Origin of the sequence: Paenibacillus sp. BR1-192 (assembly GCF_029542445.1) — a bacterium.
Lineage (GTDB): Bacteria > Bacillota > Bacilli > Paenibacillales > Paenibacillaceae > Paenibacillus_AQ > Paenibacillus_AQ lautus_A.
On the sequence record NZ_CP120718.1, the window covers coordinates 1346029 to 1461371 of the forward strand.

The 115343-nt window shown below is 49.4% G+C and carries 109 protein-coding genes, 2 pseudogenes and 1 riboswitch (2 of these 112 only partly in view); of the genes and pseudogenes, 76 read left to right on the forward strand and 35 right to left on the reverse strand.

Going from position 1 to position 115343, the window contains the following annotated elements:
- From P0X86_RS05695 to P0X86_RS05710, 4 genes are all read left to right on the forward strand, one after another.
- Nucleotides 1–131 carry the 3' portion of a BlaI/MecI/CopY family transcriptional regulator gene (locus P0X86_RS05695; RefSeq protein WP_277748035.1) on the forward strand. Its footprint begins 238 nt before the window's first position, so only the last 131 of its 369 coding nucleotides appear in the window; the start codon falls outside the window, past its left edge; its stop codon occupies nucleotides 129–131.
- Nucleotide 132: 1 nt separating this feature from the next.
- Complete coding sequence (locus tag P0X86_RS05700; protein WP_277748036.1) at nucleotides 133–1224, forward strand: M56 family metallopeptidase; 1092 nt, start codon at nucleotides 133–135, stop codon at nucleotides 1222–1224.
- Between the two features lie 361 nt (nucleotides 1225–1585).
- A complete protein-coding gene (locus tag P0X86_RS05705; RefSeq protein ID WP_277748037.1) occupies nucleotides 1586–2071 on the forward strand; it encodes an RNA polymerase sigma factor in 486 nt (161 codons plus the stop codon).
- A 160-nt stretch (nucleotides 2072–2231) separates the two neighbouring features.
- A complete protein-coding gene (locus tag P0X86_RS05710) occupies nucleotides 2232–3263 on the forward strand; it encodes a Gfo/Idh/MocA family protein (protein ID WP_277748038.1) in 1032 nt (343 codons plus the stop codon).
- Nucleotides 3264–3921: 658 nt separating this feature from the next.
- On the opposite strand, the gene P0X86_RS05715 is transcribed toward P0X86_RS05710, so the two are convergent.
- On the reverse strand, nucleotides 3922–4458 hold the full coding sequence (locus tag P0X86_RS05715; RefSeq protein WP_277748039.1) for a hypothetical protein: 537 nt from the start codon (nucleotides 4456–4458) through the stop codon (nucleotides 3922–3924).
- Nucleotides 4459–4604: 146 nt separating this feature from the next.
- Here P0X86_RS05715 and P0X86_RS05720 point away from each other — a divergent pair, with 146 nt between their 5' ends.
- The 10 genes from P0X86_RS05720 to P0X86_RS05765 all read left to right on the forward strand — a co-directional run bounded on the left by P0X86_RS05720 (nucleotide 4605) and on the right by P0X86_RS05765 (nucleotide 17467).
- Nucleotides 4605–5456: a P-loop NTPase family protein gene (locus P0X86_RS05720; RefSeq protein ID WP_277748040.1), complete on the forward strand. Its 852-nt coding sequence runs from the start codon at nucleotides 4605–4607 to the stop codon at nucleotides 5454–5456.
- A 30-nt stretch (nucleotides 5457–5486) separates the two neighbouring features.
- The gene (locus tag P0X86_RS05725; RefSeq protein ID WP_277748041.1) at nucleotides 5487–5927 is read left to right on the forward strand and encodes a YhfM domain-containing protein; all 441 of its coding nucleotides are present in this window, start codon (nucleotides 5487–5489) and stop codon (nucleotides 5925–5927) included.
- 125 nt (nucleotides 5928–6052) lie between these two features.
- On the forward strand, nucleotides 6053–6805 hold the full coding sequence (locus P0X86_RS05730; protein WP_277748042.1) for a superoxide dismutase family protein: 753 nt from the start codon (nucleotides 6053–6055) through the stop codon (nucleotides 6803–6805).
- 286 nt (nucleotides 6806–7091) lie between these two features.
- Nucleotides 7092–8045, forward strand: a complete 954-nt coding sequence (locus P0X86_RS05735; RefSeq protein WP_277748043.1) for a carbohydrate ABC transporter permease — start codon at nucleotides 7092–7094, stop codon at nucleotides 8043–8045.
- Nucleotides 8042–8887: a carbohydrate ABC transporter permease gene (locus P0X86_RS05740; protein WP_036661820.1), complete on the forward strand. Its 846-nt coding sequence runs from the start codon at nucleotides 8042–8044 to the stop codon at nucleotides 8885–8887. Before P0X86_RS05735 ends, P0X86_RS05740 begins: the two co-directional genes overlap by 4 nt.
- Before the next feature lie 111 nt (nucleotides 8888–8998).
- Nucleotides 8999–10720, forward strand: a complete 1722-nt coding sequence (locus P0X86_RS05745; RefSeq protein WP_277748044.1) for a cache domain-containing sensor histidine kinase — start codon at nucleotides 8999–9001, stop codon at nucleotides 10718–10720.
- A gap of 112 nt (nucleotides 10721–10832) precedes the next feature.
- On the forward strand, nucleotides 10833–12158 hold the full coding sequence (locus tag P0X86_RS05750) for an ABC transporter substrate-binding protein (protein ID WP_277748045.1): 1326 nt from the start codon (nucleotides 10833–10835) through the stop codon (nucleotides 12156–12158).
- Nucleotides 12159–12467: 309 nt separating this feature from the next.
- A complete protein-coding gene (locus P0X86_RS05755) occupies nucleotides 12468–14090 on the forward strand; it encodes a response regulator transcription factor (RefSeq protein ID WP_277748046.1) in 1623 nt (540 codons plus the stop codon).
- Nucleotides 14091–14105: 15 nt separating this feature from the next.
- Nucleotides 14106–16187, forward strand: a complete 2082-nt coding sequence (locus P0X86_RS05760; RefSeq protein ID WP_277748047.1) for an alpha-glucuronidase family glycosyl hydrolase — start codon at nucleotides 14106–14108, stop codon at nucleotides 16185–16187.
- 572 nt (nucleotides 16188–16759) lie between these two features.
- Nucleotides 16760–17467: a nuclease-related domain-containing protein gene (locus P0X86_RS05765; RefSeq protein ID WP_277748048.1), complete on the forward strand. Its 708-nt coding sequence runs from the start codon at nucleotides 16760–16762 to the stop codon at nucleotides 17465–17467.
- 44 nt (nucleotides 17468–17511) lie between these two features.
- Here P0X86_RS05765 and P0X86_RS05770 read toward each other — a convergent pair whose 3' ends face one another.
- The 8 genes from P0X86_RS05770 to ssuC form a co-directional block, all read right to left on the reverse strand.
- Nucleotides 17512–17757 carry a hypothetical protein gene (locus tag P0X86_RS05770; protein WP_277748049.1) on the reverse strand — a complete coding sequence of 82 codons (246 nt, stop codon included), beginning with the start codon at nucleotides 17755–17757 and terminating at the stop codon, nucleotides 17512–17514.
- Nucleotides 17758–17934: 177 nt separating this feature from the next.
- On the reverse strand, nucleotides 17935–18597 hold the full coding sequence (locus P0X86_RS05775; protein WP_277748050.1) for a hypothetical protein: 663 nt from the start codon (nucleotides 18595–18597) through the stop codon (nucleotides 17935–17937).
- 364 nt (nucleotides 18598–18961) lie between these two features.
- Nucleotides 18962–19948 carry an ABC transporter substrate-binding protein gene (locus P0X86_RS05780; protein WP_277748051.1) on the reverse strand — a complete coding sequence of 329 codons (987 nt, stop codon included), beginning with the start codon at nucleotides 19946–19948 and terminating at the stop codon, nucleotides 18962–18964.
- A 27-nt stretch (nucleotides 19949–19975) separates the two neighbouring features.
- A complete protein-coding gene (locus P0X86_RS05785; protein ID WP_277748052.1) occupies nucleotides 19976–21118 on the reverse strand; it encodes an LLM class flavin-dependent oxidoreductase in 1143 nt (380 codons plus the stop codon).
- Between the two features lies 1 nt (nucleotide 21119).
- Nucleotides 21120–22019 carry an aliphatic sulfonate ABC transporter substrate-binding protein gene (locus tag P0X86_RS05790; RefSeq protein WP_277748053.1) on the reverse strand — a complete coding sequence of 300 codons (900 nt, stop codon included), beginning with the start codon at nucleotides 22017–22019 and terminating at the stop codon, nucleotides 21120–21122.
- Nucleotides 22016–23032 (reverse strand): ABC transporter substrate-binding protein, encoded by a 1017-nt coding sequence (locus P0X86_RS05795; protein WP_277748054.1) that lies wholly within the window; start codon nucleotides 23030–23032, stop codon nucleotides 22016–22018. The genes P0X86_RS05790 and P0X86_RS05795 overlap by 4 nt, the downstream gene beginning before the upstream one ends.
- A 229-nt stretch (nucleotides 23033–23261) precedes the next feature.
- Nucleotides 23262–24059, reverse strand: coding sequence for an ATP-binding cassette domain-containing protein (locus P0X86_RS05800; RefSeq protein ID WP_277748055.1), 798 nt, complete (start codon nucleotides 24057–24059; stop codon nucleotides 23262–23264).
- A 13-nt stretch (nucleotides 24060–24072) separates the two neighbouring features.
- Nucleotides 24073–24852 carry an aliphatic sulfonate ABC transporter permease SsuC gene (gene ssuC / locus P0X86_RS05805; RefSeq protein WP_213580574.1) on the reverse strand — a complete coding sequence of 260 codons (780 nt, stop codon included), beginning with the start codon at nucleotides 24850–24852 and terminating at the stop codon, nucleotides 24073–24075.
- A 396-nt stretch (nucleotides 24853–25248) separates the two neighbouring features.
- Between ssuC and P0X86_RS05810 the strand changes: the two genes are divergently transcribed.
- Together P0X86_RS05810 and P0X86_RS05815 are read left to right on the forward strand one after the other, a co-directional pair.
- Nucleotides 25249–25623 carry a hypothetical protein gene (locus P0X86_RS05810; protein WP_277749003.1) on the forward strand — a complete coding sequence of 125 codons (375 nt, stop codon included), beginning with the start codon at nucleotides 25249–25251 and terminating at the stop codon, nucleotides 25621–25623.
- A 113-nt stretch (nucleotides 25624–25736) separates the two neighbouring features.
- Nucleotides 25737–26474, forward strand: a complete 738-nt coding sequence (locus P0X86_RS05815; protein WP_277748056.1) for an SMI1/KNR4 family protein — start codon at nucleotides 25737–25739, stop codon at nucleotides 26472–26474.
- Between the two features lie 436 nt (nucleotides 26475–26910).
- On the opposite strand, the gene P0X86_RS05820 is transcribed toward P0X86_RS05815, so the two are convergent.
- A complete protein-coding gene (locus P0X86_RS05820) occupies nucleotides 26911–27267 on the reverse strand; it encodes a hypothetical protein (RefSeq protein ID WP_277748057.1) in 357 nt (118 codons plus the stop codon).
- Between the two features lie 102 nt (nucleotides 27268–27369).
- Nucleotides 27370–28122, reverse strand: a complete 753-nt coding sequence (locus tag P0X86_RS05825) for a hypothetical protein (RefSeq protein ID WP_277748058.1) — start codon at nucleotides 28120–28122, stop codon at nucleotides 27370–27372.
- A gap of 926 nt (nucleotides 28123–29048) precedes the next feature.
- On the opposite strand from P0X86_RS05825, the gene P0X86_RS05830 reads away from it, so the two are divergent.
- Together P0X86_RS05830 and P0X86_RS05835 are read left to right on the forward strand one after the other, a co-directional pair.
- Nucleotides 29049–29423, forward strand: coding sequence for a YciI family protein (locus tag P0X86_RS05830; protein ID WP_096775050.1), 375 nt, complete (start codon nucleotides 29049–29051; stop codon nucleotides 29421–29423).
- A 343-nt stretch (nucleotides 29424–29766) separates the two neighbouring features.
- Entirely contained in the window at nucleotides 29767–30483 is a 717-nt protein-coding gene (locus P0X86_RS05835; protein ID WP_277748059.1) for a hypothetical protein, read from the forward strand.
- A gap of 80 nt (nucleotides 30484–30563) precedes the next feature.
- Here P0X86_RS05835 and P0X86_RS05840 read toward each other — a convergent pair whose 3' ends face one another.
- Nucleotides 30564–31433, reverse strand: a complete 870-nt coding sequence (locus P0X86_RS05840; protein ID WP_277748060.1) for a helix-turn-helix transcriptional regulator — start codon at nucleotides 31431–31433, stop codon at nucleotides 30564–30566.
- A gap of 219 nt (nucleotides 31434–31652) precedes the next feature.
- On the opposite strand from P0X86_RS05840, the gene P0X86_RS05845 reads away from it, so the two are divergent.
- Nucleotides 31653–32078, forward strand: a complete 426-nt coding sequence (locus tag P0X86_RS05845; RefSeq protein ID WP_277748061.1) for a DUF6157 family protein — start codon at nucleotides 31653–31655, stop codon at nucleotides 32076–32078.
- A 150-nt stretch (nucleotides 32079–32228) separates the two neighbouring features.
- On the opposite strand, the gene P0X86_RS05850 is transcribed toward P0X86_RS05845, so the two are convergent.
- Both P0X86_RS05850 and guaD read right to left on the reverse strand, forming a co-directional pair.
- The gene (locus tag P0X86_RS05850) at nucleotides 32229–33581 is read right to left on the reverse strand and encodes a uracil-xanthine permease family protein (RefSeq protein WP_277748062.1); all 1353 of its coding nucleotides are present in this window, start codon (nucleotides 33579–33581) and stop codon (nucleotides 32229–32231) included.
- A gap of 57 nt (nucleotides 33582–33638) precedes the next feature.
- Complete coding sequence (guaD, locus tag P0X86_RS05855) at nucleotides 33639–35003, reverse strand: guanine deaminase (RefSeq protein ID WP_277748063.1); 1365 nt, start codon at nucleotides 35001–35003, stop codon at nucleotides 33639–33641.
- A gap of 229 nt (nucleotides 35004–35232) precedes the next feature.
- Between guaD and P0X86_RS05860 the strand changes: the two genes are divergently transcribed.
- The 3 genes from P0X86_RS05860 to P0X86_RS05870 all read left to right on the forward strand — a co-directional run bounded on the left by P0X86_RS05860 (nucleotide 35233) and on the right by P0X86_RS05870 (nucleotide 37752).
- The gene (locus P0X86_RS05860; protein WP_277748064.1) at nucleotides 35233–35748 is read left to right on the forward strand and encodes a DUF4241 domain-containing protein; all 516 of its coding nucleotides are present in this window, start codon (nucleotides 35233–35235) and stop codon (nucleotides 35746–35748) included.
- A gap of 790 nt (nucleotides 35749–36538) precedes the next feature.
- Complete coding sequence (locus P0X86_RS05865) at nucleotides 36539–36796, forward strand: hypothetical protein (RefSeq protein ID WP_277748065.1); 258 nt, start codon at nucleotides 36539–36541, stop codon at nucleotides 36794–36796.
- 182 nt (nucleotides 36797–36978) lie between these two features.
- Entirely contained in the window at nucleotides 36979–37752 is a 774-nt protein-coding gene (locus tag P0X86_RS05870; protein WP_277748066.1) for a hypothetical protein, read from the forward strand.
- Between the two features lie 553 nt (nucleotides 37753–38305).
- Here P0X86_RS05870 and P0X86_RS05875 read toward each other — a convergent pair.
- Nucleotides 38306–38710 (reverse strand): hypothetical protein, encoded by a 405-nt coding sequence (locus P0X86_RS05875; RefSeq protein ID WP_277748067.1) that lies wholly within the window; start codon nucleotides 38708–38710, stop codon nucleotides 38306–38308.
- A 176-nt stretch (nucleotides 38711–38886) separates the two neighbouring features.
- On the opposite strand from P0X86_RS05875, the gene P0X86_RS05880 reads away from it, so the two are divergent.
- The 16 genes and pseudogenes from P0X86_RS05880 to P0X86_RS05950 all read left to right on the forward strand — a co-directional run bounded on the left by P0X86_RS05880 (nucleotide 38887) and on the right by P0X86_RS05950 (nucleotide 55063).
- Nucleotides 38887–39603 (forward strand): hypothetical protein, encoded by a 717-nt coding sequence (locus tag P0X86_RS05880; RefSeq protein ID WP_277748068.1) that lies wholly within the window; start codon nucleotides 38887–38889, stop codon nucleotides 39601–39603.
- 22 nt (nucleotides 39604–39625) lie between these two features.
- On the forward strand, nucleotides 39626–40363 hold the full coding sequence (locus P0X86_RS05885; protein WP_277748069.1) for a hypothetical protein: 738 nt from the start codon (nucleotides 39626–39628) through the stop codon (nucleotides 40361–40363).
- Between the two features lie 297 nt (nucleotides 40364–40660).
- Entirely contained in the window at nucleotides 40661–41035 is a 375-nt protein-coding gene (locus P0X86_RS05890; protein ID WP_277748070.1) for a hypothetical protein, read from the forward strand.
- A 120-nt stretch (nucleotides 41036–41155) separates the two neighbouring features.
- The gene (locus tag P0X86_RS05895) at nucleotides 41156–42271 is read left to right on the forward strand and encodes a WXG100 family type VII secretion target (RefSeq protein WP_277748071.1); all 1116 of its coding nucleotides are present in this window, start codon (nucleotides 41156–41158) and stop codon (nucleotides 42269–42271) included.
- A gap of 5 nt (nucleotides 42272–42276) precedes the next feature.
- A complete protein-coding gene (locus tag P0X86_RS05900) occupies nucleotides 42277–42996 on the forward strand; it encodes a hypothetical protein (protein ID WP_277748072.1) in 720 nt (239 codons plus the stop codon).
- A gap of 318 nt (nucleotides 42997–43314) precedes the next feature.
- Nucleotides 43315–43419: a polymorphic toxin type 30 domain-containing protein gene (locus P0X86_RS33270; protein WP_353057779.1), complete on the forward strand. Its 105-nt coding sequence runs from the start codon at nucleotides 43315–43317 to the stop codon at nucleotides 43417–43419.
- Between the two features lie 20 nt (nucleotides 43420–43439).
- Nucleotides 43440–43877, forward strand: coding sequence for a hypothetical protein (locus P0X86_RS05905; protein WP_277748073.1), 438 nt, complete (start codon nucleotides 43440–43442; stop codon nucleotides 43875–43877).
- A gap of 295 nt (nucleotides 43878–44172) precedes the next feature.
- A pseudogene (locus tag P0X86_RS05910) lies at nucleotides 44173–44711 on the forward strand (RNA 2'-phosphotransferase).
- 86 nt (nucleotides 44712–44797) lie between these two features.
- Nucleotides 44798–45094 carry a hypothetical protein gene (locus tag P0X86_RS05915; protein ID WP_277748074.1) on the forward strand — a complete coding sequence of 99 codons (297 nt, stop codon included), beginning with the start codon at nucleotides 44798–44800 and terminating at the stop codon, nucleotides 45092–45094.
- A gap of 645 nt (nucleotides 45095–45739) precedes the next feature.
- A complete protein-coding gene (locus P0X86_RS05920) occupies nucleotides 45740–49093 on the forward strand; it encodes an S-layer homology domain-containing protein (RefSeq protein ID WP_277748075.1) in 3354 nt (1117 codons plus the stop codon).
- 176 nt (nucleotides 49094–49269) lie between these two features.
- A complete protein-coding gene (locus P0X86_RS05925) occupies nucleotides 49270–51348 on the forward strand; it encodes a bacterio-opsin activator (RefSeq protein ID WP_277748076.1) in 2079 nt (692 codons plus the stop codon).
- Nucleotides 51349–51676: 328 nt separating this feature from the next.
- A complete protein-coding gene (locus P0X86_RS05930; RefSeq protein ID WP_277748077.1) occupies nucleotides 51677–52747 on the forward strand; it encodes a WXG100 family type VII secretion target in 1071 nt (356 codons plus the stop codon).
- Nucleotides 52748–52760: 13 nt separating this feature from the next.
- Nucleotides 52761–53201, forward strand: a complete 441-nt coding sequence (locus tag P0X86_RS05935; protein ID WP_277748078.1) for a hypothetical protein — start codon at nucleotides 52761–52763, stop codon at nucleotides 53199–53201.
- A 53-nt stretch (nucleotides 53202–53254) separates the two neighbouring features.
- The gene (locus tag P0X86_RS05940; RefSeq protein ID WP_277748079.1) at nucleotides 53255–53482 is read left to right on the forward strand and encodes a contact-dependent growth inhibition system immunity protein; all 228 of its coding nucleotides are present in this window, start codon (nucleotides 53255–53257) and stop codon (nucleotides 53480–53482) included.
- A gap of 393 nt (nucleotides 53483–53875) precedes the next feature.
- Entirely contained in the window at nucleotides 53876–54346 is a 471-nt protein-coding gene (locus tag P0X86_RS05945) for a hypothetical protein (protein WP_277748080.1), read from the forward strand.
- A gap of 549 nt (nucleotides 54347–54895) precedes the next feature.
- Complete coding sequence (locus P0X86_RS05950; protein WP_277748081.1) at nucleotides 54896–55063, forward strand: hypothetical protein; 168 nt, start codon at nucleotides 54896–54898, stop codon at nucleotides 55061–55063.
- A gap of 15 nt (nucleotides 55064–55078) precedes the next feature.
- On the opposite strand, the pseudogene P0X86_RS05955 reads toward P0X86_RS05950, so the two are convergent.
- The 4 genes and pseudogenes from P0X86_RS05955 to P0X86_RS05970 all read right to left on the reverse strand — a co-directional run.
- Nucleotides 55079–55477: pseudogene (locus P0X86_RS05955) on the reverse strand (glycoside hydrolase family 30 beta sandwich domain-containing protein); the annotation flags it as partial.
- A 17-nt stretch (nucleotides 55478–55494) separates the two neighbouring features.
- Nucleotides 55495–56612, reverse strand: a protein-coding gene (locus tag P0X86_RS05960; protein ID WP_277745861.1) for an IS3 family transposase whose coding sequence is annotated in 2 segments (ribosomal slippage) — nucleotides 55495–56366 and nucleotides 56366–56612 — 1119 coding nt in all. Because the reading frame shifts where the segments join, the coding sequence is not laid out codon by codon here.
- Nucleotides 56613–56661: 49 nt separating this feature from the next.
- On the reverse strand, nucleotides 56662–57876 hold the full coding sequence (locus P0X86_RS05965) for a glycoside hydrolase family 30 protein (RefSeq protein ID WP_277748082.1): 1215 nt from the start codon (nucleotides 57874–57876) through the stop codon (nucleotides 56662–56664).
- An 80-nt stretch (nucleotides 57877–57956) separates the two neighbouring features.
- Nucleotides 57957–60638: a beta-glucosidase H gene (locus tag P0X86_RS05970; RefSeq protein ID WP_277748083.1), complete on the reverse strand. Its 2682-nt coding sequence runs from the start codon at nucleotides 60636–60638 to the stop codon at nucleotides 57957–57959.
- A gap of 1246 nt (nucleotides 60639–61884) precedes the next feature.
- Here P0X86_RS05970 and P0X86_RS05975 point away from each other — a divergent pair.
- Both P0X86_RS05975 and P0X86_RS05980 read left to right on the forward strand, forming a co-directional pair.
- Nucleotides 61885–62703, forward strand: coding sequence for a class I SAM-dependent methyltransferase (locus P0X86_RS05975; RefSeq protein WP_277748084.1), 819 nt, complete (start codon nucleotides 61885–61887; stop codon nucleotides 62701–62703).
- Nucleotides 62704–62740: 37 nt separating this feature from the next.
- A complete protein-coding gene (locus P0X86_RS05980; RefSeq protein ID WP_277748085.1) occupies nucleotides 62741–63301 on the forward strand; it encodes a delta-aminolevulinic acid dehydratase in 561 nt (186 codons plus the stop codon).
- 91 nt (nucleotides 63302–63392) lie between these two features.
- Here P0X86_RS05980 and P0X86_RS05985 read toward each other — a convergent pair whose 3' ends face one another.
- The 5 genes from P0X86_RS05985 to P0X86_RS06005 form a co-directional block, all read right to left on the reverse strand.
- Nucleotides 63393–64181 (reverse strand): response regulator transcription factor, encoded by a 789-nt coding sequence (locus P0X86_RS05985; RefSeq protein ID WP_277748086.1) that lies wholly within the window; start codon nucleotides 64179–64181, stop codon nucleotides 63393–63395.
- Nucleotides 64174–65874, reverse strand: a complete 1701-nt coding sequence (locus tag P0X86_RS05990; RefSeq protein ID WP_277748087.1) for a sensor histidine kinase — start codon at nucleotides 65872–65874, stop codon at nucleotides 64174–64176. The genes P0X86_RS05985 and P0X86_RS05990 overlap by 8 nt, the downstream gene beginning before the upstream one ends.
- Nucleotides 65875–66015: 141 nt before the next feature.
- Nucleotides 66016–67671, reverse strand: coding sequence for an ABC transporter permease (locus tag P0X86_RS05995; RefSeq protein WP_277748088.1), 1656 nt, complete (start codon nucleotides 67669–67671; stop codon nucleotides 66016–66018).
- Nucleotides 67668–68777: an ABC transporter ATP-binding protein gene (locus P0X86_RS06000; protein ID WP_192569595.1), complete on the reverse strand. Its 1110-nt coding sequence runs from the start codon at nucleotides 68775–68777 to the stop codon at nucleotides 67668–67670. Before P0X86_RS06000 ends, P0X86_RS05995 begins: the two co-directional genes overlap by 4 nt.
- A 22-nt stretch (nucleotides 68778–68799) precedes the next feature.
- A complete protein-coding gene (locus P0X86_RS06005; RefSeq protein WP_012819234.1) occupies nucleotides 68800–69822 on the reverse strand; it encodes an ABC transporter substrate-binding protein in 1023 nt (340 codons plus the stop codon).
- A 248-nt stretch (nucleotides 69823–70070) separates the two neighbouring features.
- Between P0X86_RS06005 and P0X86_RS06010 the strand changes: the two genes are divergently transcribed.
- From P0X86_RS06010 to P0X86_RS06035, 6 genes are all read left to right on the forward strand, one after another.
- Nucleotides 70071–70298, forward strand: coding sequence for a glycine zipper domain-containing protein (locus P0X86_RS06010; protein ID WP_277748089.1), 228 nt, complete (start codon nucleotides 70071–70073; stop codon nucleotides 70296–70298).
- A 259-nt stretch (nucleotides 70299–70557) separates the two neighbouring features.
- The gene (locus P0X86_RS06015) at nucleotides 70558–70932 is read left to right on the forward strand and encodes a BlaI/MecI/CopY family transcriptional regulator (RefSeq protein WP_012819236.1); all 375 of its coding nucleotides are present in this window, start codon (nucleotides 70558–70560) and stop codon (nucleotides 70930–70932) included.
- Nucleotides 70933–70940: 8 nt separating this feature from the next.
- Nucleotides 70941–72437 (forward strand): M56 family metallopeptidase, encoded by a 1497-nt coding sequence (locus P0X86_RS06020; protein WP_277748090.1) that lies wholly within the window; start codon nucleotides 70941–70943, stop codon nucleotides 72435–72437.
- Between the two features lie 264 nt (nucleotides 72438–72701).
- Nucleotides 72702–73577 (forward strand): radical SAM/SPASM domain-containing protein, encoded by an 876-nt coding sequence (locus P0X86_RS06025; RefSeq protein WP_277748091.1) that lies wholly within the window; start codon nucleotides 72702–72704, stop codon nucleotides 73575–73577.
- Nucleotides 73578–73806: 229 nt separating this feature from the next.
- Nucleotides 73807–73992 (forward strand): hypothetical protein, encoded by a 186-nt coding sequence (locus tag P0X86_RS06030; RefSeq protein ID WP_277748092.1) that lies wholly within the window; start codon nucleotides 73807–73809, stop codon nucleotides 73990–73992.
- A 165-nt stretch (nucleotides 73993–74157) separates the two neighbouring features.
- On the forward strand, nucleotides 74158–75681 hold the full coding sequence (locus tag P0X86_RS06035; protein WP_277748093.1) for a DEAD/DEAH box helicase: 1524 nt from the start codon (nucleotides 74158–74160) through the stop codon (nucleotides 75679–75681).
- Between the two features lie 182 nt (nucleotides 75682–75863).
- Here P0X86_RS06035 and P0X86_RS06040 read toward each other — a convergent pair whose 3' ends face one another.
- A complete protein-coding gene (locus tag P0X86_RS06040) occupies nucleotides 75864–76595 on the reverse strand; it encodes a class I SAM-dependent DNA methyltransferase (RefSeq protein WP_277748094.1) in 732 nt (243 codons plus the stop codon).
- Between the two features lie 213 nt (nucleotides 76596–76808).
- Between P0X86_RS06040 and P0X86_RS06045 the strand changes: the two genes are divergently transcribed.
- Nucleotides 76809–77054: a PepSY domain-containing protein gene (locus tag P0X86_RS06045; RefSeq protein ID WP_096775075.1), complete on the forward strand. Its 246-nt coding sequence runs from the start codon at nucleotides 76809–76811 to the stop codon at nucleotides 77052–77054.
- Nucleotides 77055–77136: 82 nt separating this feature from the next.
- Here P0X86_RS06045 and P0X86_RS06050 read toward each other — a convergent pair whose 3' ends face one another.
- Nucleotides 77137–78378: an MFS transporter gene (locus P0X86_RS06050; RefSeq protein ID WP_277748095.1), complete on the reverse strand. Its 1242-nt coding sequence runs from the start codon at nucleotides 78376–78378 to the stop codon at nucleotides 77137–77139.
- A gap of 296 nt (nucleotides 78379–78674) precedes the next feature.
- Between P0X86_RS06050 and P0X86_RS06055 the strand changes: the two genes are divergently transcribed.
- The 3 genes from P0X86_RS06055 to P0X86_RS06065 all read left to right on the forward strand — a co-directional run bounded on the left by P0X86_RS06055 (nucleotide 78675) and on the right by P0X86_RS06065 (nucleotide 80084).
- Complete coding sequence (locus tag P0X86_RS06055) at nucleotides 78675–79121, forward strand: NUDIX hydrolase (RefSeq protein ID WP_277748096.1); 447 nt, start codon at nucleotides 78675–78677, stop codon at nucleotides 79119–79121.
- 15 nt (nucleotides 79122–79136) lie between these two features.
- Nucleotides 79137–79679 (forward strand): histidine phosphatase family protein, encoded by a 543-nt coding sequence (locus tag P0X86_RS06060; protein WP_277748097.1) that lies wholly within the window; start codon nucleotides 79137–79139, stop codon nucleotides 79677–79679.
- Between the two features lie 216 nt (nucleotides 79680–79895).
- The gene (locus P0X86_RS06065; RefSeq protein WP_277748098.1) at nucleotides 79896–80084 is read left to right on the forward strand and encodes a hypothetical protein; all 189 of its coding nucleotides are present in this window, start codon (nucleotides 79896–79898) and stop codon (nucleotides 80082–80084) included.
- A 124-nt stretch (nucleotides 80085–80208) separates the two neighbouring features.
- Here the strand turns inward: P0X86_RS06065 and P0X86_RS06070 are convergent, their stop codons facing one another.
- Genes P0X86_RS06070 through P0X86_RS06085 form a run of 4 tightly spaced genes read right to left on the reverse strand, consistent with a single transcriptional unit; the run spans nucleotide 80209 to nucleotide 82053 of the window.
- The gene (locus tag P0X86_RS06070; protein WP_277748099.1) at nucleotides 80209–81015 is read right to left on the reverse strand and encodes a YfjL-like protein; all 807 of its coding nucleotides are present in this window, start codon (nucleotides 81013–81015) and stop codon (nucleotides 80209–80211) included.
- Nucleotides 81012–81569 carry a zf-HC2 domain-containing protein gene (locus P0X86_RS06075; RefSeq protein ID WP_277748100.1) on the reverse strand — a complete coding sequence of 186 codons (558 nt, stop codon included), beginning with the start codon at nucleotides 81567–81569 and terminating at the stop codon, nucleotides 81012–81014. The genes P0X86_RS06070 and P0X86_RS06075 overlap by 4 nt, the downstream gene beginning before the upstream one ends.
- A complete protein-coding gene (locus P0X86_RS06080) occupies nucleotides 81566–81772 on the reverse strand; it encodes an RNA polymerase sigma factor (protein ID WP_277748101.1) in 207 nt (68 codons plus the stop codon). The genes P0X86_RS06075 and P0X86_RS06080 overlap by 4 nt, the downstream gene beginning before the upstream one ends.
- Nucleotides 81769–82053, reverse strand: a complete 285-nt coding sequence (locus P0X86_RS06085; RefSeq protein ID WP_277748102.1) for an RNA polymerase sigma factor — start codon at nucleotides 82051–82053, stop codon at nucleotides 81769–81771. Before P0X86_RS06085 ends, P0X86_RS06080 begins: the two co-directional genes overlap by 4 nt.
- 259 nt (nucleotides 82054–82312) lie before the next feature.
- Between P0X86_RS06085 and P0X86_RS06090 the strand changes: the two genes are divergently transcribed.
- The 18 genes from P0X86_RS06090 to P0X86_RS06175 all read left to right on the forward strand — a co-directional run bounded on the left by P0X86_RS06090 (nucleotide 82313) and on the right by P0X86_RS06175 (nucleotide 99984).
- Nucleotides 82313–82918, forward strand: a complete 606-nt coding sequence (locus P0X86_RS06090) for a DUF2087 domain-containing protein (protein WP_277748103.1) — start codon at nucleotides 82313–82315, stop codon at nucleotides 82916–82918.
- Entirely contained in the window at nucleotides 82918–83844 is a 927-nt protein-coding gene (locus P0X86_RS06095) for a sigma-70 family RNA polymerase sigma factor (RefSeq protein WP_277748104.1), read from the forward strand. The genes P0X86_RS06090 and P0X86_RS06095 overlap by 1 nt, the downstream gene beginning before the upstream one ends.
- 82 nt (nucleotides 83845–83926) lie before the next feature.
- Nucleotides 83927–84373 carry a VOC family protein gene (locus tag P0X86_RS06100; RefSeq protein WP_277748105.1) on the forward strand — a complete coding sequence of 149 codons (447 nt, stop codon included), beginning with the start codon at nucleotides 83927–83929 and terminating at the stop codon, nucleotides 84371–84373.
- Between the two features lie 220 nt (nucleotides 84374–84593).
- Nucleotides 84594–84857: a hypothetical protein gene (locus P0X86_RS06105; RefSeq protein ID WP_009593178.1), complete on the forward strand. Its 264-nt coding sequence runs from the start codon at nucleotides 84594–84596 to the stop codon at nucleotides 84855–84857.
- A gap of 66 nt (nucleotides 84858–84923) precedes the next feature.
- On the forward strand, nucleotides 84924–85712 hold the full coding sequence (locus P0X86_RS06110) for a prolipoprotein diacylglyceryl transferase family protein (RefSeq protein ID WP_277748106.1): 789 nt from the start codon (nucleotides 84924–84926) through the stop codon (nucleotides 85710–85712).
- Between the two features lie 16 nt (nucleotides 85713–85728).
- Nucleotides 85729–87144 carry a radical SAM protein gene (locus tag P0X86_RS06115; RefSeq protein ID WP_192569583.1) on the forward strand — a complete coding sequence of 472 codons (1416 nt, stop codon included), beginning with the start codon at nucleotides 85729–85731 and terminating at the stop codon, nucleotides 87142–87144.
- Between the two features lie 54 nt (nucleotides 87145–87198).
- Nucleotides 87199–88332, forward strand: a complete 1134-nt coding sequence (locus P0X86_RS06120; protein ID WP_277748107.1) for an SGNH/GDSL hydrolase family protein — start codon at nucleotides 87199–87201, stop codon at nucleotides 88330–88332.
- Nucleotides 88333–88554: 222 nt separating this feature from the next.
- The gene (locus P0X86_RS06125; RefSeq protein ID WP_277748108.1) at nucleotides 88555–89613 is read left to right on the forward strand and encodes a LacI family DNA-binding transcriptional regulator; all 1059 of its coding nucleotides are present in this window, start codon (nucleotides 88555–88557) and stop codon (nucleotides 89611–89613) included.
- 1 nt (nucleotide 89614) lies between these two features.
- Nucleotides 89615–91492, forward strand: a complete 1878-nt coding sequence (locus P0X86_RS06130; protein WP_192569582.1) for a cache domain-containing sensor histidine kinase — start codon at nucleotides 89615–89617, stop codon at nucleotides 91490–91492.
- Nucleotides 91485–92990 carry a response regulator transcription factor gene (locus tag P0X86_RS06135; protein WP_277748109.1) on the forward strand — a complete coding sequence of 502 codons (1506 nt, stop codon included), beginning with the start codon at nucleotides 91485–91487 and terminating at the stop codon, nucleotides 92988–92990. The genes P0X86_RS06130 and P0X86_RS06135 overlap by 8 nt, the downstream gene beginning before the upstream one ends.
- A 114-nt stretch (nucleotides 92991–93104) precedes the next feature.
- Nucleotides 93105–93989, forward strand: coding sequence for a carbohydrate ABC transporter permease (locus tag P0X86_RS06140; protein ID WP_009593160.1), 885 nt, complete (start codon nucleotides 93105–93107; stop codon nucleotides 93987–93989).
- Nucleotides 93986–94816, forward strand: coding sequence for a carbohydrate ABC transporter permease (locus P0X86_RS06145; protein WP_119849804.1), 831 nt, complete (start codon nucleotides 93986–93988; stop codon nucleotides 94814–94816). Before P0X86_RS06140 ends, P0X86_RS06145 begins: the two co-directional genes overlap by 4 nt.
- 36 nt (nucleotides 94817–94852) lie before the next feature.
- On the forward strand, nucleotides 94853–95809 hold the full coding sequence (locus tag P0X86_RS06150) for a glycoside hydrolase family 113 (RefSeq protein WP_277748110.1): 957 nt from the start codon (nucleotides 94853–94855) through the stop codon (nucleotides 95807–95809).
- A 306-nt stretch (nucleotides 95810–96115) separates the two neighbouring features.
- Nucleotides 96116–97432: an ABC transporter substrate-binding protein gene (locus P0X86_RS06155; RefSeq protein WP_096775091.1), complete on the forward strand. Its 1317-nt coding sequence runs from the start codon at nucleotides 96116–96118 to the stop codon at nucleotides 97430–97432.
- A 113-nt stretch (nucleotides 97433–97545) separates the two neighbouring features.
- Nucleotides 97546–98094, forward strand: a complete 549-nt coding sequence (locus P0X86_RS06160) for an SGNH/GDSL hydrolase family protein (protein WP_192569579.1) — start codon at nucleotides 97546–97548, stop codon at nucleotides 98092–98094.
- Nucleotides 98095–98424: 330 nt separating this feature from the next.
- Nucleotides 98425–99003: a YecA family protein gene (locus P0X86_RS06165; protein WP_277748111.1), complete on the forward strand. Its 579-nt coding sequence runs from the start codon at nucleotides 98425–98427 to the stop codon at nucleotides 99001–99003.
- A 227-nt stretch (nucleotides 99004–99230) separates the two neighbouring features.
- A complete protein-coding gene (locus P0X86_RS06170) occupies nucleotides 99231–99398 on the forward strand; it encodes a hypothetical protein (RefSeq protein WP_175495194.1) in 168 nt (55 codons plus the stop codon).
- The gene (locus tag P0X86_RS06175; protein ID WP_277748112.1) at nucleotides 99376–99984 is read left to right on the forward strand and encodes an ATPase; all 609 of its coding nucleotides are present in this window, start codon (nucleotides 99376–99378) and stop codon (nucleotides 99982–99984) included. The genes P0X86_RS06170 and P0X86_RS06175 overlap by 23 nt, the downstream gene beginning before the upstream one ends.
- Before the next feature lie 98 nt (nucleotides 99985–100082).
- Here the strand turns inward: P0X86_RS06175 and P0X86_RS06180 are convergent, their stop codons facing one another.
- A complete protein-coding gene (locus P0X86_RS06180) occupies nucleotides 100083–100529 on the reverse strand; it encodes a hypothetical protein (protein ID WP_277748113.1) in 447 nt (148 codons plus the stop codon).
- Nucleotides 100530–100783: 254 nt separating this feature from the next.
- Between P0X86_RS06180 and P0X86_RS06185 the strand changes: the two genes are divergently transcribed.
- On the forward strand, nucleotides 100784–100966 hold the full coding sequence (locus tag P0X86_RS06185) for a hypothetical protein (RefSeq protein WP_096775094.1): 183 nt from the start codon (nucleotides 100784–100786) through the stop codon (nucleotides 100964–100966).
- Nucleotides 100967–101572: 606 nt separating this feature from the next.
- On the opposite strand, the gene P0X86_RS06190 is transcribed toward P0X86_RS06185, so the two are convergent.
- From P0X86_RS06190 to P0X86_RS06200, 3 genes are read right to left on the reverse strand one after another with little or no spacing between them, the layout of a single operon-like run.
- Nucleotides 101573–102445, reverse strand: a complete 873-nt coding sequence (locus tag P0X86_RS06190; RefSeq protein ID WP_096775095.1) for an ABC transporter ATP-binding protein — start codon at nucleotides 102443–102445, stop codon at nucleotides 101573–101575.
- Nucleotides 102446–102467: 22 nt separating this feature from the next.
- Nucleotides 102468–103514 (reverse strand): FecCD family ABC transporter permease, encoded by a 1047-nt coding sequence (locus P0X86_RS06195; protein ID WP_277748114.1) that lies wholly within the window; start codon nucleotides 103512–103514, stop codon nucleotides 102468–102470.
- Nucleotides 103511–104494, reverse strand: coding sequence for a FecCD family ABC transporter permease (locus tag P0X86_RS06200; RefSeq protein ID WP_277748115.1), 984 nt, complete (start codon nucleotides 104492–104494; stop codon nucleotides 103511–103513). Before P0X86_RS06200 ends, P0X86_RS06195 begins: the two co-directional genes overlap by 4 nt.
- Before the next feature lie 197 nt (nucleotides 104495–104691).
- Between P0X86_RS06200 and P0X86_RS06205 the strand changes: the two genes are divergently transcribed.
- Complete coding sequence (locus P0X86_RS06205) at nucleotides 104692–105717, forward strand: ABC transporter substrate-binding protein (protein WP_277748116.1); 1026 nt, start codon at nucleotides 104692–104694, stop codon at nucleotides 105715–105717.
- A gap of 1108 nt (nucleotides 105718–106825) precedes the next feature.
- On the opposite strand, the gene P0X86_RS06210 is transcribed toward P0X86_RS06205, so the two are convergent.
- On the reverse strand, nucleotides 106826–107326 hold the full coding sequence (locus tag P0X86_RS06210) for a VOC family protein (protein WP_249732867.1): 501 nt from the start codon (nucleotides 107324–107326) through the stop codon (nucleotides 106826–106828).
- 263 nt (nucleotides 107327–107589) lie between these two features.
- Nucleotides 107590–107693: riboswitch (TPP riboswitch) on the forward strand.
- Nucleotides 107694–107834: 141 nt separating this feature from the next.
- On the opposite strand from P0X86_RS06210, the gene tenA reads away from it, so the two are divergent.
- The 6 genes from tenA to P0X86_RS06240 form a co-directional block, all read left to right on the forward strand.
- Complete coding sequence (tenA, locus tag P0X86_RS06215) at nucleotides 107835–108521, forward strand: thiaminase II (protein ID WP_277748117.1); 687 nt, start codon at nucleotides 107835–107837, stop codon at nucleotides 108519–108521.
- A gap of 56 nt (nucleotides 108522–108577) precedes the next feature.
- Nucleotides 108578–109420 carry a hydroxyethylthiazole kinase gene (gene thiM / locus P0X86_RS06220; RefSeq protein ID WP_277748118.1) on the forward strand — a complete coding sequence of 281 codons (843 nt, stop codon included), beginning with the start codon at nucleotides 108578–108580 and terminating at the stop codon, nucleotides 109418–109420.
- On the forward strand, nucleotides 109417–110424 hold the full coding sequence (gene thiD, locus P0X86_RS06225; protein WP_277748119.1) for a bifunctional hydroxymethylpyrimidine kinase/phosphomethylpyrimidine kinase: 1008 nt from the start codon (nucleotides 109417–109419) through the stop codon (nucleotides 110422–110424). The genes thiM and thiD overlap by 4 nt, the downstream gene beginning before the upstream one ends.
- Nucleotides 110421–111095, forward strand: a complete 675-nt coding sequence (gene thiE, locus P0X86_RS06230) for a thiamine phosphate synthase (protein ID WP_277748120.1) — start codon at nucleotides 110421–110423, stop codon at nucleotides 111093–111095. Before thiD ends, thiE begins: the two co-directional genes overlap by 4 nt.
- A 250-nt stretch (nucleotides 111096–111345) precedes the next feature.
- Entirely contained in the window at nucleotides 111346–113298 is a 1953-nt protein-coding gene (locus P0X86_RS06235; protein ID WP_277748121.1) for a BglG family transcription antiterminator, read from the forward strand.
- A 619-nt stretch (nucleotides 113299–113917) separates the two neighbouring features.
- Nucleotides 113918–115343 carry the 5' portion of a PTS fructose transporter subunit IIABC gene (locus P0X86_RS06240; protein ID WP_277748122.1) on the forward strand. The gene runs 593 nt beyond the window's last position, so the window shows 1426 of its 2019 coding nt (coding positions 1–1426); it begins with the start codon at nucleotides 113918–113920; its stop codon lies beyond the right edge, outside the window.

Consider the following 115343-nt stretch of genomic DNA (forward strand, 5'->3'; position numbering starts at 1 on the left):
CAGGTGACTTTATGGAGCGTTTTCATTCGAACTCCTTCTTCAGCCTGGTTGCTACGCTGTATTCCGGTAATAAAGTAAAGGACAGCGACCTAGACCAACTGGAAAAGTGGCTGAAAGAAAAGAGGGAGTGATATGCAGGGATTGTTAGTAACCCTGATTCAATGCTCTGTTTCGATGACGTTGATAACGCTTGTATATGCGGCAATACAGCCTCTTTTATCAAAACGATATGCCGCAAAGTGGATGTATGGGATGTGGCTCCTGATTGCGGCAGGCTGGATAATCCCTTTTCGTCCACAGATCGATCAGTTAAATTTCCATGTGTCCATCCCGGGAAATCCTGTTGTCCAATCAAAGCTGTTCATGGACGTAAGCGATATGGGGAACACTCAGGCCACAGTCTTGTTGTGGGTGCTTGCAGCAGTTTGGGGATGTGGTGTTGTAAGCGTCGTATTGTATCATGCTCTGAGGCATGGTCGCTTCATAAAGAGGGTACGCCGATGGAGTGAGCCTGTTATCGATGTGAAGGTTTTGGGGATTTTGGACCGTGTAAGATCGGAACTGAGGATTACCAAACCTATAGGGTTGAGCATGTGTGAGAGTATTACAAACCCAATGCTCGTTGGCTTTTTCAGACCTGTCATTTTACTTCCGCCTATGAAACTGTCAGATGATGCATTGTCACTTATTCTAAGGCATGAGTTGATTCATTACAAACGGCACGACCTTTGGTATAAGGCCATGATTCTGACGGCAACCGCGTTACATTGGTTTAACCCGTTGGTCTATCTAATGGCAAAAGCGGCTGCGAAACAATGTGAAATTTCCTGTGATGCATTGGTTTTACAGAATGCAGATCATCAACGCCGAGTGCAATATGGGGAAACCATTATTGCCGTTGTCAGGAATGGGGCGAAGCTCCGAACCGCATTATCAACTAATTTTTATGGAGGAAAAAAAGACTTGAAAAATCGGATATCTCTCATTATGGACCAAAAAGGGAAGAAGTCGGGCATTTTACTCTTTTGTTTGGCGCTGGTGGGGATTCTATGGACCGGCTCCGCGCTGACCGATGAAGCTAATGCAGATGACCCGCAAACATCTATTGCTATTGAGACTGTTACTTGGTCTTATGACAGCGATAGCCATATGGATAACGAAGTAACCCGCCTCAAAGAATCGCTGCGCCGCTACGCAAATAATTTAAACTCAAGTCATAAATAAAGAGAAGGCAACTTTGTTGAACTGACTACCGTAAAATAAACCGTCATTTAAAACCATCTTCAGCAACCTGAGTCCAGTTTCGTTCGGACTTAGGTTGCTTTCATTTTTTCAGGATATTGTGTGGAAGGATTATACTATCCCGCACCACTATAGCAGAGTCAATTCCCTGCTCTTTCGCCACCGCTTAATTTCTCATCCTGCCTTTCTTGATATCCTCAGCCCTTTTTTCGAATTTTGAAGAAATTGTTAAATCGCCCCTTTTAATCCGCTTATCGATTAAACTATAAATACCAAATATTATGAAATTATATAAAATAATCCCTGAATTGGAGAATTGGTATGCGGGGAAGGTGGTGAGAGGGTGGTTCTAAATGATGACCAACGACGTGTTATTAAAGCATTATATTTGGAAATGTATTTTTTATTGTTTTCATATGCACAAAACATGTTGAGCGACCGTTCACTAGCTGAAGAAGCCGTTCAGGACACATTTAGAATTGCGTGTGCTAAAGCCGACAAACTCTTATGTAGTCCCAATCCGAAAGGTTGGCTGTTAAATACGCTAAAGTATGTTATTAAAAACAAAGTTCGCAGTTGGGCGTACCACGGAAATTCCTTGGAGTTAGATGAAAATATAATCCCTGGGAATTGTGATGTACTCGATATTGATTTTATGTACTCTGACCTAACCAATAGTGAGGACTATAAATTGATCAAGAAGATTGCTCTTGATAAGTGCTCGATGTTGGAGGCGGCTAAAGAAATTGGGATTTCTGTAGAGGCTTGTAAAAAACGAGTTCAACGAGCGAAGAAGAAATTGAAAAAGGCTTTAAAAATAATGGTTTAAACAGCTACCAGCATAGAAAGAAAGTGCCCTGTGCTTTGAATCCAAAGGAATAACGGATCAGTATCGTATATCAAAGTGTACGGGCTGCAGCACCTTGATCTATAATAGGGGACGTGCATGCAATGGCAAAATTCAATCGCGAATGGAATAGGAGAACAGAATGAACAAACAAAAAATGGCCGTTATCGGCTTAGGGCATATGGGCCGGCATATGATTCACCGCTTACTGCCCCAATATACGGAGAAGATCGAGTTGGTCGCCATTTGCGACAGTGATGAATCCAGTTTGCATCGTGAAGCTGCGGAAGCTGGGATTCGCCCAAGGCTGTACACCGACTATCGCCAGCTGCTGGATGAGGTGACGCTTGACCTGGTGTATATCGCGGTTCCGCCGTCCCTGCATTATGACGTGGCCCGGATCGCATTTGAAAAAGGCGTCCACGTTTTCTGCGAGAAGCCGCTGGCCAATAGCTTGACCGAAGCCCGGAGTCTGGTGGAACTGGCCGAGAAGGCCGATGTGCTCCATGCGGTTCATTTCTCGCTTCCGCTCGACCCGGCTGTTCTGAAGCTGAGGGGATTGCTTGAGCAGCAGGCGATCGGCCGGATCCAAAGCATGGATCTGTACCTGGAGTTTCCGCAGTGGCCGAGGGCCTGGCAGCAGAATCCATGGATTACGTCAAGGCAGCAGGGCGGATACCTGCTGGAGGTCGGCATTCACTGGATCCAGTTGATCCAGCAGGTGTTCGGTCCGATTACGCATGTGAAGAGCGAGATCGAGTTTCCACCGGATTCGAATCAGTCCGAAAGCCGTGTCCAGGCCGTACTCAGATTACATAATGATATCGAGATTCGCCTGTCGGGAACCGACCAACGGGAAGGGGAGGAGCGTGTCTCCCTGGTGGTCCACGGTGAAGAAGGCACCTTGGCATTGGAGAACTGGTGCAATCTGTACCGAAGCAGCAAGCATGCCGATCTGCAGCCTGTATCTGTAGATGATGTCGTCAGTCCGCTGCCAATCCTGAAGCAAATCATTCAGATTCTAAACGGAGAGTCCGGTCTCATCTATGATTTCCATGACGGGTATAACGCGCAGGTTGTTTTGGAAGCCCTGCGTAAGCCGAGCGAGGGGTTTGTGGATGTAAGACCTCAATTGATGGGGGACCAAACGGAAGGGTTTATTGTAACGACCTGATGGGTGAATGTTCTGTCATAACAAGGACGCTAGCTTAGAAGGCATCTCTCTGGTGAGGCTGTTCAATGCGGCTAGCGAGTTTGTGGGTTTCGCTATCTTGAAGCAAGGTTCATGACGAGGTTTCCGCATAGGGTGCATGTGGAAATTATGGCGAGTTGGTAAGAGTATGCAGGTTTAAATTACATCCCGTTGAGGTGATCCATGGTGTTCGTGCAACTTAGCAGTTTCATCACGCTCGGCCTGTAGAGGATGACATAACCCTCTTGGCTCCTTTGCAGGCTGGGCCTTTTCCCAAGGGGCGTGATGGAATGAAAAGCAAAGGCAGCAATCGTACTCGTTCGTATTACCGTCATCATCGACGGAGAGTGATCCAGCGTAAGAGCAGGCTTGCTAAACAGCTTGGTTGGCATGCCAAGTTTACAGGTGAGTTTGCTAAGGGGAAGATTCATTGCTCTTGTTATTATTGCAGAATGAAATCGAGAGAAATCGGATGGCCGAAGTCTGATCTTGTAAAACTTGCCCGTATGAATGAGTTTAGTAGTTTGGAGTAGAGTGTTAGGTTGAATGTGGGAAAGGCCGTAGATGGTAATGTCTACGGTCTTTTGTTTTGCTCAACATGTTCAATAAAAAAACGGCAGGGTATACCCTGCCGCTTGCTCTACTTAAGATCCTCTAGAATGTATGTGAAAACATCGTCTACAAGCTTCACGATACTGCGTATTTCTTTGTCGAACGTTGAGCTGGTGATTGTTCCTTTATTATAAGAGTCGACGTTCAGCTTGACTCCGGAAGTTTTGGCTAAAGAAATTTCTTTAACTTGTCCATTGAGTTCTTTTTTCGTTTCAGCTGTTTCCTTATTGCAGACTTTCTTTGCTTCACTAAGACTTTTCTTAGCCTTATCAAGTGTTGCCTTCATCTGACTCAGTTCCGTTTTGCTGGCTTTGGACTTCTTAAGGTTGTTGTACTTGGATGTCAGCTGCTTGGATTGATTCGTGAGGGTGGTTACATCGGAGCACACAGGAGCTTTATAAGTCTGTATAGCAGACTTAACTTCCTTTAACCTCTTGCTGTAATCCTCAAAGTAGATCTTATTAACCTCGGAGATCGACATTTTCATGGAGGGTGGAGCGGCATACGCCTGTGACGGGAGAATTAAGATAGCGAGCATCAACAAAAGGGCTAAAGTCTTCTTCATTTATGTATGAACACCTCTCTATAAGTATTAACATTATCATAACTTAATTTGGGTCCTAATCAATAGATAGAGAAAAGGATTTTCACAGGTTCCCACAGAATAACATGAAGCTGCACACATTTTTTGAGATTTGAAGGGGATTTGAAATGAAGACGAAATTAATCATGGTTGAGGGCCTGCCGGGGTTCGGCAAATCGACGACGTCGCGTATGCTGCATGATATTCTTTCCGAGCACAACATTGAGGCCCGGCTGGTGATGGAGGGGGATACAGACCACCCGGCGGATTATGAGGGAACCGCGTGTCTGACGGAAGAGGAATTCGGGCAGTTGCTGGAAGTCGCAAGCCCTTTTAAAGAAATATGGATCGAACGGGCTGTCCAAAAAGGCAGCTGGAACCTCTTGCCCTACCAGAAGCTGAAGAACGAATATGGCGCTTCTTTTCCGGATGATCTATATCATTCGTTGGCTAAGAAGGATATTTACGAGCTCCCGCTGGACCTCAACCGGTGGCTCATCACCGATCGGTGGGGGGCATTTGCGGATCAGGCGCTGCATGAGCCTACCGTCGCGATTTTTGAGTGCTGTTTCATTCAGAATCCGGTGACCGTCGGCATGGTGAAGCATGATGCGCCGGAAGATCAAGTGACGGACTACGTGCTGGGGCTGGAAAAAGCGGTCCTTCCGCTAAATCCCCTCCTGTTCTACATTGAGCAGAACGACCTGGAATACGCATTCCGCAAGGCCATCCGGGAACGCCCGGAAGCATGGTCCACAGGATTCGCCCATTACTACACTGGACAGGGGTACGGCAAACATCACGGTCTGGAAGGCATCGAAGGGACTCTGCAAGTATTGGAAGCCCGGCGCGAGTTGGAGCACAGGATCTTGGACAAGCTCGAACTGAACAAGGAGTTAATCAATAACTCCCTTTATGACCAAGAGACGTACAGAACCATGCTAATGGACAAGCTGAAGCGGCATGGGATCATCCCATAATATTTTTCATAGATAAGGAAGGACGGTTTAATGAAGCGATTACTCATGTTCATGATGCTTTACATGACGGCTCTATTGGTAGGCTGCGAGAAGGAACCCGGTTGGGAGACGATGCAGCTACTTGATGAAAAGGTTGCCGAGATTCGGATTTCAACGTTCGAGACATGGGACGAGATGAATGGGGATACACTGTTGTCCTTTAAGGAAGCGAAAGATGTAAGAGCGTTTGAGGAAGCGATCCGTACCGCCCGCAAGCAGCCGGAAGATGCCAAACGAACGGACCCGGATTACGACGTGATGGTCGTCTATGCCCAGCCATCTCCGATCCATGCCATCAAGCTGTGGTTGGGGGAAGAGGGTCAGGAAAGTGTGTTCAGCTACGGGTTCAAGGAATGGGGAGAAGATGTATATGTGGTTTCCGCCAAACATACCGATCGGATGAGAGAGCTTATTTTGCCAGAGGGGCGTTAAAGCCCTTATCGAGCCCCTCTCTTTGACCAAACGCCGAATGCCTCATATCCCATAAAATAACGATTTGGATGTATAAAATCAGTCGATTGGGAGATGAATGATATCATCATTCAGGAGGCGATGAAGTGAAAAAGTTGACCAACAAGTTAAAATATATGGCTGGAGCGTTTCTGGCCGGAGCCCTGCTGATTATAGGGATTATGTTCGCTGCTGCGAATCCCGAAGGGACCTTAGGTACGATTCAACACGCGATGTCTAAAATAAGCCACTTCGTTAACGGCAAGGACAACGCCACCGCTGACGGCCCATCTGAGAAACAAGGGACGGCGACCTCGGATTCTAAGATTCCTACCGACAGCAGCGATGCGCCAGCTCGCATGGTTTCAGATCCGGTTAACCAACCCGTGTACTGGGGCGAGGCTTCCAGAAAAGAATCCTTGGGGCAGCCTGTAGTCAAGCTGTACAATGCGGCGGGCAAGCCGGTTGGTTCCGCTACCTTGGAGCAGATCCATGACGGGGTGAAGGTGAAGATTTCCGCATCCGGCCTCACTCCAGGCAAGCATGGGTTCCATGTGCATGAGAATGCGATTCAGGGAACGGATTTCAAATCTGCCGGAGGGCATTTTAATCCGACCCACAAGCATCATGGCCTGGAGAATCCGCAAGGAAGCCATGTCGGCGACATGCCGAACCTGGTCGTGGGCGCAGACGGCACCGTGGAAGCGGAGACGATCATTCAGCATGGCACGCTGGAAAAGAACCAGCCGAACTCGGTGCTGGGGCGCTCGCTGATCATTCATGCCGGCGAGGATGACAATGTTATCGACCCGGCGGGCAATTCCGGCGACCGTGTGGTGGGCGGGAATATACCCGAGTAATCTGGCAAGTTGATAGTGCATCCGTTTGCAGCATATGAGATTCAGTGAAAAACGCATCTCCACGGAGAGGTGCGTTTTTTTGTTAAGTTATGCTGGTTCAAGTGCACCTGGAGAATTAACGCCGCAAGATAAAATTGAATTACTTGCTTCGACGCGGTGGGGTTCTTGGTCGTATTCGTTTCTGACGACACATTCTGAAAATATTGAATGATTTTGAGCAATTGTCTCATGTAGTTCCCGGCGGCTCTCCTTCTATACTTAAGGTACGGAAAAGGAGAGTGAATTCATGGAACGAGCAACATCTTTAGCATCCGAAACACCTGTTCGCAAAAAGCCATTTCGCAAGCGCTGGGACTCTCCCCTTGCAGGTTATCTGTTTATTTCCCCTTGGCTGATCGGATTTCTGGCGTTGACAGCCTATCCGATGCTATTGTCCCTGTACTATTCCTTCACAAATTACACCCTCATGAAGCCGATCGAGTGGGTCGGCTTAGACAATTACGAGCGCATCATTACGGCGGACGACAAATTTGCCCAATCACTCAAGCTCACGTTTTATTATGTACTCGCCTCGGTGCCGCTGAAGCTAATTGCCGCGCTGATGGTTGCTCTCCTGCTAAAAAAGGCCGTGCGCGGGATATCCGTCTATCGAACGGCCATTTATTTCCCTTCCTTGATCGGGGCGAGCATCGCGGTTTCCCTGCTATGGAAAAATATTTTCGGCGTGGACGGCTTCTTCAACCAAGTGCTTGGATTCTTCGGAATTCCCGGAACGGGCTGGGTCACGAACCCGGATACCGCATTATGGTCTCTCATTGGCTTGTCGGTATGGCAATTCGGTTCATCGATGGTGATTTTCCTCGCGGGCCTGAAGCAGATTCCGAATGATCTATATGAAGCCTCCGCGGTGGATGGCGCGGGCAAGCTAAAGCAATTTTTCAAAATCACGCTTCCGATGCTGTCACCCACGTTATTTTTCAATCTCATCATGGGGGTCATTAACTCCTTCCAGATGTTTACGCCTGCTTACGTTATCACCGGCGGCGGGCCGATGAACTCTACCTATGTCTATGCGTTATACCTGTATGAACGGGCATTCAGCCGTTATCAGTTGGGTTATTCTTCTTCCTTGGCCTGGATCATGCTGATCTTGATTGTGGCTGCCGCCGTGATCATTAACCTGACTTCGAAATACTGGGTATTCTACGAATCCGAGAGCCAAGGAGGGAAAGGAAAATGACCAGACGCAAATGGAACCCCGTGATCCGCCATTCGGTCCTCATTATGTTCAGCTTGATTATGGTTTATCCGGTCATTTGGTGGATTGGCGCTTCGCTGAAAACGAATCAGGAGCTCAGTTCCCCATCCATCTTCCCGTCCGTGCCGCAATGGTCCAATTACATCAACGGATGGAATTCCGTTCCGGGGTTCACCTTTACCGACTTCTATTTGAATACGTTCTATTTAATTACTGCGGTGATCATTGTGACGGTGATTTCCTGTACGCTGGTTGCCTTCGGATTTGCAAGGCTGGACTTTCCGCTTCGAGGCTTCTGGTTTTCGCTGCTCATGCTTACGCTGATGCTGCCGGGCCAAGTGCTCATCATTCCGCAATATGCGATGTTCCACCAATTTGGTTGGGTCAACACCTACCTGCCGTTTATCGTGCCCCATGCATTAGCGGGAGGAGCGGGAGGAACCTTCTTCGTCTTCCTGCTCGTTCAATTCATACGCGGGATCCCGCGGGAGCTGGATGAATCGGCCAAGATCGACGGATGCAGCTGGTTCGGGATTTATTGGAGAATTGTGATGCCCTTGATGAAGCCTTCCATCGTGACGGTCATTATCTTCTGCTTCCTATGGAACTGGGATGATTTCCTTGGCCATCTCCTGTACATTAATTCCGTCGACAAATATACGGTTGGCTTGGCTTTACGGATGATTAACGATTCGCAAGGCGGCGCGGAATGGGGACAATTGCTGGCGATGTCTCTCGTATCCATTCTACCGGCTACATTGCTGTTTATCTTTGCCCAGAAATACTTTGTGGAGGGTGTAGCTACCACAGGACTAAAAGGGTAGTAGCTAGCTCTACCGTTATATTATAAAATGAGGAAACATTGAGGCAGCGGTACGCCGCACAGCTTCAATGTTTTTTTCTGATAGGAATGTAAAGCATGGAGGATGAGAATTATGATCAATCCCTTCAAAAGATACCGGATCGATTCCCTGTTTATTATTTGCTTTGCAGGGCTGATCACGATTGTGCTGGCGATCACGGTATGGACCAGTTATGTCATGACTTCGCGGGAATTGGCTGAAAACACGTCTTATTATCAAAAAAGACTGCTCGAGGAGCTGAACAACGAAATTACGGGCCGTCTGACGTCGATCGAGCAGATATCGCTGACCACGTCCAGGGACAATGATTTACTTACGTTTCTGTCGGGAAAAGAAGATGAGTTCAACCACTACAGGAGGTCCAAGGGCATACAAGAAGCGCTGGCTCATCTAACCTATTCGATTCCGCAAATTCAGGCCATCGATTTATATATGGAACAGCCGGAGTGGGGGGATCGGCAGAGCTATATTCAGTTCCATGGATTAACGGAGGCTGCGACAAAGCCATGGTATCCTTTGCTGCAGAACAATGACTTTTCCTGGTCAGAGGAGCATGATTTAACGACCTATAATGGGAACGTGCCTGTGCTCAGCTTTTCCCGCAAGGTGTACAACAACTCCCGGTACTTGGGCATTCTTGTCGTCCATGTGAAAGCCGATTGGATCCGCGGGATTCTCGAGGGATATTCCAAAGATTCCAACCGGATGCTGCTGGATCTGAACGGCAGGGAGCTGCTGAGCGTCGGGAAATCAATGAGGGATGCCGGATTGCAGGAGCAGGATTTGCGGTTCACGGACCAATCCGGTGTGTCACGGCTGCATACGCAGCATGGCGTCGAGTCACTGGTCGTCTATTCCAAAGTCGCCGACTCCAACTGGATGCTGGTGGAGATTACCCCGTGGGAGAGAATTACGTCAGGCAGCGTCAAGCTGGCTGGAGCCATTATTACCATCGGCATCGGAGCCCTATTGCTGGCGTTCTTGTTAACGCTATGGCTAAGCAGGCAATTGTTGAAGCCGATCGCCCAGTTAGTGAGAGCTATGAAGAATTACGATGTCGGTGGGAGACAAGCTGAGCTGGCCGGTGATTACACGAATGAATTCGGCATTCTGTTTGCAGGGTTTCGCAGACTGAATGAGAGAATCCAGGCTTTGTACGCATCCCTTGCGCAGCGTTACGAGCAGCAGCGGAAGGCGGAAATCGAAGCGCTCCAAGCCAATATTAATCCGCATTTTCTATATAACACCTTGGACCAGCTGAACTGGATGGCGATTGCGGAGGGACAGGAGAAGATGAGTCGCATTTTGGAGCTGATGGGCCGCATGTTCCGCATCGGATTATCGCATGGAGAAAGCTTTATTACGATTGAAGAAGAGCTGACTCACGTCGCATGCTATTTGGAAATCCAGCAGATCCGGTGGGAAGACGGTCTGGAATACGAGGTGCATGCCTCCCAGGAAATCCGCAACTTATTCATTCCCAAAATGACGCTCCAGCCTTTCGTCGAAAATTCAATCATTCATGGATTTAATTCAAGGCAAAACGGCCGAATTCATATTAAGGCAGAGGAAGAGGGCAGCCGGATCCGAATGACGATTATCGACGACGGAAGTGGGCTTGCTCCTCAGAACAAAGGGAGCCATCGCCGCAAAGGAGGTTACGGGATCCGGAATGTGAGAGAGCGGTTCTCGGCGTTCTTCAACGATGATTATGAGATCCTCGTTAAAGATGGAGAGAATGGAGGAGTGGTTGTATCGATCGCCTTTCCAAGGCTTGAGGAAGCACAGCGGTAAAGCATAATCAGACGATTTTATAATAAATTGTGCATCTCTCTTATACTCCAGTCATCTCGGAATTGATAGGATACATATTGACCACAATATATTGTTTTAGGGGGAAGTCGGCATGAACAAATGGAAGCGATTGCAGATTGTCGCGTTATGGATGGTGTTCTCCTTGCTGGTGGCGGCATGCGGCGGTAACGGAAGCACCAACTCAAGCACGGAAAGCACAACCTCAACCAAGAACAATACACAGGCCGAAAGCGGTTCGGCGGCGGAAAATGTCAAGCTGCGGATTATGTGGTGGGGTTCGCAGCCGCGTCACGAAGCTACACTGAAGGCATTGGAGGTATATACGGAGAAAAATCCGCACGTAACCTTCGAGCCTGAATATTCCGGGATGGACGGTTACCTGGATAAACTCTCCACGCAGGCAGCGGCGCATAACGAGCCGGATATTTTCCAAATGGACCCGGGCTGGGTTTCGGACTGGACATCCCGCAACCAACTCGAAGAGCTCGACACCAAGGTTAAACTGGATGAATTGACGCCGAGCCTGCTGCCGATCGGGCAGAGAGACGGCAAGCAATATGGCGTGCCGCTGGGATCGGTTGCTTTTGGGATGATCTACGACAAGGCGGCTCTTGAGAAGCTGGGCGCAACGATGCCGACAGACGGCTGGACCTGGGATGATTTCTTCGCATTGGCGGAAGAGGTAAAGCCTAAACTGGCGGAAGGCCAATATTTCACGCTGGATTATGCCGGCAACTACTTTATGTTCAGTGCGTATCACTATGCCAAGGGTAAAGGTACCTTGATTACGGAAGACGGCAAATTCAATATTGATGAAGCGACTTTCCTGGAATGGACCAAGAAGTTTGAACAGCTGCGCAAGGACGGACTTATACCTCCAGCCGATTTGAACGCATCCGACAAGGAAATGGATCCGACGGCAGACCTGCTGGTCAACGGCAAGATCTTATTCCGCTACTCCTTCTCCAATAACTACACCACATGGGACAGCATGAAGGAAGGGGCGTACGATCTGGTCACGATGCCGCGGGCCGAGGAAGCGGGAGGCTGGCTGAAGCCGTCCATGTACTTCAGTCTTTCGCCTAATTCCAAGCACAAGGAAGAAGCGGCAAAGTTCATCGACTGGTTCATCAATGATCCGGAGGCAGGGGCTATCCTTGGAACCGCTCGTGGTGTGCCTGCCAATGCCAAGATCGCCGAGTCGCTCATTCCGAATCTTCCGGAGGGCGAAAAGGTCGGGATGAAACTGATTGACGCAACGACGCCGGACGGACAGATATTTACGACAGGGCCGGAAGGATGGGTGAACTTCATCGACAAAGACTTCCCGCTCGTCCGGGATGAGCTGAGCTTCGGCAGAACAACACCGGAGAAGGCCTATGAATCGTTGAAGAAGGCCGCGCAGGAATATGAATAGATCATATAAAATGAGATGAGAACTAGATGGATGCAAGCAAGGGAGTAAAATGATTCCGAAGAAACGGAAGTGGTCGCCTTTGTGACCGGATTTTTACCGCTTAATATAAAATCCAAAAATCCGGGAGCAACAGCGATCGTAGGAACATTTTACGTACTTGCCCTGCATCCAAATCATTATTTCAGCTTATAGTTTCCGGTCTATTCCCGGTTTACGTCATGCCTAAGCGGTTTTATCGCCGATCGGGCATGGCGTATTACCGTTAATGTGAGGCATTGCCTTTTTGCAAATAAGAAGGAGGATCTTCAGATGTGGAAGATAGGAATCGTTGATGACGACCGCGCCGTGCTGCAGGGAATCCGAAAAGCCATCCCTTGGGATGAACTGAATGCAGAGTGGGCGGGAGAAGCTTTGAACGGGGAAGAAGGGCTTGAAATGATTGAATCGGCCAGCCCCGACATCGTGATTACCGATTTATATATGCCTGTCATGAATGGTCTGGATATGATCGAGCAGCTGCGGAAGAATACCGGCTATTCAGGAAAAGTGATCATTCTGAGTGGTTACTCGGACTTTGAGTATGCCCGTCAAGCCTTGCGTCTGAACGTGAGCGATTACTTATCCAAGCCGATCAGCCTTCCGACGCTGAAGTCTGTTTTAAATGAAGCCATATCCGATTTGGAGGAGCAGGAAGAGCTGCGCATGAAGCAGGATGAACTGCTCCAGAAGCTGCAGCTTTACGAGCCCTTCGTGGAGAAGGAGTGGGTCAAATCGGCCGCAGCAGGTGCACTGCAACATTCAGGTCTCCAAACGGAAATCCCGGAGCCTTATCGGTATTGGTCCGATTTCGATCATACGGTCATTGGCATCGAGCTGATCTCCGATCAACGGGCAGCTAATCTAAGCTTGCCGGACTGGAGCCTCCTTCGATTTGCAATCAGCAATATGGTGTGCGAAATTACCCAGGCGGCATTCCCCCGCTTCGACCATACGGATCTCCACACCAACCGCTCCGTGGTCATTATTCATCATGATCGAACGGAGTCTGCCGAGCGAGTGCGGCAGCAGCTGGAGCAGCTGGGTGTCCGATTAATCGACTGTGTGCAGAACTACTTGAAGCTGAAGCTCCGAATCGGCATCGGTGATCGTAAGAGCAGTATAAGGGAAATCGGTATCTCGACAGAAGAAGCCTTTCGTGCGATCGATGTGAATACGCAGCCGGCGGTTCCGGAGTATGAGCTGTATGTCTACTGTGCACAGGAGCCGGGCAATGCAGAGGCCAAGCCTCCCGTGCGTCCTGTTAAGCTTTACCTGGAGCTGGCCGGTTCGATTCGAACTTCGCAAGAACATCAAGCACAAACGATCATCAGGGACTATATGAAGCGATTGGAACAGCAAGAGGGCATCACCAAACCATATGTCAGCATGCTGGCAGGGGAACTGTGGGGAATTATCGCTTTCGCTTTCTATGAGACGGGGACCGTCGTTGACGATTTCTTCCCAAATGACAGCATTACGCGCGAAATAGCGAAGCTGCAGCGTCCATCCGAGCTTGCGGAATGGCTGATCACCAAGATCGGGCTCGTGTTCGGCAGTCGCGAATGGGGCGGGAACGGAAAGCACCGCCAGGCTGTCGACTTTATGATCGAGTACATTCACGAGCACTATGCCGAAGATCTCACGCTTGGGGGACTGGCGGATAAGGTATATATTTCGAGAAACTACTTGTCGATGATTTTTAAGAATTTGACGGGAGAAACGTTCAACAATTATTTGACCAGAGTGCGGGTCGAGAAGGCCCGTGAGCTGCTGATGGAGAAAAATGCATTGGTGTACCAAGTGGCAGAACAGGTCGGATATAAAAACATTCCGTATTTCAGCACGGTATTTAAGAAATTCACGGGCATGAATCCGACGGAGCTCGTGAAATGATCATGAGGAGGCATTATGAACAGCAGTTATGATCCGGCATGGTTGCAGGTTGATGGGAGCTCGCTGAAGCATGCTGCGGCAATCAAGCCGCTGGAAAGCTATTTGGGCAAGATCGTGACCGCGCAGGCGGTTTCTTCGCAAGTATTTCGTACAGCGATTGAGGAGTTGACCACAGGCATTGCTCTGCTGACAGGTGAGCAGCCCTTACTTCGTGAAGAGATGGATACTGGCCGCTGCTTGATCGCAGGGACGCTGGGGAGCATTGAAAGGACTTTGCTTGACGGCTCGCGGGAAGCCGAGGAAGCCGGACGTGTGGGAGATGAAGGCTACATCATACGTCGCGTCGTAAGAGGAGACCAGGATTACATATTCATTGCAGGAGGATCGGACAGGGGACTTCTGTACGGGGTCTTTCATTTTATGCGTCTGCTGCAGACGGGCCAAGCGAACGAAGCGCTTGATCTGATCGAACATCCGAAGTACCGGCTTCGCATGGTGAATCAGTGGGACAATATGGACGGAACCATTGAGCGCGGATATGCGGGCCGATCGATATTTTATAAGGACAATGCAATTGTCTCCGATCTGACTCGTGTCCGGGCGTACGCCAGAATGCTGGCCTCTGTCGGGATTAACGGAATCACGATCAATAATGTGAATGTGCATCAGACCGAGACGAAGCTGATCACGCCTCAATTGCTACCGGATGTGGCACGCGTAGCGGATGTGTTCCGCGATTACGGCATCAGCCTCTACCTCAGCGTGAACTTTGCTGCGCCGATCGAGCTGGGGGATATGTCCACGGCTGACCCGTTAGAACCGGCCGTTCAGAATTGGTGGAAGCAGACAGCGGCCGATATTTACCGAACCATTCCTGACTTTGGCGGATTTCTGGTCAAGGCAGACTCGGAGAACCGTCCCGGCCCGTTTACTTATGGACGCCATCATGCGGATGGAGCCAATATGCTGGCAGAAGCGCTGGAGCCTTACGGCGGACTCGTCTTATGGAGATGCTTCGTGTACGATTGCCATCAGGATTGGCGGGATCGCCAGACGGACCGCGCCCGAGCCGCATATGATCATTTCAAACCGCTGGACGGGAAATTCAAGGACAATGTGATCCTGCAGATCAAGAACGGTCCGATGGATTTTCAGGTCAGAGAGCCGGTATCGCCATTGTTTGGAGCGATGGAGCGAACGAATCAACTGCTGGAATTTCAGATTACGCAGGAGTATACGGGACAGCAAAGGCATGTATGCTATTTGATTCCGCAATGGAAAGAGGTGCTGGAATTCGATACGCTATGCCAAGGGGAGGGCAGCAAGGTCAAAGATATTGTGGCCGGACAAGTGTATCCCTATCAGCACAGCGGCATAACAGCCGTGTCCAATATTGGGGATGACCTCAACTGGACCGGTCACTACCTTGCCCAGTCCAATCTTTACGGCTATGGCCGCTTGCTGTGGAATCCGGAGCTGACGGCGGAGGAAATCGGCGAGGAATGGACCCGGATGACCTTTGGACCCGATCCGGATGTGACGAGGAACGTGATGGACATTCTGATGGAATCGTGGCCGGTCTACGAGAATTATACCTCTCCGCTTGGCGTGGGCTGGATGGTCGTGCCGCATGTTCACTACGGCCCTGACGTGGACGGCTATGAATACTCCAAATGGGGAACGTATCATTTCGCGGACCGCGACGGGATCGGCGTTGACAGGACGCAGGCGACGGGAACGGGGTACGCCGGCCAATATATTGGCGCCAATGCGTCGATATATGAACGACTGGAGACTTGCCCGGATGAATTGCTGTTATTTTTCCACCATGTTCCATATACTCATGTGTTAAAGTCCGGCAAGACGGTCATTCAGCATATTTATGACACTCATTTTGCAGGGGTCGAGCAGGTGGAGCGGTGGCTCGCACGCTGGGATGCCTTGGAGCCTAAGCTTGATCGGCAGCGCTTCCTGCATGTTAAACAGCGCTTGCTGGAACAACTGGAGAGTGCAAAGGAATGGCGCGATGTCATCAATACGTATTTTTATCGAAAATCGGGGATAGCAGATGAGCATCATCGCGTGATTTATTCGTAGGGGGAGGGGCCTTGAATTTCAACCTTGGTTGGAATTCGGGGTCTTTTTTGTTGTGGGTGTAAGATAGGAAAGAATTGATCATAAAGCTCAAAGAAGAGTCGTAGGGATACTTTGTCGCTCAAAGTTCAAAGGAGTCGTTGGAAGAACTTGCAGATATGCTTGCGGTTAGCCGGCCGTTAAACAAGTCATTGAGAAGCTAGGTTTAACGAGTGATAAAGTTTTAGAGTTTTATGATGAAATTAAGGAGAAGTACGGGAAGGGAGGCAAAAAACTGATGAATGCTGCGATCCCGATACACATAAGAGGATTAAACAACATAAAGATTTGGTTCCCTGTAATTCGTATTAATAACAGGTCATTGGTAATGATGGTGAAGTTAAAGAATAATCTACAATGATTCTATAGAAGGGATTCATAGATTTCTGGCGAATGGATGTATATGTTGACGAGGATCGTCGATTGATGTTCTGAAACGATTAAGAGGAGTTTGATAATTTAAAATGAATCGCCCTTGCTAGTGCAATCGCTTGAAGGCGCTTATTCTCAACATCATATAAGAACGGAGCTTCAACATGATAAAGAAATTAATGTCGATGTTCAAGTCCAACACTCCAGATAAAAAGCCTACCCAACCTAGTAAAACCAAGACATCCAGCAGCAAACCTAAGCCTAAAGTTCGGCCAACCCGTATCGGAGAGCTGGGAGAGCATAAGATTAACATTCAGCTAGATCAGCTCCCTAAAGGGTGTAAATACGTAAGTGATTTAATGGTGGCAAATCCGAAGTCTCGTACCGGGTATTCGCAGATCGACCACGTGGTCATTACCCCGCAAGGAATATTTGTAATCGAGACAAAGAACTACAACGGAGAGATTAAGGGGACCAGAAACAATAAATCTTGGACAGTGAGCAACCGGTTTAAAATGTACAACCCGTTTATGCAGAATTACGGTCATATTCAAGCAATTAAAAGCTTACTCCCCGACTACCAAGAGAGTCGATATATATCACTCGTTTCTTTCACGATGCGTTGCCGATTTAGTGTTGACCCTGAGCTAAGAAAAATTCAATCGGACGAGCTGATCGTGTACGACGTTGAACTGTCCGAATATATCCAGCGTAAAATGAACCGGATTCAAGCCGAGAAGACGGAACCGGTTCTAACAGAGTCGGATATTCAGAAGTTCTATCAATCATTGAATGTAGCGAATATCACTGATCCGAAGATTCGGGATGAGCATGTAGAGAAGGCCAGTAGTGTTGAGAGGGCGAAAAAATAGTCGAAAAATAATTGCCGCTCTGCTGTATAGTCCCATCGTCAAAATTAGACTCCAGGCGATGAACTTAAGCATTTTCCTACTATAAATATTAAAAATATAGGGGGTATTATGGATAAGATTAAACTTTTAATTGCTTGCATCTTAACGTTTTTAATCATGATTTTAAGTTTAAGGGTAGGATATTTAAATCTTAATCCTCCCATACCAGCAACTGGACCAGTAGGTGAGCCACCTGAACCTGATTCAGGAAATGCAATTTTATATTTTATAGTTTCCGGTTTCTCGTTCATTGCCCTGATCATCTTTATTTATAAGCTCCTTAGAAAGTGACGTCGCTTGAAATTTGAATGGGTGACTATTTTTTGTTCAATGCTAGGTCAATCGTAAAGCAGAAAAAAAGACACCAAGTCCTAAGCAGACCTCGTGCCCTCGAATCAACGGATTCATATTGTTCGTCGTACTTCTTGTTATTTCACGAATGTGTCCGGCAGCCTCAGGGAAACGACAGCCTTGCCAGTATCCTGCAACCCCGAATCACTTAGAAATTGCTCGCGAAGCTCTTTTTTATTTTTGCCTAATGCATACTTAACACTAATATCTACGACATTGCCATGCGAACGAAATGCGGGGAATTGGTCCAACGAAAAAACAACCGCATTCGCTTGATAAGTCTTCGAATCATCAGCCCCGCAAGGAGACTTGGAATCATCCGTGCATAGGTTTACGGTAATGGGAAGGTGCCGCGGGTTGTTCTTAACTATTTCCCCATTGATGGAGCCGTCGATGTACTGGATGCTGATTTCCCGATCCTTCCTCGTATTCTCGACCGCGGAAACGACATACAGCCGATCTGGAACGGCTTGATTATTCTGATTGACGGCATCTTTCACCAAGAAAACGTATTGGTAGCGGATGCTGATATTTTCTTCGATCTCCGAGATTTCGGTCAAAGGTTCCGTGTTCACGGATCCTGCGGATTTAATCCCTTCCAAATCATAGATTACGCTTAATATCGATTCGGGGTCCGTGTTCAGCGGGACAGTTTGTTTGACGGACGTGCTGCAACCGGTAAAAAGGGCAGCGAAGGCCATGAAGATGGCTATGAGATATCGGTTCTTTTTGCGAATCACGCCTTTCCCAATCCTCCTTACAACGGCATGTACAATCATGGTTAATATATGAAGCTATCAAAACTAAGTTAATGGAATTCATTGTATAATGCAAGCTAGACGATACGTAGGGACGGGCGAAAGTGAAGACGGATCAAAAATCCTTAATGGCCTGCGTGAAAAGTTACCTTTAATTGAAAGCCAAATCCAGAACTTGAAGATCCATCACAACTTTCTGCATGGACCGTCCGATTGATATTATGAACATGAAAAAAAGGACACCAAGTCCTAAGCAGACCTCGTGCCCTCGAAGGGTAGCATATTGGAATTATTACACCGAGCAATGCTCGAAGCTCACCGCTCCTCTAGCCTTCCTCAAGCGGCTTCACTTCAACGTCCTCACATCCACCGTATTGGGCAGGACATCCACTTCATTCGGAATAATCCCTTTATCAAACATATAATCGGCGACCGCTTGCCAACGTTGGCGTACGGTGTCATCAATCGGGTCAAACGGGAATAAAGAGCCTTCTAGCTGCTGACGAGCGACGGGTTCGGAGACGCCTTGGATGTCCTGAATTAATTGGACGGTGTGATCGACGTCGTCGGATAGAAGAGAGGACTCTTCATTCAAGCCTTCGAACACATCATGGACGAGTTCAGGATGCTCCTTCAGGAAGCCGTTTCGCACAATATACACCGTATCATTATCGGAATCGATATCGCCTGCGGAAATGACCAGCTCTGCACCGAAGTCGACAAGCGCCACGGCCGTGAACGAACCCCATGTCGCCCAAGCGTCGACTTGCCCGCTCTCAAAGGCGGGTCCCGCTTCCGTTGGCGGAAGATAGACAATCTCGACTTCGCTTGCATCGAGTCCGCCTTTCTCCAGCGCTTTATATAGTAAGTATTCGCCCGTGCCGCCGCGGTTGACGGCGATCTTTTTACCCCGGAGATCAGAAGGACCCTTGAAGCCGGCTTCCGGCTTGGCTACAATGCCTTGATTATCTTGATCGCCAGGCTGCTTCGTAAAAATCGTAAATTCCGAAGAGCCTCCGACAAGTGCGCTGATGGCTGCCGTAATGGAGCCGATCGTAATATCGATCGAACCGGCGTTTAACGCCTCGATCGCTGGCGACATGGCGGCGAAACCGCCGGTCTTTTCAATGCTCGCCCCGGCTGCTTCCAGCCTTTTATACAGCGGCCCGCCTTCCTCGGATAAACTTAATGGCTGGGCACTGCGCAGTATGCCAAGACGAACGGGTACGGCGTCATCCTCAGCAGTGGCTTGTTTCGCTTGGCCGGCGTTACCGCAAGCCGATAACGTAACTAACAGAATTACTAATAGTACATGTAAGCTTATTTTTCGCATAGGACACTTCCCTTTTCGCCGGATCATTTAGTGGATGTTATGAGCCCACGTGAAGACCTTCTCCTGTTCTTCTTGTTTCGGTGTGGTCACAGCCTGACGGTTATCGAGTAGATGGGGCAGGATGTATTCTCCGACACGGTAAGCTTCTTCAAGCAGTGGAACGCCGGAGAAAATAAACGTTGAAATGCCCGCATCCTGATACTCTCTTAAGCGCGCCAGAACGGTTGCCGGACTGCCAACGATCGTTGTGCCCGGACCTGGTCGTACCAGACTCATCCCGGCCCATAAATCCGGATAAATTTCGAGCTCCCTCGCGTCTTTAGGAATTTGGCCGTTGTGATTGCGTAGCATGCGCTGCTGCCCCACCGAATCGCTGTTTCGCAGAACGTTTTGCATATGCTCCACGGTGTGCGGATCCATCGTCTTAAGCAGCCGATCCGCTTCTTGCCATGCTTCTTCATCCGTATCGCGCACGATCAGATACAGCCGGATGCCATACCGCATCGTACGGCCTTGCTCGGCAGCTAAAGCTTGAAGATCTTTGATCTTCTCGGCAACTTGCGGAGGCGTTTCGCCCCAGCTCAGGTACGTATCGATATGCTTGGCTGCCGTGAGGTGAGCCGCTTGCGACGATCCGCCGAACCATAGGGGCGGCGTTGGCTTCTGCGTGGAAGAGAGCTGCAAAGCTTTGCCTTCGGCCGTAATATACTTGCCATGGAAATCCAGGCTTTCTCCGGCCACCGCTTGTTTCCACACCTGAATCCATTCTTCCGTGTAGGCATAACGTTCATCATGCCCAAGCGTTGATCCATAAGCGCGCATCTGCGCCGTGTTCCCGTTCACGATGTTTAATAGGACGCGTCCTCCGGAGAAATCATCGAAGGTTTGCGCCATTTTCGCGGCGAGCACGGGGGAAATCAGCGGCGGATGCACAGCGATGAGAAAACGCATGTTGTTCGTGCTGGAAATCAGGGAGGAGCCAAGCACCCACGTATCATGCGGGCCCGTTGCCAGCAATGCGCCGGTAAATCCCAATTGGTCGACAGCCGAGGCAATCTGCCTCAGGTAAGGCAAATCGATTTTGCGTGCACCCTCCGTTGACCAAGGACTGCGGCCATCCGGCGCGGTTAAATACCAGTACACTTCAATGTTCTCGTTATGTGCAGCCATTCTATTCTCCTCCAATTTCTACGGGTGCAGGTAACACGGCATCTGAAACGACAATTTCTTTCGGCAAAATGTGCTGGCGTGCTAACAGATCGGCCACCCGCTGCTGTTCAGATATGAATTCCTCGGTAATCGGCTGCAGCCCCCAAGGTCTCCGCCGAAGCGCAGCTTCCCATGAATCCACGGAAGGCCAATCGGGCAAGTCCCGTGCAAACAGCTCTGCCGCTTCGCGCGTGTTGTCTTGAATCCATTGATCTGCTTCCTGCAGCGCTTCAACTACGGCCTGGAGCAGCTGCGGCTGATTCGTCGCGAAATCCCGGCTGGCAAACCATACGGAACGGTGAGAGATATGCGACTCAAGCGGCACCAGCGTGCGAACGAGACCTTTGTTATGCAGCTCCGTCAGCTGCGGATCGTTGCCGACCCAAGCCTCCACTTCGCCGGCCAGCAGTGCCTTTGCCCCCTCATTGCCTATATCCGCACGGGCGACATCATCATATAGAAGGCCTGCCTTATCGAGGGCGGTTGCCAGAAAACTCGTATGCCAGGACCCTTCGGACAGCGCAATGCGCAAGCCTTTCAAATCCGCAACGGATTGAACCGGCGATTCCTTGCGCACGACTAAGGCGCCGCTGGCTGTACGAGGATTCGATACCGCAACGTACACAATATCGATTCCCGAAGCCTGCGCGGTTAAGGGCGGCGTAGACCCTGTACCTCCGAAGTCGATTTCGCCGGAAGCAATCCGCAGTGGCGTCCTTGCTCCGTCGGTGTAATCAACCCAAGCAACGGTTGCGTTAAGATCTTTAAGAAGCTCTTCCAAAAAGCCTAAGCGCCGCAATACGAATAACGAATGATTATTAGGATGAACGCCGATGGTTACGTCTGCTTTCGTTTGAGTCATGTGAGGGACACTCCTTTGGCAATGTTTTGTTCAGCTGCGGCTAACGGTTCTGGCAAAATCCAGTCCCATATATTCACGGGATTCGGGAGGAAACCATGCTCGAACAGGAACCTGCTCTGGGCATCAAGTGCCCTTAAATAGTCTTCACGCAGTGCCGGTCGAAGGGAAATATTGCGATAAGCGGAAGCTACATATTCGGAGGAAGCGCCGGTTTCCTTCGTAACGACCCGAATGAAATCCTCGGGATGATCTTTGGACCAATCGGCGGCGCGAAGCAGAGAGGTGAGAATATGTTCCACGATATGCTCCTGCTCCGTTAAAGCCGTATCGACCGTTACAGTTCGGGGCACGCCATTGTTGACTCGCACCAGCGGATCCGGATGGAACCCGAGCTCGATCACTTCCTTCAGGCCGACCGTACGGGCGGCCTCCAGCCCGGTAGCTCCTTTGACAAAAACAGCATCGATTTCACGCCGCTGCAGCGCCTCGATTTCGGTATTCCACGAATCCCGTCTTCCTTCGCGAACGGCTTCAAGATCAATGATGTTGACGTCATTCAGCGCTAGATTCGCAAGCGAGAGGGCATTATGAAAACCGCGAAGCGCTTGGGCCGCCCGAAAATCGATCTCTAAATAACGATGACGAGGAATTCCGATTCGTTTTCCGCGGAGATCGCCAGGCTCCTGAATATCCGAGTCGGGAAGGGTAAGGATGGCTTGATATTCATCGACCCAGCTTAGTCCGATCAGCCGCGTATCGCTTCCAGTTGAGCGTGCCCATAAAGCAGGGATGTTGCCGCCTTCCCGCACCAGGAATGGCAAGGTGTGATTAAAATGCGCATCAGGCAAAGCTTGACGGGTGTCTCTCGTTAGTTCAGCTGCCGTACATCCGGACTTTTCAAGCTCTTGATTAAGAAGCCCGAGGTCAAGGGCCAAACTGGCTGCTGTCGGAACGGGGCAGCGGGTAATCCTAATTTCTTTTACGATTTCTTGCGGACTATCGATGTTGGGCATGCTTTCTGGGCTCCTTTCTTTTTCTAGATATCAGAAAGTATAAACTTCGGAGAATCTGCTGCCTGATATCGTAAGGAAAACTACCGCTAAACGCGGTCTGTCTTCTTTGAAAGTACGTCGATAGACGTTTTTCTTACGATTTCACGTCCGGTCAAACGCTCGCTTGTGATCCACCTCCTTCAAGAAATGGTGATCGAAATCCCCTCCCAAGCGGAATGGTGTCAGACACCTATGAACCTTTCTTTAATGGATAGGGGAGGTCTTCTGCTTCATGCCGGCTTGCCACTTCGGTTATGCCCAAGACCCGTTTCAGGATGTGATCGATGAATGCGGCCACTTCGGCATTTCCCCGTTGACGGGGGCGCGGGAAAGGGACGGCTCGATCCATCGCGATCCGGCCTTCCTCAATGAGGACCACGCGATCGGCCAAGACGACAGCCTCTTCGACATCGTGCGTAATTAAAACGGTCGTAAATGGCTGCTGCTGCCATAGCGATTCGATTAATTGCTGCATTTCAATACGGGTCAATGCATCCAACGCGCCTAAAGGCTCATCGAGCAGCAATAATTTAGGTTGGCTGGCTAACGCTCTGGCTAAGGCGACGCGCTGCTTCTGACCGCCGGAGAGCACGGACGGCCATTCATTGGCCCGAGCACCGAGCCCAACCTGATCTAAAGCGGCTTCGGCTTTATGACGGTCTTCTTTTCGGAGTCCGATCGCTACATTATCGATGACCTTATTCCAGGGCAGCAGCCTGGCGTCTTGAAACATCATCCGGGTTTCGGCATGAATATGGTGGACCGGATGGTCATTGATCCATATGCCTCCCGACGTGGCGGGCTCCAATCCGGCGATCACGCGCAATAGCGTGCTTTTCCCGCAGCCGCTTCGCCCGATGATGGCTATGAACTCTCCCGGCTTCACGTCCAGCTCAATGCCTCGAAGTACAGGCTGTTCGCCAAAGCTTTTCTGTAATTGGGTTATACGAAGATGCACACCATGGGTAGAGGATTTCAGGGTCGACACATCCTTTCAGAGCTTAGTTGTGATAATTCGGGTTCCATCGTAAGAACCGCTTCTCTAAGAGCTTAGCGATGGAATCGGCCAGCTTTCCAAATAAGGCATACAGCACAATGGTCAGCAGAATGATATCGGTTTGCATGTATTCTCTTGCATTCATGGCCAGAAAGCCGATGCCCGAATTCGTAGCAATCGTTTCGGATACGATCAGGGTCAACCACATGATGCCTAAAGCGTAGCGGAGTCCGACTAAAATGGAAGGCAGGGCGCCAGGCAGAACGATTTTCCAGAAGAGCGAAGCGGTGCGCAGTCCGTATACGCTGCCCATTTCGATCAATCCGTTGTCCACGGAGCGGATGCCGTGCAAGGTATTGATGTAGACCGGAAATAACACGCCAACCGCGACCAAGAATATTTTCGACTCTTCGCCAATACCAAACCATAGAACGACTAGGGGAATCATCGCCAGATGAGGAACATTGCGTACCATTTGAATCGTGGTATCCAACAATTTTTCGGCGATGGACGATAAGCCGTTGATAAAGCCCAGTACAAGACCGATCCCCCCGCCGATTAAGAAACCAATGAACGCTCTTTGGAAACTGATGGCGATGTGTTCGATTAACTTTCCAGATAACAGCAAATCCCTGAAAGAAAATAAAACGTCTTGAGGCAGAGGGAGGATTTTCCTCGAAATCACGTCAAGATTGGATAATATAGCCCACACAACGATCAGTAAGATGGGGAGAACCCAAGGCAAACATTTTCCGATGATGGGATTGGACATGAGCTTTCTCATCACTTCAACTCACCTAGCCTTCAAAAATAGGATCAAAAGAAAAAGGCCACAACGCCAGCACAATATCTGCTGAGGCTGTGACCTCCATTTGAATGGTCGGTATCATTTAATGTTTAATAATTCCTATAAGTTTAATATGGATTTGATTATACTTCCCGATTTTGGTTTCGTCAACCGGAAATATGCGAGTCTATAGTCTATGGAAGAGGCTATGTTAAAATATGGCGTAATGTATATTCTCCCATACGGAAAATACGTTCTTAATTGAAGTGATATATAGGAGTGTTTCATATTAACAAAAAAATAGCCCTATTGTATGCTGTTCTTGTTGCTTCCCTCCTAACTTCCTGTTCGCCAAGAAACCCGGATCGAATAGAAGAACCCGGCTCGTTGGAGATGGCAAATATCTATTTGTACCGTAACGATACCCATCGCGTTCAACCCGAACTGATCAATGTTCAAAGTGACCCTGATTTGCTGAGGAATGCCGCACAATGGGCACGGAGTGGAGAACCCGAACAACTGCCCAATATTCAAGAAATTAAACAAATGTATGTCTTTCAGTTTCAATTTCGCAACGGAGATACGATCCAAGATGTCTTTTATATGTATGTTACCGACACGAGTAATGAGCAGTACATGAAGGAATTTGAAGGGAGTCTTAAAAAAGATACGGACACATTTGATGCTTCCGAAAAAGAACGGATACTAAATATAGTCGGACTTGAAGGCTGGAAAAGGGTTTCAGCATCAGACTTATTCAATTCATGATTGTTAGATTGAATAAATTAGATTGTATTCGTTGCGAAGCGTATCAATATTCTCTATAAGAACTCGCAGAAATATTGTTGAACGATATACATCGAGGAGGTTGACCCAACTAAATGAAAGCAAATATCGAAGGAATTCTCCTCGTATTAGGAGAGCATCACAAGGAGGCCCACGGCATTCCGGAGGCGGACATTCAAGCAAAGGAACAAAGCTTGGGTTTCCCGTTGCCGACGGTGCTGCGGGAATATTATAAGATTTTGGGACAATCCCCATATATCACGCAAGGGTGCAATAACCAATATGAACCGCTCCCTCTGCAGGATGTGTTTATTCCCGACGATACATTTTTTACGACAGATAAGGCATTTCTGATCTTCTATCAAGTAGAGGAGTCCGTAATATATTGCGGGATCCGACTTCAGGATTTGGAGCAGGAAGATCCACCGGTCTATTTGTGCGCGTGGAACTCTCCCGACTGGCAGCTGGAAAATCGATCGCTTCAACGTTTTCTCGCTGGCAAGGGACTCGTTCAGTTGGGCGTGGAGGATCGGCTGCCGTATTGGTCCATTTTCGATGAGAGCATGTGGAGCTTGTTCGACTATCGCAGATGCATGCGTCTGGAGGTACCGGAGTTTGAGATGGAGGAAGGGTCAGAGCTGAATGCATGGAAAATCTATCTGAAGGACGATGTGCTGATCGTGTTTGAACTTGACGTATCCGAAGAGGAGACGGATGAACTGTTGGCTGTATACCTGGCGTCCTTTCAGCGAGCGAGCATGGAGAATTTGCTGAACGAGATGAGTAAGGCAACTGACTTACCTTCATTTCGAACGAATCTGTCAGCTCAGTGAGGGATTGAGGGAGCAAGTAAGAGGAGACAAGTAAGAAGTAGCGGATAGAACGAACCTATTTGATGGATAATTTTATGGTATATAAGTGGAGTGAGGGTGCTGCTAACATCCTCACTTCTGACAACACCGCTTTAAAGGGCGGCCTATTTCTTTTTGTTTTGACAAGCTGGGAACCGTATTGGAGTAGAGGTGCCGTCCCGGTTTGGTTTTTGAAACTAAAACGCGAGACCAAAACTTAAAAGTTTTGTCTCGCGTTTTTACGGCTCAGCGAGGCTACAAGACACGTCATATGATCATGTATCTGATACCGTAGACGCTTACAACAGCGCCATCGTAATCTGCTGTGGCATTCAGATCTCAAGTAAGGACCGTACCTGCTCAAGCGGTTCAATCGCGTCGTCGACGCCTTCCTGGGCTGTTACCGTATACGATGATATTATTCTTGTTTTTTCTCGTAGTAATATCCTCTTATTATCAACTGTTTTGTATCTTCGGTCACTTCCTCACCAATATCTCCTCTAACAACTTCCTCTCGTGGAAATTGTTTTGGAAAAGGTGCATAATAAAATTCTCCATGTTCAGTTACTACACTTTCCACCGGTTCTGTTCGAGCTTTTCTATCGTATTCCATTTTCCAATCTGGTAATGCTTCTTTTGGAGGAGTGGTGTCATTAATAGTCGAGTCTACAACTTGCTTAGTATCTATAAGTTCTCTGATTAAAAAAAATGCGCCCATTAGTACAAGACAACATGATGTAATGATTATAAATATTCTTAAACGCTTCTTATTCATGATCATCACCCCTTCTAAGATTTTATTAATTGTTAAAAAACTTAGAAAATACCATCAATATATCCATTTCCAGTAATCCAAAATCGTTCAAATTAGTCACCATTACTTGGTATGTACCAGGAGGTACGTGATGTGCATCTTTTTTATAGTCGAGACAAGGACTTTCAAAGGACCTGTGGCCGTAATATAAAATGGTAATGCAATTTTTGAATTAATCGCACTTCGAGGTTGTATTCCACCATTATTCATGGGATTATCATTACCTCCAAGCCTTCTTTCTTCCCTGATTATGGCTTCATACTCAGCAGCTGAATCAAAAGTATATCCGAGTGTCTCAAGTTTGTCGAAATTATAAACAAACTCATTTCCTAAAATGTATTCCATTCCATTTAATTTACCAACAGCAAATGTTTGATACCTAGCTCCATTGTAGAAAAACTCATTTTCGTTTTGAACATTATAATCTAACCCGATATAAAAATATTTAATATCTTGATATAACTCCCTATCGATATCATTAAAATAGGGTTGAATTTCATTTATGTCCTTTTTGGATATTTCTTTAATTTCTGCTATTTCAATAGAATCGACCGAAAGAATTCCGGTACGGTTTTTTTGTTGTTCTTCACCTGGGAAATCTGTTAACCGGTTATCAGGAGAATATAAATTAACGTAACTATCCCAATCCTTATTATTAATCGAGTTAACATATTTTTTTATCACTTCTGGTACGGGACTTTTTACAAATTGATCTGAATTTGAGGCATGAATTTCAGAATTGGTGCCTATGATGCCAACAAAAGTAAAAAGAAAAGTTGCTAAGGCCATCACATATAGTTTCTTGAATTGAATCAAGACCAACACTCCTTTTGAGTTGTATATTATTAGGTTTAATGAATATACCATGCTCTTTTCTTAATTTCTCCAATAATGCTTAATAACAACCAAAAGCGACTGGAAGTTACGTGTTTAGATAAAAAAATTTTTAGGATGCTAGAGATCCTTTTGCAGATAGGGGAAGGAAGATCAAACGTTCTATTGACGAAGGGCTATTCTAGTTATCTATTCGTATCATAGAGATGGGTTATTATTATTTTCTCGGAATTTCTCAATTTTTATGTGATGCAAAAATATCTTTAATAGTCATCAGAATATGTTCCTTTGATTTTTATAGCTTTTTTTGTATTCCAAAAATAAGAATGAAAGAAACACGACACCTTTAAGAGTTAGAGTGATACTATTTCTAATGCACATACTGGAGGGAGTTGAGATTAGAGTATATGTGTTCCAATAAAATGATAAGGAGTGGTGATTTTGAAGTATAGGAACAAAATATTTGTTGTCTTTTGCTTTAGTTTTTGTCTGTTTTATTAAATTCTATAGATAAGTCAGACAATAAACAGGAATTAATAGCACAAGATTTAGTCCCGAGTTGAGGACAAGAACTTACATTGCTAGTTGAATTAGAAAAGGACGTGTATCATAGCTGGGTAAGATATATGTCTAATGTTATTCGACCTCATTAAGCTAACAGGCAGGATAGTTTAAGATTATGCGCGGTGAACCGTATCACAAGTAACGGCAAGATTTTTATTCAGCGGATAAAGGAGGCTTTCCCGTGAGCAGGTGCTTCTATTGAAACGTGCCGCTGGGTGTGCTGAGGGTAGTTAATTTGTTTAAAAAGTTAATTTTAAAGGTGTGTCGATTTTGTTGCATGTCGTTCGTCGAATAAATAGAGGCAAAAATAAATGCTTCAATCTTTTGCAAAAGGAGATATGAAAATGAAATTTCTTTGTTTGGGTTACTTGGATGCAGCGGAAATGGATTCTCGCCCCAAAGACGAGATTGAAGCGATCATGCATGAATGTCCGCCTCATCTGGAGAACTTCTACAACAGCGGCCAAGTCATTGTCGATGCCGGTCTTTCCTCCGAAACGAAATGCCTGCGTCGGGCGAACGGCAGGGTGAAAGTTATTGACGGTCCTTTTATCGAAACGAAAGAAATGATCGGCAGCGCTTTTCTGATAGAAGCGCAGGACATGGAGGAAGCAATTCGAATCGCCTCCTTACATCCGACCGTCCAGGTTAGTGCGGGGGAGCAGTTTGGATGGGGGATAGAAATTCGTCCGATTGATTACTTCAAAGGAATAGACTAACCGAATGGTTAGTTCGGTGATTCAATGGAAGGGCCGTCCCGCATAAGGATGGCCCTTAAACTTGCCGTTACAGGCAGCGCGGTGAACCGTATCACAAGTAACGGCGAATGGTTGATATTGTTACGGTCTTGATTTGGGAAATAAATTATAAATTCGTTTGCATCTCGAGAGAGGTGCTTTTTTCGTTTCAAGATTCCTTACGATCTCTTCACCAATTACAGCAAGATTTGAAAAGTAAGGTGAGGCTATATTTGTTAAGTTATATTCGACAAAGATAAGGAAGGGGACGTAGTAAAAATATTCAGAATAACCTCAATGGGATGGTTGGAGTCGAAAACCTGTCATGTCGAGAAAAGACTTGGCGATCTTGTTATTAATACCTAGAAGTGGAGGAATCATCGTGAATATAGAGCACAATAAAGAGGGAAGTAAATCAATAATAACACCACATGTTCTCAAACGGTGGTCAGGATTTATGGCAGTAATAGCAGGGATACTATATATCGTCATTCAGTTTATCCACCCGACAGATGATATTTCTTCTGTGCACACAAACTCTTGGGTAGTGGTTGCATGCCTGACTATGGCTATGTCGCTCTTTAACCTGATCGGAATTACGGGATTCTATATAAGCCAAGCGAAAGAAGCGGGGTGGCTTGGCTTGGTCGGTTTCCTTTTGTTCAATCTGTTCTGGTTAATCTCAATCATTTTTAGTTTCATCGAAGCATTCGTTTTGCCGTTGTTGACAAGTGATGCTGAGAAGTTTGTGGAAGGAATGGTTGGGCTCTTTGGAGGAACGGTTAGCGAGGTTCATCTGGGGATCTTCCCAATATTAGCACCGCTCGCGGGAGTATTATATATGCTAGGAGGTCTGTTGCTAGGCATCGCCACATTACGTGCCAGAGTCTTCCCTCGCCCAGCAGCAATTCTGCTGGCCTTCGCTTCTGTAGTGACCATTGCTGCGGCAATCATCCCCCATCCGTTTGATCGGGCATTGGCGATACCTATGGGATTAGCTCTTATATGGATGGGATATGCTGTTTGGTCGGAACGTAAGTAAGCATCGAACTAGAGATGTCTTGATCTTCCCTATTTGAATGAAATAATAGTTCCTCTGACGGTTTGGCTCCTCGGGCAACATTAAATTTCCAGATCGTCAGGGAGTTTCTTGATGGGTGCATAGATATGGTAGGTTGAATCCAGATTGTGGACGTCATTAAAAACCTGGATAAGTTCAATATCCGATTGATCAGACTCTTGCTTGGAAATCTTTAAGAATCTTGCATAGTCTGTTTTGAGCACTTCTCCAATATCCAGCAGGTCACCAGAATAGTTGAACCTCGCACAAAAAATAGTCGGTACGTCAACCGTGAAATAAAAGGGTTCATGAATTTGAATGTCACTTGGGATTCCGAACAGAACTTTGAACCGGGTTGAATTGGGTTGACAGTTTGAATAAATGACAAAACAAGAACCATTTATGTTGTCATCAATATGATTCAACAGCATTTTTGAATGGGAGTGAATCTTCTTCTTGTAATCATCAGTGGCTAGGTCTACTTCAAAGGCAATCCCGCTTATTCGGGTCTCTTTGAACTCTGTCAGTGTGAAATCCGTGACGACATCACCATTCATATTTTTAAATGGTCTTTTAACCACAGTAGGTATTGGAGTCGGAGAGATTTTTTTGAACCCTGCTCTTAGCGAACTCGGAGCTACTCCGTAATGTTGTTTGAATGCCCGGGTGAATGAGGCTTGCGTACCAAAGGCTAACTGATAAGCAATATCGGTTAGCGACAAGTTGTTGTTATGAATGAGTGATAAAGCGGCATTCAATCTTCTAGATAGGATGTACTGATTTAACGAACAGCCCATCATGGCAGAGAAAAGCCTATGAAAATAATATTTAGACATATTGAAAGTAAGAGCAACGGATGACACGGATAAAGGCTGTTCTAAATTCTCCTCAATATGAATCAATGCTTGTTCTATTATCCTATGATGGTTCATACTAACTCCCTTCGTCACCCGCACTAATTTTTTGTGCTAAGTATACCACACGCGATATACCGCTTAGAAGGCAATTCGCAATCCGCGAATTAGGGGGAAATACGAAAAAACGGTCAGAATGACTGACCGATTCTGTCAGGGATAAGGGGTTATAATTGGTTATAAATAAGTCGATGTGTTATGAGCGGTACTATATATATTGGATTAGGAGGAACGAAAATGGATTGGAATTACTATGATACGTTTATTACCGTTGCCGCAGATTGCCCCGTTGAGACTGGAACGCAGCCGCCAGACAAGAAAGACGGAAAAACCAAGCCGGGCATCGAGTTTGAGTTAATCACGAATCATCCGTATGGCTATACCCAGAAGGAGCTCTTGTACGAAGTGCATATCCGGCACAAAAACATTCCGGAGGCAGAGTTAGTCGAGAGAGGGGACCAGATTCGACACGAGTTTTATATGAAGCCGCAACCATGCTTGAGAGCATCGATGCTCCCGAAGAAATACGGGTGGGGTATTCATTTCAATGCAAAGGGGCAAATCGCGATCGTTCCGGTGGAATCCCCTGATTATCGGCGCTTCGTGGAAGGATCCTATGGGAATGTGAAGCTGCTAGCCGCGATGAGAAACAAGAGGAGGTGAGTGCAATCACAGGTTCAGTAAACACATGTTTGATTTGATCAGTGTCCCCCATATACAAAAAAACCACCCCCAAAGCCTACGACAAACGTAGTCTCTTTAGGGGTAGCTCCGTAAACCTTACATACAACTCCAATTGCCTCGCTCTACAACTTACTTTGCACTAGGCAGCAATTTATTCAACAAGATCGCTGCAAGCGAAGCAGCCAGAATCGGTGATCCGAGTAAATACTGCACGAACGTAGGCAGCGTGTACAAGAAATCTTTAGGAATGAGCACTAACGCCAACGTCAAAATCATCGGGATGGCGATAATGTACATTTCTTTTTCGCTGATTTTTACGTTCTTCATGACCTGGATCCCGTTAATCGAGATGATGCCGCAGACGATGGCGAATACGCCGCCGATGACAGCCGTTGGGATCGAGGAGATCAGCGCGGCCAATTTGCCGGAGCAGCCGAAGAGGACAAACCATCCGCCTACCGCCAGGAATACCCGGCGACTAGCCACACCCGTGATAGAAATAATGCCCGCATTGGTGGAATAGCCGGTAACCGGCGTGGAGCCGAGTCCCGAAGCAATCAGGCAGCTAATCCCTTCACCAATCACCCCGCGGTTAATGTTCTTATCCGTTAACGGTTTATCAATGACATTGCTGATGGCAAACCATGTACCCGTCGTTTCTGCCAGCAGGACGAGATAAATAATGATCATGGTGATGATCGCCGAGAAGTCGAACGAGAAGCCAAAATCCTTAAACGGGATCTGCGGCATGCTGAACCACTTGGCATTTCCGACAGCGCTGAAATCCAGCACACCCATAAACTTGGCCGAGATACACCCGATAATCAGTGCGACCATTACAGACGTAACGCGGAATATCGCGCCTCTCGTGCGGAACAAAGAACCCAGGATGACGAACAGAATGAGCGCAGCCGCCGAGATCAGGGCCAGCAGCACGTTCTGATTGATGGTTGCGTCCGTGGCGCCGTAGATATTGTCTCGGATGGCAACCGGCAATAAGGACAGACCGACGATGAAGATGATCGTGCCCCCGACAATAGGCGGGATGAAGGAAGTAACGATTTTATTGAAAATTCCCGTATACCCCAAAATAATCACGAGGATCGCGCCAATCAAGCTCGCGCCCAGCACGGAACTCCAGCCCATCTCCCCGCCGCCGCTGGCCGCATAAATGGCGACAATCGCGCCGAGCGGAACATAGGAAGGACCTTGCGCCATCGGCAGCTTCATACAGAAATACGTTTGCACGATCGTGGCAAGCCCGGCCGCAATAAACGTGGATTGAATCAATGCGCTGGACTGATTGGGCGCTAAGCCGATTAACATGGCAATCAGGAAAGGGACGACATAGACGTCCATCGCGACGACATGCTGTAAACCGAGAATGGCGGATTTACCGAAAGATATTTTGCCGTCGGGCGGAACCGTTAAATGCTGTGATTTTGTTTGCGTGTCATTTAGCTCTTCTGCTTGTGTTTTCACTCCGCTGGACACCTCGAATGTTAGGATGAATTGCTTGTTGAACAACCTCTATTATTCTTAACGCGAATGAACCTTTTCCCCTTGCACCCACACCTCGCGGATATGCTCAGGCCGTGCCAGATACATGATTTTCTGAAAAATATCTTGTATGTCTTCAAACTCGTCAAAAATTGGCAGCTTCGCGGATGGAAGTCTCGTATCGATCACCTGCACATCCCATGCATAGTTTTCTTGAATGCGACCGATTGGCAGGCTCAGACTTTCACCGCCCCCGGCCGTAGCCAGATAGAATGCCTCATGGACCGTAATCCGCGAGTCGGGCACGCCGCGAGCTTCCGCAGGAAGGGAGGTATTCACGCCATCTTCCAGCATTCTCGAGGACATTACGGCTTGTCTTATGTTATCGAAGAGACTTGGAGAGAAGCCGCCGGATAGATCCGAGCCTAAACCGATCTCGACATTTTTGGCATGGAAGCGGGCGACCGGGATGACGCTGTTGGCGAAATACGCGTTGGATATCGGGCAATGGGCGATTGCGGTGCCGGTGTCAGCGAACAATTCGGCATCCTGGTCATCAAGGAAATTACAATGAGCCATGACCGATTTATCGCGCAGCAGGCCAAAATCATGCAGGGCAAACGCATCGTTTTTCTGGAATCGATCTTTCACATACCCGTGCGCCCAATCGCTTTCGCTGCAGTGGGATTGCACATACGTGTCGTATTTGGCTGCCAGCTCGCCTAGACCCTTCAGCCCCTCATCCGTACAGCTTGGAATGAAGCGTGGGGTGACGACGGGATACACGCCTTGCTTTGTGGTTTTGGCGAGCTCCTGTACAGCGATAATAAATTCCTCCGTGTCCGCCAGTGCCGTGGATGTGTCCGCATCGCGGTAGTAATCCGGATTCTGCTCGGGGTCGTCCATGACGACCTTTCCGACAAGTCCGCGCTGGCCTTTGCTCGCACAGATTTGGGCTAACAACAAGCTGGCTTCTTTATGCACCGTGGCAAAATAAAGGGCTGTCGTTGTTCCGTTGGCCAGCAGGGTGCTTACCACATCGTCGTAAACCTTTTGCGCAAACTCCAGATCGGAGAATTTCGATTCCAGCGGGAACGTATAGGTATTCAGCCAATCGTAGAGCGGAATGTCCAATGCGGTTCCGGATTGAGCCCATTGGGGGGCGTGAACATGCAAATCGACAAAGCCAGGCAGGAAATACTGTCCTTCCTCCAGTCGGTGAAAGCTGTCCGTGCCTTGATACGCATCCAGCAAGGATTGATAGTCGGCGTCTTCCGGTGCCACGACTCGCTCAATCATGCCGTCCGTGTTGACGCAGTAAAGATAGTCTCTCAATACTTGAATTTCTTTGGGAGATTTGCTTGAAAAAGAAGTCCCTTGAAATAATAACATATATTTACTCATGTTTACCGCCTTAATGTTCGTTTTTTGGAGCGCTTTTGTCATTATAGTCCGTTAAAAAAGAGATGTCCATAGTTTAAAGACGAATAGGTGCGTGGGACAAATCAGGTGACTGGCTATGTTTTAGGAGCTGTCGTTGTGGACTCATGAGGGGCTAGGTTGAAAATGGAGTCTGATTATTTGATACGTGCTAAAATAGAACCATCATACGCTGTTATTGGAGGTATCTTCATTGAACATTCAACTGGGCCATTTTGAAGTGAATTCCGGACAATTGGTTGTGGCCGATCCTTGTTATGAATTGGATACGAACATTATTATCATGGGCGTGTTGGAAGCCGTAATGAATGGATCGTGGGTAGGAGAAGTAGAGAAGGTGGAGATCCCGGACTGGGGCGAAGCCAACGCCAAGCTGACGGCTTACCATCACTCGGTAGCAGAACAAGGGGCATTCCTGGAGTGGATCAAGTGTCCTTTTGTGGCTGGAGTGGATAGCGGACAGGCGGGGATTTTTGATATTCAAAAGTACCGAATTCCGGATGCGAATTCAGCATCGGATAGCTCGGACACGGATACGGAATGGTATTATGCCTGCTGCGACATCACCGAGAGCGGGGAAGAAGCGGGTGTCCTGGATGGGGGCGTCGTATCTCGTACCGGCAGGGGTGATGGTGCATACAGCGTGTATAAGGCCGTGAATGAGCAGGATCGGGTGGTTGGCGTGAAAATTGTGTTTATTAAGAGCTAGTCGAGCGCTAAAGGAAACTGAATAAGAGCAAGTGCAAACAGTCATGGAAGGTAACCCTTTTATGGCTGTTTTATTAGGGATACACCATGATGCCAACCAAACCTGTCACTATACTAGAGAGAATAGAGGCCAGGAATGACACTGGATATCTCGGACATCAATCGAAATAGGTTCGATGATAATTACCGTAAACATGATCAGGAATGCTTTATGCGGTTCGCGAGCTATAAAAAGACAAGGAAGTCTTAACGACCAAACGGGTTCCTTCTTCGCAAGCTATAATTATAAAAAGGATCCAAAGGTACTACAGTTGATCAGACTCATTTACCTATTTAAAATTAGCGTCTGGCATACGGAAAGAATAGACGGTTTTGGTTTCGATTTATTAGCGAATAAGCACTCTGAAACTATGTTCATATCAGAAAAAGAGATCAAAGGAGTTCAAAGGGTTTTGAATTACTTGGATTCCCCTCAGGTATTAGATGAGGAGAGAAAATTATATCGTAAATCCTTTGAGAGTGCTCCCAAAGCACCTCCATATATATGGCCAACAGATCTCAATCAATTTTTACTCTATGTTACGCAGCCGCGTTGTTTTGATAAGGCCTTCATACCTTCCAATTAGATGAGTAGCGAATTTAAAACAGGGACTATTAATGTTATACTGGCATGTTTTAAAGTCAACTATCTTTCAACAACACATGTAGGATTTTGTGGAGGGAAAATCCCTTCACCATTCGAACAGCTACTATACCTCATTTTAAATAAGAAAAAATAATGGAGATATTTCATGAGAAAACTGGATTATCTATTAAAGACAAGCCGAGGAAATTATGACAGATACATGTTTCGTTTTGCAAGAAGACTTGAGCTTTCAATTAACCAAGAAACCTATAGTAAGAAAAGCATGAAATTAACCGAAAAGTTACAGTTCCAGAAAGAGATATCTGATTATTTGGAGAATAGCCAGAGAAAAGCCTTTAAAGGTGCTGTAATCCTCAAAATGGACTTCTTAGCAAAGGAAACCCTCCAAGCATTCATCAATTAGCTAAAAATTACTTAGATTTACCATGGAGACCAATCGAGGGATTGAGGAATCCTAGACTTCTACTTGTAGACGATCGGCAAATCAGTATGCTTATTGTGAACTATCACATACAAAATATAAACCGAACTCCTCGTATTGATATTAAAATTGCACCTATGAGGGATTTTATTGAAGATCTCCGTTTGATTGAAAAATTCAGATCGAAAATCAGTTTCTCTAAGGATGAAGACCTTACGAGTTATGATGAAAAAGAAATTATATATGGGGGGATTAAAGATCCAATTAAATATTTTGAAAGTGTTCGTGAGTTGCTTACAGAATTTAACGAATTAAAGGGACTCACCGCGGATAATCATTTTGAGCAAATGTACAAATTAAAACTGCGAGATTACCAGTCTGCGTTTTTCTTAATGGAAAGAACCACCCCAACTGATCTCATGCAACTATATCCAAACAAAGAGATTGTTGCCGATGCCGATGATATTTTGGGACAGATCTTTGAGGAGCATAGAAACATGATAATAACATATTCGCTACCACCACTAAAGACAGAAGGATTACCAACTTTACCGGGAGAAACTCAACAATTTAAGGATACTATACGGGAAATGATGCAGAAGTTACGGGACAAATATGCAGCGTTATTCCCGTTGTTGATTAATTTGAATCTTACCATACTCTACGTTCCTCAGAGAACCCAAGAGGTTGATCTGGGTAACTTAGCTCGATATATTGTTCCTTTCATAAACGAGGCTTTGAAACCACCAAACGGATTCTGGTTTACAGGTTATCAGCATCTAAATCGATTTCCGCAGCACACAATTATTCAATACCAGATAATTAAGATTCCTCGATCAAATAAAGATCCTGAAAATGGAGCAGTAAGATTAGTCTTTGGCGAGTACAGCCCATACAAGGACTGTTGGAGTGAAATTGAGGATGTAATAGATAGGTGAGGTGAGGCAGTATTCTAGTGAGTAATTGGGGCGATAGTTCCTGATAGGTTAAAGAGAATAGTGATGCCTCTTCAGAAGCACTGATTTAGAAATAAACGGACAAACCTAAAAAAGGCGGGATCGGGAGAGTGTCCACATCCTGCCTTTTTCGTATTATACGTTTTCTTATTGTATAATTCGTCATAACATTGTTCAAATCATGACGGCTCAACAAAGAAACGCGACCGCGCGTAATCAATGACGGGCGACCACCCACCCGATGGAAGCCGTTTATTCGTTTGCGAACCCCTCCGAAGATCATAGAACGAATTAGGAAGATGGTGCCGCTGAAGTACGTAGGTACACCTTAGTTACGAGGTCGTGATTACGGGTGGGATAATGGATAGTCCTGTCGGAGAACACGGAAAAGATTAAGTTTTGCATAACTAAAACCTGACTGAAAGCGTTCTTATTTATGAAACCAGAAAATGGAATGACGACAGTTTAAATGTATTTATAGAACCATTAGAAATAGCCGAACTAGTTACAATGAAATGGATAAAGATTTGTTCAACTAATTCACCTTCATTACGATTTCTTCTTCATTATTTTTGTTCCATTTTATTTTTACAGTAATTTCATCTCCTGATTGCAGTTCATCATACATTTCTGACATTGGGAAAAAAGAAGCCCCCTTTTTTCCATTTGGATCACTCATCTTTCCACTAGATTGATGTAGACCAGCCATATCTATTTCATAAGATGCATCATAAACAACCATTTTAGGATCCTTGGAAGAAATTTTGGTTTCCATTACATATTTAGTAATAGAGCTGCCATTATCTGTTTCCATTCTTTTTGTAACGATAAATTCAGTCTTCCAATGATTACTCTCACCTTTTAATTCATATAAAGCATGAGATGTACATCCGGATAGGATAAGCATTACTAGTGACATAAACAACAGTGTTTTTTTCATTTTACCTCCTTAATTTACAGAAGCGATATTAAATATTCTAACTTTATTTTGGTTTGAAATCAATTATATTTACATTTATGTATTTATATTGCTTTAAAGGAATAATGAAATAATATATACCAAATATTGTATTTATGTGTTACAATATATTGGAAATTATCCAAGGAGGTAATTAAATGAGAGTACTCAAAAGATTCACCTGTATGATGACTGTTTTAATTTTGATTTCATCAGGACTCACCATCAGCGCTTTTGCTTCAGAGAAGGAAGTTACATACGACGATGAAACTTACGAGATTGTGAGAAGTTTTTTTGGCAGTAGTGTCGAAGTAACTAACCTCGATGAATCTATTCCATATGCAAATGCCAGTTTAACAAATGTGGATACCGGTGAAATTATCGAAGCAAAAATTGAACATGCTAGTACCCAGAAACTCTATGATCTTGTAAATAAAACAACTGGAGAGCCAGCAACACATTATAGATCGGATTTTCAAATCTTATCAGAACATCAAATGAGTGATAATGCTTCTGATAGTGGAAAAGGCATGACATTTTATAAAACAATCTATTACACGATTACGACTAAAGATTTATTTGACTATTTATCCATGAACAAAATAGATTATCGTTTTGAAATAAGTGATTCCACTTATAGAGTGACTGATAGAAGCATGGATATCATGCAGATTGGAACTGATTTAAATAATCAAGCTAAACATCAAAGAAAGACCACTACTTTAGGCGACAGGGGAACAGTACTGGTAAGGGATTTCGGATGGGTACCTGTCCGAACTGATCATCAATTATCTCTAATCGGAGTAAAAACAACTGCAAAAATCTTAAGAGGCGATTCATCATGGAATTTCACTCTTACAATGAATCCGCGATAATTAATAGGGAGGAATCAAATCGATGAACAAAAAGCTGTTTTTAATATTGTTTGCTTTTTTACTTATTACTTCTCTTAGCGTTAATACCAGTTCCTTTGCGACGACTTCAGAGGATCCGGTATCGTATGAAGATGATAAATACCAAATTGTGAAGAGTTATGCTGCGAATGTCACATCTGTTCCGGTTAGCGATATCGCCTCCCTAGCCCAAACCAGAATAATGAATTCTGAAACTGGCGAAGTTATGGAAGCAACTATTAAATCTTCAAGTACACAAAAACTTTACGATCTAGTCAATATGACCACCGGACAACAAGCAGAGCATTTCAGAACTGATTTTGAAATATTTGCAGATTTTCAATCAAGTGATAATAGTTCAGACAAAACGGGTGGTATAACATTTTACGAGACAATTTACTATACTTCAGTTCAAGATAGTGCTTTTTATGATTATGTAAGCATAAATAAAGTTAATTATCGATTCGAAAAAAACAGTTCGGGTTCTTCTTATAGTATATCTAATCGGAAAATGGATATTCATCAAAATGGGATGGGGATTGACGGTTATCCAAAAAGTAATCAAACAAAATCAGGGTTATCTTTGATTGGAAGCGGTACAGGAACAATATTGCCAAGAGAATATGGTTGGACCCCTGTTAATCATCCAGCCCTAGCTTCAAGAGTCGGAACAAAAACAACTGCAACGATTTCTAATGGAAGTTCGTCGTGGGATTTTTCTTTTAGTATGAATCCAAGATAGCTTTTGTCTTTAACCGTTTCCTAGTTATTGGGAAACGGTTTTTTATAAGGTTAATTGTGACATCCTAATTTGCTCTGAGTCTCATAGAGGCTTGACTGATTAGATAATGGCAGGTTTATCGAAGATGTACTTGGAAGTATATGCGTACATTTAAAAGGAAAAATTATTGGTTGAGTTACACTGATAGATTCAATTATTGCTCCATGATATAATAACGAGCTTCGATCAGTGGATTCAGCGGATCATCCGGCAAACGAAGATAGCAGTAGGACAACCGGCACGGAGGATGAGTATCCCATGGCTATTGATAGAAGCGTCATGAAGCAGATGCTGGAACGGCTGTTCGATCCGGACAAGCTGGAGGAACTCCCTTGTCGTTCGGCGATTGGGTTGGGACGGGATGCAGGTGAGGGACATCATTCAAGGGATTCTGGCCGACGGACGTCCGATGGAACCTTTGACGCTGTTGGAGAAGGAAATTCTCATCGCAAGTTATCTGCGCAAGGATCAGAACAAAAGCGAGCTCACAATATTCCTCCATATGAGCAGAGCCACCTTTTACCGCCATATGCGTTTGGTCGAAAAACACCTGGCTTTTGTGTTAAGCGATTTGATGAGGTCCGGATTCTGAGCACGCATATATTGGGGCTTCTGTACCATATGGAAGCATGAAGGCTTCGCTTCATCCAACTGGCATACTCCAATGCCTTCAATATGAAGGACTCTGGAACCTTTTCCATATCCTAGAAGATAGATACAATAAGGTCCAATGAAACGTTGGAGAGGATGCGAATGCCTAGAATACTTGTCCCGCCCGAGGTATTGATTCGGGTGTCGGAGGAAGCCGCTAGGGCTGCGGAAGAACTGGAAACGACCAAGAGTCGGCTGGACCAGCAGATTACATATATGATGTCATCGTGGGAAGGAACGACCCGTTCGCGGTTTTTCGAAGATTTTCAGCGTGCCCACGGCGAAATGAATAAAACGATTGAACATCTTCGGATCATCGGCCAGGAATTGAAGGGTATTGCATTCCGGTTCATCTCAGCCGATATGCGTGAAGATATCATGATTGCGGCATCGGCAGCGAGTGCTGCGAACGAGCCCAAAACGTTCTGGGACCATGCGGGGGACTTCTGGCAGGGGCTGCAGACCGGGGCGAAATCCGTAGCAAATTCGGTAAAGGATACGGCTACATCCTTGGTAGAAGACCCGCTTGGCACTGCCAAGGACATGGCCTATAATGCAACTATCGGGACGGCGGAAGAGATCATCGACACGGCGGCCTGGGGAGGCAAAATGATTTTTGATGCCGATACCCGGGAAAAATTTGCCGCAGACATCGAGGATTCGGGCGGCGCGTCCAATTATATGGGGCAGCAGGCGGCCATGATCATGGCCGGCTTGGCCACACGCCGAATCGGCGTGAAGACTCACCCGCACTTGAAGCATGATTCGGGTGGGGATGGGGGGAAGGTTGAGAGGTCGGGGAATGGCGGTATACCAAAAGGTTTTGAAAAACTTGCAAAATCAGCAAATGATATTAGCAAGAAAGCCAAAGAAGGAAAAATTAAATACGCAAGTAACTATCATGGCCGACTCGGAAAAGAAAAGGAGTTAGAAATACTATCTAATCCTGATGCGGTTTATGTAGCAGGTAATAATTCACAGAACTATATCTATAGGAAGGGAGGAAATGTGGTAATAGTAGAAAGCAAAGGGAGTTCCAAAGGAAATACAATTACCAGTTATGGACCGGATGGAGCAAGAGGAGAAAGTGGTGCTGCAATTTTTGGTGGTAAAGCCACAGAACCAGGAATGCCCGTCACAAATGAGGCAATTGTAAATGGAACCATTCCAACTCCTGGTGGAGGGGCTTTGCCCCCTGCTACTCAAATATTACCATGAAAAATATGAAAATTAATATTGATGTTAAACAGTCTTTAAGTAATACAGAGGTTAGATGGTACCTGTCGAGTCAAATTGTATGGATTGGTAAGGAGAAGAATTACAATGAAATTGAAGAACTAAAAAATACAAGCTATGGAAGTTTTAATTGGTTGTGGTCTGATGCGGATACTATATTATTTAATGAGGACGACTTGGATTTTATAGGAGCAGTAATAAAGTTAAATGAGCCGATAGCAGTAAAAAAAGGTGGAATGGATATAAACTTGGTTGAAGAGAAGGTTGGGAACATCAAAATAAGTGAGAAGAGGAATTTTAATTGTAAGTTATCGGATTTTGCCGAGTACTATTTTGAAGATGATATATTACTGTCATATTCAGATAAATGGAACGGAACAAGCCAATCCATTGAAATAAAATTGACCTCAGACTTTTCGGTTGTTCTACAGAATAATGAGATGATGGGGATTGTAATATATAATGCTAGTAAACATCTACTACCAGATGGCATGCACCAAGTAGTTGAAAATGAAGCTGTTAACGCAGACTTATGTATAAAACTTTGCAATTTTTTTGAATTGCTTGAGAAAATGGACGATGATTTGGCTGAGGAATCGGAATTGAAAAATGCTTTTATGGAAATTTACGAACAAGCATTGCCTTATGATGAACCGAATTATATTGCACTAAGAGACACTATAATAAATGTAGTAGACTATATGTGAGCTTGAAAAAACGATTACCCCTTGGTAAAGTTTGGTTGGCTGTCCAGTACTGAATGAACCGCTTTACTTCATCACTATCAAAATTTACGCAATAGACTTACATAAAACAGGTTAATGATGTGACCTGTTTTTTTATTTTCGCTTTTCTTGCGCCGCAAAATGGTTAGGCATAAGTCTTTTTGCACGTGCAATCTATAGAAGTGTATTTTATCTTGTTTGATCCATGTGGGGGGAATTTCAAAAAAATTTTGACCGCTTCCTGCTCCATACCTGAGTAGAGTAGAAGTTAAGCAAGTTAACCCAAAATGGAAATGGACAATGGATTCTGAAGGGAACTTTCATAAAGAGAATGTCCTAAGAGAAAACAGTCCTCATTATGATGAGTCAATTGCTAATGATACGCATATTCCTTTTACTCCATAATATTGAATGAGGTGAAATAATTGAATATAGAAGAACTAAAGGCAACACTCTCTGGATCGAATACCGAGGAAAAAACAGAGATATTAAGCCACCTTTGTGATATTTTCGAATCCTATAACAATTCGATTGATAATTTCAATGATATTGTTACAGTATTACTCCATTTCGGTATTAAAGAAGAGAATTTAGATATGAAGGAAGAAATATTTAGTACAGTACTATCCGCAGCAACTTATAAAAACATTGAGGGGATAAATTTCGATATTTTAGCTGACAATCTTGAACGTCTGCCTGAGGAGTGTCTCCATTCCGCTTTGACGATACTAAGCTTTACTTTTAAAGAGGAGTATTTACCCTATCTAACCAAGTATTTAGCACACAGAAACAGCAGCGTCAGAGCAGATGCAATAAATGCGATCAATGAAATCGAAGGTTACTGGTCTAAAAGGCAAAATTAAAGTAACTTATATATTTGCTTCTTAGCAAGGAAATCTATTGTGACCATTAATCCAACAGTAACAAATGTTTTTTGATGTTTAAAATGGAGTTTGGGGATAGAAAAATGGATACGCTTGATAAACTTCCAAATCCTCAACTATTAAGTAGCGAGAATATTCAATTATTAAAAAATAAAGTGCGTGAGCTAAGTTTATAATTTTTTATTTTTCAAGATCATACATTACAACTAACTAAAACTACTGATTATTGATTAAAGGCTTTCAGCGAAGATTTAATAAGTATGGAGTGTGAGTAGTGGATATTACAAAATTAAGTAAAGAAGTATCATATGCCTTAAGACATGCACCATGGGAGTATGAATTAGAATTAGATGATGAAGGATGGGTAAGCATTGAACAGATTCTAATTGCGCTGCGTCGTGATAAACAATGGGAACTATAACCGAAAATGATTTAGTTGAAATGATTGATAAATCAGATAAAGCACGGCATGAAATTTTGAATGGAAAAATACGAGCCTTGTATGGTCACTCTGCACCCAAAAAAATATTGAAAGTAATTGGAACTCCGCCAACATTACTTTATCATGGGACAGCTAGACACTTAGTCGAACAAATTTTGCACGAGGGACTTCGACCAATGGGTAGACAGTATGTTCATCTATCCGTTGATAGAGAAACAGCATATTTGGTCGGAAAGCGTAAAGATCCTAGTCCCGTCCTGCTAGTAGTTCGAGCTGAGCAGGCTTCAAATGAAGGATGTAACTTTTATCAAGGCAATGATGCTGTATGGTTAGCTGACAGTGTTCCTTCGAGGTTTATTTCAGAAGAATAATAGTAGTAACAAATCAAAAAACTACAGTATCCGACACCACCTACATTGATGTACAATTCTCTGCGGGTACAGCAGTTTCCACTATTTTGTCAGTTATCGATATTATTTGGACAAAAGGTGGACTGACCACCCTATTAAAAGCATTTGCAATTACAATAACAGGATCTGTTATCGATACAGCATGGTATGGAATTCTTGATGCTACTAAGTACTTGACGCAAATCGAAGTGTTTTCACAAGGCAAACTCGGATTAAGAAGTGAACAATATATTTTAGAGGCGAAAGTAAACGGAGTGCCAAAACAAGTGCATGATGGTGGAGATGGTCGTACGTATGATCAAATGATAGATGATGCCATTTATAATGTAATTATTCTAGGTTAAAAGAGAGGGTCTTCGTCATGAAAAACTCATCCAGAACTACATATTTGAGAAGACGGCTTATATCGGACGTTGTTTATTTGGTGCTTTGTATTTTAGGGATAATTCTTGTTGCGAATACTAGACATTACTGGCTTACATTAGTCCCTATATTAGCATTAGTTCTTGGAATATTCATAATAAGATATCATCTAAAAGAATACAAAGATAAATCTGATAATGGATGATTTAACGAGCCTTTTAAAGGCTCGTTTTTTTCATGCAGGAGTCCGACAAAAGCTTTTGTTTTAGGGTAATTCGACCTGTGCAAGGATGGAGTGAAAACCGGCTCACACCATACAGGAGATCTATACCGTCGGGAATCCAGAGAAGTTAAGCAGCCTCTAGGATGATTTCCGATTTAAACACGGTATATTATTTGATGAATTCCGTAAGCAAGCAAAAATAACCGAACGAAAACGCAGGGCCGTTCCCTGTATTCGCTCGGTTTTTCGTTATGACAGTTTCTCTATGAACTTGAAACAAAATTGAGACAGTCTCTGTTCCATTGTTATATTACACTTAATTAAAGAGGTTGAAATTTATCAGATCACGTCGTGTTTCTATGACTCATCGATGACTGTACTGATGCAAAGGAGAAACCTGTTTATGAAAAAAATGTCCATCCTTCTGGCTGTAATGCTCATCTTTTCGATGGTGCTTGCTCCCTTGGCTTCCGCTCAGCCCGTGGTCCGGGCTGGTTACGACTCTGTTCCGGCTGAAGAGTCCGGTTGGGTTCTCGTAGGTACGGCCGAAGAACTGGCCTATATCAATCGGAATCAAGCGTCCTACCTGGATCGGAATATCCGATTAACCAGCGACATCGATATGACCGGATACGATTGGGTCCCGATGGGCAATGAAGCGGCAGCCTTCAGTGGAATATTCGACGGTGGGGGATACCGGATTGAAGGTCTTAAGATCGAGGGCGGCGCACTGCAGGATGTCGGATTCTTCGGCCACGTGTCGGGTACGATTCGTTATCTGGGTGTCACGGTTCAAGTTCACGGCGGCAGCTATGCCGGGGGATTGACCAGCCATCTGGTCGGCGGCATCATCATCAACTCGCATTCTCAGGGCACTGTTACGAGCGGCAATACCGGTTATACAGGCGTGAGTGTAGCAGGCGGGTTGGTCGGTGTGGCATACGGTGATTCGACCATTCTTCGCTCATCTTCATCCGCTGCCGTCAAGAGCGGTGATGCCTCCAACCAATATGCCGGAGGGCTTGTCGGTTCCCAAGGTGCAGGCTCCATCAGTGACTCATATGCCACGGGATCGGTTACCAACTGGGGAGATGATGACTTTTTCTTTGGAGGCGGATTGGTGGCGCACCTAGTATATGGGGCTATTGCCAATAGTTACTCGTCGACAGCTGTCACCCAATCCGGAAGATTCAGATATGGCAGGATGGGCGGCTTTGTCGGCTTCATTTTCGACGCGACGAATCCTTCGATCCATGCCTCGTATTTCGATTCCGTTGCTACCATGCAAACCAGCGGCGTAGGAGATGGTAGTGGTACCGGCGGCTCGATTCACATTACGGGCCTTACGACCAACGAAATGAGGGAAGCATTCAATTACCAAGGCTGGGATTTCACCGATATCTGGGCCGTCAATGCCGGTATTAATGGAGGATATCCTTATTTTCGTCCGGACATTTTGACAACCGATCTGCCGCGGGCGGACAAGGACGCTCCTTATTCCTTGGTCCTTGAAGCTTTCGACGGCGCAAGGGGGGGCTTGACTTGGAACGCCTCCGGACTTCCTGACGGCCTGGCGTTGACGGATCACGGCATGCTCAAAGGCAGACCTACGGTGAGCGGTACGTTCCCGGTTACAGTTTCTGCGACCGATGCGGGCCAGAACACCGTTAGCGCAGTTTTGACTCTGTATGTGGATGAACCGGCACCGGTCATCGACGGGCTTGCTATTCGTCCAGGTAGCGCGAACGGTTCGACGAGCGTGACGGCGGTTCCGGGGAATCCGGGGCATACGTTTGCTTATTTGCTCGGGCCAGATGCCAGTGAGCGTCCCCTATTGGGAGATGCTCTGCCTGGCGAAGCAGCCTTGTATTCGTTAGGTACGGACATTGTGGATCCAATCCCAGGTCAATATCTCCAGGTGTTTGAACTGGATGCACAGCAGCGCATCCAGGCATGGAGCGTTATCCAAGTGGAAGCGAGCCATATTCGTAACACCATCCCCGTTACGGGGGTGAGTCTGGATCAGACGGCTTTGACCCTTACGGCAGGAGGTGCTTCACAGAAGCTGACAGCCGTCCTTATGCCGGCGAATGCGACGAATCAGGCGGTATCCTGGAGTTCCAGCGATTCAAGCGTCGCCCAGGTGGACCAGAGCGGCGAGGTGACGCCGGTCGCTGAAGGTACGGCGGTCGTTACGGTGACTACCGTCGACGGCGGGTTCACGGCCACCGCAGCAGTGACGGTACATTCGGCTCCAACGGATACGGGGACGGTGACCGGCGCAGTCTACGGTACAGGGAATACACCGCTGGCCGGTGCGGCGGTATCGGTGGGCGGAATGAAGGATATGACCGACGCCGAGGGGAGATTTGCGCTGAACAACGTAGCGGCAGGCCGTCATGAACTCACGGTGACGGCAGCGACGTATAACGATTATGCGACAACCGTAAATGTCTTAGCTGGGGAGACGGTCGACGTAGGACGCATCGATATGAGAGCTGCCTATACCCCAGAACCGGAACTCCCATCCTATAGCTGGGTTCCAGTTCCTGCTCCTTCTCCTGCGCCGGATCCAAGAATGATCGTAACGATCAACGGCAAACAAGTTCGGGTCACCGCCAAAAAAGAGCAGGATCATGACGGGCGCACCGTTCTGAGACTGATACCGGACTCCGATCTGGTTCGGTCATGGGCCGCTGGCGGGGAGGATATCGTTATCGACATCGATAATGAGGATCCGGTGGTGAAGGTCGATTTTCCGGCTGAAGCGCTGCAGGTTCTCCTTGCGGCCAAACCGAATGCAGCCATTCGGATTGGGGTGAACGGGGCAAGCTACAGCGTTCCGCTGCACGTGCTAAGTGGCCTCCCGAACCGAACGACCGTAACGGTTGTCATCGCCAGAATGACGGATTCTGCAAGCCGTGAGCTGGATGAGGAATTGACCCGTCAAGGCTATGACATGCTGGCAAGGCCGACGAGCTTTGAGTTATACAGCGACGGCAATGTAAAAATCGAAGGAGAAGGCACGTATTTGGAGCGCACATTCTCAATGAACGGTGCGGCAGAATCCGACCATTCCACCGTCGTGCGGGTGGATGGCGCAGGGAAGCCGCGCTTCGTCCCTTCCATTTTTGAAGGAGAGACAGCGACTTTTTATGGCGCATATAACGGCGTGTTCACCGCGGTTCGCTCCAACCGAACCTTCGGGGATATCCAGGGACATTGGGCGCAAAGCGACATCGAGCGGATGGCGAACAAGCTGATCGTGAACGGCTCGGCTGACGGCACGTTTGATCCTAACCGTACGGTGACCCGCGCCGAGTTCGTCGCGATGGTCGTGCGTGCGCTCGGACTAGCCGAGAAGCCGCAGCTTTCTTCCTATTCGGACGTGGGGCCGAACGAAGTTTGGCATGACGGTGCGATAGGGGCCGCATCCGCGGCTGGTTTGATTGAAGGCTACGCTGACGGTTCGTTCCGGCCGGACGCTAGGATCACGAGAGAGCAGATGGCGGTGATGCTGGGCAGAGCCGTCCGATATGCCGGCGAGCTTCCGCGACAGGACACATCTGCGTTGGAACGCTTCCCGGACCATGCCCAGGTATCCGAGTGGGCCAAGGAATCGGCTGCCGACCTGCTGGCCGCGGGCATGATCGAAGGGGTCGGGAAGGCTGCGTTCGCTCCTCAAGCGTTTGCCACGCGCGCCCAAAGCACCGTTCTCTTAAACCGAATGCTGCTCTACTTGAATTTCATGAACTGACTGCAGCTGAATAGCTGGCGCGCACATTCCAACCGAGAATGTGCGCGTTTTTTTTGCGTTTATTCCGTAATGGAGCCTATTCGTAGACTCGAAACGTAGTATAGTATAAAAAAAATAGCAGGTTTACTAGTTGTAAGATTCAACGGGCGAAGAGCGGATGGAGTGAGATGTAACGAATGGAGAAGATTGCAAAACATCGCATCATCGGTTTGGATCGGGAAATGATGAGTTTCACGGATTGGCTGGCGGATCCCCGGGCGCTGACATCCATTTTTTCAATATCAGGAATTGGCGGCATTGGCAAAACAACGCTGCTGCTGCAAATGGCCCGCACGGCAAGGCAGTCCTCCGTGCGTTCCCTTTGGCTGGACGGGCAAGGAGGCTTAACGACGTCGGGCGCTTTTTTGGCGAGTCTGGAGATGAGTCTTGCAACCGAATACGGCAAAACCAGGGCTCCGGAATCCGCGCTGCTGCCATACATCGTTAACGAGCTTCAGCTGCAGCGTACCGTGTTGTTCATAGACAATGGCGAGGAGACCGAAAAGCTGGAAGGGTGGCTGTTCTCCCGATTTCTTCCTGAGTTGAAGTCCGCCCGCGTGTTGATCGTATGTGCCTCGCGCAATGGACTGCCGCTCAAGTGGCAGACGAATCCGGAATGGAAGTCCCAAATCCAAAGGTTCCCTTTGCGGCTGTTTACGCGAGAAGAGGTCTACGATTATTTAGACGGCAGCGGATTGTCTGCGGAATGGCAAAGGGCTATTGCCGAGAAGACGGAAGGCCATCCGTTGTCGCTTGCCTTGACCGTGGATATGCTGCTATCCGAGTCTGTGGTGCAGTGGGATGTATGGCAAGAGGTTCCGGCTGTATTGAGCGCCGAATTTTTGCGGGAAGCGGCTTCTCCTGGCGTGTACCGCGCGCTGACGGTTTTGTCGCTTCTGCCTGCAGCCGACGAGAACATGCTGAACCGGATGTTGGATACACCCTTGGAAGGGGCGGACTATTACCATCTGAGGGCACTTTCGTTCGTACGGAATACGGTGGATGGGATAACGCTGCACCAGGTCGTTGCTCGGATGTTACGGGATGACTTTGCGCGCAGAAACCCCGCACAATTCGAAGCGGTTCGCCATCAGGCGTTCGTCCTGCTGGCGGAACGATTCCATTCGGTCGATCAACGGATGCAGATGCGCCTGAGCGCCCACATCTTGGAGCTGTACCGCGAATTTTTGCCCTCGGCCCATGCATATGCCAATTTCTCGTCAAGCCTGAAACCCGGCGAACAGAAGCCGTTCCGGCAGGAGGATATGCCGTATTTGCAGCGTTTTTTGCAGGCGTCTATTCGGGGTTCCGACTGGCAGTCCGAGCTGGTCGACTCTGCCGATTACCCGGTTTTGCTGGAGGAGATTGCAGCTCATTTTTCCGAAGGAATCTTTATCGTGCGGGACGAAAAAGGGACGCCGTTGGCGTTCTGCGCAGGCGTATGGCTGCATGCCTTAAGTATGCCATTGTTGGAACGATATGCGCCTGGGTGCAGGGGAATGCTGGGAGAGGAGGCTTCCTCGCTGCATCGGCTTCCTCCGGAGGCGGCCGATACGATATTTGTGCTGTTATCTGCGGTAAATTACGAACATTCCCTGTATCGTCCCGAAGAGCTGGGAGCTTTGCTGATGCAGCAATGGCTGGTTCGTATGACCGGCGGTCTGCGGGGGATTTTGGCGGCGGGGGATCCGCAGTTGAATTCTTTATTGTCGATCCTGGGATTCAAAGCGTGCGGGAAAGCGACGGGATTTGCGGGCATCGAATTGACGACATGGGAGCTGGATTTTAGGCAAACGAGCTTTGATCAGTGGATTCAGCGGATCATCCGGCAAACGGAGACAGCAGCAGGACAACCGGCACATCAACGGGAGGATGAGTATCCCCGGGCCATTGATAGAAGCGTAATGAAGCAAATGCTGGAACGGCTGTTCGATCCGGACAAGCTGGAGGAACTCTCTGTCGTTCGACGATTGGGTTGGGACGGGATGCAGGTGAGGGACATCATTCAAGGGATTCTGGCCGACGAACGTCCGATGGAACCCTTGACGCTATTGGAGAAGGAAATTCTCATCGCAAGTTATCTGCGCAAGGAGCGGAACAAAAGCCAGCTCGCAGCATCCTTTCATATGAGCAGAGCCACCTTTTACCGTCATATGCGTTTGGCCGAAAAACATCTGGCTTTTGTGCTAAGCGATTTGATGAGGTCCGGATTCTGAGCACGCATAGTAAAGGCGTAGTTAAGCTGTAGGATCCCATAGTTCATTTACACGGGTTGCAGCATAGGACAAGCGAAATACGCATCTCTTTAGGAGGTGCGTTTTTGGTGATCCATTTTTAGAGATGCTTACGCTGCTGCTAAAACGGAAATTACCATGATACTAGAAACAGAGCGCTGTGGGGCTTCTGAACCATATAGGAGCATGAAGGCTTCGCTTCATCCAACTTGCATACTCCAATGCCTTTGATATGAAGGACTCTGGAACCTTTTCCATATCCTAGAAGATGGATACAATAAGGTCCAATGAAACGTTGGAGAGGATGCAAATGCCTAAAATACTTGTCCCGCCCGAGGTACTGATTCGGGTATCGGAGGAAGCCGCCAGGGCAGCGGAAGAACTGGAGACGACCAAGAATCGGCTGGACCAGCAGATTACGTATATGATGTCTTCGTGGGAAGGAACTACCCGTTCGCGGTTTTTCGAAGATTTTCAGCGTGCCTACGGCGAAATGAATAAAACGATTGAGCATCTACGGATCATCGGCCAGGAATTGAAGACCATTGCTTTCCGGTTCATCTCAGCCGATATGCACGAAGATCTCATAATCGCGGCAGCTGCAGCGAGCGCTGCGAACGAACCCAAAACGTTCTGGGACCATGCGGGGGACTTCTGGCAGGGGCTGCAGACCGGGGCGAAATCCGTAGCAAATTCGGTAAAGGATACGGCTACATCCTTGGTAGAAGACCCGCTTGGCACTGCCAAGGACATGGCCTATAATGCAACTATCGGGACGGCGGAAGAGATCATCGACACGGCGGTCTGGGGAGGAAAAATGATTTTTGATGCCGATACCCGGGAAAAATTCGCCGCAGACATCGAGGATTCGGGCGGCGCGTCCAATTATATGGGGCAGCAGGCTGCCATGATCCTGGCCGGCCTGGCGACACGCCGAATCGGCGTGAAGACTCACCCGCACCTGAAGCATGATTCGGGTGGGGATGGGGGGAAGGTTGTTGAGGGTAAGAGTAAACTTAAACAAGATATGTTGAATAGTCCGTATAGTGAAAAATGGGGTGTTCTTGAGGACGGAACAAATCAAGGCCTAAAACATTTTGCTGACTATTGGGAAAAGTACCCGGATCGAATACCTTCGCTTGCCAAAAGACTTGGAGTGGATGAAGGACAATTTGAGTACTCGACTAAAGGTTTTGAGAACTTTACTACCCAGGTAGAAAGAGTAATAGATAAGGGACATTTAAGAGAGGTAAATGGGAAACAAATATACTACTTAGATGGAGCAGAAAATCCGAAAAAGGGTGTAGTAGTCATCGTTAGAGACGGGAAAATCCAGTCAATGATGCCAAGTGATCTAAAATCATTCGGAAAATTGCAATAAGGAGTAATGGCTTATGAAACTTGCAGGTACAATTGAAAAAATAATCGTAGATGGTTATGAACGACTTATTTATATAAGCTTCACTGCGATAGAAAAAAAGTTATGGTGTCACTTCATTCAACACGAGGAGTATTTAGAGGAGGGGAATACCTCTGAAATTCTTCGTGTAGGACAAAATCTAACTTTTATTGTTGGAATTGACTTAGTTAATGATTATTCAGTTATTACTAAGGAATCGGGAATTATTGAAGATGTGCTACAACCTATAAGTGAATCCTCCCATAGTATAGTTTCAGCTACTGTTATTGAGAAAGAAGATGATTACACATTGATTTGTGATATTGAAGGGTTGGGTAGAAACATAGTCGTGGAGTTTGAAGAAAAAGTTAATGTAGAAACAGGGGCAAGTCTAAGATTAAAAGGGAATTTAAAAGTTGACTATTATGCAACTTAGAGTGAGTAATCAACAATCCAAGCACACTAAAAAAATTGACAGGATTGAAATAAATGAGTCAAACCATTAAAGAGATTTATTCATTGAATCAAAACAATCAGAATGCTGAACCCGAGTATGCATTGGATACATGGTATGCTAGACTAATTAATAAAACAGCGGACGAGATTGATTTGGAAGATGTATCGAGGATGTTAACTCAGAATGTATTTATTGACCTTGGCATAAAAAAAAGCGATGGAAATCTTATCGGAGGATCCGATTGCTGGCGTATTTTATGATGGTCAATTGCTGTGGTTACTTAGTGCTGTCGATTTAGATGAATTTAAAGATTTGTCCCAGCTTAAACTTCTTCTACAGAAGATCAATAATAATCTTTCTAATTTAGATTGGAGTAGTGTAGAGGATCAGATCGAGTTCAATGAGTTGTTAACCAATTTTTTGAATAAGATTAATCTGTAATATAACTTGAGAAATACGTGAAAGTTTCAAAAGCTTATTCCAACTTGACGATGAGTTAGGAATAAGCTTTTTTTGTAAGTTATAAGGGATTGGGACAGCCCTTGTTTTTCATTGTTGTATTACACCTAATTGAAGGTGTTGAATTCTTTCAGATTCTGGTGTGTATCTACGACTCTTCGGTTGTCTGATGCAAAGATGGAGGATGCCTGTTTATGATTAAGTACAAGTATAAATTGAAATATATGGACGAATTCAATATCGTTGTAATGGATTTTGATGAAGAAAAATCATTGGAGTATGCCAATATGATAAGTGATCCTTTAGGATCTGATATACCTTGGAGATTTAAGGAATTAAAAAATGATATTGATCACTATATTGATTTATTGAAGGGGAAGATACCTGAATATAGACATGGAGGAAATGCTTCAAGCGTTATATCTTATAGGGATTGGACCATAATTGAGGATCCATTTTACGACGAACATGAAGATGAGGTTGAACCGATCTGTAAACTAGAAACAATTGAATTTGTAAAAATTATATTAGTTTGGGCTTATGAAATCTATAAATATAAAAGGAGAAAGGGAGTTATTGCTCTAGAGGAAGCAGAAATTGCTATGAATGGGATTGAGCAAAAATTGAAAGAAGTTAAGGGTTTGGAGAATATTGAGTGTCAATAATATATTAATGAACATAAATAAGATAATTTTGAAGGAAATCTAGAGCAAAAGTACTTGAACGTGCTAAGGGGACTTACGCCGATAAGCAGATTCCAGGGAAAGTTGAAATATGGATTAACAATGGAAAGGTAACGAATTAGGAGGAATCAAAATATGGCTCGATTACAATGTAAGTGTGGGGAGCACTTATCCACGGTTGAGGCTCCGAACGATGTTCAATTGCATGTCTATACAGATAGGGAATGGGACGAGATTATAAACATGGGAGATTCTATAGACCCGCTATTAATACCTGATCCTAAGAGAGAAGTATGGAGATGTACTAATTGTGATAGAATTTACGTTTTTAACGAGGATAATACAGTAAGTAAAGTCTATGTAGTAGAACAACAGTAAGAAGATCAACATGATGAACGCTTATTCCAACTTAGGAATGGGCTTTTTTCACGCTCAATGAAGCGGTCTTGCTATCCGGGATAAGGGATAAGATCATCGAAGCCCTTGAGGGTTCGGGCCGCTGTGGAAAATTGTAATAAGGAGTAATGGCTTATGAAACTTGTAGGTACAATTGAAAAAATAATCGTAGATGGTTATGAACGACTTACTTATATAAGCTTCACTGCAATAGAAAAAAAGTTATGGTGTCACTTCATTCAACACGAGGAGTATTTGGAGGAGGGGAAAACCTCTGAAATTCTTCATGTAGGATCTGGTTAGTATAGATGGTCAGCATCATTTGCTGAATTGTAAAATTATAATGTTCCCCAACTGGGAGCGGCTGCCGGAATCCGGCAGCCATTTAAAAGTGACAGCGCTTTGGGGAGGCAGGCTGTAGGAAAAAGATCTCCCGTTCCATTCCGCGTTAAAGGTCAGCTCCGCGGTTCCCGGATTGGCGGCGATCAGAACGAGAGAACCGTCGGGATTCTCATAAGCCACGGGTTCCAATTTCCCCTCGTAACGGGTAGATGCGATCCGGACAGCTCCGGGATCTACAAATTTGCTGGCATGCCCGAGGGCATAATACTCCACGTTTTTCTCCACGTCTCCTGTTGCTGGATCCACCGTAACCACACCGCGACAGTCCTCGCAGCCCCCGTTGGTCGGGCCCCCATCCGGGTCAAGGGCCAGGTTGGACTGTCAACAGTAAATCAGACAACTTTTTTAAGGGCCTCTGCTTTGTACTGAACTGGCGTCATGTAGCCTAATGTGCCATGAACGCGATGCTTATTAAACCAGTTCACATAATCATATAATTCTAGTTTTAGATGATGAAGACTCTGGAAATTCATCTGGTTGATGAATTCTGTTTTCATCACTTTGTAAGTAGCTTCAGCAACGGCGTTGTCATAGGGGCAGCCTTTCATACTCAGGGAGCGACCAATCTTGAACGTCTCTAATAGATCGTCCATGGTTTGATTCCTAAACTCGCTTCCGCGATCCGTATGAAACCACTGAATGTCGCTTAAATCGCCTTCTACTGTGGCAAAGGCACGGGAAATCAGAGCAGCGTCCTTGTGTGGACCTGCACTGTGACCAATGATTTCTCGGTTAAATAAATCAATCAGCACGCAAATGTAATGCCACTTATGCTGGACTTTGACATAAGTGAGATCGCTGACTACAAATCGTTTAGATTCAGTTTGATCAAACTCACGTTTTAATTCATTCGCTGTTGTAGCTTCGTTACAAGCAGTCTTGTGCGGCTTATATTGCGCTATGGTGTACGTCGACACCAAACCCTGCTCTTTCATAATCCGTCCGATTCGGCGTCTTGAAACCGTGTAGCCTTGTTCCTGAAGTTTGACCTTCAATTTGCGCGTTCCATACGCTTTTCGGTTGGCATGAAAGATCTCTACGATAGCCGTCGTTATTTCGTCATCGTTGTCTTTTGCTCTCGTTTCATAGTAGAAGGTACTTCTGGAGATTTGCAGGACTTCGCACAATGCTGATACCGAGTATTTATCACTGTTTTGCTTAATGATCTTTACTTTCGTCCCATGATCAGCGCGGCCTGCTTTAAAATGTCATTCTCCATTTCAAGCCGCTGAACTCGCTTACGAAGAGCGATGAGTTCATTCTCTTCAGCAGTTCGGTTATCTTTTTCAGAAAACGAGCCTGACGTTTGCGCTTGCTTAATCCAGCGATCGAGGGCAGACGGACTAAGTTCATACTCTCTGGCAATCGCTGCCCTTGGCTTTCCATTTTCATATAATTGGACCATTTGTCTTTTAAAATCTGCTGTAAATGTACGTCTTTGTTTTGGCATAGTAGATCCGCTCCTAGTATTATTCTCTTCATTCTACTAGCCCTTATTTTTATTGTCCAACCCAGTGTAGCCGATCCAGGTTCCAGAACAGAACGGTTTTGGCAGCGTTGCGCGGCGCACCGATGATAAGATTGCTCATTTGCCAGCTCAAGTTATCGCCAAAGTCCGGGCTCCATTGTCCGCCGCTGCATTCCGTGAAATAGATGTTTTTGTCCGGAAAATCACGTTGAACGGCCGACATGGCCTCTGGTGAACCTTCATAACAATGGTAAGCAGTCCCGTCAATGTAAGAAGCGGCCCCGCTGTCTCCAAGCACTTTCCCGGCGTACGCTTCGCCAAGCTTCCAATTGTGGTCGAAAGCGATAATTTTAGTCTCGATCCCTTGCTGGATAAAGGCGGGGCCGAGATAATTCCGGATGAACCTGGCCTGCTCCTCGGCTCCCATGCTCATGCTTGGATAGCCCGGGGACGTGAACTCCGGTTCGTTTTGAACCGTCAAGCCATAAATCGGAATTCCCTTTGCCTCATACGCTTGAATATATTTCACGAAATAATCCGCATAGGCGGCATAAACCTTGGGATTGCTATAATCCAGATACCAGCCGTTGTAGGTGTTCTCCCCATATTTCATCCACGGCGGGGCGGTCCAGGGGCTTCCCAGTATTTTGACCGCAGGGTTGTTCTTCAGCATGTTTTGCAGCAGGGAGACCACATCCGCATCCTTGTCTATGGAGAAATGCTCCAGACCGTAATCCGTTCCCGATTCGATATCATCATACGTATAGCTGCTCGGTTGGCCGTTATCGTCCACGGAAAAATCGGAAGCGCCGATCGTATGTCTGACAAAGCTGAGGCGGATGCCGTCTTCCGTGAACAAGTCGCCCAGAAGGGAGTTCCGCTGAGCTTCGGTCATTTTATGGTTGATCAGATAAGCCGAAGAGCCAGTAATCGCTGCGCCAAACCCGTCCATGGTTTGATAACGGACCTCCGGACTCACCTTGACGGTGAGCATTTCCTCGCTTGAATCTTGGTCCGTGAATACGACCGGCGCCTTTTTGGTTAAAAGGTTGGTCCGGTCCCCAGTTGTTAGCCATACCTCGGCAGAAATTTCGCTTCCCGTCCCCGACGGGACGGCCAAGGAGCAGAACAGCAAGGTGAGAACCAGCAGTGCGCTTAGCAGGATCCATTTGCGCCGCTGTACGTTTTCCGGTTTCATCGCTCTGTCCGCATGGAGCTTGGTGCCGGCTTTGTTCTTGTCTTCCATTTTTCGTTCCTCCTTTCTCCTAAACAAAAAGTCCCGGGGCAACAACGCCCCAGGCTGAAATATAAAATGAGTCGTATGATTTACTTGCCGGAGCCTTTAACGGTGACGCTGCCTGTAAGACGAATGTCGTCGGAGGCACTGCCCACATAAATCGGCACTTTTCCGGAAGGCATGACCCAAGCCTTTTTATTTTCATCCCAATAAGAGAAGGCCTTAGGATCGAGTTCAACCGTAACGCGCTGCTGTTTGCCTGGTTTAAGCTCGATTTTGGCAAAGCCGGCGAGCTGTTTGGACGGTGTATCTACGCTAGTTGGGAGTTTCCCGGTATAGACCTGTACAACCTCGGCGCCGGTTACAGCTCCGGTATTCCGGAGGTTAAGCGAGACTTCAATCGTGGAGTCCTGCCCGGTGCCTTTGGCTTTCGTCTTCAGGTTTCTATAGTCAAAGTTCGTGTAAGAAAGACCGTGCCCAAACGCAAACGCCGGTTGGATGCCTTCTTTCTCATGACCCTTATATCCTACGTAAATGTCTTCGGAGTAATTCGCGTCTCCGTTTACCCCTGGGAACTGCTTTTCATCCGATACTGGAGTGGAATGCTCGTCGACAGGGAAAGTCACCGGCAGTTTACCGGATGGATTCACGTCGCCGAATAGCACGCTGGCGATGGCGTCGCCCTGTTCCTGCCCGGCATACCAGGCTTGCACAATGGATTTAACGTCATCTTTCCAGCCGTCCATCTGCACGGCTCTGCCGCTCATTTGAACCACAATCGTATTTGGGTTGGCTGCAGCCACCTTCTTGATCAATTGTTCCTGGTTATTCGGAAGATCCAGGTCGGATCGGTCAATGTAGCCTTCGCTTTCATAGGTGCGCGTCACCACGACGGCAACGTCGGATTTGTCCGCAAGATCAACCGCCTTCTGCATCTTCGAATCGGTCACCTCTTCCGGCGCTTCCCAGCCGAAGCGGACCAGTCCGCCAAAATCGCTGTCGCCATCTGTCCAATCCGTGCGGTATTCAATGCGCACGTTGTGGCTTTCGCCGGCTTTCAGCTGCACCGCCGCTTTCTCGGTAGCCACTTTCTCCCCTTTATTGTCGATCAGAAGCTTGCCGTCGAAATACATCTTGCTGGAGCCGAAGCTCGAGAGCGAAAGGGTGTATTCGCCGTCCTGCGGAGCCGCAATCGCGCCGGTCCAGCGTGCCGACATTCTGCCGTTCAAATCGCCAGGGACGGGAGTCAGTTTGGAGGACTGTCCGTTTAATCCGTCATAATTATAAAAACCAAGGTTCATATTCACTTGGCCATCCGTGCGTACCACGGAAGGTTGGCCTTCAAGATTCGTGTTATTGAAATATTCCGCGCGAAGTCCATGCTCGCCTTTAATCACATTACCGTTCTCATCAACGGGGCTCAGCAGCGAAGATGGAATGGCCGATGGCCCATTCATAATATCCGCTGTGGAAATCGGATCGGTACCGGCCGCGTAATTTACTTCAACGCCCTTTCCGGCACGTTTGCGGATGGCCTCCAGCGGGCTTACCGTATAAGTCGGCTTCACAAGCGAGCTGCCGCCAACCGTTGCGTAGTTGTCCGCATCCGGACCGATGACAGCAATGGATTTCAGACTGCTTGCTTTCAGCGGCAGAGCCTTGTCTTTGTTTTGCAGAAGCACCATGCTTTCTTCGGCAATTTGCTGCGCTTTCGCGCCGTGCTCAGCTGCCGGAATCTGCTTATTTACCACAGGGTGATCAAAAAGCCCTTTGTCGAACATCTGGAACAGAATGTTACTTACCTTCTCATCAATGACGTCTTCACTAACTTCACCCTTTTGAACGGCGTTCATGAGCTTAGAACCCCAAAATCCGTAAGGGTCTCCGGGCGTTTCCAAGTCGAGGCCCGCGTTGGCGGAAGGAGCCGTGCTCAAGTTGGCGCCGTAGTCACTCATGACGAAACCATTAAAGTTCAGCTGGTCTCTGAGCATCGTGGTCAAAACGTCTTTATTTTCACAGGCCGGTGTGCCGTTGATCTCGTTAAAGGAGCACATGGCCGAACCCAGGCTGGCTTTCTCGATGGCTGCGGCGAATGGACGCAGGTATACTTCCTGCATTGCGCGTTCACTTGCGATCGAGTTCACCGTGAAACGCTCGGTCTCCTGGTTGTTCAACAGAAAATGCTTGGCTGTCGCGATAACCGGGTATTTTTGAACCGCATTGACATAAGCAACGCCCATCTTCGACTGAAGCAAAGGATCTTCGCCCATGGATTCAAAATTCCGGGAACCCCAAGGCAGACGGGCAATATCGAATCCCGGGCCGAGCAGGACGTTATGGGTGGTGTTGAAGGATTCATTGCCCACCAGGTCCCCGTACTCCGAAGCGGTTTTCGTGTTCCAGGTTGCGGCCAGCGCAATCGGAGTAGGGAGAGCCGTCGATTTTTTATCCTGAATATCCGGATTGGCGACCCGCACGCCGGTTGGCCCGTCTGCCATGGTCAGCGCGGGGATGCCAAGCCGTTCAATAGGGGCGTTATAAAACCCGTAATAGTTATTGACGTTGCCTGTAACAAAATCAATTTTCTCGGAAAGCGTCATGGCGTCAAGCAAAAGCTCCGTGCGTTTCTCAGCGGATTGAGAGGTATCCATCCACGGACGCGATCCGCCGTCATTCGATTCAGCGCTTGCAATCTGCAGCGGAGCGGCAGCGATGGCACCAATAACGGTAAGTGCAACTAGTTTAGAGAAAAATCGAGATTTTAGCTTCAATGGTATAAATTCCTCCTTAATTTAGCGTTTGCCCCTGCATACGCCGTGCTATGTACTCAGACACATTCTTGGTCGCTTGATATCAAGTAATCAGAGGGGCGTCAAAGTTGAGATTCCTTACCCGGCCTTGTCATCCTAAATTAAATATTTTCCGATGGGGTAAGTTGGAGAATGGAAAATAGCTAGCACCTTCACTGTTTATGTTGGCCGTAACATGCTGATGATCTAAGGTATTGTGCCCCGTCAACCTATATTGGAGGTTGCAGGATATAAGGAGGTCAAGCAAGACCGGGAGTCCATCCGATTGATCCGCGGCATCCCTCTTGGGTGAACTGGTTAGCATCTCGGCAATTAGACTATCGTACTTTTTGAAAAAGTGCACCGACCATTTCCTGGATATTAATCCTTTATAAATGACAGCAGTGTCATAAATTTGGGTCTAAAGATTACAAAAACGTTAATAATTAGGCCCCATTCCTCTTGAATTTACCTCGTCCGATTTAGTCTGGCAAAGTGGATGTCGGTCTCTTGTCTTAGAAAAATAGGTCTGATTTATTTCAGAAAATTATATATATATTTCAGAAAATGGAACGAAAAGGATGGAGAAAAGAGATTCAGCGTTGTCTCGGATGCCGCCAAGCTGAGGTGGTTATTTACTTTCTTTAAAAAAGCTAAAAAGGACCCGCGTCTGGTGTGATCCGAGATTTCAAGGTCATGCTTTTTGTGTAGTTGATGGGTACGGTACAATTTTTATGTTTATCGATCACTTGAAGGACAAGAATACCGCTTTCCTCAATATTATTCTAGGCTTTAAGCTGCTTCCGATACTCTATTGGAGGCAGCTTATCTAGTCCTCGTTGTGGCCGATGTTGATTGTAGAATCGTATACTCTTCAATTCTTCTTTATGCTTCATCCATATTTCGGTCATAAGGGTAGAGTCCTTCCGTTTTGAGATGCGAGAAGAAGCCCTCCATAGAGGATTGTCATCACAATTGCCTCGGCGAGACATGCTGATTCGGGCGCCAACCTTTGGCAGCATGTCATGATAGGCATTGGATGTGTACTGGAACCCCTCATTGCTATGAACGATCAGTCCACTCACGTTTTTATGACGTGAAATAGACCCCTTTGTTAATCATAAAAAGAGGAAAAAACACCATATATTCGAATATACTCTAGAAACCATAAGAAGAGAGGGATACGCTGATGAATATGCAGACGCTAGCCGAGAAAACGAGTGCCGGCTTGTTTAACGATATCCTACAACGTGATTTTTCGCAGAACATGATATCGGAATTGGAACAGATGAACGCAGTCCAATTGGAAAACAAATTGAAAGACATATTAGCAGTACCAATAGATATATCCAAGCAGAGGGTATTCGAATATCTTCAACTGTATTATTCAGCATCCTGGCAGAATCTCTTCACGGAGCTGAATGTGCCCCGTGCTTTAAGTCTTTTGGAAGTCGGTGCAGGCGATGTCATTTACATTCCCAAGGCTGTAGACGCCTATTCCCATGAAGCGGGGTCCTATGTGACGGCCAACCTCAACAGGGAGCTGACACAACATTTTCAGGAGAAAACAAAAGGAATGGACGTCAGCATACGGGTTGTTGAGGACGATGCCGCCAATATCGGTTTATATTATCCGGAGTCCTCTTTTGACGTTGTCGCTTTTCATCACGCTATTAACGATATCATCCAGACCATTATCGCTGAGCGTGAGGGCATTGATACAGTAAATCAAGATTGGTGGACGATCGAGCCTCTAATGCTGCAAGCTGTTATGGATTATCACCGCAAAGGTACGCTAAAAGATGCAACGTATCAGGCGTTTATCCAAATCATGGACACAAGCTGTAAGCAGTTAAAAAGCGGAGGATTCATGATATTCGATAACATTACCTATGCCGGATATGATGAAATGGGTTATTCGTCCGAATTTCACAACGACTATATACAACTGGCTAGAAGTTGGATCAGCGAAGCGAATCTAGGTCTGGAAGAGATCGAAGTCGATTCGTATGATAAACGATGGTGGATGATATGGAGAAAAGTATGAGCTCCTTATCGAAGTCATCGTCAGGAGGGATTTAGTAGTGAGTAAGCCGGTTATGCAGGTCGCTCTGGTCGTCGGACCGGATTGCGATATGGAGAGCCAAGCCGTAAGGGCGGCTCTGGAGTATTTCGGGGTGCGCGTCTTTACATATTGGATCGGGAGGCCGAATGATCTGATCTCCGTCTTGTCAGGCGATGATCTATATGAAGGCACCGATATGATGTTGTTGAACTTTCACGGGGATGAGGGCAGCATGATCATGCCGGAGCTCGGCGAAGAGGTATACGAGGAGGATGAGCCGAGGGGCGGCTTCGGGCCAGGCGAGATTATGCGATATGCGAAGCTGGACGGGAAGACGGTGATCGCGAACGGCTGCTCGCTGGGGGATCCAGCACTGGCCGACGCTTTCCTGGAGCGGGGCTGCAGGATGTATATCGGGCCGGATGACTACCCGGACGGCAACGATGCGCTGATGTTCGTTCTCCGGCTGTTCTATGAGATCGTTCAGCAAGGACGGGACGTGAAGGAAGCCTTTGCGCAAGCGGTGGCGATGAGTGGTGAGCTATCCATGTACCGGCTGTATGAACGACAGGAATCATAGATAAAGATGCTACACCCCTGCTCATGCCTAGCAGGGGTGTGTGTGCAAATATAAGTGCGATAGAGTACCTCTAGTAACCAGATTCCCCGTTCTATCCATTCTTCTCCTCGAAATATTCCTGATACTGGCTCGGCGTGACGTGGGCGTACTTCTTGAAGATGCTGATAAAATACTTGTAATCACTGAATCCGATATCCTGCGCGATGGTGTAGACCTTGTTGTCGCCTGACTTCAGTAACTCGATCGATTTCTGGATGCGGTAACGGTTAAGAAATTCATTGAAGGTATAGCTTGTCTCCGCCTTGAACTTCTGGTTCAGGTAATAGGCGCTTAAGCCGAGCTCTTCCACGAGGTCATGAATGCTGATCTTCTTGGCATAGTTCTCCTGTACATAGGCGATCATTTTGGACACGTATTTCGAGGTTTTGGTTTCCTTCTCCAGAAATTTGCTGTTCAAAATCTCTTCTTTTTCCTGCGGATGATTCGAAATTACTTCATATTTGCGGATTAAATCCACTTTGGCTTTGGCTGATTCGAGTGCCGCAACCAGTTGGTCATCCTCTAAGGGCTTCACCAGGAATTCGGTGACGCCTAACTGGAGTGCCTGCTGCGCCAGGTGGAATTCATTATAACCGGAGATAATGATGCTGCTGAAGGTATGCTGGCGCAGTCCTTCCCGAATCATCGAGATGCCGTCCATGATCGGCATGGTGATGTCGGTTATGACGATATCAGGCCTCAGCTCGCAGATCTTCTCGTAGCCGTCCTGTGCGTTAAGTCCTTCTTCAATGACGATGCAATCGTATTGAACCCAATCGATGCTGAACCGGATGCCCCGGCGAATCATATCCTCATCTTCGACCAGCAGTACTTTAAACATGATATTCACTCCATTCGTAAGGAATCGTAAGGACGACACAGGTGCCTGTTCCTTGCGTGCTGTCAATGTGGATGCCGGACGCTTCGCCATATAGAAGCACTAAACGGCGATGAACGTTGTACAGCCCGATATGCTGCGTCGTGTTTGTCTGGCTTTGCAGAATCCGGTTCACTTCCTGCAGTCTCTCTTTACTCATGCCTTGCCCGTTGTCGCGAACCTCGAGAATGAGCTTGCCGGCGGAGGTGTGGATGTTAATCTCGATCAGCACATCACTTTGATTCTCATACCCATATTTGATAGCGTTTTCGATAATCGGCTGCAGCAGAAGCTTGGGGACGTACACATCCAGCGTTTCCTCGGCTACGGTAATCCGATAGTCCAGCCGGTCATTGAACCGGATTTGCTGCAGCTTCAGGTAATCCCGGACATAATTCATGTCATTCTTCAGCTGGACGCTGCGGTCATGTCCGATGCTGTATCGAAGCAATCGGGATAGGATCAGCACGATCTCCTGGGCTTGATTCGCGTCAATCTTAATGGCATAGCGCAGCGTTTCGAGCACATTAAAAATAAAATGCGGATGGAACTGCGATTGCAGCTGCTTCACCTCGATAATTGTGCGGAGCTCCGACAGCTCTTTATTTTTCTCGATCAATTCTTTCAGCCGATCCAGCATCACGTTGTACTCATTGCCGAGTATTTGAAACTCGTCATTCGTCTGAATGTCGACATAGCCGTTGAAGTTCCCTTCGCGCAGCTGGGCTAAAGCGTGTATGAGTTTATCGATCGATTCGGAATTGCGCGCCGACATTTTGTTCGCCAGGAACTGGATCAAGACCCAGAGCAGCAGGCTGGCCGCAAGGACAAAGAAAGAAACCGTATAATAGGTGTACTGCTCCGATTTGTAGGAATTCAGCGTAATGACTTGGATCGGCGTGCCAGGAATTCGTTTGGAATATTTGTAGTACTTGCCCCCGTTCAGCAGAACATGTCCCTTGTTATCGACCTTGGGGTTGAATTTATTGAGCAAGCCTTTGGTCACATTGCTTGTCGTGGCAATAATGGTGTTGTGTTCATCGGTGATCAGGGCGATTTCATTATTTTGCTCGAAAATCACCTTCTGGATGTCCGATTCGTACAGCTGATAGATGATATAGCCTATCGTCTGCTGGTCCTTCACGATGGCTTTGCCGAACGTGTAGCTCGTATCGCGGTCATGCGAATAGCGGAAGCTGTTCATTTCGGTTAGGGTGTCGCCGGGCCGCTGTTCAATCCGGTGAATGAGGTTGCCGAAGGCAAAATTGGAGTACAGCGCATCCGCCGGGGCTGAACTGGCCAGGAAGACGCCATCGGTATTGACGATATGAAAAATACTTTTGATCTTCTGTCGATTGTTGAAATCATAGAACTCGGAATATACTTGTTCGCTGCCCAGATGGGAGCTTACATAGTTGATTACGGTGGGAGATTCGGCCATCCGATGAATCTCCTCGTCATACTGCCGATATACGCCGGATATGGACTGGCTGATGGACTGGGCGGCTTCGGTCGTTTTTTGGGTTAAGTTCAAACGCCCGTTCATAATCGTGAACGCCAAGAACAATACGATTAAGATGGAGAAGGGGATCATCGTATAGACGCGAAACAAATGACGGGTGGATTCCTTGAAATTACGATAAGGTGTTGGTTTCATGCTGCCCTCCATCTGCGATAAGAACCTCGATCCTATTATACCGACTCGCGGTTAACCGCAGATAATCCAAATACATCCAAGCGGCCCTGCATGCTGCAGGCGCCGGCTTGGATGTAGGTCTACGTTATGATTACATTACATTTACATGGAAACTTCCTTTTGTCCGGAAAGCTTCAGGAAAACGAGCAGCGACACGACCGTAATGACGGTAAGAATCGTGGAGAGCGCTGCCGCCACGCCGTAGTTCCCGCGAATGACCTCGGTGTATATGGCGACCGTGACGGTCTTGGTTTTGCCTGTATACAGAATGATCGAAGTGCTTAATTCGGTAATGATGGTAATCCAGCTCAGGATCGCGCCGGAGACGACGCCTGCCAGCATCATCGGAAGCGTAATCCTGAAGAACGTCTTCATCTGGGAAGCGCCCAGGCTGATCGCCGCTTCTTCGATCCCGTCGTTAATCTGATGCAGAATGGCTGCGCTGGATCGTATCGTATAGGGCAGGCGCCGGATGACAAACGAGATGATCATGATGACGGCCGTACCGCTTAACGCCAGCGGTTTATTGTTGAACGTGATCAATAGGGCGATCCCCAGTATGGAGCCGGGAACGATATACGGGAACATGGTGAAGATATCCAGCGTATTCGTCAACGCATTCTTTCTTCGAACGGTTACGTAAGCAATCAGTATCGCTAACAGAATGATGACGACCAGCGACACGATGGCCAGGAAGAACGTGTTCAGAATGACGCCGCCAATATTACTGAAAGCATCCCGGTAGCTTTGGAGCGAGAAACCTTCAACGAAAATTCTGCCGTTGGATTTCAGGAACGAAGTATAGATGACATAGAGCTGCGGCAGCAGCGCGATTAACGTATACAGATAGATAACCGCATGAGCCGCGATATTGCCGACGCCCTTCTTCTTCTTGGCTTCGATCGGATGCAGTGCGCTCATCGTAAAGGATTTGCGATTGGCTACGAATTTTTGCAGCAGGAATATCGTGGTGGCGAACAGAACGACAATGACGCTGATCGCCGCCGCAAAGCCGTCATCGCCGCCGACCTCACTGATGAACTCGTTAAAGATCAGCACGGGCACGGTTTTATATCCCTCGCCGATCAGCATCGGCGTACCAAAATCGGCAAGCGCGCGCATGAAGACGAGCAGGCCGCCTGCCAGCAAGGTTGGCGTAATAAGCGGGAGGAGCACTTTGCGCATTTTGGCTAAGCCTGTATAGCCCATGCTCTCGGCAGCTTCCATCAGCGATTGGTCCATATTCTTGAGTGCGCCTGATACATACATGAAGATCAGAGGGACCATCTGCAAGGTTAAGACGACTAAGATCCCCGTAAATCCGTAGATATCCGGCATCGTAATGCCGAATGTGCTGCTGACGAATTTCGTAATGACGCCGCTTCTTCCGAGCAGTAGGATCCAGGAGTAAGCGCCAATGAACGGAGCCGACATCGACGAGATCAGAATCAGTACGCGAATGGCCGAGCTGCCTTTGATCTTCACCGTAGCCATAATATAAGCCAGCGGCGTTGCGATAATCGCGGCAAGCAAGGTTACGCTGACGGTCACCTTAACGCTGTTGAAGAGGGCGTTCAAATAGTAGGGCTTACTGAAAAACTTCGTGAAATAGGCAAGGGAAAAATCGCCTGTCGTGCCATTGTACACACTCTTGAACAGCATCGTAAACAATGGCAGGGCCAGAAACAGAATATAGAACACAAAGATCAGTAACGAAATGTTGGTCCAGACATCAAATCGTTTGCGCGTCTCTCTCATAGCCGGACGCCCCTTGTATAGTTCAGTTCGCCGACCGCATCATAGACATTAATTTTATCTTTTTTCACCTTGAGATAGATGTCTTGACCCGGCTCGAGGATCTGTGACGTTTTCGATTCCTGCGTAATCTCCACGCGTTGACCGGATGCCAAATCCACAAAATAATGGGTGTTCTGCCCCAAAAATACGCTGTGTACGATCGTTGCTTTCATGCCGGTCTGGTCCTCGGTTAATATGAACTCTTCCGGCCGAACCGAGATTTGAACGTTTAGCGTATCAGCCTTGGCATCTGACTTCGGCACCTCGATGTTCGTCATCTCTTCCGAATAGCCGGAGCCGAATGCCAGGGCATAGCTGCCTGCGGATTTTGTTATATTGCCCTCAAGGATGTTGGTCCGACCGATAAAGGTTGCAACGAATACGTTTGCAGGACGTTGGTAAATCTCCTGCGGCGTTCCCAGATGCTGAATCACGCCGGATTTCATGACCGCGATGCGGTCGGAAACCGCCATGGCTTCCTCCTGATCGTGCGTGACGTAGACGGTGGTAATTCCGACCTCCCGCTGAATGTCTTTAATCGCGTTACGCATGTCGACCCGAAGCTTGGCATCCAGGTTGGACAGAGGCTCATCCATCAGCAGGACGTCCGGCCGGATGACGATGGCTCTGGCTAGCGCAACGCGCTGCTGCTGGCCGCCGGACAGGTTCTTCGGCATGCGGTCTTTATAGGGCTCGATCTGAACGACCTTAAGGATGTCATCGACCTTGGCGTTAATCTCTGCCTTCGATAATTTCCGATTCTCCAGCCCGAACGCGATGTTTCCTTTGACGGTTAGGTGAGGGAAGATCGCATAGCTCTGAAAAACCATCCCGATATTCCGTTTGCCCGGTTCCACCTGGTTAATGACGCGCTCGTTAAAATGTATGGTTCCGCCTTCAATGCTGTTGAAGCCTGCAATCATGCGCAGCAGTGTCGTCTTGCCGCACCCGGAAGGCCCGAGAAGGGTGAAGAATTCACCCTTCTTGATCTCCAGGGACAGCTCGGGAATGACGGTTGTGTCGCCGTATTTTTTGATTAAGTCTTGAATGGTTATGGTTACGCTCATGGTTGTCACCTGATTCTATAGTTTATTTAACGCTAGTGAACAAATCGACATAACGCTCAACGATCTCGGATTTATGCGCGCTGACGTAGTCCGTGTCTTCATCGATCATGTGGATCTCTTCATAAGGCTTCATGTGGTCGCCAAGCTTGGTATCCTGGCGAAGCGGGCGGTTCGTTAATTGCGTGCCGAACGCATCCTGCGCTTCTTGGGACAGGATGAAGTCGATGAATTTCTTGGCGTTGTCCATGTGCGGCGCATCTTTGATGATGGCGGATCCCGCATCCAGGAATACGGCGCCTTCTTTCGGATACACGATTTCTACCGGTGCGCCGTTCTTTACATAGGTGCTGGAAGGGTCTTCGTAAGTAAGGCCGACCACGTATTCTCCGTCCGCCACGCTTTTGTGGACGGCGCCGGAACCGCTGGCGATTTTGCCGTCCAGGTTCTCGATCAGTTGACCGACATAATTCCAGCCCTGCTCACTCTCATAATCGCCGCCCATGGCTTTCAGCATGTTCGTTAACTGTGCGAAAGCGGAGCTGGAGCTTGCCGGGTCGGCGGAAGCAATTTTCCCTTTAAGCTGCGGATTCAGCAAATCCGCATAACCTTCGATTTTGATATCGCCGATCAGGTTTTTGTTCACGAGCAGCACGCTGCCATCCGAGATATAAGGGGTAGCGAAGCCCGACGTATTGCGGTGTCCTTCCATTAAATTCTTGTCTTCAGGCGATACGTAAGGCTCGTATAAAGCTTCGTTTTCGCGGAAGCCGGCCATGGAACCGCCGAACATTACGTCAGCGTATGGGTTCTGCTTCTCGGACTGTAAGCGCTTAATAATTTCTCCGGTGCCAGCCGTTACAAGCTCAACCGTGATCCCGGTCTGCTTCTCGAACATCGGAATGATGGTTTTGATGATCTCCTCGCTGTTTGGACTGTAGATCACGAGCTTATTCGACGAACCCGAATCGGACTCGCTGCTTGCACAACCGCTCAGCGCCCCTATAATGAGCACGCAGGTTAACAGTAAAATCGACAGCTTTTTCATGAATAATCCCCCTTGAGCAAATGTTCGTTTCGTAATTGCATGTTCATTGTAGCAAGCTTGGTACCGTTTACATAATCCCATAATCCGCAAACATCGTCTAAAATTCGCAACCTATTTTCGATTAGAAAGGAATCCGAACCGGCATATTTTAAAGAATTCTTTTAGATCCGTTAGGGCAAGATATGGTTTGGAACAACGTCCGGCAAGATGGAGCTGTTCCTGTCACAAATTTCGAAGGAGTGAGATGGATGGCTAATAAAAACGATCGTAATCATAAGGCTGATGCTGACCGCGACACGACCAACATGGGAGTTGACGCTGGAGAAGCTATGGGAACCGCGGGCGGCGGCGTCGTGGGTGCTGCTGTAGGTTCCATACTGGGTCCGATCGGCACGATTGCCGGTGGTATCGCAGGCGCAGCATTGGGTAACAAAGCTGGCGAGGCTGCAGAAAATGACGACAACGATTCAAAATAAACGGCGTTAAACTACCATCTGTACGAGTAAAAATAAGGGGGCCTGGTGAATCCGGTGTGCCCTAAATTATTTGCTGTATGGTTGGACAAAGAACCGCGCTCCTGCGCGGTTCTTTCATTTTACATATAAGTTCTATGCAGCTGTAAACTTCAATTCCCTTCGCTTGACATACCACTACGCGATGTAGTAGTTTATAATCACTACATCGTGTAGTAATAAGTTCGTTATGGACGCATAACGACGTAAAGAGGTGTTCACCGTGAACCAGGTTCAAAAATTATCGGATACTGAAATGGAGCTCATGGAGGTGATTTGGGAGTGTACGCCGCCTGTCACATCCACCGAATTGCTCGCACTGTTTGCCCAGAGAGGAAGAGAATGGAAGGCACAGACCATGTCCACCTTCCTGTCGCGTTTGGTGGACAAAGGGGCACTTACGGCTGCGAGGGATGGACGGACCAATAAATATACGCCGCGCATTTCGCCTGAAGATTATAAGCTGATGGAAGCGCAGCACGTCCTGGACGGATTATATCAAGGCTCGGTTAAAAACCTAATTTCGGCTTTGTATGACGGCGAAAAGCTTTCAGATGAAGATATTGCAGAGCTGAAGCAATGGTTTTCGCAAAAGTAGGGGGGCTTATGAATACTATTCTTGAATTGCTATTAACCCTTACCGTTGCTGGAAGTGCCGTTGTAGCCTGCATTCTTGTACTGCGGATCGTATCCATCCATGCCTTGCCTACAAAGTGGCGTTATCGAATTAGCAAAATGGCAATAGGTTTTTATCTTATACCCGTTGTCCTTGGTATTCAGTGGATCTCGCCCCTGTTTACATTTAGTGCATCAGCAACCGTCCCCTTCGCGAACGAGTTGTCTTCAACTGGGCAACATGCGCTGCCCGGTCCATATTCAGGGATTCATCCTGAGCCGCTCCTCCCAGATCAGACCATATCGGCAAACGCAGCCCTTTCCCTTATTGTCCTATGGGCAATAGGCGCTGTCGCTTTTGCTGCATGGCAGATGTATTGTTATCACAGATTTTTAAAGAAACTGAAACATACGCGTGTCACCATTCCGATAAGCAGCGAAGCAGCGAAACAGCTCTCCTTCATCAAGGAAGCCCTCGGTGTGAAAAGCAGCGTCGGGCTTGCCTACAGCTCCATCATTCGGAGCCCTGTTCTTGTGGGCCTGTGGAAACCAACCATTTATCTCCCTATAGAGAATACCGTGAACATGGACATGGTAATCCGTCATGAGTTGATCCATCTGAAACGGAAAGATCTATGGGTCAAAGCGTTCACGCTCGGAGCAAGCGCCTTACATTGGTTTAACCCTTTGGTGCACATTCTTCGCAAGGACATTCATATATGGAGCGAGCTGTCTTGCGATGAAGAAGTCGTAAAAGAGATGTCCCATGCCGAGCGGAAACGCTATGGGGAGACGATCTTAAGCGTCATGGCAGGGTCAAGGAATTTACCCGTGCAATTTATTGCCTCCTTATCCGGTGACGGCAAACAATTGAAAAGGAGATTAATGATGATGCTGAATGTAAAGAAACAAAAAAAGAAGACAATGTATCTCACGTTAACAGCGGTGTTTTTGGTTGCTGTAATTAGCACATCTGCAGCGGCATGGGCTTCTGGCAATACGCCTAAAGTCATTGAAAATGAAGAAAGTCATGCTGAAGCTCAACCAACAGAAGCGGCTCCTAGAGCGGTACCTTCTGAAGTCGTAGTTGAGAATGAAGGAAACCATGTTGTAGATTATCCCCAAGAGGCTCGTCCTGTAGCTGAGAATGAAGGAAGCCATGTTGTAGCTCAGCCAGAAGAAGCTCGTCTCGTGGCTGTCGCTGAAGGAAGCAATGTCGTGGATTATCCCCAAGAGGCTCGTCCTGTAGCTGTAGCTGAGAATGAAGGAAATGATATTGTTGATTATCCAACAGAAGCTCGTCCTGTGGCTGAAGTTAAGAATGAAGGAAGCACTGTTGTAGCTCCTCCAACAGAAGCTGCCCCTTCGGAGGCGGTCGTTGTGAGTGAAGGAAACCAAGTTGTAGCTCCTCCAACAGAAGCTCGTCCTGTCGACCAGGGTTATAAGTCTCATCCAAACGAAACCCCCCGAGTACTTCCATTACGATAAGATCCATGACGCTTAAAGAATTTGCTGAGTGTGATTGATGCTGATGCTGACGGCATTCAAACGCAAACGATGAACATAACATTAATTAGAGCAAAAACCAAAGAAGAGGGTACTCCCTCTTCTTTCACTTTATATAGAATGGCATCCGATCGCATTTATAGCTGTAGCTGTAAATGCCAGCCTATGGTACGATGTGAAGGATTGGCAAGCGAGCAAGCTGGCAAATCGTCATATGATCATAGACATGGGATTGGGGATAACATCTTGAAGACGTTTAAGAAAGTTTACATAGAAATCACGAGCATTTGTAATTTGGCCTGCACGTTCTGTCCGCCGACGGAGCGCAAGGCCAACTTCATTAAAGTGGAGGACTTTGCGAGAAGATTGGATGAGATCAAGCCGCATACGAGTTACATTTATCTGCATGTGAAGGGAGAGCCGCTGCTTCATCCGAAGATCGACGAGCTGCTGGATATCAGCCATGAGAAGGGGTTCAAGGTCAATATCACAACCAACGGCACGTTGATCGCGAAGAACCGGCATAAGCTGCTGGGCAAGCCGGCGTTGAGACAGATGAACTTCTCGCTCCACAGCTTTGACGGACATGTCGGCTCCACGGACCGTGAGGGATATTTGCGGGACATCCTTTCTTTTGTGCGGGATGCGGAGGAGCATAAGGTCATTTTCTCCTTCCGTTTATGGAATTTGACGCAGGACAACCAAACGAACCTGGAGAAGAGCCGAAACCGCCAGACGCTTGAAATTTTGGAGCAGGAATTCAATTTGGACTACCGCATCGAGGAAAAGGTTGAACCCGGCGGTGGCGTAAGGGTAGCCGAACGCGTCTACCTGAACCAGGATTATGAGTTCCAGTGGCCGAGCTTGTCGGCCCCGGAGGATGACGGCAAGGGCTTCTGCCACGCGCTGCGCAGTCAGGCGGCCATTCTTGTGGACGGGACGGTCGTGCCTTGCTGTCTGGACGGGGAAGGGGTCATCAACTTGGGTAACCTGCATCAGAAGTCCTTCTCGGACATCGTGGATGGGGAGCGGGCGAACAACCTCGTGGACGGATTTTCGCGCCGGGAAGCGGTTGAGGAATTATGCAGAAAATGCGGGTATCGGCAGCGGTTTGGGGCTTAAACGGGAGGCGGGTTATGAGCATGCGTAGTTTAGATATTTAGATGGTATGAGGAGGTACCGAACAGCGATCCGCAAAAAAACGATCCATCATCGGATCGTTTTTTTTATGTCCATTAATTAGGATACTATGGAATATTCAGCATTAAGTCTGATAAATTAGTGATAATTATAATTTTGGGATAATTTACCGATTAACTTATGATCCAAGAACTCGGGGAGGGGAGTAAATGTGAATAACAACCGCGATCATAAGCGAGAAGAACTTGAGAAAAAACAAACGAAGGAATATGAAAAAAACGCAATTTTAAATTTTTCGCAATCCATTGGAAGAGCAATTATTGGCCATCAAACAGGATGCTTAACTACTTTGATAGCACTTTTTATTATACTCTTAATATTTTTCTTGAATAAGTAAATGGCTAGTATGAGGAGGCGGAGGAAAATTCCGCTTCTTTTTTTATGCCGATCTGTGGTATCGTTATATGTTATGACGTAAAGGTACGGCTTGTGGAAACTCGATGATGAGATGCCCCATCTTACGTGATGCGAAAATATAGATATTTACCATAAAGGAGATCCCATGACATTTGAAGATTTAAATATATCCCCTGTCATTCTCAAGGCTTTGGCCAAGGAGAATTACAAAGCGCCGACGCCTATACAGGCTCAGGCGATCCCGGCTGTGCTGGCCGGCAGAGATTTGCTGGGCTGCGCCCAGACCGGAACGGGGAAGACCGCCGCTTTTTCGGTGCCGATGATCCAGCTGTTGAATCAGCAACCCCCTAAACCGGGCATGGGGCGCCGCATACGCGCACTGGTATTGTCGCCGACCCGGGAGCTTGCCCTGCAAATTTCGGATAACGTCAAAGCTTACAGCCAGTTCACCAAGCTGCGTTCGACGGCCATAGTTGGCGGCGTTTCGCAGAAGACGCAGGAACGCGCGCTTCAGCAAGGGGCGGACATCCTGATTGCGACCCCAGGCAGGCTGCTGGATCTCATGAATCAGAAGCACGTCGATTTGCAGCATGTGGAGATTTTGGTGCTGGATGAGGCCGACCGGATGCTGGATATGGGCTTCATCCATGACGTGAAGCGAATCATCGCCAAAATGCCGAGCAAAAAACAAACGCTGTTCTTCTCGGCCACGATGCCTGCGGAAATCACCCAGCTTGTCCAAACCTTGCTGCACAATCCCGTAAAAGTCGAGATCACGCCGGTCTCCTCTACGGCCGAACGGATCGAGCAATCGGTGTACCTGCTGGAAACCGGGAATAAGCAGCAGCAATTGAATGAGCTGATGAAGGACCCGTCCATCGTGTCGGCATTGGTCTTTACCCGTACGAAGCGGGGAGCGGACCGGGTTGCGCGCGGACTGAACAAGGTGAATATTACGGCTCAGGCCATTCACGGCGACAAATCGCAAACCAGCCGCCAGACGGCGCTCAACAATTTCAAAAGCGGGGCGACCCGCGTCCTGGTGGCAACGGATATTGCCGCGCGCGGGATCGACATTGACGAGCTGTCGCATGTCATTAACTTCAACCTCCCGAACATTCCGGAAACGTATGTGCACCGGATTGGGCGCACGGGCCGTGCGGGACTGAGCGGGACGGCGATATCGTTCTGCGAAGTGGACGAGGTTCCTTTTCTTCGGGATATCGAGAAGCTAATCGGAAAGTCCATTCCGGAAGTGAAGGACCATGCCTTCCCGATGTCCGGGGCGTTAAGGGCCGCCAAGGTGGACCCGTCGCCGAAATCCGGCTCGTCGTCCAAGCCCGGCAAAGGCAAGTCAGCTGCATCGAGACCTGCTAAGCCGAAGGCGGATGCGGCCCACAAACCAAAGGCCGACGCGGCACGTAACCCGAAGACGGGTGCACCCCGCCAATCAAGCCCGGATGCGGGACGCAAGCCGAAGACGGACGCCGCCCGCCAATCCAAGACGAACTCGGCGCGTAAACCCATGACGGAAGCCGTCACGAATCCATATTCAGAGATGGCACGCAAGCTGAGTTCGGAAGCAGCCTCGAATCCTAACAACGGCCAGGCTCGGAAACGCAAGTCCGGCGGATTCAACAAGGGAAACAGAGCCGGCAGACCCTCATAAGCGATAGCGGAGAATGGGAATGACTTCTTATCATGGGCAACAGTCCATTCATGCATGCCCCAAACCACCACGCACCATGCACATGAATTATGCAGCCGTTTCCGACGAACCCATTACACATAAAAAGCACCCTTTGCCACTTGTGAAGTGGAAGGGTGCTTTTTCTCGATGCCGCATGTGAGCTACTCGCTCTTTCTCCCCGCAAGAAACAGAAACAACGGAATTCTGCGCCGGCGTTCATAGGTTTCCTCGTTTACAAAATACGCTCGCACAGGGTGGGACTCCCTCAAGTGCTCCACGATAAAGCCGGCTTCCTGCATCGCCCGGAAGTAATCCTCGACGGTTCGATGGTACTTATGAACGGTGCCGCCGAGCCATTGCTGCTCCCGGTAGCCTTGGATGAAGTAGTTGTCCACCATCCAATTCGTTCTGGTGCCGGACGGCTGCAGCGTGGAGGTAATGACGGGATGCTCGACGGAGAAGACGAACCTTCCGCCTGGCTTCAAGCTCTGGTGAATGCATTGAAAGATATCCCCGATATCCTGCAGATAATGAAGAGCGAGCCTGGAGATTACCACATCATAGGTATCGATCGGATAAGCATAGTCCTCCATCTGCATGTGCAGAACGGTTCCGCTCTTGTAATCGGCCAGGCTGCTCGAAGCGGCTTCCACCATGTTGCGGGAGCCCTCGATTCCGGTATAGGAGGCACACCCTTGTTGAAGCAGTTCCACGCCGAAGCCGGCATCCCCGCATCCCAGGTCCAATACATGAAGGCCCCCGATATCCCCCAGCAGCTGCCGGATGACGGGCTTCTCCAACGTATCGTTGGCATTCTCCTGCCACTGCCGCCGTTCCATGTATTTCTCGAAATTCTTGTCGTTGTCGTAAAAATCGGATCCGTGATAGCTCATAAGTCCCTCCTTCGGATATCAGCCTGCATCCATCTTGATGTACTGTACCATAACGAAGATACGACATGAACGAATAAGGCGAAAAAAATCTTATCTCAGGTAATCCTTCATGATGCAAAAATGAAGCGGTGGCCAAGGATGAATCGCACCAATCATGGCTCCCCTTCATATGGTACATGAGCCGACTTTTTCATTTGAAAGGGGATATTTCCGATGTACGGCAATTACTATCACGTACCGGGGCGGGTAACCAGGCAGAGAGTTTCCATGCAGCAGGCCCAAGAAATTGCGCTGGCCCGCGTGCCGGGCCAAATCGTTCATGTCGATATGGAGCTGGAGCATGGCGTGCTGGTTTATGAAATTTTTATTATGACTTCCGACAACAGGCTGTTCGAAGTGGAGGTCCTCGCGAAATCGGGAAGGATCTTGAAGGTGGAGGAAGAAGACGACGAGGATTAAGGTCTTCAGGCTGAAAAACAAAGCAACCGGGCGAGACGAGGAGAAGCACATCGTTTCGCTCGGTTTTTTAACTGGGGCGTGCTTAAGTTTCGGTGGCTTCGCCACGTCCGGACAGCGAGTGATTCCGATGACGAAGAAGTGGAAGAATGATCAACAATCCAATCAGGAAGCATGTGCCGGCCAATCCATAAACGAAGGGCAGGGAGAGTGCGGTTTTCATTGCACCCGAGCATCCCATTGCGATTAACATCGCCCCGGTCATAAGCGGCGTTCGGATGCCGGTGACCCGTCCGATGTAGGCTTGTTCCGTTTGCTGCATCACCAAGGTGTGGTTCCCGATAAATATCGCCGGCTGAAGGAGCGCGATGATGAATTGCGAGAGCATGGTTAGCCAGAGAAGCGTTGACAGGCCCAGCATGAGAATGCCAACGCCGTTCACGATCAGCCCCATCATGAGCAGCCGCGCGGGAGCTATTCGGGATGCTAGCGTAAACGTAACGATTCCACCCAGTATTTCGCCTACTCCGTAAGGAATGGTGATCCATGGCAAGTCCTGTGCGGACAAGCCTAAGCGTTCAGTCACCAGAAATATGCCGAGCGGGGAGATCAATCCCACCCCGAGGCCCACAACCAGGAAGCAGAGGCTTAGCCGCAGCAGGCTTCTTTTGAACAGGACATAACGAACGCCATCCGCCATATCGCGACGAATGGAAGGGGCTGGCGCAGTAGTATCCGCAGCTGCCTTCGGGTCTTGGGGGACAAACAGCATGGCCAAGGCCGATAACATGAAAGAAACGCTGGTTAACAAGAGAGCAGTCAAAGCTCCCCACTGCTGATACACCCATGTGCCCAGAACCGGACCGATCACCATGAAGATGGAAAACAAGGTTTGCAGTAAGGACATTCCGATCGACGCATCCTCATCCTTGACATGGATTTTGAATAACTTCATGCCGGCAGGCTGCGCGAATTGCGACAGGACGGAAGAGCATAAGGCCGCGAAGAATACGGCACCCCATGAGCCGGAATCGAGCATCAGAAACACGATGAAGACAGAGCAGGCACTAAGCATCTCGCACCAGACGATGGTTGCTTTGGGACGCCAACGGTCGGCGAATACCCCTCCAATGAACGAAAACAGAAAGATCGGACCATATTCAGCAACGGATATCATGGAGACGGCAAAGGCATCCCCGCTCGTCATGTCCATGACGTACAGCAAAACGGCAAAATTCCGAATCCATATTCCGAGCTGTGAGAATAGATTCGACATGAAGACGGCTCGAACAAAGCCGTTGCGAAGCAAGCGTATAGAGCTAGGCATGATATGATTCCTCCTTACAGATTCAATGCTGAAACCTATTTTGGGGTCTCCTGTAAGGTGAGAGTCAATGGTATGATCATATAAAGTAAGATGGAAGAGGTTAATGAACCCCATATTGCAAAAGCCAGGACGAGGTCGATTCGGTGCAGTGGATGACGCTGCCGGAAATTAGGGATCATCCCCAGACACCGCCGTGGACGATGGAGAGCATGCTTCGGGTGGAGGAGGCGCGAAGGAAGCTCAAATAAGGGATGGCTTTCATTGAAAAGAAAAATCCTAAGAAACGGGGTAAGGATATGAGCAGTCTATTGCAGGCTCGAGTCACCGGGATTTTGATCGAAGACGAACGGATTCTGCTGGTCAAACAGAGCGTTTCGTCGGAACGCGGCTGGTCGCTTCCGGGAGGAAGGGTAGAGCAAGGGGAAACGCTGGAGGAAGCCATGATTCGAGAAATGGAAGAGGAGACCGGGCTTGTTACAAAAGTGACGAAGCTTCTGTATCTATGCGATAAGCCGGATTCATCGCCATCTCTCTTGCACATTACGTTTTTGCTGGAACGATTGGAGGGGGAAATTCGCCTCCCGACGAATGAGTTCGATCTCAATCCTATCGGCGATGTGGTCATGGTCCCGATCGCAGATTTAGCCAACCACGGGTTTTCCGAGAAGTTTAAGACGATCGTTCAGCGCGGATTTCCGGAGTCAGGAAGCTATCAAGGACTCAAGCGCAATATTGGATTATAAGGAGGTGCCGATCCTATGAAAAAGATATACATCGTGCGCCATTGCCAAGCGGTGGGACAAGCGGCGGATGCTCCGTTAACCGAGCAGGGGCTTCTGCAATCGCTTGAACTTGCTGAATTTCTGTACGACAAAGGGATTGACCGTATTGTTTCAAGTTCTTATCGCAGGGCTCACGACACCATTACACCCTTGGCTGAACGCATTGGCGTGGCCGTTGTGCTGGATGAGAGGTTGACCGAGCGAATACTGTCGGGTCGAAATGTTCCTGAATGGCGGGAGATGCTGCGCAGAACCTATGAGGATCTGGACTTGTGCTTTGAAGGCGGAGAATCAAGTCGTACAGCCATGCATCGTGCGGTAAGTGTAGTCCATGAGGTCCTGCAGAGTTCAAGCCGGAATGCCGTTATCGTATCCCATGGCAATCTGATCTCGCTTCTGCTGAAGCATTACGATGACCGTATCGGCTTTAACGAGTGGGAGGCTTTCTCCAATCCCGACGTATATGAGCTCAGCTTCCGATCAGATGTACCGGAAATCCAGCGGATATGGAATTCATAACCCACTAAAGAAGGCGTATGTAAAAAAGACTTCATAAGCATTTATTCCCTATATTTGGAGACGGTCCGTCCCCTATAATGGAGTTGCACGGATATCCGGCTTGTCCATCCTATGGATTGAGCTTCGCATAACAAAGAATAATCGCGGCGGAGGCAAGCGGCGTGCATGGGTTCGAAATACCATTGGAGAGATCATGAAATAAAGGGGATATGAACCATGGCCAAAACAAAACGGGGCCGCGCACTATGGAACATGCCATCGCGCGGCCGCGGCACATGTCCGGTATGCAGCACGTCTCGCATCAAGCTCCTCTACGTCGCCAACAAGTCGGACGGCACGGCGCTGAAGGTATGCAAGCGATGCCAGGATGCCGATCAGTCCAGAGTGGACGCAGCAGTAGTGTAAACGTGGCGCAGCCTAAGTGGTTGAGGCATGCGACTAAGAAAACCGAGTAACGGCAGAGATGCAAAAGCCCGCTCCATTGCGATACCGGAGCGGGCTTTTGCGTTTGCGTGGTGAGGGTCAGGCATTACTTGCCGCTTTTCATGAACACATGGATTTGACTCTCAGGCTCCTCTGCCATGTCTTCCTTGTTCTCGTTCCGGCCATCGCCTGAATCGTTAGCTCTTAAAGCCGACTCCAGGAGGGATTCCAGCTGTCCGTTCTCAATATCGGTCGGTTTTACAAAGCTGACCGATATCAGCGAGCCGTCTCCTTCGGCAGACAGGCTATACTCTACAAACCGGTAGTCATGTTCCAATAAAGACTCGTGAACCCGTTCCAGCCTATCGGCAACCGCGCCCAGCGAGATTTCCGGCATATCGGCGTGGACAGCAAGTTTCACGTTCAAGGGCAGGTCTTTCCGGAATGGCATATCGAGCGTCAGTTTCTCCCGCGCCTCCTCCTTAGGATCGTCGAGCATGACCGTAGCACGGGGCTCCTCCAATCCTTGAATTTGAGCCAAGATCGGCGTGATTGCCTGTGCATATTCCTGTTCCAGCCTTTGCAGGGTGTTGAGTTTTCCGAGGACGTTGCTATCGTATTCGTCGTAATCCACTTGCCCATTCTTATAATAGATTCTGAAGACGGTGTCGGGGCTGGTCTCCGACTTGGCCTCCGCGTAATATTCGCTGAATTTAAAGTTATACTTCGATTTTCCAACCTGAAGCTTCAGGTCCGGATAGTGCTCCTTCACATGCCGTTGAATGGCTTTATCGGCCGCTCGCGATGAAACCGGATTACCTGTTAATTCGTTGGTCATAAACAGAATGATCCCAATCAGGGAGACAGCCAGAATGAGGCTGCCTATCCTCAGGATGCGTTTGCGTCGTTTCATGTCATGGTCTCCTTTCGAAATGCGTAATGAAGAAGTGAGGCAATCAATATCCCGATAGCCGCGAGACAGCCATAGATGATGCTGAATAGAAGCGGGGCCGCAATTACGGCAAACCTCCATCCTTCAGCGAGTGCGCCTTCAAACAGGCTGTGGACGAACTGCCAAACATAACTCAGTGTAAAGATGCCAAGCGGAGCCATATACCATTTCCTCCGCAGCACGATATAACTTAGGCCGCCGATCAGGGGCATGATCAGCAGGTTGTAAAACATGCCGAAGGAATTGGTGAGGGAGATGCCCAGCATGGCGCCGGTTCCTAGAAATGCAAGCGCGCTCAGCATAAGATGTTTGCGGATGGAATGAAGGATTTTGCCGTCATTGGGCACGGGTTCGCTTACATGAGCCAGTTCCCCGTACTCCAAACGGCATGCCTGGCAGTCGGCCATATGCTCCATAACGGCGGCGACGCTGCCGTCGCTTGCGACGCCGTCGCGTACGAGCGGGATCAGATCCAGGCATATATCGCAGTGAATCGTCGATTGTTCTTGCTTCATTGCAGTCCCTCCTGTTCCAGCACGGATTTGATCCACTTTTTGACGCGGTAATCTATGACCCTGGCCGAGTTCTCCGAAATGCTCAAGGTCTCCGAGATCTCGCTGTAGGAATAACCGTCCACCCTCATCCGCACGATGGTCCCGGTTCGTTCATCCTTCGTGTCCAAGAGCGCCAGGATCCGGTTGGCAGCCTCCTTGGTCAATAATGCTCTTCGATGCTATCGGCAATATAGATCTGAAGCAGATCGCCATACTCAATCTGCGGCTTCGTCCGCCGCAAATGCTGAAGCCATACGTTGCGAGCGATACCAAAGAGCCAGGTTTTCACGGAGGAGTTGCTCTTGAAGGATGGAAGCGCATGAATAGCCTTCAGGAAGGTCTCGGATAACAGATCCTCGGAAAGGGAGGGCTGGCGGGTCAGGCTGAGCAGATAACGATATACGTCCTGTTTATATTGCATGTACAGGCTTTCTATATTAAGCAAAGTCCGCTGCTGCCCCCTTTCCAATGACGCTTGAGCATAACCTGATAAGTGTTCGTTCATCCATGTTACAAGTCGGCAAGTCCCCAGGACTGCTTGATCAGTTTGTTCTATATATGAGTCGCAATCGAAGTTGATTTCGTTACAGCCTCTCACAAAAAAAGATGAGGTTTACATTTCATTGCCGATGGGATATTATCTGATTTAATATCTTATAAATTAGATGAATGTTAAATTTATATAAGGAGTTGAGTCGATAACCGTGCAATTGGATAAAGTGGTCAGTTATCACAAGGCGCTCGCAGACCCGACCCGAATCAAGATGCTCATCCTGCTTGCGGAAGGCGAAATGAACGGCCAGCTTCTGGCCGAGAAGATCGGCGTCACGCCGGCTACGATTACGCACCACGCGGCGAAGCTGCGGGAAGCGAGCCTCATCAACGAACGCAGGGACAAGAACACGATCTTTTTTTCGCTGAATGATTATTTTATTAAGAACAATGCGACAGCGACGGAGAATCTGATTTACCAAAGAGTCCGGTCCGAGGGCGTAACGGAAAGCTTGCAGGAAGAAGAACGGCGGATGAGGGATTCCGTGATCAAGAACTTCTTCACCTCCGACGGGAAGCTGAAGAGCATCCCTGCCCAGCTGAAGAAGAAACTCATCGTGCTTACGCATATGGTATCCCGGTTGGAGAAGGGACGGAAGTACAGCGAGAAGGAAATGAACGAGTTTATCAAAGCTTATCATGAAGACTTTGCGACGATCCGGAGGGAGTTTATCATGCATCACTTCATGTTCCGGGACAATGGGGTGTATGAGCTCAATCCGGAGAAGATGTGGGCACGGTGGGAGGATCTGTCCTAATGAAAGAACATTCGCCGCTAACCCATCAACGGATCGAGGATGCCAAAGCGGGGGATTTTGATGCCTACCGGATGATCGTCAACGAGTATTCCAACGCCCTGTTATCCGTTGCGTACAGCGTGCTGGGAGATTTCCACGAGGCACAGGATGCGGTGCAGGAAGCATTTCTGAAGTGCTATCGGAACCTCCATACGCTGAACGATCCAGCGAAACTGGGCAGCTGGCTGTATGCGATAACGCGCCGGACCAGCCTCGATTTTGCCAAACGAAGCAAGCAGGCTCTCCCCCTGCACGAAACGACTCCAGCATCGGACAATATCACGCCATGGCTGGAACAATATGTGATCCATGATTCCATCTGGGGAGCCTTGCAGGGATTGGAGGAGAAGAGTAAATCCGTTGTCGTGCTGCACTACTTAAGCGAGTGGTCCATGAAAGAGATCGGACAGTTCCTTAACATGTCGGTATCTGCGGTTGAAAGCCGAATACGACGTGCCAGAGAAGTTTTGAAACAGCATCTAGCCCGTGACTTCGAGCATTATTTCCTTACTCATCGTTTGGGGAGGGATTTCGAGCAGCAGGTCTCGGAACATGTCCTTAAGCGAGCCGGTCATTTCTATATTCCAGTCACGGATAAGGGGCAGGCCACCGCCTGGTTTATCCTGCATTTTCATCTGGGAACCAGCAGGCACGGCAATCCGGTGCTGGAATCCGGACAGGAATTGTATTTGCTCGAGTGTCAGCGCCACGCCCCGGCGAGCATGCCTGTACTCACGTTCGAAGCAGCGAGCGTTGGGGAGTTAGAGCAGCGGCTGCATCAACTGGGGATTGGAATGGAGCCGATCCGGGAAGATGCTTTATTCGGCAAATTGCTGGTATTCTACGATCCTGACGGCAATAAGTATCATGCTATTGAACCGAATTGATAAAAAAATGGCTCTCCGTGACGGAATCGGTCCGGTTCCATCGTCTATATATTGAAACCACATTGAACAAGAGGTGAATCGAATGACGATAGACAACCCATTAAACGAAGCACCCAAGCTCCAATCCTTGAACAAGCCGCTGCTAAAGAAGGTTCATTGCAATTATCTCCCGGTAAGGAATCTTCCGCTGGCGGTAAAATGGTACTCGGAGCTATTTGGCCTTACGGTGAGAAAATGCGACGATACAGGCGCCATCTTGATCTTAGGGGACGGACAGTGGTTATTCCTGCTGGAAACACTGGATAACCGAACAGCCAACTTCATAACCAACCAATGGGAAGGGGAGAATTATGAGATGTTCTCGTTAACCTTCGAGGTCGAGAATATTACGGATCTGCATAAGCGGCTGCGGGAAAATGGAGCACAGGTCGAGCCGCTGGTAGATCACGGCTCCTGCGGATTGCAGTTCAAATTCAAGGATCCCGACGGCAACAAGTTTAATGTTTGGCAGGATGCACCCACGAGCTGACCCATCGAACCGCAAGAATGGAAGGGCAAGCGCTGGCTTTTAATGAGTCAGAGGGCTTGCCTTTTTTTATTTCCGCGATTCCGATTGGAAACGGCGGCATCTTATGACGTCTTATGAATATTCACCCCAGGACCATCTGTCGTTTGCAGGTGGTGGTCTAATTCTCCGTTAGCGTTTACAATAGGCAATATAAGGGTTAAATGCCAAATGAGGTGATTCGATGGAATTTTACCGCTGCATGAACCATCCCGAAAGGGCAGCCGCCGCGCAGTGCACGCGATGCGGGAAGCCGGTGTGCGACGAATGCCATAATCCGGAGACGGGCCGCTGCCGCTACCGCTGCGGCGAAATGCCCCCCGCTCCCGGCATGCCCGGACGATCCAGGAACATATGGGTGACCGTGATCGTCTCCATACTAGCCATCTTGGGCGGGCTTACGCTGCTGCTGCTCGCGATTTGCGGAACGATCCTGTTTTCCTATTAAAGTACGCGTTTCGAACTCGAACAAGGTCTTATTTTCAACTCAAGTTTTCATTCAAGGAGTGGGCGGATGGAATTTCCTGTTTATTTGTACCTGGGCTCCTGGCGGATTCATCCGCATGTGTTATTTGAATCGCTGGCCTACTTTATCGGCTTTCGGGTATATTTATGGACCCGTCGGCCGAGCGGCATGACAAAGCTGATGAGCCTGCAGCTTCTGGCCGGCATCATCGCCGGGGCTGCCATTGGGGCCAAGCTGCTGTACTGGTTTGAGGATCCGGCGGCCACTTGGGAACAGCTGCGCCAATTCCATCTCCTCTGGGGTGGCAAGACGATTGTCGGCGGTCTTCTCGGCGGATTGATCGGCGTCGAGCTGACCAAACGCTGGGTGGGCTGGAAGCATTCCACGGGCGATGATTTCGTGTACCCGCTGATGCTGGGCCTGGGCCTTGGGCGAATCGGCTGTTTTCTGACCGGCCTCGACGACCACACCTATGGCACGCCGACAACCTGGTTCACGGGCGTGGATTTCGGAGACGGGATCTATCGCCACCCGACTCAGCTGTACGAGATCCTCTTCCTGATCGTGCTGGCCCTGCTGCTGGTGCCGCTGTACCGCCAAAGCCGCGGCAGATCGACTCGCGAGGGCTATGTGTCCGGGCGGATGTTCCAATGGTTCATGGCCGGGTATCTGCTGTTCCGCCTGGCGATCGAATGGATCAAGCCGACGCCGCATCCTTACCTGGGATTGAACAATATCCAGCTGGCCTGCATCGCGGGCCTCATCTATTACGCATGGCTGATCGGCGGCAGAAACCGGCTTCGCCGCTTCACGCCGGATTCCCGTCTTCCAAGCTGACCAAAGGAGTATGATTATGCCAAAAAACCGGCCTTATCTGTATCATGAACTGACCAACAGCATATGCACCACCTGTTATCGCAAAGTGGAAGCCAAGATCATCGAGGAGAACGGCATGGTGTATATGCTCAAAAGATGCCTCGTGCACGGTCCGGAAAAAGTGCTGATCGCAACCGAGGCCGAGTATTACCATCAGACGCGAAAGTTCATCAAGCCGTCCGAAATGCCGCTCGTCTGGAATACGCCGATCCGTTACGGCTGCCCTTACGACTGCGGACTGTGTCCGGACCATGAGCAGCACAGCTGCCTCACGCTGTTGGAGATTACGGATCACTGCAATCTGCAGTGCCCGATCTGCTTCGCCGAATCGTCGCCGCACCGCACCTCCTATCGGTCGCTGGCACAGATCGAATTCATGCTCGACCGGATTGTGGAGAACGAGGGGGAGCCTGACATCGTGCAGATCAGCGGCGGCGAGCCGACGACGCACCCGGATTTCTTCGACATCCTGGATATGTGCAAAAGCCGTCCCATCAAGCATATCATGGTGAACACGAACGGCATCCGCATCGCCCAGGACCGCGATTTTGCGCGGAGGCTGGCCGAGTATATGCCCGGCTTCGAGATTTACCTGCAGTTCGACAGCTTTGAGGAACATGTGCTGAAGGAGCTGAGAGGGGCCGACTTGCGGCGCATCCGCCGGCAGGCCATCGAGCACCTGAATGAATTCAACATCTCCACGACGCTGGTCGTCACGCTGAAGAAAGGGCTCAATGACGGCGAAATCGGCGACATCATTCAATACGGGCTTCAGCAAAAGGCGGTGCGCGGCGTCACCATTCAGCCGATTCAGGCGGCGGGACGGCTGGAGGGGTATGATCCGGCAACCGATCGCCTGACCGTAAGCGAAGTCCGGCGGATGATCATTGACCAGTCCGGGGTGTTTACGGACGCGGACATTCTGCCGGTGCCCTGCCACCCGGATTGCCTCGCCATGGGTTATGCGTTGAAGCTGGGCGGGGAAGTGCTCCCGCTGACGCGGATGATCGACCCGGAAATCCTGCTTGAAGGCGACAGCAACACGATTGTATTCGAACAGGACCCGGTCATCCGGGGCAAGATGTTTGAGCTGCTGTCGACGGGCCACTCGCCGCAATCCTCGGCGCTTTCCCTGAAGAGCCTGCTCTGCTGCCTGCCGCTGGCCGCCGTGCCGGAGCAGATTACGTACGACAACGTCTTCCGGGTCATTATCATGCAGTTCCTGGATGCCCATAACTTCGATGTCCGGTCCGTCAAGAAATCCTGCGTGCATATCGTGCATCCCGACGGGCGGATGATCCCGTTCGACACCTATAACATGTTTTACCGGGATGACAAGGAAGAGCTGCTGAAGGAGCTCAAGGAAGAGGTTGCCACCGCATGGGACAGATAAGCCGTTCTAAGGCAATGTACTTCAATTCGAGCTTACATAGGGAGGCGATACATTGTGCAGAACAATAGCCCTGAACCTGAGAAGGTGTCTCCATTTCAATTGGATCAGAACATGAAGATCGATCACGTCGAAGCGGACGAATGGTTATGGTATTCCCCATTGGAAGAGCCATTCCGAGTATCTGGCTTTGCCTGGTTCGACACCGAACGCATCTATCGCAGGCTGCCCGCCGTACCTGAGGTCCCCGTCCGACCGGAGGTGGATACGCTTGCGAACTGCACATCGGGCGGTCAAATCCGCTTCCGAACGGATTCGCGGAACGTATCCGTCCGCGTGCGGTTGACGGCAGGATCCGGCATGTACCATATGCCCCCCACCGGGGAGTGCGGAGTGGATGCGTATATCGGCGGCCCGGGCGAGTGGAAACATGCAGGAACCGCCCGTTTCCAGCCAGGTCAGGCAGAGTATGAGAGCAGCCTTTTCACTGTCGAAGACCGCAAAGCACGCTCGTTCCTGCTCAACATGCCCTTATACCAGGGCGTTGAGGAGATATGGATCGGAATGGAGCCGGGAGCCGAGGTCCTTGCGCCGGAGCCCTATGATTCCAGCTCGAGAGTGGTCATATACGGAACCTCCATCACGCAAGGCGGATGCGCGTCGCGGCCCGGCATGTCGTATACGAACATTCTGAGCCGCAGGCTCCATCTGGAGTTTATCAACCTGGGCTTCTCGGGGAACGGCAAGGGAGAGCCGGAGCTTGCCGAACTGGCCGCCCAAATCTCGGAGCCGGCCTGTCTCGTGATTGATTATGAGGCGAATTGCGGAGGGACCGAAGCTTATCGTCAGACCTTGCCGCGGTATATCGAGACCTACCGGAAGTTCCATCCGGAGGTTCCCATCATTCTGGTATCCCGCATCCCTCATGGAGCCGAGTCGTTCATGCCGGAATTTCGCGAAGGACGGCTTGAACGGAAAAAGTTTCAGATGGAGCTCATTCGGGAACTGACGGTGGCCGGAGACCATAACCTAACGTTTGTGGACGGATCGGATTGGTTAGGCGACGATCCCGGGGAAACGACCGTTGACGGGGTTCATCCGACGGACCTCGGCTTCAAGCTGATGGCGGACCGGCTTGAGCCTGTGCTAAGGCAAGTGATCGGCGATATGGCTGCAGCAGCAAGGCGATAGAACCGTTAACGGGGTGAACGGTTAGCGTGCTAATGGAGTAACGAAAGGCGTCATGAAACGTTCATAAGCTACAATCGTGAGAGAGCCCGTTCCAGGTTGGAACGGGCTCTTGTCTGCGCCGTCGCTGCATTCAAAAGTTTTAATTGTTTACCTAATAAATGAAATGTTATGATAACAATTAACTAATAACTTATCGATTACCTTAAAGGATGTGTACAGGTTATGGCAGGAAAAGTCACGATGCAGCAAATTGCCGATCATCTCGGCCTTTCGAAGTTCGCTGTTTCTAAAGCGCTTTCAGGTAAATCCGGCGTCAGTCTCGAGACCCGGGAGAAAATCGTGAACGTCGCGACCCAGCTCGGTTATTTTGCCAACAAGTCGCCGAAGGCCGGAGGCAAGAAGAACGAAGCCAATGCCGACGGCAGCCAAGCCGCTAAGGAGACCGTCATCGTGCTCGTGCCGAATGTCCGCTACCAAACGCGGGATTCCCTGTATTGGGGACGGATTATCGACGGCATCACGAATGAGCTTGAGGCAAGGGACACGGGGATGGTCATCGTGACCGATCAGTTCAAGGACAGCTTCGCGAATTTGATTAATCCGAGCGGGGTAAGAGGCATCATCGGCGTGGGATTTATCTCCTCTCAGCTGCTGCTCGAAATCCGCAGCCTGGATATTCCCTTCGTCTTAATCGATCATGAGGATCCGCTGATACCGTCGGATGCCCTGTTCATGAACAATGTGGAGTGCATGAGACGGGTGACCAATTATTTGATCGGGTGCGGGCATCGGAAGCTGCAGTTCGTAGGGAACGTCCGGTTCTCGCGCAGCTTCGCCGATCGTTATCAAGGCTATCGTTCCGTCCTCGGCGAGCAGGGGATCCCGCTGGATCAGAACGAGGAGCTCCTTAGCTTCGAAGGAGATAACCGCTCCGAGATGACGGAGTCGCTCGAGACGATACTAAGCCGGATGGAGGAACTGCCAACCGCCTTTGTGTGCGCGAACGACTCCATTGCCATCTGCATCATGACGGTGCTCGGCAAGCTGGGCGCCAAGGTGCCAGCAGACTGCTCGGTTACCGGCTTTGACAATATTGAGGATGCCGCTTATGCGGCTCCGTCACTGAGCACCATCCACGTCAACAAGGAGGCGTTCGGACGCAGGGCGGTGGAGATGCTGGCGAGACGGGTGGAGCAGCCAGACAGCCCGCTGGAAAAAATACTCCTGGCCGGCGATTTCATCCTCCGCGAATCCACCGCCTATGCAAAGAAGGTCGACTGACGTGAACCTGCGCGGCTACATTACCCGTCTATGGAAGGAGCGGCCGGCCGGACGCTTGGACCGGAAGCTGTTTGTGGTCTTTCTGTTTCTGATTATCCTGCCGATCGGACTCATCACGTATTTTGCGGCAGAGCGTTATACGGCCACCATCGAGAACAATACGGTCGCCTACGTGTCCCAGCTGTCGAGCAAAATGATGGGCAAGCTGGATGATTACGTGACCGATATGATGAAAATTTCGATCATTCCTTCGTACCTTAATGAAATTCAGTCCGGGCTCGAGATGTCCAATCGGCATTACCAGGCGGAAGGGCAGCCGAAGGAATCGGCAAGCCTGAACGAGAGCGAGCTGAAGCTTCAGATTACCCGCAAGGTCGAGCGGAGCATCTATTTCATGAACAACATCAAAGAAGGCACGAGCAACGTGTACCTGTTCGACCTTTTCGGCAACCCCTATTACGTGGTCAAAAGCGGCGGCAACCGTTCGAATCTGCAGCAGTACTATGACAACTGGCGCAAGCTGGCCACGGAGGCCGGCGGCCGGCCCGTGCTGGTCAGCACGCAGGAGATCGCCGTGTCCGCCGGCAGCAAGCAGTACATGTTCACGGTCGTCCGCGACATCATCGATAAATCGTACCATTCCATCGGCACCATTGTGGTGGATGCCAACATCGGCGTGATCGAGAACATCGTCACCGACCTGGAGGAGACGACGCACGGCACCACCTTCATTCTGGATGACAACGGGACCGTGATCTATGACAGCGAGAAGAAATATTTGTCCCGCAGCATGACCGACAATGCGGCGCTTGCCCAGGCCACCGGCAACGAAGGAAGCTTTCGCCATAAGGTCGACGGGGAGGAGCAGCTTGTCGTTTACCGGAAATCCGAGCAGACCGGCTGGCTGATCCTGATTACGGTGCCGGAGCGGCAGCTGATGCAGGATGCGCTCAAGACCCGCAAGATAACGATCGCGGCGGCTGTCGGCGTTACCAGCTTTGCCCTCATCATTTCCCTGATTCTGATCTATGCGCTGACAAGGCCGCTGCGGTCCATCGTCCATCTGATGAAGCAGGTGCAGACCGGCAAGCTGGATGTGGTGTTCCCGGTCCGAAGGAGGGACGAGGCCTCGCTGATCGGGGTCTCGTTCAACCGGATGATGGCACGCATCAAACAGCTCATCGACGATATTTACGCGATCGAGAAGCGGAAGAAGGAGGCGGAGCTGGAGCGTCTTCAGCACCAGATCAATCCGCATTTTATCTACAATACGCTGGAAACGATCCGGATGACGGCCGTCCTTCACAACGATCAGGAGGTGGGGGACATGGTTCAGCTGTTAGGGCAGCAGCTTCGTTACAGCATTCATGCCGGCAGCGAGGTCGTGGAGGTGAAGCGCGAGTGGGAGCATGTCAAAGCCTACATCGAGCTGCTGAATTACCGGTACGGCGAGCGGTTCGTGCTGACGCTGCCGGATGATCCGGGGGCTGATTCCATTCGGGTGATGAAGCTGCTGTTTCAGCCGATCATCGAGAACGCCGTCAATCACGGCTTCGACGAGAACAAAAACGTGCTGCATCTGACCATTACCTATGCCATGGATGGCATGAACCATGTGTTTACCGTTACGGATGACGGGCTGGGCATGTCGGCAGAAGCGCTTGCGAGGCTGCGCAGCATGCTCGATCAGGCGCAGTCCCCAGGAACGGACGGCCGGGGAGTCGGGCTGCGAAACGTGCACGAGCGGCTGCAGCTCCGATACGGAAGACCCTACGGCCTTACCGTAGACAGCGAGGAAGGGCGAGGAACCGCCGTTCGGATTACCTTTCCCGCGGAACATATAGAAGAACCGAGGACAGGAGGACTTGCAAATGCTTAACATCGCCGTGGTGGACGACGAGGAACGGATCAGGCTGGGGCTTGGCAAGCTGATACGGGACGCAGGCGAGCAATATCGGGTCGTAGGGACGTTTGCAAGCGGCCAGGAGCTGCTGGATCAATGGCATGAGCTCCAGCCCGACCTGGTCATTACCGATATCAAAATGCCGCAAATGAACGGGCTTCAGCTGATGGCGAATATCAAGCAGATGGCCTGCCGCACGAAATTCGCCGTGCTCAGCGGTTACAACGATTTCGAGTATGCCCGCACCGCCATGCGTCAGGGAGCGCTGGAATATTTGCTTAAGCCGGTCAACATGAAAGAGCTGCTCCGCATGCTGGAGAACGTCGACGAGCTGGTGAAGGGCGAGCAGAACGAGCGCAAGCTGGAGTCGGACGATCTGGTCAGCTTCCTGTTAGGCACGGATCAGCGAACAATGCCGGAGCATCTGTTCGAAGAAGTCTGCGACCGGCTGGATCGGCAGGCGCTGTTCCACCGACATTACGCGGTGCTCCTGCTTCGCACGTTTCCGGAGATCGCGGAAGAGAAGCTGCTGGCGTGGACGTCAGTCTGGGGGACGGAGCGGAGAATCATCGGCTGCGAAGGAGGAAGGCAAGCGATCTTGGCGTCCATCGCCGAGTCCGGCCATGCGGATATGGCGAGAGAATGGGCGGCCATGCTGCTTCAGCAGCTTCCCGCGGGCACTTCGGCGAAGCTGGGCATCAGCGGCGTATTCAGCGGGAGCCGCTGGCTCCCGCAAGCCTATAGGGAAGCCGCGAGCGTCCTGGAGCAGGCTTGGTACAGCGATGAACGGCGCAACTGCGGAGGCGAAGGCATAGCGGCGGTTTACCGGGAAGAGCGCTACCGGCTTGTCCGTTCCTTGGATAAACAGCTGCTTCCGGCGCTGCGTGCAGGCGAGTATGCACGCTTGTCGGCGGCGATGGGCACTTGGCTGGAAGAGACGGCTTCCCTGCGGCCCGGCTGGGCTGAATTGAGGGAAGCTTGCCTAACCCTGGAGTCGCATGTGGCGGAAGAGATGAAGCAGCGCGGCATTGACGCAGGGGATGCAGATTGGAACCTGGAGCCGGGGGACAGCGAGAATTGGCGTTCGTTCGCGGGCCGGCTGAAGCGCGCTGTAGAGGCTGCTGCCGGGCTTCTGGATCAAGGAAAGAGCGAGCATCGGGCTGTCGAGACGATCAAGGCCTATATTCAGCAGCATTACACCGAGGAGCTGGAGCTTCAGCACCTCGCCGACCTGGTCTATCTGACTCCGAGCTACTTGAGCAAGCTGTTCAAGACCGAAACGGGCGAGACGATTACGGACTATTGCATCGCCGTGCGAATCGAGCATGCCAAGCGGCTGCTGAAGGAGGATCACGGGCTCAAGACGTATATGGTCGGCGAACGCGTGGGCTACCCGGACCCGGCTTATTTCAATAAAGTGTTCAAAAAAATGACCGGAAAAACGCCAAAGGAGTACCGCGATTTTGTTAGGTGACTGTTATCTAAACTGAGGACAATAAAAGCAAACAAAGTCTATTATTTTTCGAGGCGCTGTCTTTTATAATGATTGAAAACGGTACCATTTCATCCAGAAAGCGAGGAAGGGAACGTGTTCAATTTCAGTTATAAAACGCAGCGCTATCTTATTCTGTTCGGTTTCCTTGCCATTCCCGTGCTCCTGTCACTGACCTTCTCTTATTATCCGGCGCTCTCGCTGTTGTATTACAGCTTGACGGACTGGTCGGGTCTCGGCTGGGATATGAACTTTATCGGCTTTGACAATTACGTCGAGATTTTTACGAAGCCCGAAGTGTTCAGCTCACTCAAGAACAATCTGTATTATCTGATCGGGGGTCTCATCCAGGTCGTCTTTGCCCTCTATTTTGCCGTTATTCTGACGGGCAAGCTGAAGGGGAGAAACGGCTTCCGGGTCGCCTTGTTCCTGCCGTATGTGCTGCACAGCGTGGCTACGGTCATCATGTTCAAGAACGTGTACCACATGGAATACGGCTCGCTGAATACGCTGCTTGGCGCGCTGGGACTCGAATCCTGGCAGCAGAGCTGGCTGGGCGATAAAGGGATCGTGAATTTTGCGCTGGCCTTCATCTCGATGTGGAAGTACATGGGGCTGAACATGGTCATCTTTATCGGGGCGCTGCAGTCGATACCGGGCGACCTGTACGAGGCGGCCTCCATCGACGGGGCATCGGGCTGGCAGAAGTTCCGTTACATTACCTTGCCTAGCATCCGGGGCGTGCTGGAGCTGATGCTGATCCTCACCTTGACGGGCGCGCTCGAAGCGTTCGATATTCCGTTTGTGATGTTACTCGGGGCGAACGATACGTCGACCTTCGTCATCAAGACGGTGGATACGGCATTCAAGTATCAGAACTTCGGACTGGCCTCGGCGATGGCGGTCGTGCTGCTGATCATCGTGCTGCTGTTCATTGTCATCCAACGGAAGCTGCTGTTCAGGGAGGAGAAGCAATCATGAGAAGGGAAGGCTCGATCGGCTTTAGGATTTTCAATTATTTCACGTTGGTTGTCGCTTTGTTCGTGGTGTTCTTCCCGATTTACTCGATCTTCGTGGGGGCGTTCAAGACCCAGGTGGAGTATTATCAATCCGGCCTCAGCTTGCCCGACAATTTCTTTAATTTCGAGAACTTCAAGCGGGTGATCGACATCGGGGATTTGGGGCTCGGATTTCGCAATATCCTGATCGTATTGGTCATTTCGGTGGTCGGCAACATCCTGTTCGGTACCATGGTCGCTTATGCGGTCGGACGGTTCGAATTCAAGATGAAAAAAGCGATCATGGGCATGTACCTGGTCGCTCAGGTCATTCCGATGGTCACGACGCAGGTGGCTACCTTCAGCGTCATCCAGAGCCTGGGAGCCTACAACACGATGTTTGCGCCGATTCTGCTGTACTTGGGAGCCGACGTGCTCCAGATCGTCATCTATCTGCAATTCGTGAACAGCATCCCGCGGGATCTGGATGAGAGCGCCATGCTGGAAGGGGCGTCCCTGTTCAAAATCTACCGTTCCATCATCTTCCCGCTGCTTGCGCCGGCTACGGCGACCCTGGTCATTCTGAAGAGCATTTCGATTTATAATGATTTTTACACGCCGTACCTGTATATGCCGAGCCAAGACCTGAAGGTGGTATCCACCGCGATTTATTCCTTCATCGGTCCGAACGCGGCGCAGCTGAACGTGATCTCGGCAGGCATTCTCATTATTTTCATTCCGACGGTCGTGTTGTTCTTGTTCATGCAGCGGTACATTTTTGCGGGGGTTACGAACGGAGCGGTCAAATAACGAACACGAGACGATGAAGAAGAGGAGACTCGATATATGAACTCGACAAACACGTGGACGGAAAAAGTATGCGGCATGACCTGGGGGTGGACCGGCGTACGGGGCTCCTGGACGGGACCCGAGGCGGAATTCTCCATGGAACGCATGGCGGACATGGACGTGAATTGGGTGGCCATCGCGCTGTCGGCCGTGCAGGCAACGCCGCAGTCGACGGAAATCCCGTTCCGGGAGGAACCGACGGTGACGGACGATGAGGTGCGATGGGCGATCCGCAAGGCGAAGAGCCTGGGCCTCAAGGTGTGCTTGAAGCCGGTCGTGAACGTCGCGAACGGAACGTGGCGGGCCCATATTAACTTCTTCGACGAAGAGGTTCCGGGTGAACCGAGCTGGGCGGAATGGTTCCGCTCCTATGGGGAGTTCATTCGCCATTATGCCGAAATCGCGGAGGAAGAGCGATGCGAGATGCTGTGCGTGGGCTGCGAGATGGTGCAGGCCGACAAGCGGGACGCGGAGTGGCGGGCCCTGATTGCGGATGTACGAAACGTCTACGGCGGGCTGGTGACGTATAATTGCGATAAATATCAGGAGGAGCGCGTGGGCTGGTGGGATGCGGTAGATATCATCTCCTCCAGCGGCTATTATCCGATCGACCAGTGGGAGGAGCAATTGGATCGGATCGAAGGCACGGTCCGCCGATGGAACAAGCCGTTCTTCTTCATGGAAGCCGGCTGTCCGAGCCGCGAGGGCTCCGCGGCCCGCCCGAACGATTGGTCGCTGCCCGGCGGACCGTCGGAGGAGGAGCAGCGGCAGTATTATGAAGCGATGTTCGCTGCTTGCGCCCAGCGGGAGTGGATGCAGGGGTACATGCTGTGGGATTGGCCGGCGCGGCTGTATGGCGTGGAGGAAGCGTCCCTGAACGATGATTATTGCATGTACGGCAAGTTGGCCGAGGAGACGGTGAAGACATTTTATGCGGCCGGCATCCGGGTTTAATGCAGGATCGGACGGGCGTACCGGCTCTGTGCGCAAGGTAGCTTAACATAAACATAGGGTTAACATCGCACCGCACGTTCGTTAGGACGTACGGTGCGATTTTTGCTGTCGGCTGCCGAGAAGCAGGTTATTTCGAGCCTAACAAGAAAATGATATGTTAGCATAATTTATGACAATAAAAACAAAAACAATTCATTTGTTTTGAACGTGTTAGCGATTATCATTTGAAATGTAAGCGATATCAGTAAGCGCTTCATGAAGATGCGAAGAAACGCAAGTACATTCAACGTACAGGGGGAAGACGAAATGAAAAAAAGATTTACGATGGCATTGCTTTTGCTCTTAACCGTATCATCCATTTTGGCCGCCTGCGGAGGAAATAAAACGAATAACGCAGGCACCGAGGCACCGCCGAGCGGCAGCGCCGGCAGCGAGCCGACCGAGGCGTCCGGCGAAGCGGAGCTGGGCGGCAAGCTGAAGGTGTTGACGCACCGCACCGACCTGGTGAACGACGGCACGCTGGACAAATACGTGGAAGCCTTCAAAGCGAAATATCCGAAGGCGGAGATTGAATTCGAAGGATTGACCAACTATGCGACGGACATTCAGGTTCGTCTGACCACCGGCGAAGCCGGCGACGTGCTGATGATTCCGACAGGCCTTGCCACCTCGGAGTACGGCAAGTATTTTGAGCCATTGCCGGATACGATGTTCGAGGACGTTTATTTTGCGGACAATACTCTCTTCGAAGGGAAACGCTATGGAATCTCCACCGGCGTCAATACGCAAGGCATTGTATACAACAAGAAAGCGTTCCAGGCTGCAGGCGTCGACAAAGTGCCGACCACGCTGGATGAGCTGTACGCAGCAGCAGAGAAGCTGAAAGCGGCGGACATCATTCCGCTGTACATGAACTTCGGAGCCCAATGGACGATGGGCAACTGGGCGGATAACTCCGCATGGTACGTGAACGGGGATCCGCAGTTCGCTTCGAAGCAGGTCGCCGAGGAAGCGCCGTTCCAGGTGGACAATGCTTGGGGCATCCTTGCGAATATCGGACGCACCTTCGTGCAAAAGGAATGGGTAGAGAAAGACTTGTACACAAACAACTGGGAGATTTCGAAAGGCGAAATGGCTTCCGGCAAAGCCGCGATGTACTTCCTGGGCAATTGGGTGATTCCGCAGGTGATCGGCGCCGGCGCGGCTTCGGAGGACATCGGCTTCTTCCCGCTCCCGTACGATAATAGCGGCAAGTACAACGCGCCGCTCGGTTCGGATTACTTCATCGCCGTCAGCAAAGACAGCAAGAACAAAGAGCTTGCTACCGCGTGGGTCGATTTCTTCGTGAAGGAATCCGGCTACGTGGAAGATTCCGGCTTCATGCCGATCATCAAATCGGCGGAGTCCTCCATCTCGCAGCTCGCCGAATTCCAATCGTTCAATCCGACGCTGATCGAGAGCGAAGCGACCGACCCGAAGTTTAACGAGATCGCGAACAAGGCGCAAATTGGCATCGGTACCGGCGATTACGTCCAGGAATATATCGTGGCCGACGATCTGCAGGCTGCATTCGACAAGCTGAACGCGAAGTGGAAGGAAGCCAAAACCGCACTGGGCTATTAATTCGGAGATAATAACGGGTTCGTCATCATGAGCTCGAGCGGCCTTACCCTGGGGTGATGGGGGTAAGGCTTTTTCATTGCAAGGCATAGATGCATGGAAGGAGAGACGGACAGATGAAAAGAGTTTTATTGCTGGGCGATTCCATCCGGGAGGGCTACGAGCCTTATGTGAGAGAACGGCTGGCTGACCGGGCAGAAGTCGTGGCACCGGGAGAGAACGGGCGGTTCTCGTTCTTTACGCTGTGGGGCGTCAACCTCTGGATCCGTGAGCTGGGGATCCCGGATATCGTCCACTGGAACAATGGGCTGTGGGATGTGCACCGCGAGGCTCCGAGGGTTGAAGCACTGACGCCGCTCAGCGAATATGCAGCCCATCTGAAGCGCATTGCCCATGAGCTGCGGCGAACGGGAGCACAGATCGTATTTGCCACGACGACGCCGGTGCATCCGGAATCCGAGGGCAGAAGCAATGAAGAGATCGATGCCTATAATAAGGCAGCCATCGAGGCGCTCATGCCGCTCGGCATTGCGATTCACGACCTGAACGCCCGGGTGAAACGGGATCTCTCGGGTTACTTGTCGGATGACCGGCTTCACCTGAACGAGGCAGGATACCGGGTGTGCGCCGACTCGGTGGCAGACATGCTGGAAGGCTATCTGTGACTTTTAGCTGATCAATAAGCGCTAAGACCTATATCTATGGAATCTTTACCAAAAATGGCACAAGTCTATTATAGGTTCTAACAAATTTGTTACATCCTACTTGCGTTATGACGATATTATAGAATAATATGAAGGGGCGCGGCTTTCATAGAGGGAACCCGCGCTTTTTTGCTATCTGGCTTGCCTCGGCACCTTCTTATCGGAAGCCCCCCTGTAAGAGAGTGTAACGACGCGGAAGGCCGGCATACCTTAAGGGTCTACAGGCTTGAGGTGCGCATTTTCATATTTTCCATGTATAATAGAAGAAATCATTCAAATAGGAGCTAGGAAATGAAAAAGCTAGGAAGAAACGATCTATGTCACTGCGGAAGCGGGAAAAAGTACAAAAGATGTTGTCTTGAAAGAGATGAACGCACGGTATACGGTAAAGTCATCCAGTTCCCTGGTGCGAAAGCAGCAGAGCCTAAGCTACAGGTCGATCAGTTGCGACAGATGATCAACGACAAGCTGGGGTGGATGGATTGGATCGCCGATGAGCATCGCGAGCTTGCAGAGTCTGTGTTTCCTCAGATCTGCCGGGATTACGAACTGCAGGATGAGCGGCAGCTGTTTCAAGTGTTCAGCCTCCTGATGGTCTGGAACAGCTTCTCCAGAGAAGCCAATCCGAAGTACCGCAAACAGGGTGGATATGCAAGTGCGATCGAATATATAGTAACTTCATCGCTTAACATTCCAACAACGAAGTCCGACATCGCGAAGAAACACGAGGTTTCGGTAGCCACGCTGACTCGCAACAGCGGCCAGATTCAAGATTTCATGGATGGCGTAGCGGCATCCGCAGACGACTCGTTCGCCGAGGACGAGGAATCCGCTGGCGAAGAGGATAAGGACTTGTCCTTGGGTCGTTAATTGCCAAAGAGCCAAAGTGAAAGATCCATAGCATAAGTACAGCATTTACGCATTCGGTTTCATAGCTGTGACCGCTCCCACAAGGGGGGCGGTCATTTTGCGTTGAAGGACCCAATCAAATTCCAAAGTTGTTTATACAAGTTAAGCCTATATGGTGGATTAATCAGTTTGTGATATGATTTAAAAGAGAAATGGAATTCAACGACAATAAGTTGGAGGTTGTGGTTATGAAAAAGGATAAACAATTAACCAAACTTATTAGGCTGACTGGCGAAAGGGCAAGACTTGAGGCCAAAGTAAACGAATCTTATGTTGTATATAAAGATGATTTTGGCAAACTGGTAAGGGAGTATTCTAATGGAGAGAAGGAATATGTCTCGGGAAAAGACAGTTGAACCAACAACGATGTTTGTTTTTGCCGGAAACAACGGGAGTGGGAAGAGTACGATTCGTAATCTCATCATCGACCGGATTGGAGTAAGTGTAAATATTGATCCCGATGCTCTGGCTCGGCGTCTGAGCCCGGGGCAACCGGAAGCAGCTCGCGTTTCTGCAGGAAAAGAGGCGATAAAATTAGCTCGAGAATGCCTTCAATTTCAACGGGATTTCTCCATGGAAACGACGCTCTCGGGTGGTTACGCTATTAGGCTTATGAAGGAAGCAAAGGCAAATGGTTTCCAGGTCACCATGTTTTATGTAGGCCTTGGTGATCCAAATCTAAATGTCGAACGAGTAGCCGGCAGAGTACGTAATGGGGGTCACCACATCCCTGCCGAAGATATCATGCATCGGCATCATTCTTCTATGCAAAATCTTCTCCAATACATGAGCCTGGTTGATCATCTATTTGTGATAGATAATAGCGCACTGAGTGGAGAAATTGTGCTGGAGGTAGAATTCGGGGTAATTAAGCATAGGGAATTTAATTTGCCAAATTGGGTTTTACCTATCGTTAATCAGCTGAAAGCCTTGGAAAATTAATTCTAAAATAATACTTTACACTCAAGCCGCTCCATTCAAGTGGAGCGGATATTTGCATTAATCTGTAAACCGGCCTTTTCGAAAGACTGCTTTCCGGACTAGGCAGAGGCTCCACGTGAACTCGTCAGCAGCCAGCCCAAAGCGATGCCGTACAGCAGATGACCGGCCAGCCAGAATAGAAGGGCGGCAGGGTCGGATAATTCCGGGGTACGGTCAGACAAGACGGTGGTCGGATATAGGAGAAGTCCTACGGCCAAACAGGCCAATGAAACCCAGAACAAGCTTCGCCGGCGGGACCAGTTCTTCTGCTTCAAAAAGATGGCTAGAGCGATGTTCAGCAGGACAGAGATGACGAGATGCAGCGCAAACTCGACAAGTTCGGAGAGCTTCAGTTCATTCAGGAGAGGCACGTAATCGACGTTCAGGAGAAGCGTGTAGACCTCCAGCGAGGTGATGTGCTCGATGATCTTGAGGAACAGCCCGAGAAGAATGCCCGCCGCGATGCCTGCCCAGACCGGCCTGTTCAGCTTCCATATACCCCGCATGTGCGATCCCCTCCTTTGTTGTTCATTTTATAATATCAGTCCATCTAAGGTGAAGCGTATTTTCAATTTTGGAAAGGATGGACAAATTGGGTGCGTCTGCAGGCGGTTGCATTGTCCTTGTACATATAAAATAACGGCACTCACCCTCCTTAAACAGGAAGAACCGACGGCGTAACGTGGTCAATTCTTGTTGAGAAATTGTATAGTTATGTCTTATATCCTAGTTCTATAGACTTATACAACAGGGGGATAGGATGACAGACGAGTACTTTGACGAAATGCGCAAGTTCGGCCACGAGGATGAGATGAGGTATCGCATGTTGATGCGAGGGGTAAAGAAACTGTTGGAACAACGGAAGCGTGAAAAGTCCAAGCTGTTCGGAGGACTTCCGCTTCGACAGAAGCATAAACCCCCGCGTGCAGGCAAATGGTCATAAGCGGTCGGTAACCGAATGGTTAGCGGAACAGCATGTGTGCAAGTGGTGCAATGGAAGACGAAACCTATGTATTTAGCGTTTATTACAAATATAAAAGGCTGCCCCGACGTTTTGGGGCGGCCTTCTTTGTGACTCTACATGCCTTGATATGTCTCTGTAGGCCTTGACGTGTCTCTGTAGGCCTTAATATGTCTCTACATGCCTGCTGTGTCTCTGTAGGCCTTGATATGTCTATATAGGCCTTTTTGTCTCTGTAGCCTGAGTGTCTCTGCGGGCCTGATGTTCTCTGTATGCCTTTTATATGTCTCTGCGTCCTGAATGTGTCTCTTTTGTCTCTCCACATGCCTTTTAGTCTCTTTGCACCCGCAATGGATTGTTGAATATGAGGAGGTTATGTTGCCTTCCATTTATCCGATGATCGGCTTTGTCCCCGGCTGCTTACCGTATCTTGGTTCACGTGCCGATTTTGAAAGAGTTCCATACCGGAGGGAGAACAAAGAGACCCAACAGATAATACAGATACGACAGATTCAAAGATCCAAATAATTAAAAAAGCCGGCTTTCCCGCATAAAGCGAAAACGAAGCCGGCTGTATGTTTGTATATGCTAGACCGTTGCCAGTTCAGGGGCGGGCGCCGGAGTTGTCGTTGGTTGATTCGGTTCTGCCGTATTCGGCTGCACAGCCGAAGGTCGGCGTTTGCCTTTCCCGCACGGAACGCACATCGGAGTCCCGTACAGCGGGTCCTGAATAATTTCGCATGGGAGCTGGAACACGGTCTGCATCAAGTCGGAATTGATGATATCTCCCGGTTTGCCCTCAGCCTTGATGCTCCCGTCGCGGATGGCCACGATATGGTCGGCATAACGGCAGGCCAGATTGATATCATGCAGCACCATGACGATGGTCCGCTGTTCTTTGGCGTTTAAGTCATACAGCAGATCCAGCACTTCGATCTGGTGCGTTAAATCCAGATAGGTGGTCGGTTCGTCCAGCAGAATGAGCGGCGTTTCCTGCGCCAGCGTCATCGCAATCCATGCCCGCTGCCGCTGGCCGCCTGACAGCGAGTCAACTGTACGATCAGCCAGCTCGGTCAGTCCCGTGGATTCAAGAGCCGCTGTGACCGCTTCTTCATCTTCCCGCGACCATTGGCGCAGCCAGCTCTGGTAAGGATAGCGCCCTTGCTTCACCAGCTGCATGACCGTCAGCCCCTCGGGAGCCGTTGGCCCTTGAGGCAAAATGGCGAGCTTCCGCGCCACGTCCTTGGTGGACAGGCTTGCGATGTCGGCCCCGTTTAGTACTACCGAGCCGCGCTGCGGCTTCAGCAGCCTGGCCATGGAGCGCAGCAAAGTGGATTTGCCGCAGCCGTTGCTGCCGATAAACACGGTGATTTTACCTATAGGCACGGTTAAATCCAGATTTTCGAATATAAAGTCTCCCCCGTAAGACAGACCCAATCCCTTTGCTTCCAGCGTATTCATGACGCTTTAGCTCCTTTCGGTTCTAGAATCGATTGCGGTTACGATACAGCAGGTAGAGGAAGAACGGCGCGCCGATCGCGGCGGTGAATACGCCTGCCGGCACGTCGCGCGGCAGAAAGGCCGTCCGTGCCACCAGGTCCGCGACGAGCAGCAGAATCGCACCGATCAGCGCGCTGACCGGAAGCACGCTTCCGAAGTTGGGTCCCACGAGCCTGCGGGCCATATGCGGCGCCATTAATCCGATAAAAGCAATGGCGCCGCCAATCGAGATGGCCGCTCCGGCCAGAGCAACGCTGAGTCCGATCAGAATCAGCCGCTGCTTCTGAACCTGCGCGCCCGTGCTGCTGGCCACGTCGTCTCCAAGGGCCTGGATATTCACATTTCTGGCTTGCAGCCAGGTTAGCGGAAGAAGAACGGCGACCCAAGGAAGCAAGGTCATTACGTCCTTATCCCAGGACATGCCGTAAATGCTGCCCGCCATGAAGGTAAGCGAACGGTCCGCCAGCTGCAGCGGTCCGGAGATGATCAGCATATAGGAGATCGATTTGATCGCGGCCGATACCCCGATTCCGATCAAGACGAGTCGCAGTGGCGATACGCCATTTTTCCAGGCAAGCACATACAGCAGTCCGGTAATGAAAAAAGCGCCGAGAATGGCGAAGAGCGGCAACCAATGGATGGATACGGCGCCCGTAAATATGAAGATGAAGAGAACCGCCCCCAGCGATGCTCCCTCCGTAATGCCGATGACATCCGGAGAAGCAAGCGGGTTGCGGATGACGCCTTGCAGAATAGCCCCCGCCACCGCGAGAGCCGCGCCGATCAGCACAGCAATGATAATACGGGGCAGCCTTAGCTGCATGACGATGACCTGCTCCATCGGGGGAGCGTCACCGAATAACGCTTTGACGACATGCAGCGGCGAAACAAACTGGCTGCCGGTTCCCGTGCTGATAATCATGGTTGCAATGCAAAGCACGAATAGGATCAGGCACACCCATAGGGTTCTTCGCTCCAGCATAAACGAGACTTTGGCGTTCCGGGAACGGAATATGCGGTGTTTACTCATTGTGCTCGCCTTCCTTTCCTGGCTATGTACACGAAGAACGGCACCCCGATGATTGCAGTCATCACGCCGACAGGGACTTCCTTCGGCATGGCAATGTATCTGGAGCCGAGATCGGCCGTCACCAGCAGGAGTGCGCCAAACACCGCACTGTAAGGTAGTATCCACCGATAATCATTTCCTATTAAATACCGAACGATATGAGGGATGATGATCCCTACGAATGCGATGGGTCCCGCCGCCGCTACGGAGCCGCCGGCCAGCAGGATGACGGCTGCAGCAGCTAACAGCTTGATGAGTGCGGTTTTTTGCCCGAGGCTCTGGGCGATGTCGTCTCCCATGGAGAGGGCGTTCAGATGCCGTCCCAGCAGCAGCGCAGCCAGCATGCCAACGGCCATGTACGGCCATACGGCGGTTAGCTGGTTCAAATCGCGTCCGGCTACCGAACCGACCAGCCATACCAGCACCTGATCGAACATTTTGCCGTCGGAGAGCATGAATCCTTGGGTCAGGGAATGGAAGAAAGCGGCCATGGAAGCCCCGGCTAAGGTGATTTTGACCGGCGTCATGCCGTCCCTGCCGATGCTGCCGAGGAAAAATACGATACCGCCGCTGACGGCGGCTCCGATCAACGCGACCCAGGTAAGGGACTGGAGTCCGCCAATGCCCAGCCAGCCCGATGCCAGAATAATGAAGAAAGCCGCGCCGGAGTTCACGCCCAGCGTGCTCGGCGATGCAATCGGATTGCGCGTGATGACCTGCATGAGCGCACCCGCAACCGCAAGGCATGCCCCCACGGCGACGGCAATGAGCGCTCGAGGAAGCCTTGCCGTGAGAATGATCAGATGTTCGTTGCTTCCGTTAAAGTGAGTGAACGATTCCCATACCTGATGAAGAGGGATGTTCGTTACTCCGAATGCGATGCTGCCCATGACGGCAGCGGCCAGCGCCAATAGCGATATCAATAGTCCGAATACGCGCATATATGCTCACTTTCTTAAGTCCATGAATAATTAAGTTCATATGAATTTTAGGTGAAGGGACGTTATCTGTCAATGAGCTTGATAATCATTCTCACAAATATATTGATATTTTTCACGAAACCCTTTATAGTTTTGAATCAGTGATTGATAATGGTTTTCAAATAGCGGGATATGACACAAGGGGGATTTAGATAGGAATGGGAACAGGAATGGCAAAGAAACGGGGAAGAGGCCTCAAGTTTAGCTTGCTGGCTCTGATCATGATCGTGATTCTTGCGGGGTGCGGAGCAAGCCCGGCGCAAGAAGGGACAAGCAACGCGGGCGGCGACACGACGAATACCGCAGAGGGCAACAGCGGCGCTGCTGCCGGCGGCGAATCGTATGAAGTTACGCATGCCATGGGGACGGAAACGATCAAAGGAACGCCTCAAAAGGTCGTCGTCCTCACGAACGAAGGAACCGAGGCGCTTCTGGCCTTGGGCGTGAAGCCGGTAGGTGCCATTAGATCCTGGACGGGGGATCCTTGGTATCCGCATATTAAAGACCAGATGGAAGGCGTTACCGTTGTCGGGGAAGAGAGCCAGCCGAACATCGAGCTGATCGCGGGTCTGCAGCCTGACCTGATCATCGGCAACAAGATGCGTCAGGAAAAAGTATACGAGCAATTGAAGGCGATCGCGCCGACTGTTTTTGCCGAGGATCTTCGCGGCGAGTGGCAGAACAATTTTGAACTGTATGCCAAGGCGCTGAACAAAGTGTCGGAAGGCGAAGAGCTTCTGGCAGCCTACGACAAGCGGATCCAGGAGTTTAAAGAGAAGGCCGGCAGCAAGCTTGACGAAACCGTCTCCGTGGTTCGTTTCATGGCAGGCAAGACCCGGGTGTACCATACCAATACGTTCTCGGGCGTTATTTTCGATAAAATCGGCATCGCCCGCAACGACATGACTAAGAATGCCAAGGACGATTTCGTGGACGAGATCACGAAGGAACGTCTGCCTGAGGTGGAAGCCGACAGACTGTTCTACTTCACTTATGAGACAGGGGATGGCGGCGCCAACCAGACCGAGCAGGAATGGATCAACGATCCGCTGTGGAAGAACCTGAACGTTGTGAAGAACGGTCAAGCCCACAAAGTGGATGACGCGATCTGGAATACGGCAGGCGGCATTCTGGCGGCCAACCTGATGATCGACCAGCTGCAGGAGTTTTACGGCATTCAGTAAGGAATGAAGACGGATGCTGAAGGCTAGTATCATCGTATAGCGGAAGATGCTAGGAACAAGCGGATAAAGGAGGCACTCCGAAAGATCTGGGATCTTTTGGGATGCCTCCTTTTTTAACATCGCGCGTCGCCAGCATCGCAACGTCGAAGTACCGCCGGTATGCAGTTGTATGTCACATCGCTCGCCAGTACAGCCTAACCAACTCCGGGCATCATGCCGCTAACCATGACCTGTTAACGGACACAGGGTCCCTTATTTCCCTGATTAACCCCCGATTCTCAGATCAAACGGACACAGGATCCCTTATTTCCGCAATAGACTGTCCTTTTGCCATCATATTCTATGAATAACGTATCTGGTGTCCGTTAGCCATCAAAAATTACGCCTTTTCAGCTAAATAACGTATCCTCAGTCCGCTTGTCCTCGGGCGGTCACACCAAGACCAGTAGTCGCACCAAGACCAGTAGTCGCACAAGACCAGTAGTAGCACCAAGACCAGCTGTAGCATTTAGACACGAGAGGCAGCACCAGGCTAGTAATCGCACCAAGATGAGCAGTAGCACCAAGACGAAAAAATAGCAACAAAACCAGTAGTCGCACCTAGACCACCAGTTAACGGACACCAGATCCCTTATTTCCCTGATTAACCCTCGATTCTTAGATCAAACGGACACAGGATCCCTTATTACCGCAATAGACTGTCCTTTTGCCATCATATTCTATGAATAACGTATCTGGTGTCCGTTAGCCATCAAAAATTACGCCTATTCAGCTAAATAACGTATCCTCAGTCCGCTAGTCCTCGAGCGGTCGCACCAAGACCAGTAGTAGCACCAAGACCAGTAGTAGCATCAATACCGTAGTCGTACCAAGAACAGTAGTCGCACAAGACCAGTAGTCGCACCAAGACCAGTAGTCACACCAAGACCAGTAGTAGTACCAGGACCAGTAGTAGCACCAACTATATACCGGATTCTACCTCTAACCCAAAGCTACTCTAAGTTATGGTGTTCTAAGTTGTTTTGGTCAGCAGCCATCCATGCACACCCCTGGGACACCGAATCCACCCATGTCCTCCCTGTAATAACGCTCGCTTCACGGTAACTTTTTACGACATCTTCACCACGATCTCCGCCCCTGCAACATAGGTCATCGCTTGGATGTATTCCGGGTCTTGGGCACGCTGTTCCATTTCCATCGGAGTGAGGTCCTCCATTCGTGTCTGTACCCACCATAAGTTGCCGAACGGGTCCCGTACCCGTCCCACCCGATCGCCGAAGAACAAGGTCGTTGGCTCCGTCACCGAGACCGCACCTGCGGCCAGCGCTTGCCGATACACGTCATCGCAATCCTCAACATACAAACGGAGGTATGCCGGGCTATCCGGCCATTCCGGCTTTGCGTCAAACATCATGACGACGGCATCCCCGATTCGCACCTCGGCATGGCCGATGACACCATCGCCAACATAGACGCGGGCTAACTCTTCGGCTCGAAAAGCCTGCTTGAGGAAATCGATCAGCGCTGCGGAGTTTCTTGAGATGATCCACGGCGTCACGGAGGTGTAGCCATCCGGAATGGGTTTAACCGTTTTCAATCGGTACGTCATAAATACGCTCGCTCCTTTAAATTTCATTTATTTGAATTGTGCTTATGCACTCATTATGCGGGGGCATATATGACAGCTGAGCGTCAGTGTTTCCGGAATGAGTTTGGGGTAGCCTGCGTTTTTATCTTGCGAAAAGACAGCCGCCACCGTACATCGTCACAATCACGCGGTCGGAGGAAGGTTCGAGCTTGAGGTTCCGTCCACAAACTGTTAACGTTTGACACTACCCTCAAACCTATGTACAGTATTAGACAAAAGAATAGGAAGTCCACTAGGGGAGCCGTTGGCGGCTGAGACAAGAGCGTATCTTGGACCCTTTGAACCTGATCTAGTTCGTACTAGCGTAGGAAAGTGGAGCCTTCGAATATGAGGTCTCGGTGCGTTTTTTTGGCGCACCCGGGCTTGTTGACGAAGCCGCTCCAGTTTTCGGGGCGGCTTTTTAGCGTTGTCTGAAAAGTCGTGTCTTACGGACTTCCTGCTCTTCAATATGTTGGAGGTGGGGACAAACATGAGTTTCACGCAAGAGCTCCGTCAGCAGGCGGGAGGCATTTTTCAAGCAATCTTCGATCATCCCTTCGTAAAAGGCATTGCCGAGGGGAATCTGGAGCGGGAGCAGTTGATTCACTATGTGAAGCAGGATTTTGAGTATTTGAATGCCTACATGCGGATATACGGAATAGCCATTTCCAAATCGACCAGCCGGGAAGAGATTGCGGCCTTTAACGAACAGATTTCATTCATCCTGCACAGCGAGGTGCACCCGCATCAGAATTTTTGCGCAGCTGCCGGGGTGACCTATGAGGAGCTTCAAGGATATCCGCTGGCTCCGTCCGCGCATCATTACATCCGTCATATGCTGACGGTGGCGCACGAGGGTAGTTTGGGGGAGATTATGGCCGTGCTGCTGCCGTGCCCATGGACGTACCTGGAGATTGGCCGCAAGCTGTTGAATGAGGTGAAGCCGGATGCCTCCCATCCGTTTTACGACTGGATTTCTTTCTACGGAAACCGGGGGGAAGACGCGACAGCCAAATTCCGCGACCGTCTCGATGCATGGGCGGATCGTGCGACGGCAGCCGAGCGGGAACGGATGAGGGAGCATTTCATGCTGAGCTGCCAGCTGGAGTATCTGTTCTGGGACATGGCTTATAAGCAGGAGGAATGGCCGGTGCAGTTGGAGGCTGCCGTGCTGTAAAGAGCGATGTTCGCAAGCACATGGAATTCCATTATAGCGAAGAGAGGCTGATATAAATGCATTCATGGGAAAAAGAGGTTTCGGCGCTTTTAACGAAGGTACAGCAGACGAGCCCCCTCGTTCACAATATGACGAACGTGGTGGTTACGAATTTTACGGCTAACGGCTTGTACGCGCTGGGCGCGTCGCCGGTGATGGCTTACGCGCCGGAGGAAGTGGCGGATATGGCCGCCATCGCGGGCGCGCTCGTATTGAACATCGGTACGCTGAACCGCGAGCTGGTGGATGCGATGATTATCGCCGGGCAATCGGCGAATGCCCATGGCGTGCCGGTGCTGCTGGACCCGGTCGGCGCGGGAGCGACCCGTTTTCGGACGGAGTCGGCGCTGCGGATCCTAAGCGAGGTGAAGGTTTCGCTCGTGCGCGGAAATGCGGCTGAAGTCGCTCACCTTATCGGGGAGATCCGCGAGATCAAGGGCGTAGACGCAGGCAATAGCGCAGGCAGCAATCATGCCGAGCTGGCCGTGCGGTCGGCGCGCGAGTTAGGCACGATCGTGGCCATTACCGGTGAAGAGGACGTGATTACCGATGGAACGGAAGTGCGCATCATTACCGGAGGGGATGCTCTGCTTACGAAGGTGACCGGCGCAGGCTGCCTGCTGACCTCGGTGCTGGGTGCCTTTGCCGCGGTGGAAGCAAACCTGCTGCTTGCAGGTACGGCGGGTCTGGCCTTCTATGGGGCCGCGGCGGCGAAAGCTGCTGAGCGAACGGCAGATCTGGGACCGGGAAGCTTCCAGATAACTTTCCTGGACGAGCTGGCGAAGCTTCATCCAGGATCGCTGGAAGGGTATGCCGCTGTGCTGGAAGCGGGAGCGGCGGCTGCCGGAGGCACGCGATGAGCGAGGCTCGCATACCCCGTGCCCTGACGATTGCCGGGTCTGACAGCGGTGGCGGCGCCGGCATTCAGGCCGATCTAAAAACCTTCCAGGAACTCGGCGTGTACGGCATGTCGGCGATTACCGCGATCACGGTGCAGAATACTTTGGGGGTTCACGGCGTATATCCGCTGCCGCCCGAAGCAACTGCGGAGCAGATTGAAGCGGTTGGATCGGACCTCGGGATAGATGCATTGAAGACGGGCATGCTGTTCAACGCCGAGATCATTCGGCTGGTTGCTGACCGGATTCGGGCATTCGGCTGGGGGAAGGTCGTTGTCGATCCCGTGATGATCGCCAAGGGCGGAGCGGAGCTGCTGCAGGGCGAAGCGGTGCAGGCTTTAAGAGAAGATTTGCTGCCGCTGGCGTTGATCGTCACCCCCAATATACCGGAGGCCGAAGTATTGGCGGGGATGCGTATCCGCACGATGAACGATCGCAAAGAAGCGGCGAGGCGTATTCATGATCTGGGGCCCAGGATCGTTGTGATCAAAGGCGGTCATGACGAGGGAATGCTTGGAAGCGATGAAGGTACGGATCACGAAAGAGACAGGGGACCGGCTATATCGACGGGTATGCAGCAGGAAGAGCTGCCTCAGTCCGAAAGGACGTACGGTCAAACGAGCACTGCCATGCCTGCTGGGGAGTATAGAGGGGTCCGTTCGCTCTTTTCCAACGATGACGGTAATCCGGAAAATCCCCCGGTCATCGACCTCGTATACGATGGTACGGCCTTCACAGAATTATATGGCAAACGAATCCATACCGTTCATACGCACGGTACCGGCTGTACTTTCTCTGCGGCCATTACCGCAGGCCTGGCCCGAGGCTTGAGCGCACTCGATGCGATTCAGAGCGGGCGCTTATTCATTCAAGCGGCCATTGAGGACGGATTGAACCTGGGGCAGGGACAGGGCCCGACCAATCATTGGGCATACAATCGCCGCCGTCAGGAGGTGCTGCGATGACGGGCAGAGTGGCACCCGAGATGATGAGGCGGCATCTGCGGATGTACCTCGTGCTCGGCAGCGTGAACTGCAGCGTCGAGCCAAGCTTGGTCGTGCAGGAAGCATTGGCTGGAGGCGCAACCATGGTCCAGTTCCGTGAGAAGGGACATGGAGCACTCGCCGGGGAGCCGATGATTCGGCTGGCTTGCCGGATTCAGGATCAGTGCCGTCGAGCGGGCGTGCCCTTCATCGTCAATGACGATGTGGAGCTGGCACTGAAGCTGAACGCCGACGGCGTGCACGTCGGCCAGGGCGACGAATCCGCGGCTTCCGTCCGCGAGCGGATCGGCAACCGGATTCTCGGCGTTTCCGCCCACACGGTGGAGGAAGCGCGGCGCGCGATTCTCCACGGCGCCGACTATCTTGGCATCGGGCCGATCTATCCGACCCGCTCGAAGGATGATGCCAAAACTGCGCAAGGCCCGGCCATTCTCCATGAGCTTCGCGAAGCTGGAATCCACCTGCCGATCGTTGGGATCGGCGGGATTACCGTGGAGCGCGTGGAGGAAGTGATTGGAGCGGGTGCGGATGGCGTGGCGGTGATATCCGCCGTGACGGGAGCGGAGTCGGCGCGGGAAGTTGTAGAGGCTTTTATAGGTAAGATACGATGTACGACCGGAAGAATTTCTTAAGATGTAAGAGGGATTAAAATCGGATCATGAAACAAGGGGGCCGACTTCTGCGGCACCCTTGTTTTGTTTACGTTGGATTTTAGAATACTGTATATGCTCAGCTTTTCCGTCAATATGCCATTTCTTTTGATCCACTCTCGTGTAACCTCCCAGATCAGTTTGCCATAGAGACCCGGATATGATATACGTAGGACAATGCACCCGCTCTGCGATGAGTGAGCACTCCCATTAAGTTGAATAGGGGATCGGAATGAATAATAGGCAAAAAGAGATTTTTCGCAATTTGTTAATGGAACCGAACCGGCTGTGGCTCGTTCAGGATCTGGCGGATCAGACCGAGTGCTCGGAGAAGACGATCCGAAACGATCTGAAGGTGATTGAAGAATATATAGCTAAGCACTCCGGCGGCCATCTGGTGAAAAGGCCGGGACTTGGCGTCTATCTGGAGATCGGGGAAGCGGATCAGGCTGATTTATTCCGCCGCTTGTATTCCAACGAGAGTACCGCCGAGGATGAATCCGATGAGGAAAGGGTGCTGCACCTGGCATATCGGCTCTTGATGAACGCGAAGCCCGTAACCCTGCAGAACCTGGCTTCACCGTTTTACGTGAACAAGGCGATTATCCGTCGGGATATGGAAAAGATTGAGGGCTGGCTGCGGAGCTTTGATCTGAGCTTAATGACGAAGCAGCGAGTAGGCTTCATGATTGAGGGCTCGGAGAAGAACAAACGGATGGCGCTGGCGCGGTTGAACCAATTGATCAACCGTCCGGAATTGACGGGACAGATGATGCGTAACCAGTATGAACCGCACGAGATCGCAGCCGTATACAATGAGTTGAAGGCGTTGCAAAAGCGGCACCAGCTCCGCTTCACCGATGAAGCCTTTGAAAGCTTGATGCTGCATATACTGCTTATGGTCAAACGGACCAAGCTGGGACAGCCGATTTCGCTCTCTGCGCAGGACATAGCGTTTTTGGAGAATAAAGCGGAATTTGCATGGGCGATAGACTTTTTGAAGCAGCTGCAAAAATTGTTCGCCGTCCCTTTTTCCAAGGAAGAAACCGCTTATCTAACCCTGCACCTGCTTGGCGGGAAGTTCCGATACACGCAGGAGGATGGAAGTGCCCGGCGGGGCGATCTGGCAGACAGCCACCCCCTGCTGCCACAGTTGGTTGAGCAACTGATTCGGCGGATGTCGGAGCTGAATATGATCCCATTTTCCAAGGACCCGGTATTATTGAACGGGTTGAAAGTGCATTTGTACACGACCATGAACCGTCTTCATTATGGTCTGGCTGTGTCCAATCCGATGCTGGCCGAGATCAAAAAGATGTATCCCTATATGTTCGATCGCGTCATCATGGTCCTGGAGGAGGTAGGGGGAGCGCTCCAACTGTACTTTCCAGAAGAGGAGGCCGCGTATTTGACTTTGCATTTTCAGGCGTCCGTAGAACGGCTTCACCAGAACGAAAGCCACCCTCAGAAGGTCATAATCGTGTGTCATATGGGCGTTGGGATGTCCCAATTGCTTCTCGCGAAGGTGGAACGAAGATTCCCGTCCGTGCATGTAGAGACAACGATGTCCAAAGCGGAAGTTGAGGATTATCTGGCAGCTCATGAGGTGGATCTTGTCATTACGACCGTTGATCTGCCCGAGTTAAAAACACCTCATATCCTCGTTTCCCCTCTGCTCGAGGCCAGTGACGAGCGGAAGCTGGAGCAAGCGATCCGGGGGCTCGATGAGCCGGACAGCAGGGCGCCTGAGGAATCGGTCTTTTTGAAATATACGACACCTTTTCTCATCTTTCCTCAGCAGGAGGTCGAGCGTCCAGAACAGTTAATCTCCAAGTTTGCGCAGATGCTGGTGGACAAAGGGTATGTCCAGGCAGGATATACGGAGAGTGTGCTAGATCGTGAGAATATGTCTGCTACGACCATTGGAGGAGGCATTGCCATCCCTCATGGCAGCTCGGAGTGGGTTAAACAGTCCTGCATCGTTGTTATTACTTTGAAGCAGCCGATTACCTGGGGAACCGAGAAGGTAGAGCTTGTGTTCTTACTTGCGATCAAGCATGATGAGCGGAAAGAGATGCGGCAGCTGTTCAGGGAATTGTCACGGATCAGTGAGCAGCCGGCATTGGTCCGTGCGTTGTCTAAGGAGACGGACGCGATGCGATTGCTGAATACGTTAAAAGGGTAAAATGAGTAGTAGAGGTTGTTCAAAAAGTCCGCTTTTGATAAGAAAACCTCTTATCGAGGCCACTTCAAGGATGAGCGACCGCGATGCATAGGTAGGTTTTCTTGCGATATAGAATTTCATCAGTTCCACTGATAACTCATAAATTCTATATCTAACACGAAGCGAATCAGGAAGCAGCTCGGCATCGAATCTTGAATTCAGCCGGGCCTAAGCGGATGCTTACGAAGTCATATTTCCTGCGGAAACATTTCAGGTGCTCACGTACCCAAAACGTACGCTCCGCTCCTGACGTCCCTAGCTTCATCCAACTGAAGCGTTTTGAAAAAACGCACATCGGAAGTATAAGCTTCGGTGCTGAAAATCGACCTTTTTGAACACGCACTATTTCAAACTGTGATGATGAAGCAGGACGGTATACCGTCCTGCTTTTTACATTTTTTTGGGGTCCCGCGTAAAGTATTTGGATTAAGCATATAGGCTCCACTTTGTGGGGATATTTGTTTGCGAAATAAACCTGTTTTTCCGGAAGTTCCGGTAAAAAGTTCATCCGATAACAGCGTTTTCAGCATGTACACTATAAATGTAAGCGGGAACATGACAGCGAAGGAGAATGACGAACATGAAAATATTAGCGATTACTTCATGTCCTAACGGAATTGCACATACGTATATGGCCGCTGAGAATCTGCAGAAGGCAGGCGCGAAGCTTGGCGTTGAGATGAAAGTGGAGACCCAAGGCTCCATTGGCGTGGAGAACCAATTCACGGAGCAGGATATCCGCGAAGCCGATGGCATTATTATCGCAGCGGATAAGACGGTGGTGAAGGACCGGTTTGTGGGTAAAAAACTGCTTGTCGTTGGGGTGCAGGATGGTATCCGTCGTCCAGAAGAGCTGATCCAACGGATGATGGAAGGGGATGTGCCCGTCTATCAGGCACAGTCCAAGTCGGCTGAAGCTATGACGGGAGAGAACAAACCCAAACAAAATCCGATCTATCGCCACTTGATGAACGGTGTATCCTATATGGTGCCGTTTATCGTGATCGGTGGGCTGCTCATCGCAATCGCCCTGACGATGGGCGGCGTGAAAACGCCGGGTGGTCTGGTTATACCGGAAGATTCCATCTGGAAAACGATTGAGAGTATCGGCGCGGCTGCGTTTACCTTCATGGTTCCGATCCTTGCCGGATTTATCGCCATGAGTATTGCGGACAGGCCGGGGCTTGCACCAGGTATGGTCGGCGGGTTCATTGCTGCGAACGGCAGCTTTTATGGAAGTGAAGCAGGAGCTGGATTCATCGGGGGGATTATTGCCGGTTTCCTGGCGGGATATGTCGCACTTGCTATTAAAAGGATCAAGGTTCCTCGGTCGCTGCAGCCGATTATGCCCATTATCGTTATCCCGGTACTGGCTTCACTGGTTGTAGGATTAATCTTCGTCTTTGTGATTGGCGCTCCGGTTGCGGATCTGTTTGAAGCGTTAACCGTCTGGCTCGCGGGAATGCAGGGTACTAGTTCGATTCTGCTCGCGCTTATTCTGGGCGCGATGATTTCTTTTGACATGGGGGGGCCCGTGAATAAGGTTGCGTTCCTGTTCGGCTCGGCCATGATCGGTGAAGGCAACTATGAAATTATGGGCCAAATTGCCGTTGCCATCTGTGTTCCTCCGATTGCCATGGGATTGGCAGCCATGATGAACAAAAGGAAGTTTACACCTGCGGAACGTGAAGCTGGAAAAGCAACATTTACGATGGGATTGTTCGGTATTACCGAAGGAGCGATTCCATTCGCGGCGCAAGATCCTCTACGCGTCATTCCGAGTATCATGGTCGGTTCCATGACGGGTTCGGTGATTGCCATGTTGGGCAGTGTCGGTGACAGCGTAGCCCATGGCGGTCCAATTGTAGCCGTGCTCGGTGCCGTGGATCATGTGTTGATGTTCTTCATAGCGGTCATTGCCGGTGCAGCCGTATCGGTTATCATGGTGAGCCTGCTCAAGAAAGATGTTGCAGCTGTGACTCCGGCAGTTGTTGGAGAAGGAGCAG

Bases quoted from the DNA above. Each gene is read 5' to 3' on its own strand.
- P0X86_RS06160 (WP_192569579.1), top strand. From the start codon at position 97,546: ATGAAAAGAGTTTTATTGCTGGGCGATTCCATCCGGGAGGGCTACGAG.
- P0X86_RS06165 (WP_277748111.1), top strand. From the start codon at position 98,425: ATGAAAAAGCTAGGAAGAAACGATCTATGTCACTGCGGAAGCGGGAAA.
- P0X86_RS05895 (WP_277748071.1), top strand. From the start codon at position 41,156: ATGCCTAGAATACTTGTCCCGCCCGAGGTATTGATTCGGGTGTCGGAG.
- ssuC (WP_213580574.1), bottom strand. From the start codon at position 24,852: ATGAGAAAGCTCATGTCCAATCCCATCATCGGAAAATGTTTGCCTTGG.
- P0X86_RS05925 (WP_277748076.1), top strand. From the start codon at position 49,270: ATGGAGAAGATTGCAAAACATCGCATCATCGGTTTGGATCGGGAAATG.
- P0X86_RS06095 (WP_277748104.1), top strand. From the start codon at position 82,918: ATGAAAGAACATTCGCCGCTAACCCATCAACGGATCGAGGATGCCAAA.
- P0X86_RS05985 (WP_277748086.1), bottom strand. From the start codon at position 64,181: ATGTTTAAAGTACTGCTGGTCGAAGATGAGGATATGATTCGCCGGGGC.
- P0X86_RS05720 (WP_277748040.1), top strand. From the start codon at position 4,605: ATGAAGACGAAATTAATCATGGTTGAGGGCCTGCCGGGGTTCGGCAAA.
- P0X86_RS06020 (WP_277748090.1), top strand. From the start codon at position 70,941: ATGAATACTATTCTTGAATTGCTATTAACCCTTACCGTTGCTGGAAGT.
- P0X86_RS06180 (WP_277748113.1), bottom strand. From the start codon at position 100,529: ATGCGGGGTATATGGAAGCTGAACAGGCCGGTCTGGGCAGGCATCGCG.
- P0X86_RS05735 (WP_277748043.1), top strand. From the start codon at position 7,092: ATGGAACGAGCAACATCTTTAGCATCCGAAACACCTGTTCGCAAAAAG.
- P0X86_RS05700 (WP_277748036.1), top strand. From the start codon at position 133: ATGCAGGGATTGTTAGTAACCCTGATTCAATGCTCTGTTTCGATGACG.
- P0X86_RS05950 (WP_277748081.1), top strand. From the start codon at position 54,896: ATGAAACTTGTAGGTACAATTGAAAAAATAATCGTAGATGGTTATGAA.
- P0X86_RS06200 (WP_277748115.1), bottom strand. From the start codon at position 104,494: ATGCGCGTATTCGGACTATTGATATCGCTATTGGCGCTGGCCGCTGCC.
- thiM (WP_277748118.1), top strand. From the start codon at position 108,578: ATGCATTCATGGGAAAAAGAGGTTTCGGCGCTTTTAACGAAGGTACAG.
- P0X86_RS05845 (WP_277748061.1), top strand. From the start codon at position 31,653: ATGGATTGGAATTACTATGATACGTTTATTACCGTTGCCGCAGATTGC.
- P0X86_RS06115 (WP_192569583.1), top strand. From the start codon at position 85,729: ATGCCAAAAAACCGGCCTTATCTGTATCATGAACTGACCAACAGCATA.
- P0X86_RS06100 (WP_277748105.1), top strand. From the start codon at position 83,927: ATGACGATAGACAACCCATTAAACGAAGCACCCAAGCTCCAATCCTTG.
- P0X86_RS06040 (WP_277748094.1), bottom strand. From the start codon at position 76,595: ATGAGCTATCACGGATCCGATTTTTACGACAACGACAAGAATTTCGAG.
- thiE (WP_277748120.1), top strand. From the start codon at position 110,421: ATGACGGGCAGAGTGGCACCCGAGATGATGAGGCGGCATCTGCGGATG.
- P0X86_RS05745 (WP_277748044.1), top strand. From the start codon at position 8,999: ATGATCAATCCCTTCAAAAGATACCGGATCGATTCCCTGTTTATTATT.
- P0X86_RS05755 (WP_277748046.1), top strand. From the start codon at position 12,468: ATGTGGAAGATAGGAATCGTTGATGACGACCGCGCCGTGCTGCAGGGA.
- P0X86_RS05930 (WP_277748077.1), top strand. From the start codon at position 51,677: ATGCCTAAAATACTTGTCCCGCCCGAGGTACTGATTCGGGTATCGGAG.
- P0X86_RS06050 (WP_277748095.1), bottom strand. From the start codon at position 78,378: ATGCCTAGCTCTATACGCTTGCTTCGCAACGGCTTTGTTCGAGCCGTC.
- P0X86_RS05780 (WP_277748051.1), bottom strand. From the start codon at position 19,948: ATGCGAAAAATAAGCTTACATGTACTATTAGTAATTCTGTTAGTTACG.
- P0X86_RS05840 (WP_277748060.1), bottom strand. From the start codon at position 31,433: ATGAACCATCATAGGATAATAGAACAAGCATTGATTCATATTGAGGAG.
- P0X86_RS05765 (WP_277748048.1), top strand. From the start codon at position 16,760: ATGATAAAGAAATTAATGTCGATGTTCAAGTCCAACACTCCAGATAAA.
- P0X86_RS06035 (WP_277748093.1), top strand. From the start codon at position 74,158: ATGACATTTGAAGATTTAAATATATCCCCTGTCATTCTCAAGGCTTTG.
- P0X86_RS06145 (WP_119849804.1), top strand. From the start codon at position 93,986: ATGAGAAGGGAAGGCTCGATCGGCTTTAGGATTTTCAATTATTTCACG.
- P0X86_RS33270 (WP_353057779.1), top strand. From the start codon at position 43,315: ATGGATTCTGAAGGGAACTTTCATAAAGAGAATGTCCTAAGAGAAAAC.
- P0X86_RS06190 (WP_096775095.1), bottom strand. From the start codon at position 102,445: ATGAATACGCTGGAAGCAAAGGGATTGGGTCTGTCTTACGGGGGAGAC.
- tenA (WP_277748117.1), top strand. From the start codon at position 107,835: ATGAGTTTCACGCAAGAGCTCCGTCAGCAGGCGGGAGGCATTTTTCAA.
- P0X86_RS05790 (WP_277748053.1), bottom strand. From the start codon at position 22,019: ATGACTCAAACGAAAGCAGACGTAACCATCGGCGTTCATCCTAATAAT.
- P0X86_RS05890 (WP_277748070.1), top strand. From the start codon at position 40,661: ATGGCTATTGATAGAAGCGTCATGAAGCAGATGCTGGAACGGCTGTTC.
- P0X86_RS05815 (WP_277748056.1), top strand. From the start codon at position 25,737: ATGAAAGCAAATATCGAAGGAATTCTCCTCGTATTAGGAGAGCATCAC.
- P0X86_RS06060 (WP_277748097.1), top strand. From the start codon at position 79,137: ATGAAAAAGATATACATCGTGCGCCATTGCCAAGCGGTGGGACAAGCG.
- P0X86_RS06070 (WP_277748099.1), bottom strand. From the start codon at position 81,015: ATGAAACGACGCAAACGCATCCTGAGGATAGGCAGCCTCATTCTGGCT.
- P0X86_RS06045 (WP_096775075.1), top strand. From the start codon at position 76,809: ATGTACGGCAATTACTATCACGTACCGGGGCGGGTAACCAGGCAGAGA.
- P0X86_RS05900 (WP_277748072.1), top strand. From the start codon at position 42,277: ATGAAAATTAATATTGATGTTAAACAGTCTTTAAGTAATACAGAGGTT.
- thiD (WP_277748119.1), top strand. From the start codon at position 109,417: ATGAGCGAGGCTCGCATACCCCGTGCCCTGACGATTGCCGGGTCTGAC.
- P0X86_RS05740 (WP_036661820.1), top strand. From the start codon at position 8,042: ATGACCAGACGCAAATGGAACCCCGTGATCCGCCATTCGGTCCTCATT.
- P0X86_RS06155 (WP_096775091.1), top strand. From the start codon at position 96,116: ATGAAAAAAAGATTTACGATGGCATTGCTTTTGCTCTTAACCGTATCA.
- P0X86_RS06150 (WP_277748110.1), top strand. From the start codon at position 94,853: ATGAACTCGACAAACACGTGGACGGAAAAAGTATGCGGCATGACCTGG.
- guaD (WP_277748063.1), bottom strand. From the start codon at position 35,003: ATGAGTAAATATATGTTATTATTTCAAGGGACTTCTTTTTCAAGCAAA.
- P0X86_RS05865 (WP_277748065.1), top strand. From the start codon at position 36,539: ATGAGAAAACTGGATTATCTATTAAAGACAAGCCGAGGAAATTATGAC.
- P0X86_RS06125 (WP_277748108.1), top strand. From the start codon at position 88,555: ATGGCAGGAAAAGTCACGATGCAGCAAATTGCCGATCATCTCGGCCTT.
- P0X86_RS05935 (WP_277748078.1), top strand. From the start codon at position 52,761: ATGAAACTTGCAGGTACAATTGAAAAAATAATCGTAGATGGTTATGAA.
- P0X86_RS06205 (WP_277748116.1), top strand. From the start codon at position 104,692: ATGGGAACAGGAATGGCAAAGAAACGGGGAAGAGGCCTCAAGTTTAGC.
- P0X86_RS06005 (WP_012819234.1), bottom strand. From the start codon at position 69,822: ATGAAAAAGCTGTCGATTTTACTGTTAACCTGCGTGCTCATTATAGGG.
- P0X86_RS06110 (WP_277748106.1), top strand. From the start codon at position 84,924: ATGGAATTTCCTGTTTATTTGTACCTGGGCTCCTGGCGGATTCATCCG.
- P0X86_RS05750 (WP_277748045.1), top strand. From the start codon at position 10,833: ATGAACAAATGGAAGCGATTGCAGATTGTCGCGTTATGGATGGTGTTC.
- P0X86_RS05795 (WP_277748054.1), bottom strand. From the start codon at position 23,032: ATGCCCAACATCGATAGTCCGCAAGAAATCGTAAAAGAAATTAGGATT.
- P0X86_RS05785 (WP_277748052.1), bottom strand. From the start codon at position 21,118: ATGGCTGCACATAACGAGAACATTGAAGTGTACTGGTATTTAACCGCG.
- P0X86_RS05830 (WP_096775050.1), top strand. From the start codon at position 29,049: ATGAAATTTCTTTGTTTGGGTTACTTGGATGCAGCGGAAATGGATTCT.
- P0X86_RS05715 (WP_277748039.1), bottom strand. From the start codon at position 4,458: ATGAAGAAGACTTTAGCCCTTTTGTTGATGCTCGCTATCTTAATTCTC.
- P0X86_RS05810 (WP_277749003.1), top strand. From the start codon at position 25,249: ATGGCAAATATCTATTTGTACCGTAACGATACCCATCGCGTTCAACCC.
- P0X86_RS05875 (WP_277748067.1), bottom strand. From the start codon at position 38,710: ATGAAAAAAACACTGTTGTTTATGTCACTAGTAATGCTTATCCTATCC.
- P0X86_RS05835 (WP_277748059.1), top strand. From the start codon at position 29,767: ATGTCGAGAAAAGACTTGGCGATCTTGTTATTAATACCTAGAAGTGGA.
- P0X86_RS05965 (WP_277748082.1), bottom strand. From the start codon at position 57,876: ATGGAAGACAAGAACAAAGCCGGCACCAAGCTCCATGCGGACAGAGCG.
- P0X86_RS05920 (WP_277748075.1), top strand. From the start codon at position 45,740: ATGAAAAAAATGTCCATCCTTCTGGCTGTAATGCTCATCTTTTCGATG.
- P0X86_RS06010 (WP_277748089.1), top strand. From the start codon at position 70,071: ATGGCTAATAAAAACGATCGTAATCATAAGGCTGATGCTGACCGCGAC.
- P0X86_RS05770 (WP_277748049.1), bottom strand. From the start codon at position 17,757: ATGAACGAGAAACCGGAAACTATAAAATATAAAATTGCATTTCCTGAA.
- P0X86_RS05945 (WP_277748080.1), top strand. From the start codon at position 53,876: ATGATTAAGTACAAGTATAAATTGAAATATATGGACGAATTCAATATC.
- P0X86_RS05995 (WP_277748088.1), bottom strand. From the start codon at position 67,671: ATGAGAGAGACGCGCAAACGATTTGATGTCTGGACCAACATTTCGTTA.
- P0X86_RS06055 (WP_277748096.1), top strand. From the start codon at position 78,675: ATGAGCAGTCTATTGCAGGCTCGAGTCACCGGGATTTTGATCGAAGAC.
- P0X86_RS06170 (WP_175495194.1), top strand. From the start codon at position 99,231: ATGAAAAAGGATAAACAATTAACCAAACTTATTAGGCTGACTGGCGAA.
- P0X86_RS05880 (WP_277748068.1), top strand. From the start codon at position 38,887: ATGAGAGTACTCAAAAGATTCACCTGTATGATGACTGTTTTAATTTTG.
- P0X86_RS06195 (WP_277748114.1), bottom strand. From the start codon at position 103,514: ATGAGTAAACACCGCATATTCCGTTCCCGGAACGCCAAAGTCTCGTTT.
- P0X86_RS05990 (WP_277748087.1), bottom strand. From the start codon at position 65,874: ATGAAACCAACACCTTATCGTAATTTCAAGGAATCCACCCGTCATTTG.
- P0X86_RS06000 (WP_192569595.1), bottom strand. From the start codon at position 68,777: ATGAGCGTAACCATAACCATTCAAGACTTAATCAAAAAATACGGCGAC.
- P0X86_RS05725 (WP_277748041.1), top strand. From the start codon at position 5,487: ATGAAGCGATTACTCATGTTCATGATGCTTTACATGACGGCTCTATTG.
- P0X86_RS06235 (WP_277748121.1), top strand. From the start codon at position 111,346: ATGAATAATAGGCAAAAAGAGATTTTTCGCAATTTGTTAATGGAACCG.
- P0X86_RS06210 (WP_249732867.1), bottom strand. From the start codon at position 107,326: ATGACGTACCGATTGAAAACGGTTAAACCCATTCCGGATGGCTACACC.
- P0X86_RS05820 (WP_277748057.1), bottom strand. From the start codon at position 27,267: ATGAATAAGAAGCGTTTAAGAATATTTATAATCATTACATCATGTTGT.
- P0X86_RS06075 (WP_277748100.1), bottom strand. From the start codon at position 81,569: ATGAAGCAAGAACAATCGACGATTCACTGCGATATATGCCTGGATCTG.
- P0X86_RS05885 (WP_277748069.1), top strand. From the start codon at position 39,626: ATGAACAAAAAGCTGTTTTTAATATTGTTTGCTTTTTTACTTATTACT.
- P0X86_RS05760 (WP_277748047.1), top strand. From the start codon at position 14,106: ATGAACAGCAGTTATGATCCGGCATGGTTGCAGGTTGATGGGAGCTCG.
- P0X86_RS06065 (WP_277748098.1), top strand. From the start codon at position 79,896: ATGGCCAAAACAAAACGGGGCCGCGCACTATGGAACATGCCATCGCGC.
- P0X86_RS06175 (WP_277748112.1), top strand. From the start codon at position 99,376: ATGTCTCGGGAAAAGACAGTTGAACCAACAACGATGTTTGTTTTTGCC.
- P0X86_RS06105 (WP_009593178.1), top strand. From the start codon at position 84,594: ATGGAATTTTACCGCTGCATGAACCATCCCGAAAGGGCAGCCGCCGCG.
- P0X86_RS06185 (WP_096775094.1), top strand. From the start codon at position 100,784: ATGACAGACGAGTACTTTGACGAAATGCGCAAGTTCGGCCACGAGGAT.
- P0X86_RS05710 (WP_277748038.1), top strand. From the start codon at position 2,232: ATGAACAAACAAAAAATGGCCGTTATCGGCTTAGGGCATATGGGCCGG.
- P0X86_RS06135 (WP_277748109.1), top strand. From the start codon at position 91,485: ATGCTTAACATCGCCGTGGTGGACGACGAGGAACGGATCAGGCTGGGG.
- P0X86_RS05940 (WP_277748079.1), top strand. From the start codon at position 53,255: ATGAGTCAAACCATTAAAGAGATTTATTCATTGAATCAAAACAATCAG.